The sequence below is a fragment of the Ruminococcus sp. 5_1_39BFAA genome (assembly GCF_964240875.1).
Classification (GTDB): Bacteria; Bacillota; Clostridia; order Lachnospirales; family Lachnospiraceae; genus Blautia_A.
Genome location: NZ_CAXSVO010000004.1, coordinates 115,344 through 230,686, shown reverse-complemented (window position 1 = coordinate 230,686; position 115,343 = coordinate 115,344). Strand labels below are relative to the sequence as shown.

The following is a 115,343-nucleotide window of genomic DNA, read 5'->3' as shown; positions in this document are numbered from 1 at the left end:
GCGTGGGAGAAGGGGAAAGAGCCTTATTATCCCATCAATGACCCGAAGAACGACGAACTGTTTGACAAGTATGAGCGCCGTGCTCTGGAGGAAAAAAATGTGCTGTTCGGCGGACGTCTGGGAATGTACCGTTACATGGATATGGATAAAGTAATTGAGGAAGCTTTGAATCTTGCAGAGACAGAGCTGGCATACGAAGAAGCGTAAAGAAGATCAGGAGGACACAATATGGATACACCTACCATTTCACAATACTACCGGGAAGCAGATCCGGTTAAGAGGCTGGAGCTGCTCAACCAGTCCATTGAGGCGGGAGAGGAGCCGGAAGCAAATGCCATCCGAAAGGAAATATGGAACCTGCGCTACAGCGACAATTCGGAGGCTGGCAATAACATGAAGGCAGACGGTTACCTTGCCCTGTGGATGGCTATGGAGTTTAACAGAGGTGCGGGAAATAAGCTGTTTGGCGCAAAGAGCGCCCGCAAGGAGATTTCCAGGCATCTGGATAAGCTGAAATTTAAAGAGCTGCGGGCAAAGAGCAGCCTTCACGAGGAGCTTCTCTACCGGGAATGCTGTCATCTGGCAAAGCTTTACATGGACCTTTGCGGGAGCGACAAAGCCTATAACAGCGCCCTTTGCGGAATTATCAGCATCAGCGCAGAGAAATCAAAAAAGAAGCTCCAAAACGACATCTACGAAACTGCGATCCAGCTTCCGGAAACAATTCAGATGCAGGAGGAGCTTGGAATCATCACAAGAGCAGCAAAAGAGATGTATGCGCTACATTTTCCTGAGGAAGGGCTGTGCTGATTGATGAGGATAATAAAAAAAGTGCTGGTACCGGCATTGTTTCTTTTGCTGATGCTTTGTATACCTGTGCAGGCACAGGGCAACAAGGTTGGAAAGGCAAGCAATACCGGGGCAGTAAAGCTGCGCTTTTACAGTGAAGATGGGAAAGAATATACAAAACTGAGGAAGACCGTAAAAAAGAAAGAATACGCTTATCTGCCGCAGCTTCCCGGCTTGGAAGGCTATAAAAATCTGGGGTGGTCATTAGAAGCAGGCGGTTCTGTGAGATATAGGGCGGGAGCGAAAATAAAAGTCGGGAAGTCCATGAAATTTTATGCAGTGCGCCGGGTGATAAGCAACCCCTGCACCATTAGCTTCTGTAATGAGATGGGAGAGACTGACAGGGATTATGAAGCGCTGCGCATGACCGTAGAAAAGAATTCTCTCATAGAGCTTCCAAGCGTGAAAAATCCTGCCGGAAAAACTTTTCTGGGATGGTCCTGGGGACCCTTTGCGGAATCCTATCCTGATTTTAAGGAAGGGGACAAGCTGCGGGTGGTAGAGAATCTAACCCTGTATGCTGTGATGTTTGACAGGAGTACGGAGAAGAATATCACATACCAGAATCTGAATAAGGTCAATACCAAAAAGTATGCAAAAGTGATCTTTGTAGGCGATTCCAGGACAAATGCCATGCAAAAGGCGCTGAAAGATGAATTTGGCAGGAAAGAACCGAGAAATGTAAGCTTTGTGGCGAAAAACGGAAAAGGACTGAAATGGTTTAAAGAAAATGGCAGCAGGCTTTTGATGAACGAGATTGCCTCAGTAGGAGGAAAACCGACGGCAGTGATCATAAATCTTGGCGTCAATGATCTGAAGCATGACGGAGATGATGTGTATTTCAGTGCAGAAAAGACAGCCAGGAAATATATCCTCTATATGCAGCAACTGGCAGATAAGCTGAAAGGAAGAAACTGCAGACTCTTTTACATGTCTGTCAACCCAGTAAACGGTGCTATGCTGAATAAAAAGGCTAGCAGGCGGGAAGGAGATATCCATATTTTTAATTATGCACTCCAAAAGGGCCTGAGAGGAAAGTTCAAGTTTATTGATACCAATACCTGGCTTCATGAAAATGGTTTTTCTACAGGACGGCTGTACGAGGATCTGGATGACGGAGTTCACTATGAGGCAAGAACCTATAAGCGTATTTATAATTACTGTATCAAGGCAGTGAACGCTGCAGTCTGAGACAGCGGGATGGACCTGTGTGAATAAGAGCCTGGAAAACCGGCAAAATATAGAGAAAAAGAATTGGAGGAAAAAATGAACGAAAAGTGTTTAACGGCATATGAGCTTGTGAAAGAAGAGAATTTGGCAGATATTCATTCCATGGGGTATCTCCTTTGCCACAAAAAGACAGGGGCGCGGGTGATGCTTATTGAGAATGATGACGAAAATAAGGTATTTTCTATTGCTTTCCGCACGCCGCCGAATGACAGCACCGGAGTTCCCCATATCCTTGAGCACAGCGTGCTGTGCGGCTCCAGGGAATTTCCTCTGAAGGATCCCTTTGTAGAACTTGTGAAGGGTTCCCTGAATACGTTTTTAAATGCAATGACTTATCCGGATAAGACCTGCTATCCTGTGGCAAGCTGCAACGATCAGGATTTCCAGAACCTGATGCATGTGTATCTGGACGCAGTGTTTTTCCCGAATATTTATAAAAAAGAGGAGATTTTCCGGCAGGAGGGCTGGAGCTACCACCTGGAAAAGCCGGAAGGTCCTCTGACCTACAACGGTGTTGTATATAATGAGATGAAGGGTGCCTTTTCTTCGCCGGATGAGGTTTTGGAAAGGGAGATCATGAACAGTCTCTTTCCGGATACCACTTATGGCTGCGAGTCCGGCGGCAACCCGGATAACATTCCGGAGCTCACCTATGAGCAGTTCCTGGATTTCCACAGAACCTATTACCATCCGTCTAACAGCTATATTTATCTTTACGGAAATATGGACACAGAGGAAAAGCTTGCCTTTATAGATGAGCATTACCTGTCAAAATTTGAGGCGCTTGAGGTGGATTCTGAGATCCGGGAGCAGGCCGCCTTTGCACAGGTAAAGGACCTGGAAAAAGAATATCCCATTGCAGAGAATGAGGATGAGGAGGAAAATACGTATCTCTCCTACAGCATGGTGGTGGGAAACGCCATGGACGCACAGCTCTGTATGGCGTTTGAGGTGCTGGACTATGCGCTTTTGAGTGCGCCGGGAGCCCCGCTGAAAAAGGCTTTGCTGGATGCCGGGATCGGCAAGGATATTTACGGATCCTTTGACGACGGAATTCTGCAGCCCTATTTTACCGTTGTGGCAAAGGGTGCCAAAAAGAGCAGCAAAGAAAGGTTTGTTTCCATTATCCGTGATGTGCTCTCCGGCATTGTGGAAAAAGGCATTGATAAAAAGGCTGTTCTGGCAGGGATCAATTATATGGAATTTCGATACCGGGAGGCAGATTTTTCCTCCTATCCAAAGGGACTGATGTACGGCCTGGATATACTGGGAGACTGGCTTTACGATGACAGCCACCCCTTTGCACAGGTGCAGCAGCTTGCTGTCTTTGAAGCACTGAAAAAGGCAGCCGGAGAAGGATATTTTGAAAAGCTGATCCAGCAGTGGCTCCTTGACAATACTCACGGCGCTGTTTTGACCCTTGTTCCAAGAAAAGGTCTTGCAGCCGTCCGGGAGAAGGAGTTGGAGGAGAAGCTGGAAGCATACAGAAGCAGTCTCTCTGAGGATGCGCTGAACGAGATGGTAAGACGGACAAAGGCGTTGGAGGAATATCAGGAGGCTGGGGAAGACCCGGAAGCCTTGGAGTGTATTCCCATGCTGAAGCGTTCGGATATTAAAAGAGAGGTAAGCGGTTTCAAAAACGAGGAACTGGATCTGGACGGAAATCTGTTCTTATACCATGATGTGTGTACAAACGGCATCGGATATGTGGATGTGATGTTTGAAATCCGTGATATGGAGCCGGAGAAGGTACATTATCTGGGGCTTCTGAAATCTGTGCTGGGTTATGTGGACACAGAGAGGTTTACTTATGGGGAGCTGTTTAACGAGATCAATGGAAGCACAGGCGGTATCCAGTGCGGCGTGGAGGTCTATGACAGGGCAGGAGATGCAGAAGAATTCCGTGCTATGCTTTCTGTGAGAGGAAAGGCTCTTTATCCGAAGCTGGAGTTCCTTTTCAGCATGATCGGTGAGATCTTAAATACTTCAAAGATTGATGATACAAAGAGACTGTATGAGATCATTGCGGAAGTCAAATCACGGGCGCAGGCAAGCCTGATGGGAAATGGACACCAGACTGCCGTTCTGCGCGGTGCATCTTACGGCTCCCCAATGGCGAAGTTCCAGGATGACATGGCGGGAGTGGGCTATTACCAGTTTATTGAAGGCCTGGAAAAGAATTTTGAGCAGAAAAAAGAGGAAATTGTGGAAGGGCTCCGGACTGTAATGAGTCAGATCGTTACCGCGCCCGGCTTTATGGTAAGTTATACCGGAGAGCGGGAATCCCTTGAGGAGATGCAGGAGCTTTGCAGGGCGCTTAAGGGCAGCCTTTGCCAGGATTGCTGTGAAGCAAAGAAAACGCCTGCGGTCTGCGAAAAGAAAAACGAGGGCTTTAAGACGGCAGGACAGGTTCAGTTTGTGGCACAGACAGGCAATTTTGTGAAAAAAGGTTTTGCGTATACGGGAGCGTTGGAGATTTTAAAGGTTGCACTAAGCTATGACTATTTATGGATGAATCTCCGTGTAAAGGGCGGTGCATACGGCTGTATGAGCGGTTTTAAACGAAGCGGAGAGAGCTTCTTTGTTTCCTACCGCGACCCGCATCTGCGCCGGACGCTGAAGACATTTGCAGGAGTGCCGGATTATATCCGAAGCTTTTCTGCAGATGAGAGAGAGATGACAAAGTATATCATCGGAACCATCAGCGGCAAGGATGTGCCGCGGACTCCGCAGATGCAGGGAGCTCTGTCCAGAAGCGCTTATTTCCGGGGGCTGACACAGGAGATGGTGCAAAAGGACCGCGACCAGATCCTGAATGCTACGGTGGAGGATATCCATGCCCTGGCTCCTATTGTGGAGGCTGTTCTGTCTGACGGACAGATCTGCGTGGTGGGAAGCGAGAGCGCTGTGGAGAAAGCAAAGGATGTACTGCAGGAGATCAAACCCCTTATCACCTGCTGAGCATAAGGAAGCAGTGACAGGGGAAGAGGAGAGGATATTACATGAATGAAAATATAAGATCAGGCTTTGTGGCAATTATCGGACGGCCAAATGTGGGAAAATCCACATTGATGAATCATTTGATCGGTCAGAAGATTGCCATCACATCGAAGAAGCCCCAGACCACCAGAAACAGGATCCAGACGGTGTATACCTGCGAAAAAGGACAGATCGTCTTTCTGGATACGCCGGGAATCCATAAGGCAAAAAATAAGCTGGGGGAATACATGGTGGCAGTGGCGGAGCGCACTTTAAAGGAGGTGGACGCCATCATGTGGCTGGTAGAGCCAAGTACTTTTATCGGAGCGGGAGAGCGGCATATCGCGGAGCAGCTTCAGAAAGTGGGCGTACCGGTCATTCTGATCATCAATAAGATTGACACGGTGAAAAAAGAGGAGATTCTTCCGGCTATTGATACCTACCGGAAAATCTGCGATTTTGCGGAGATCATTCCCTGCTCTGCCCTGAGAGGACACAATACAGGGGATATCATTGACAGTATTTTCAAATACCTGCCTTACGGACCAATGTTTTACGATGAGGATACGGTGACAGACCAGCCCCAGCGCCAGATCGTGGCGGAGATCGTGCGTGAGAAAGCGCTTCATGCGCTGGATGCGGAGATTCCCCATGGAATTGCCGTGGCGGTGGATAAGATGAAGGAACGTCCCGGTTCAGGAAAGAATCCGCTTATTGACATTGAGGCAACGATCATCTGTGAGCGGGACTCCCACAAGGGCATCATTATCGGCAAAGGGGGCGCCATGCTGAAAAAAATCGGCTCCAACGCCCGTTACGAAATGGAAAAAATGCTGGATGCCAAGGTGAATCTGAAGCTTTGGGTCAAGGTGAAAAAGGATTGGCGTGACAGCGATTTTATGATGAAAAACTTTGGCTACGATAAGAAGGAAATCTGACTATGAGCGACCTGATTACGGTACAGGGAGTTGTGCTGTCTGCAATGCCAATGGGAGAATATGACAAGCGTATCGTACTTCTTACAAGAGAAAGGGGAAAAATTTCTGCCTTTGCAAAGGGTGCCAGGAAGCCAAACAGCCCCTTCAGGGCGGCGGCAAGTCCCTTTGTATTCGGGACCTTTACCCTGTATGAGGGGCGGAGCAGTTATAATCTGAACCAGGCAGAGGTTACGCATCAGTTTGTGGAGCTTGCAGGCTGCCAGCCGGGGATCTACTATGGATATTATTTCCTGGAGCTTGCGGATTACTTCGGAAGAGAGGGCACTGACGAAAAGGAGATGATGAATCTTCTGTTTATTACGGTGAAGGCTCTTTTGAACCCAAAGATTGAGGACAGGCTGGTACGGTGCGTGTATGAGCTGCGCACGATGGCTGAGCAGGGGTTGATGCCCAGGATTTTCCGGTGCGTGTACTGTGATAAGGAGCTTTCCGGAGAGGATTTATTTTTTTCGCAGGAAAGCCACGGGGTGGTTTGCCGGGAATGCCTGGTAAAGGAAAACATATCGGATGGGAAAAGGATTTCCCCGGCAGCGCTATATGCCATGCAGTATATTGTGAGCATGCCTATGGGAAAGCTTTACACATTTACCTTAAGCGAAGACGCGCTGAGGGAGCTGGAACGCCATATCCATACTTATGTAGCGGAAAACACGGACAAAAAATTCAAAAGTCTTCAGATTTTGGAAATGATGTGCTGAATTTGTGCGGATTTGCGGTTGAAAAACAGAAGGGATGCTAGTATAATATTGGCATTGTGAAATGGAAATTTAACAAAGATAATGAGGAGAGATATCATGGAAAAAACAATGGAGAAAATCGTGGCTCTGGCAAAAGCCAGAGGATTTGTCTATCCGGGTTCCGAGATTTACGGCGGCCTGGCAAACACCTGGGACTACGGAAATCTCGGCGTTGAGCTGAAAAACAACGTAAAACGTGCATGGTGGCAGAAGTTTGTACAGGAGTCCCCTTATAACGTGGGCGTGGACTGTGCGATCCTGATGAACCCGCAGACATGGGTTGCTTCCGGACATCTGGGCGGTTTTTCCGATCCGCTGATGGATTGTAAAGAGTGTCATGAGCGTTTCCGTGCAGATAAGCTGATCGAGGATTTCTGCGCAGAAAAAGGAATTGCGATCGAAGGCGGTTCCGTGGACGGCTGGTCACAGGAAAAAATGATGGACTTTATCAGAGAAAATCAGATTCCCTGCCCTACCTGCGGAAAGCACAATTTTACAGACATCCGTCAGTTCAACCTGATGTTTAAGACCTTCCAGGGTGTTACCGAGGATGCAAAGAACACCGTATACTTAAGACCGGAGACTGCACAGGGTATTTTTGTAAACTTTAAGAACGTGCAGAGAACCTCACGTAAGAAAATTCCGTTTGGTATCGCTCAGATCGGTAAATCCTTCCGTAATGAGATCACACCGGGTAACTTTACTTTCCGTACCCGTGAGTTTGAGCAGATGGAGCTGGAGTTTTTCTGCGAGCCTGATACAGATCTGGAGTGGTTTGCATACTGGAAGCAGTTCTGTCTTGACTGGTTAAGCTCCCTGGGACTGAAGGAGGATGAGGTACGCTACCGCGACCACTCTCCGGAAGAGTTAAGCTTCTACAGCAAGGCTACCACGGATGTGGAATTCCTGTTCCCATTCGGCTGGGGTGAGCTTTGGGGTATTGCAGACAGAACGGATTATGATCTGACACAGCATCAGAATGTATCCGGACAGGACTTAAGCTACTTTGATGATGAGAAGAAGCAGAAATACATTCCTTACGTAATCGAGCCGTCACTGGGAGCTGACCGTATGGTGCTTGCTTTCCTGTGCAGCGCATACGATGAGGAAGTCCTGGATGCAGAAAAGAACGATGTACGTACTGTTCTTCATTTCCATCCGGCTCTGGCTCCTGTAAAGGTAGGCGTTCTGCCGCTTTCCAAAAAGCTGGCTGAGGGCGCAGAAAAGATTTACCAGCAGCTCTCCAAAAAATACAACTGTGAGTATGATGACCGCGGAAATATCGGAAAGCGTTACAGAAGACAGGACGAGATCGGTACTCCGTTCTGCGTGACCTATGACTTTGATTCCGAGACAGACGGCTGTGTAACAGTCCGTGACCGTGACACCATGGAACAGGTTCGTGTGAAGATTGATGAGCTTGATGCATATTTTGCAGATAAATTTACATTCTAAAAATCTGTGACTGCTGTCGCAGACAGCGGGAGAAATTTTATAAAAAGGAAGAGGTGTCCCTCAGGTCATACAGGCCTGGGGGACACCTTTTGTATTGGCGTAATATCAAAAAACTTCAATGGAATAGGCTGTCTCAAACATTTCATCCAGTTCGAGGGTATTGATAAAGGGTTTGTCAGAAAGCTCTCCTGAAAATCCGCAGTCGTCACAGCGTCCCATCCATGGCTCCAGACATACAAAGGGGGCTCCGGGAGCGGCCCAGATACCGAAATTCGGAAATCCGGTGCAGCGGACCTCCACATAAGGCGTGCCGTCCGGAAGTGCGATTCCTGCCCGGGCGATCTGGTTGTCAAAAACAAGGGCATCGTGGTCAAACATGTGCTCGTCTATGGGGCATGAGCCGTTTTCAAGCGTGAGTGTCCTGGGCTTATCCGGCAGGGCGGTACCTGTCTCCGGATCCAGAAGAAGATAAGTAAGGCTTTCCTGTCCGTCAAAGGTCAGGCGGTAGTCGCTCTGTCTGGTATCGGGGAGAACCGGCACGTTGAAGGCCGGATGACCGCCGATGGTAAAGTACATAGGACCATCGCTGTGGTTCTCCACCTTCCAGCTTATGGTGAGACCACGTCCGTTTAAAATATGCCGGATGCGCAGCACAAAATCAAAGGGATAATTTTCTTTTGTGGCTTCATCGAACCGGATCTGGTGGGTTACGGAATCCGGAGTGGAATCGACACACCGGAAATCGGTATCCCGGGCAAAACCATGCTGCTTGGACGGATATTCCTGACCATTTATCCGGTAGTGATTGCCGAAATGCTTGCCTACGTTAGGAAAAAGCACCGGCGCATGGCGGCTCCAGAAGGCCGGGTCTGCCTGCCACATGACCTCCCGTGATTTTTCCTTATCCCAGATGCTTACAAGCTCTGCACCATGGTCATCAATGCTGACCTTTAAAAATTCATTCTCTAAAGTGCGAATCATACCAAAACCTCCTAAAAATATACATTAAGCCTTTTCAGTATAGCACATATTTATCAATTTGACGACATAAAGAGCAGTTGTTTTCAAATGAAATATATAGATTAAACAGTTTTTTATTGACTTTTTTTTCACGATTTGTTAATATTGACAATCATAGGCCGTTTTAGAGGAGGATGATGACCATGGCTAAGAAAAGAAACATCATTGTAGGACAGTCCGGAGGCCCTACATCTGTAATTAACTCCAGTCTCGCAGGCGTATATAAAAACGCCATTGAACGTGGATTTGATAAGGTATACGGAATGCTCCACGGAATCCAGGGACTTTTGGATGAGGAGTATATCGATCTGTCCACTCAGATCCATTCCGAGCTGGATATTGAGCTTTTAAAGAGAACACCATCTGCTTTTTTAGGCTCCTGCCGTTATAAGCTTCCTGAGATTCATGAGGACCGTTCTATTTATGAGAGGATCTTTGTAATTTTAAATAAACTGGATATCGACGCATTTATTTATATCGGCGGAAACGATTCCATGGATACTATTAAGAAGCTGTCTGACTATGCGATCCTTACAGGACAGACACAGAAATTTCTTGGTGTTCCAAAGACAATCGACAATGACCTGGCTCTTACGGATCACACACCTGGATTCGGAAGTGCTGCAAAATATATCGGCGCCTCCACAAAAGAGGTTATCCGCGATGCAGAGGGACTTACCTACAAGAAAAATATGATCACCATTATGGAGATCATGGGACGTAACGCAGGATGGCTTACCGGAGCAACTGCGCTTGCAAAGACAGAGGACTGCGATGGTCCGGACCTGATTTATCTTCCTGAGGTTCCCTTTGATGTGGACAAGTTCCTGGTTAAGGTAAAAGAACTGTTAAGCAAAAAGTCTTCCATCGTGATCGCTGTTTCCGAGGGTATTAAGCTGGCTGACGGACGTTATGTCTGTGAGCTTGGAAGCACAGGCGATTATGTGGATGCATTCGGACACAAGCAGCTTCAGGGAACTGCCACTTATCTGGCAAACTTCCTGGCAGCAGAGTGCGACTGTAAGACACGTGCAGTAGAGCTTTCCACCTTACAGAGAAGCGCTTCCCATATGGCATCCCGCGTGGATATTGACGAGGCATTCATGGTAGGCGGTGCAGCTGTTAAGGCAGCAGACGAAGGAGATACCGGAAAGATGATCGTCATTGACCGTGTTTCCGATGACCCGTATATGGCTGCAACAGGAATCTACGATGTACATCGTATTGCAAATGAGGAGAAGCTGGTTCCGAGAAGCTGGATGAATAAAGATGCAACATACGTGACCAAAGATTTCGTAGATTACATCAAGCCGTTGATCCAGGGCGATTACCAGCCAATTATGGTAAATGGTCTGCCGAGACATCTTGTTTTGACGAAACCTGTCACAAGAAAGAAAAGAGAGAAATAAATTGCCTTTTTTGGATGAGGAAAAACTATATAATGCAGAATTGACATTCAGGGTGCATCATGGGGGTGATGCACCCTGTTTTTGCCATATATACTAAAAATCTGCCAACTTTTTGCCAGAATAACCTTGACTATTCTACAAGAAATCTATAAAATAATTATGTGCGTATAGAAAACATATTTCATGTCGACGAACAAATTTATTAGGAGGAAAATGTAAAATGGCAAAATGGGTTTACATGTTTACAGAAGGTAACGCAAACATGAGAAATCTTCTGGGCGGCAAAGGCGCAAACCTTGCTGAGATGACAAACCTTGGTCTTCCTGTACCGCAGGGCTTCACCATCACAACTGAAGCTTGTACTCAGTACTATGAGGACGGAAGACAGATCAATGATGAGATCATGGCTCAGATCATGGAAGCAATTACCAAAATGGAAGGAGTTACCGGAAAGAAATTTGGTGACAAAGAAAATCCTCTGCTTGTTTCCGTTCGTTCCGGTGCCAGAGCATCCATGCCAGGTATGATGGATACCATCCTGAACCTCGGTTTAAACGAAGAAGTAGTAGACGTTCTGGCTGAGAAATCCGGCAATCCTCGTTGGGCTTGGGACTGCTACAGAAGATTCATTCAGATGTATTCTGACGTAGTTATGGAAGTTGGTAAGAAATATTTCGAAGAGCTTATCGACAAGATGAAAGCTGAAAGAGGCGTGACTCTGGATGTTGAGCTTACAGCAGATGACCTGAAAGAGCTGGCTAACCAGTTTAAAGCTGAATATAAAGAAAAAATCGGCGCTGATTTCCCAACTGATCCGAAGGAGCAGTTAATGGGCGCTATCAAAGCCGTATTCCGTTCCTGGGACAACCCGCGTGCAAATGTTTACCGTCGTGACAACGATATCCCATATTCCTGGGGAACCGCTGTAAACGTACAGATGATGGCATTTGGTAACATGGGTGACGACTGTGGTACTGGTGTTGCATTTACCCGTGACCCGGCTACAGGAAACAACGGTCTGTTCGGTGAGTTCCTGACAAATGCACAGGGCGAGGACGTTGTTGCTGGTGTTCGTACACCTATGCATATTTCCGAGATGGAGCAGAAGTTCCCGGAAGCATTCGTACAGTTTAAAGAGGTTTGCAAAACTCTGGAGAACCACTACAGAGATATGCAGGATATGGAGTTTACCGTAGAGCATGGTAAATTATATATGCTTCAGACACGTAACGGTAAGAGAACTGCACAGGCTGCTCTGAAGATCGCTTGTGACCTCGTTGATGAGGGAATGAGAAGTGAGGAAGAAGCAGTTGCAATGATCGATCCGCGTAATCTTGATACACTTCTTCATCCGCAGTTCGACGCTGCTGCATTAAAGGCTGCTACCCCGATCGGTAAAGGTCTTGGTGCTTCTCCTGGTGCTGCTTGCGGTAAAGTTGTATTTACTGCTGATGACGCAGTTGAATGGGCAGAGAGAGGCGAGAAGGTTGTTCTTGTTCGTCTTGAGACATCCCCAGAGGATATCACAGGTATGAAATCTGCACAGGGTATCCTGACTGTTCGTGGTGGTATGACCTCTCACGCAGCCGTTGTTGCACGTGGTATGGGTGAGTGCTGTGTATCCGGCTGCAGCGAGATCGCTATGGACGAAGAGAATAAGAAATTCACTCTGGCTGGTAAAGAATTCCACGAAGGAGACTGCATCTCCATCGACGGTACAACCGGTAACATTTACGAGGGAATCATCCCGACAGTAGACGCTACCATCGCTGGTGAGTTCGGAAGAATCATGGCATGGGCTGACAAATACAGAACTCTGAAGGTTCGTACAAATGCAGATACTCCGGCTGACGCAAAGAAAGCTGTTGAGCTTGGCGCAGAGGGTATTGGTCTTTGCCGTACCGAGCATATGTTCTTCGGTGAGGGACGTATCGATGCATTCCGTGAAATGATCTGCTCCACAACTGCTGAGGAGAGAGAGAAAGCACTGGAGAAGGTTCTTCCATATCAGCAGGAAGACTTCGAAGGACTGTTCGAAGCACTGGAAGGCAACCCAGTTACCATCCGTTTCCTGGATCCGCCGCTTCATGAGTTCGTTCCTACTGAGGAAGAGGACATTAAGAAGCTTGCAGAGGCTCAGGGCAAGACTGTAGAAGAGATCAAGACTGTTATCGAGTCTCTTGTAGAGTTCAACCCGATGATGGGACATCGTGGATGCCGTCTGGCAGTTACCTATCCGGAAATTGCTAAGATGCAGACAAGCGCTGTTATCCGTGCAGCTATCAATGTAAAGAAAGCTCATGCTGACTGGAACATCAAACCAGAGATCATGATTCCGCTTGTTGGCGATATCAAAGAGCTGAAATACGTTAAGAAGTTTGTTGTTGAGACTGCAGATGCAGAGATCGCAGCAGCAGGCGTTGATCTGAAATACGAAGTAGGTACTATGATCGAGATCCCGAGAGCAGCTCTGACTGCTGACGAGATTGCAAAAGAAGCTGACTTCTTCTGCTTCGGTACCAACGACTTAACCCAGATGACTTACGGCTTCTCCCGTGATGACGCTGGTAAGTTCCTGAACGCTTACTATGACGCTAAGATCTTCGAGAACGATCCATTCGCAAAACTCGACCAGACTGGCGTTGGCAAGTTAATGGAAATGGCAATCAAATTAGGAAAACCGGTTAACCCGAACCTGCACATCGGTATCTGCGGTGAGCACGGCGGAGACCCGACATCCGTAGAATTCTGCCACAAGATTGGTCTGGACTATGTTTCCTGCTCACCATTCCGTGTTCCGATCGCACGTCTTGCAGCAGCTCAGGCAGCTATTGCTAACAAATAAGAGTTATTCATTCCGTAATGGCTGACGGCAGCCGGATTATGAAATGAAATAGGATAAGCGTACCATTAGAAATAGTGGTACGCTTGCTTATTATGATGGTATTAAGAAAACAAAAGCAGGAGGCAGCAAATGAGAGTTGTATATGTAAAAGCACCATTTCAGTTTGAAATCAGAGAGACAGAAATTCCGGAGCCGGGCGAGGGGCAGGTATTGCTGGATGTGCGCGCATGTGCAGTGTGTGGGACGGATATGCATACTGCAGCCACAGATGCGGAAGACTTCCAGAGCTTTGGGCATGAGATCGCAGGCGTGACGGTAAAGAACGGTCCTTTCGCATCCAGGTTCCAGCCGGGGACAAAGGTGATCATAGAGAGCGGAACCTTTTGCCATGTATGTGAAAACTGCCGGAACGGAAGACCGGATATCTGTACCAATGGCATCAGTGTGATCGATGACCTGGAAATCAGCGGATATGCAGATTATATGGTGGTACCGGAGCAGGCGCTTGTACCTTTTGACGGGCTGGAATTTGAGGAAGCTGCCCTTTCTGAGCCGCTTGGGGTTGCCATGGACTTGTTTTACACCACAGGAATTGAATTGAACGATGATGTGGCGGTAGTGGGACTTGGTCCCATCGGGCTTATGACCATCGCGCTTGCAAAAGCAGCAGGAGCAAGAAATATTTACGCTGTTCAGAGAAGCAGCCGCTCCCAGGCGCGGATCGCCCTTGCGAAAAAGCTTGGGGCAACAGACGTGATCATTACATCTGAGACTAAACTGACAGATTATCCTTTCCCAAGAGGCGGCGTGAACAAGATCATGATAACGGGTGCACCGGCAGTGATTCCGGAAACATTTAAGATTGCCCTTTACGGCTGTATCATCGGATTTTTAGGAATTGATATGCAGCATGGAGACATCACATTCAATGCGAATGATTTCCATTTTAAGAAGCTGCAGCTCCGTGCGTCGTATGCAGTTCCGGCTCTGTGGTTCCCGCGCGCGCTGGAGCTTTTGAAATCAAAGGTGGTGGACCCGAAGGATTTCATTACACAGACCTTCCCGTTGGAAAAAATAGAAGAAATGTTTATAAAGCAGCGGGATCACGGGGAAGATGTCATTAAGATGGCTATGGTAAAGAAATAAGATTTTTCGGAGTTATGGATAATGGAAAAAAATCAGATTTACATTAAGTGCGGAACCGAGTATACAGACATGACGAAGGAGCTGCTTACCCAGTGCAGACTGGATGGGCTGATTGGTGACAGAAAGCTTAGGATTGGCATAAAACCCAATCTGGTTTCTCCTACGGAGGCCTCCTTCGGCGCAACGACCCATCCTGAGGTCGTGGCAGGAATCATTGAGTATCTGCAGGAACAGGGCTTTCAAAATCTGGTGATCATGGAAGGCTCCTGGGTGGGAGACAAGACTGCTGAGGCATATGAGGTGTGCGGCTACCGCGCGCTTTCCGAGAAATACGGAGTTCCTTTCCTTGATATGCAGAAGGAGAAGAGTATTTCCAGGGATTGCGGCGGAATGAAGCTAAATCTCTGCGCTGCAGTGGAAAACATTGATTTTCTCATCAATGTTCCTGTGCTGAAGGGACACTGCCAGACCAAAATCACCTGTGCGCTGAAGAATATGAAGGGACTTATCCCAAACTCCGAAAAAAGACGTTTCCATGCAATGGGGCTTCATAAGCCCATTGCTCATCTGGGCGTTGGGATCCGTCAGGATTTTATTGTAACCGATAATATTTGCGGAGATCTTGATTTTGAGGACGGAGGAAATCCTGTGGTGATGAACCGGATCCTGGCAGGCCGTGACCCGGTGTTGATGGATGCTTATGTATGTCACATGATGCATTATGAGGTATCAGAGGTACCATATATTGAGATGGCGGAGGCGCTGGGGGTTGGCTGCGGTGATATTTCAAAGGCTGATATCCGTATCTGCGGAGCGGATGGAGGTGGGGAGATACCGAAATCCAGAAAGGTCGTGGAGCTTGCGGATGCGGTGGAGGAGGTGGAATCCTGCAGTGCCTGCTACGGCTACCTCATCCCTGCGCTGGAAATGCTGAAGCAGGACGGCCTGTTTGATAAGCTGGACACAAAAATCTGCATCGGTCAGGGCTTTCGGGGAAAAACGGGAGAGCTCGGCATTGGACACTGTACGAGAAACTTTTCGCATCATCTGGAAGGCTGTCCGCCTACAGAAAACCAGATATACGGATTTCTGAAAAAGTATCTGGAAGACAGAAAATGATAAACAAAGTGTGCGCCTTTGCGTAAACTTGCGCCAAAACGCTCCCGCAGCAGCAGGTCTCGCGGCTGTGGGAGCGTTGTATCAGAACATATCAATTGTCTAAAGCAGGTGTCCGTTTACAGGCTTTCTTTTATCATCTGAATGATCTGCTCTTTTGTAAATCGTCCGCTGTTGATGCAGAGGTCGTATTGCGTCATATCCATCCATGATTCATCGGTAAAATATTCATAGTAGGAGCGGCGTTCCTTGTCTGTCTTTTTTACAAGCTTCCGAGCACTTTTCTCCTCGCGTCCGGTACGCTCTATCACGGTACGAATCCTATCCTCCAGAGAAGAGTAAATAAACACGCTGAGGGCTTTATCCTTCAGGATGTGGTTCGCGCAGCGGCCTACGATCACGCATTCTTCACGTTCAGCCAGATCCAGAATGATTTTTTTCTGTAGGTCAAACAGAACATCATTCATAGGGATAAAATGATATTCGGAATTCATCTGAATTTCCTGGTCTACCGGAAAACGCCATTGGTTGGCTTTTTTCTCGTCTACTTTGGCAAACTCATCAAAGGGAATGTTTTTTTCGCGGCTTGCCATTTCAATCAGTTCCTTGTCATAAAAATGGATGCCAAGCTCTTCTGCAAGGGTCTTGCCGATGATACGCCCGTTGCTTCCGTACATACGGTTTATGGTAATGATTCGTTTACTCATATCCGAACCCTCCTTTCGCTTTCCTAATATCCTGCGGTTTTATAAAATATATATTTTCTGATCTTTTATAAGATTATATCACGATTTTTTGAAAAATACCAGAAAAACTCCTAAAAATTTCGAAATATTTAAAGGAGAATTGTGCGAAATTCAAAGGAGATCCAGACAGAGCAAAACACAAGAAAAAACCTATTGACGTGCTGAGATATTCAGGCTAATATAGAGTGCGATTTGAATTTTTGATAAATGCGAGGATTTACAGCAATGAAAAAACAGTGGTGGCATGACAAGGTGGCATATCAGATTTACCCAAAAAGCTTTTACGATTCCAATGGGGACGGCATTGGAGATATTCCGGGAATCATCTCAAAGCTTGATTATTTAAAGGACCTGGGTGTGGATATTGTGTGGCTTTCCCCGATCTACCAGTCGCCTCTGGCGGACCAGGGATACGACATTTCCGACTATTATAAGATCGATCCCCGTTTCGGCACCATGGAGGATATGGACCGTTTGATCGCGGAGGCAAAAAAGAGAGAGATGTATATCCTGATGGACCTTGTGGTAAATCACTGCTCGGATGAGCATGAGTGGTTCCAAAAAGCGATCCAGGACCCTGACGGAAAGTACGGAAACTTTTTTTACATTCAGGACAGGAAAGAGGGAGAACCCCTTCCATGTAATTGGAGAAGCTACTTCGGCGGCCCGGTATGGGAGCCGCTGCCCGGTCATCCCGATAAGCAGTATCTCCATGTTTTCCATAAGAAACAGCCGGATCTGAACTGGGAAAATCCGGAGGTTCGCGAGGAGGTATATAAAAACATCCGCTGGTGGATGGAAAAGGGTCTGGGCGGATTCCGCATTGACGCAATCATTAATATAAAGAAAAAGCTTCCTTTTGCAGATTACCCGGTTGACAGGGAGGACGGCTTAAGTCCCATCGGATATATGCTGGCTGACGCAACCGGAGTAGGAGATTTTCTGGGAGAAATGCAGGAAAAAGCCTTTGCACCATATAATGCCTTTACAGTGGGTGAAGTATTTAACGCAAAGGATGAGGAGCTGAAGGATTTTATCGGGGAAGGCGGCTATTTTTCTACCATGTTCGATTTCTGTGAAACCTGTTACGGAAAGAGTGCCAAGGGCTGGTATGATTCCAGGAAATATCTCACTCCCGAGGAATACAAGTCCTGTATTTTCCAGGCGCAGAAAAAGATCAGCGGAATCGGTATGATCTCCAATATTATTGAAAATCATGACGAGCCAAGGGGTGTGAGCCATTACATCCTTCCTCAGGATCTGTGCGATGAGTCCAAAAAGCTTCTTGCAGGCGTCTATTTCCTGCTGAAGGGTCTGCCCTTTATTTACCAGGGGCAGGAAATCGGTATGGAGAACATGAAATTTACGGACAAAGGGGAAATCGATGACATCAGTACCCTTGACGAGTATCAGGTTGCCCTGGAAGCGGGAAAAAGCCAGGAAGAAGCCCTGGAAACAGCATCCGCCTTTTCCCGTGACAATGCCCGCACACCCATGCAGTGGAACAGCAGGGAACATGCAGGCTTTACCACAGGGAAACCGTGGCTTCATGTAAACCCCAATTACATGGATATTAACGTGGAGGCACAGGAAAAGGATGAGGGCTCCGTTCTTTCCTTTTACAAAAAGCTTACCCGTCTGAGAAAGGATCCACAGTATTCCGAAACATTGGTTTATGGAGAGTTCCGCCCTTATCTGGAAAAAAAGAAAAATCTCATTGCGTATGAACGTGTGGGAGAGAAGCACCTGTTGATCCTGGGGAATTTCCAGAATGAGGAAAGGGTGGTGGACCTTCCGGAAAAGGCTTTAAATGTGCTCTTAAATAATTTAAAGCATGGCATTTTTACAGATAAGGGAAAGAAAATCCTTCTTTCCGCCTATCAGTTTGTGGTTCTGGAATTGGAAAAGTAAAATCCTGTCTCAGATAAATTATAAGAATCCGGTCAACTTCTATGGAAATTTGGCCGGATTCTTGTTATACTTACGGAAAAAGAAAGGAAGAGACGGATGCTGAAAATAAAAAATTATGTAAAGGCACAAAGCCTGGAAGAAGCATATGAGCAAAACCGAAAAAGAACAGCCTGCATTCTGGGCGGGATGGTTTGGCTGAAAATGGGAAACAGAAATGTATCCACAGCCATCGACCTTTCAGGACTGGGACTTGACACTATAAAAGAGACAGATAAAGAATTCGTTATCGGCTGTATGACACCTTTGCGTGATCTGGAGCTGCATGAAGGATTAAATGCCTATACACAGGGAGCCATGAGAGAGAGTCTGCGCCATATCGTAGGTGTGCAGTTTCGAAATTGCGCTACAGTGGGAGGGAGTATCTGGGGACGTTACGGATTTTCCGATGTGCTCACCATGTTTCTGGCGCTGGATACGTATGTAGAGCTGTATCACGGAGGGATCATCCCCCTTGCGGAATTTGCGGAAATGCCAAAAGACCGCGATATTCTGGTGAATGTGATCGTGAAAAAGACAGCTCATAAAACCGTATACATAAGCCAGAGAAACACAGAGACAGATTTTCCGGTGCTTACCTGTGCAGTATCTGTGTCAGGGGACAGAGTCTGTACCGTATATGGGGCAAGACCCTCCCGCGCTATGATCCTGGAGGACAAAAAGGGAATTCTGGAGGGCTTTTCCGGCATGAATGAGGAGGAACGCCGTCAGGCGGCTGAGAAATTTGCTCTGTATGCGTGGGAAAATGTACCTACTGCCGGAAATATGCGGGCTTCGGGAGAATATAGAAGCCTTCTTGTAAAGGTTCTGACAAAAAGAGCTTTGGAAGCAATAGGAGGGATGAAGGATGAAGATTAGTTTCTGGCTTAACGGCGTGAAACGTGAGGAAGAGGTACAGCCGGATACCATGCTTCTGGACTTTCTGCGTTCTTTGGGCTGCTTAAGCGTAAAAAGAGGCTGCGAAACAGCGAATTGCGGTCTTTGTACAGTTATGGTGGAAGAGCGTCCCGTGCTTTCCTGTTCCACTCTGGCTGTACGCATAGATGGAAAAAGAGTTGTCACCCTGGAGGGAATGCAGAAGGAAGCAGAAGAATTCGGCACCTTTTTGGCAGGAGAGGGGGCAGAGCAGTGCGGCTTTTGCAACCCTGGTTTTATCATGAACATTTTCGCCATGCTAAAAGAACTGGAAAACCCTACGGAAGAGCAGATCCGGGAATATCTGGCAGGAAATCTCTGTCGCTGCTCCGGCTTTGTGGGACAGACCAGAAGCATTCTGAAATATCTGGAATATAAAAGATCACAGGAAAAGGAGGGGGACGCATGAAGTTTGTAAACCAGCCGGTACCGAAAAAGGATGCGATGGCTTTGGTGACCGGAAAGCCGGTTTATACGGATGATCTGGCTCCAAAGGACTGCCTGCTCATAAAGATTTTAAGAAGTCCCCACGCCAATGCCTGGGTGGAGGAGATCGACACATCGGCAGCGGAAAAGATCCAGGGGATCGCCTGTGTGCTGACGTATCAGGATGTGCCGCAGAAGCGTTTTGCCACAGCAGGGCAGACCTATCCGGAATTAAGCCCCTATGACAGACTGATCCTGGATCAGCATCTGCGCTTTATCGGAGATCCGGTAGCGATCGTGGCAGGAGAGACAGAAGAAGCGGTTGACAAGGCATTAAAAAGGATTAAGGTAAAATATCGCGTGGAAACGCCCGTCCTTGATATGCACACGGCAAAGGACAATCCGGTCTTAGTCCATCCGGAGGAGGACTGGGAGTCAAAGATTCCGGTAGGTGCGGATAACAAGCGGAATCTTGCTGCCTCCGCAACTGAAAAAATGAATGATGTGGAGGAGGTTCTTTCACAATGTAAATATACGGTGGATGAAGTTTATCATACAAAGGCAGATCAGCAGAGCATGATGGAAACCTTCCGTACCTACTGTTATATGGACTATTTCGGACGTTTGAATGTGGTATCCTCCACACAGATTCCATTCCATATCCGCAGAATCGTGGGAAGAGCGCTGGATATCCCATCCTCTAAGGTGAGGGTGATCAAGCCGCGCATTGGCGGTGGTTTCGGGGCAAAGCAGACTTCTATCTGTGAGGTTTATCCGGCAATTGTGACATGGAAGACAGGAAGACCGTCCAAAATCGTGTACTCCAGATATGAGTCCCTGATCTGCGCTTCGCCCCGTCATGAGATGGAGGTCCATGTTCGGGCAGGTGCAGACGAAAATGGTATCGTAAAGGCTATTGATATTTATGCCCTTTCAAATGGCGGAGCCTATGGCGACCATAGTCCTACTGTAGTAGGGTTGACTGGTCATAAAGCCATTGCCCTTTACAGAAATCTGGAAGCGTACCGATTCTGCTATGATGTGGTGTATACCAATGTACAGGCATCCGGCGCGTACCGAGGCTATGGGGCGACCCAGGGTATTTATGCTGTGGAATCTGCTATTAACGAGCTTGCCCATAAAATGAACATGGATCCATATAAGATCCGTGAACTGAATATGCCGCTGGAGGGTGAGCAGATGTACGGATATGATGGAAATCTGACTCACACAGCAAGCTGCGCCATGGACCGCTGCCTTGCAAGGGCAAAGGAAATGATCGGATGGGATGAGAAATATCCATGCCGTGATATGGGAAACGGCAAGGTAAGAGGCGTAGGCATGGCGATGGCTATGCAGGGATCCTCCATTGCCTGCGTGGATGTGGGCGGTGCAACCATGAAATTAAACGAGGATGCCTCCTACACGCTGGGACTTGGCTGTGCCGATATGGGTACAGGCTGCGATACCATACTGGCGCAGATGGCGGCTGACTGTATGGAAACCGAGCTTTCCAGGGTAGTGGTATTTGGAGTGGATACCGATATCTCGCCATATGATTCCGGCTCCTATGCCTCTGCCACTACCTATGCCACAGGAAATGCGGTAGTCCGTGCCTGTGAGGAACTGCGGGAAAAAATCTGTGCTCTTGGAGCAAAAATGCTGGAGACAGTACCGGAAGATGTGGAGTTTGACGGTGAGAAGGTTTCCTGTGGAGAAAAGAGCGTATCTCTCCGGGATATTGCCCTTCAGGGAACTTGCGGAAACTGTCAGGAGCTGCAGGTGACTGCCAGCTTTTCCTCAACCATATCACCGCCTCCCTATATGGCAGGCGCTGCGGAAGTGGAAGTGGACACAGAGACAGGAAGCGTTCATGTGGTGGATTATGTGGCTGTTGTGGATTGCGGAACCCCTATAAACCCGAACCTTGCCAGAGTTCAGACGGAGGGCGGCATTGTCCAGGGTATTGGCATGGCGCTCACCGAGGATGTACAGTATACGGACAAGGGAAAAATCCGAAACAATTCCTTTATGCAATATAAGCTGCCCACCAGACTGGATATCGGGGACATCAGAGTGGAATTTGAGAGCAGCTATGAAAAAAGCGGTCCTTTTGGAGCAAAATCTATTGGAGAGCTTGTGATCGATACGCCTTGTCCGGCCATTGCAGATGCAGTCTACAATGCTACCGGGGTGCGTGTGCGGGAGCTTCCCATTCTGCCGGAAAAAATTGCAATGGGAATTTTGAAACAGAAACTGGAGAAAGAGTAGAATGCGAGAATTGATTGTGGCTGCTGCAGGAATGGTTCTGCAGCTTGCGGTATTTTTCTGCATCGGAAGCCTTGTGATGTATGGACTGAAAATGAAGGCCGAGGCATCCCTTGCGGTGGTACTGGGATTTTTGGCATATTTTGCCCTCTTTGAACTGATCGCTGTGCCTATGACGCTGGCGTTGGTGCCCTTAAAGGTTTTAACCATTGTCTGGGCTGTTCTGATGGCAGTGCTTGTGTGTGCTGCTGTGGCATTGCTGCATAGACAGTGGAAAACAAGACTTATAGGAGCAGCAGGAGAAATCCGAAGGGAGCATTCGGTATGGATTCTAGCTGCGGCTGCGGCGGTGGGACTGCAATGCCTGATCGTGGTGCTTTTTCAGGATGTCGCCCAGGATGCGGCCTATTATGTGGGAACAGTGAGCACATCGGTGTATACGGGAACGCTGGGACGGTTTGATCCTTTTACCGGGAACGCATTAAAAAAATTTCAGGCAAGATACATTTTGTCTGCGTTTCCTATGAATAACGCAGTATGGTGCAATCTGCTGGGCCTTCCGGCTCTGATCCAGTGCAAGGTCGTGATGTCTGCCATCAATGTGCTGGTAGCAAATCTGACGGTTTACCAGATTGGAAAGAAATTGTTCCGCGGCGGAAAAAAACAGGCGGATCTGATGATCTGCTTTGTATGCCTGCTGAATCTTTTTTCAGATACTATTTATATGTCAGGAGCATTCTTTTTCACCCGTTCCTATGAAGGGAAAATGCTTCTGGCGAATATTTCCATTCCGGTGGCGCTTTTTGCCGCACTTTGGCTGTGGCAGCTCTGGAATGAGAAAAAGACCACAGGAATCGGAACAGAGAAATGCCTGCCTGCCGTACCGGGAGAAGAACGGAATGTATGGATCATGCTGTTTCTTGTCAGTGCAAGTGCAGTCTGCTTTTCCGGTTCTGCGATCATCTATCCGGCGGCGATCAGCGCAGGGGTGCTGCCTCTGATCCTTATAAAGAGAAAGTGGAAAAAGCTGATTCCTTATATACTGTGTATGCTGCCAAATATCATTCATGCAGGGATATATTTGTGCGCAGCGCTGAAGCTTATTACCCTGAAGGCTGCCTGAGGAGAATGAGGTGTTAGGAAAAAGGCAGCAGCAGGGCGATCATAATTTAGACAGGAGCGTTTATGGCTGGAGTAACGGTAAAAGAATTGGGACTTTCCTTTGTGAAGGTCTGCATGGAGACATATTGGGGAAGCTGTCTCTTTCCCCTTTTATTCCTGGCGGGACTGGTGTGGACGATCATTCGGCACAGGGACCAGGCTCCCAGAGTTTTTCTGTATGAGACATTGTTTCTGGTGCTTACTGTGTACAATCCCATTCTGGTAAAAATGGTGATTCCCAGGCTGGATTTTGAAACGGAATATTACAGGTTTATCTGGATCCTTCCGGTAATCCCGGGGGTGGCGTATTATGCTGTGCGCCTTGTTTTTTCCCTGAAGAAAAGGCTTTCAAGGGCAGCGGCAGTATTGGTGCTGGCGGTTGTGATCATGGTGGCGGGAATTCCCATTCAGGGAGTGGTAAAGGGCTTTTCCATGACAGAGAATCTGTACAAGGTTCCCAATGATCTGCGGGCGGTGTGTGATGTGATCCATTCAGACAGCGAAAAAGAGAATCCCAGAGTGATCTTTGACAATAAGCTGAATTCTGTGGCAAGGCAGTATGACCCGTCCCTTGGGCTTGTGCTGGAGCGGAATATCGTGCTGTATCTGCAGGGCAGTACCGTAGTGGGAAGTTTTAATGAGGACAGCCGCAGGTTTAAGCGTCAGAAGGCAATTGTAGATGTGCTCTATGAGCAGAAGGATAATGTAAAGGTCAGCTTTTTTAAAAAGGTTCTCAGCAGGACAAAGACCGATTATCTGGTGGTTCCGGTCAATAACACAAAGCATGATTTCGTGAAGAAGGCAGGGTGCGAGGCGCTAGCCCAGACGGAGAATTATGTGGTGTATCGTTTTGACTGGGAAAATAAGTGACAATATGTGACAAAAAATGAGGAAATAGTAAATAAGGGTTGCTATTTTGGGAAAAAGCTGATACAGTAGATTCATCTTTATATTAACTGAATACAAAAATAAGATAGAGGTGCAGGATTCAAGAGTATTTCCGGGCAGACAGGCTTTTGGCGGGCCGTCCGGCGAAGAAAGGGGAAACTGCCGAAGAAGCTTCACCAGCCAAAGGGCGGACTTCTGGGATGACGCAGAATATGCGGCGTACTGTCACTGTTGTGGAGCGCTATCATAGGTATCAAACATGGGAAGACCATAAGCCATGAACATGCTCCAGTTGGCGGAGCGTGCTTCATGGCTTATTTTGTATCAGCAAAAGAGGGAGGAAATCGATAATGAAAAGTAACCGTAAGAAACTGTCAGTGTTCCTTATGACAGCACTGATGGCAGTTCTGGTCAGCCCAATGACTGTTTTGGCAGCAGAGGAGGCTTCAGAGCAGCCTGCAATGTATGCAACCTTCTGGGCGTTGGTTCCGCCTATTGTGGCAATTGCACTGGCGCTGATCACCAAAGAAGTATACAGCTCTCTGTTTATTGGAATCCTGGTGGGCGCGCTGTTTTACTCTGGTTTTAAGTTTGAGGGCACTGTAAACCACATTTTCAGCGATGGTATCATCAGTGTTCTTTCTGACAGCTACAATGTGGGTATTCTGGTATTCCTTGTAATTCTGGGAACGATGGTATGTCTTATGAACCGTGCCGGAGGCTCTGCCGCATTCGGGCGCTGGGCCAGCAAGCATATCAAGACCCGCGTGGGAGCAGAGCTTGCCACGATCCTTCTGGGCGTTTTGATTTTTATTGACGACTATTTTAACTGTCTGACCGTGGGAAGTGTTATGCGTCCTATCACAGATAAGCACAATGTTTCCCGTGCAAAGCTTGCGTATCTGATCGATGCTACGGCGGCTCCGGTTTGTATCATTGCACCGATTTCTTCCTGGGCAGCAGCAGTCAGCGGTTTTGTGCCGGGGGAGGATGGTATGTCCATATTTGTGCGTGCTATTCCTTATAACTACTACGCGCTGCTTACGATCGTGATGATGGTGGGTATGGTTATTATGAAAGCGGAGTTTGGTGCAATGGGTGTTCATGAGTCCAATGCGCTGAAGGGCGACCTGTTTACTACCGCAGCACGTCCTTATGCTGCTGCAGAGGAGGGAGAAGGAAACCCGAAGGGAAAAGTTATAGATCTTCTGATCCCGATCCTTTCCCTTGTGATCTGCTGTGTAATCGGAATGATATACACAGGAGGATTTTTCAGCGGAACAGATTTTGTAACAGCATTTTCCCAGAGTGATGCTTCTGTGGGACTTGTTTTGGGAAGCTTCTTTGGTCTTCTGATCACCATTATCCTGTATATGATCCGCCGGGTGCTTTCCTTCCGTGACTGTATGGCGTGTATTCCGGACGGCTTTAAAGCCATGGTTCCGGCAATCCTGATCCTGACCTTTGCATGGAGCTTAAAGGCTATGACGGACAGCCTGGGTGCGGCTGAGTTTGTAGCAAATCTGGTACAGTCCTCTGCGGGAAGCCTGATGAAGCTGCTTCCGGCTATTGTATTTTTAGTAGCCTGCTTCCTGGCCTTTGCGACAGGAACTTCATGGGGAACCTTTGGAATATTGATTCCGATCGTAGTAAATGTATTCGCAAATACAAACGAGAACCTGATGATCATCTCCATCTCTGCCTGCATGGCAGGTGCTGTATGCGGTGACCACTGTTCACCGATTTCAGATACTACGATCATGGCATCAGCAGGAGCACAGTGCGATCACGTAAACCATGTATCGACACAGCTTCCTTATGCAATCGTAGCGGCAGCCGTTTCCTTTGTGACTTACATCATCGCGGGATTTGTGCAGAATGCTTTTATCTGTCTGCCGATTGGTATTGTCCTGATGCTGCTTGTACTGGCTGTGATCAAACAGCGGTTTTCGGACTTAAATGAATAGGCTGGCTGAGCCATAGGAAAGATCCGCCAAATATCCATAAAGAATGGGAGGCTGTCTGCTGCCCGGATGTTTGGCGGAAATTTTTTCTTTTTTTCTGAAAATAAAAAAACTTTACAATTAAAGGAGTTTGTGGTAATATTAATTACAGTTTAGGTGTGTACAACTTTGACAATTTCATACACAATCAAGTGACACGCACTTAGTGGCAGGTTTGATTCCTGGGGTTAGGAAATTAAATTTGCACATATGCACCTGTAGCTCAGTGGATAGAGCAGTGGTTTCCGGTACCATGTGCGGGGGTTCGATTCCCTTCAGGTGTGTTGCCTGGAACGGTTGGGCGTTCCGGTGCGTTGTATTATAAGGAGGACAAGAACTTGGATAATTTCAGAGAATGGTTATCAGATAACCTTCGCTATTTTATGCTGGGCGGAGCGATTCTGTTAATCTGTGTTGTCCTGTTTTTCGGTGTCCGTGCCTGTATCGGAAGTAAGAAGGGTAATTCTGATGCGGACGGGGATACACAGCAGGTAACAACCGACAACAACCAGGGAAATGTTCCTTCTTCTCCGGCAAAAGATGGGGAGACTGACGGGAAGAAAGACGCCAATCCCATGGAAACGGGTAATGAAGAGATTACCTCACTGATAGAGAGCTATTACAAGGCTCTGGGGGAAAAAGATATTGCAACGCTGAAGACTCTGGTAGACAATCTTCCGCCGTCTGATGAGTCAAGAATCACCAATGCAAAGGATTATATTGAAGGGTATGAGGTAAGCGATGTTTATACCAAGAAGGGTATGGATGAAGAGTCCTATGTGGTGTACGTCAGCTTTTATTATATCTGCGAGGGTATCGAGACAAAGGTGCCGGCACTGACACAGTTCTATGTGTCTAAGGACAGTGAAGGCAACTGGAAGATTAACGGTGCTGCGTATGATGATGCGGAGATTACTGCTTATACGGAAGAACTGGAGTCGGATGACGATGTAAAAGAGCTGACTGCGGATATTAAGAAGCAGTATGATGACGCACAGGAGCAGGATGCTGATCTGGCTGCATTTCTCGATGGTCTTGGCGAAGACGCAAGTACCACTCCGGCAGCTCCGGACGGTACGATGATGACAGTTACCAAGGGCTGTAATGTTCGTGCAGAAGCCAGCAGTGACGGTGAGATTATCGGCGGGCTTGATGCAGGAACAGAGGTGGAGAAAAAAGGTCAGAGCGGTGAGTGGATTCAAATTGAATATGAGGGGCAGGAAGCATTCGTGCATGGAAGCCTTCTTGAAGAAAAGTGATAATAAAAAAGACGTTGGATCGTTCCAACGTCTTTTTTGGCTGTCAGGGATAGGAAAATCAGCCGGTGAAGCTTCCGTAGGAAACTCCGGGCTGCAGTTCGATCCCTTTGTCAGCGGCAAGCTCGTGGATGGTGACAAGATCATATCCCTGTTCAATGAGTTTGGGGATTAGGATTTCAGCAGCATCTACTGTGGCTTTGTAAATATCGTGCATCAGAATGATGGCTCCGTCCTGTGCATTGTCCAATACATTCTGGACGGTTTGGTCCACATCCTGTGTCTCCCAGTCCAGTGTGTCTACGGACCAGAGGATCATAGGCCTGTCTGTGGCGGCTGAAACCGTGTCGTTAATGGCGCCGTAAGGCGGGCGGATCACGGTAGCAGCATGTCCTACAAGATTGGTGATTTCCTGGTCAGTCTGGGAAAGCTGACTGCTGATTCCTTCAGCAGAAAGTGTGGTAAAGTCTGTGTGGTCATAGGAATGATTCCCAATCTCGCAGCCTAAAGCCTCCATTCTGGAAAGCGGCTCCGGGAAATTCAGGATCTCCTTTCCTACAAGGAAAAAAGTTGCTTTTGCGTTATTTGCTTCCAGACAGTCCAAAAGCCTGTCTGTGAAGTCGCTTGGCCCATCATCAAAAGTGAGGGCAAGCTTTTTGCGCGGTTCCTGCGGCTGCTCGGCAGGAGCATCGGATGCGGCTTCCGGATCGGTGGCAGCGGCGTCAGGAGAGTCTTCCGGATCGGCGGCAGCGGCGTCGGGTACAGCTTCCGGCTCAACAGCGGCAGCATCCGGTATAGTTTCCGGCGTTGCCTCCGCAGCCGGAGGTTCGGTGGAACTGATGTAGGCAAATGTTTTTGGCTGAACTTCACCATCCTGAACAGGAGTGGGATCGCCCTGCTGGGCGCCGTCAGCTCCAAAGTGATAAAGTTGTCCTTCGATTACCACATCACCTGTCTGCATTACCCCATCCGCATTCAGGTAGTAACGGTTCCCGTCGGCCTCCAGCCATCCTGTCTGCATCACTCCGTTGGCATCAAAATAGTACCGATGACCATCTGTATCCGTAAGCCATCCTGTCAGCGCTACTCCATTGACCATAAAGTACCAGTTGCTGCCCTGCGGTGTCCATACACCGGACGCGGCTTCCGGGGAAGTCTCCGGCGGTGTTGACTGGGGAACGGGGGTGGGTGTTGGCTCGGGAGTAGGCGTTTCCACAGGAACCTCCGGGGAAGCCGGTACATCCTGCCCGCCTGGGTCTGTATTTTCTGCCACAGTACCATCCGATTTGATTGCGGAATCATCCACATTTTCGGCTACGAACATATCCGGCATCTGCTTGTCACTTATAGGGGAAGTGGTGGCGGAGGACTGTGTAAGGGTCGTTCCGCATCCCAAACATAATAAGACGGCAAGGAGCGCCAGAGCTTTGTTTGTCCGTTGTTTACGGCCTGGCATATAATTCCTCCTTTATATATGTAATTCGTACGCGGAACAGCATCCGCGAAATGTAACTCAATCATACAATATACGACAGGAAATTACAAGTGCAAAGTCCTGGGCTAAACTGTAACCAAGAATAGCCTTGCAGATACTGTGAAAAAAATATATAATGAAACAATGGACGAAAACAAAAATCTGGCTGGATGCCAGGACACGGAAAAAGAAAAAAGCGGAGAGATCCGTATCAATAAATATTTGAGTGAGGCGGGAGTTTGTTCCAGGCGTGAGGCAGACAGGCTTATAGCAGAAGGCCGCATTACAGTAGACGGGCATGTGGCTCTTCCCGGGGAAAAGCTTTTGCCCGGTTCTTTGGTATATGTGGATGGAAAAGCTGTAAAAAAGGAGGAAAAGAAGGTTCTGCTTTTATTTTACAAACCCAGGGGGCTTGTGTGCAGTACAAAGAAGCAGAGGCAGGAGACTACCGTTACGGAATTTCTGAATTACCCCATCCGCATTTATCCCATAGGGCGCCTTGACAAAGAATCGGAGGGGCTTCTCCTTCTGACCAATCAGGGCGATCTGGTAAATAAGATCATGCGTGCCGGAAATTACCACGAAAAGGAATATCTGGTAACGGTGGATAAGCCGGTGGATCAGGAGTTTATGAAAAAAATGGCTTCCGGCGTGCCCATTCTGGACACGGTGACAAGACCCTGCTTTACGGAAAAAACCGGAAATAGAAGCTTCCGTATTATTCTTACTCAGGGGCTGAACCGACAGATTCGCCGCATGTGCGAATATTTTGGGTACAGGGTCATTTCACTGAAAAGGGTGCGGATCATGAATCTGACACTGGATGGACTGCATGAAGGCGGTTACCGCGAAATCACAGAAAAAGAATGGAAAAATCTGGAGCAGGCTATAGCTGCCTCATCCAGCGAAACTGTAATAGAATCAGGAGGACATCATGGAAAATTCCCTACATCGAATGAAAGAGCTGTCAGAAATACTGGACAAAGCGGCAAAGGCTTACTATCAGGAAGACCGGGAAATCATGAGCAATCTGGAGTACGACAGGCTTTACGACGAGCTGGTGGCTCTGGAGCAGAAAACAGGCACCGTTCTGGCAAACAGTCCCACCGTAAAGGTAGGGTATGAGGCACTGGAACAGCTTCCGAAGGAAGCACACGAAAGCCCAATGCTTTCCCTGGATAAGACAAAGGAGCGGGAAGTGCTCCGGGAATTTATAGGAGAGCATAAAACGCTGCTGTCCTGGAAGCTGGATGGTCTTACGATTGTGCTCACATATGAAAATGGCGAGCTTTTAAAAGCTGTAACGCGGGGAAACGGTGTGGTAGGAGAGGTCATCACCAACAATGCCAGAGTATTTAAAAATATCCCGCTTAAGATCCCCTATAAAGGAAGACTTATCCTGCGTGGTGAGGCGATCATCACTTATTCGGATTTTGAGCGCATTAACGAAGAAATTGAGGATGTGGATGCAAAATATAAAAATCCCAGAAACCTCTGCAGCGGTTCCGTACGCCAGTTGAATAACGAGATTACGGCAAAGAGAAATGTTCGTTTTTACGCCTTTGCATTGGTGAGCTGCCAGCCGTTGTCGGAAGCAGTGGCAGCGGAGCAGAGTGTCGATTTCCAAAATTCACGGGAACAGCAGTTTCTTTGGCTGAAGGCACAGGGCTTTGATGTGGTGGAATACAGAGCGGTTACCAGTGACGATTTGGATGAGGCGATGGAGTATTTTTCCACGGCCGTGTCAGAAAATGATTTCCCATCCGATGGACTTGTGGCGGTTTATGACGATATCTCATATGGAGAATCCCTGGGAACTACGGCAAAATTTCCGCGGAATTCCTTTGCATTTAAATGGGCGGATGAGATGCGGGAGACGCGGCTTAAGGAGATCGAATGGAGTCCATCCCGTACAGGACTGATCAATCCGGTGGCGATCTTTGAGCCTGTGGAGCTGGAGGGAACCACCGTGAGCCGGGCAAGTGTCCACAATATCAGCATTTTAAAGGAACTAAAGCTTGGCATCGGAGATACCATAAAGGTGTACAAGGCGAATATGATCATTCCCCAGATAGCGGAAAATCTCACAAGAAGCGGAAATCTGACGATTCCGGATACATGTCCTGCATGCGGCGGCGCGGCACGGGTCAAAAAGGAGAACGAGGTGGAGGCCCTTTACTGCACCAACCCGGACTGCGTGGCAAAAAAGATAAAGGCGTTTACCCTGTTTACAAGCCGTGATGCTATGAATATTGACGGACTTTCCGAAGCAACCCTGGAGAAATTTATCGGAAAAGGGTTTATCCATAACTTTGGGGACATTTTTGAGATAGACAAGCATCGCGAGGAGATCGTTGCCATGGAGGGATTCGGGGAAAAATCCTTTGAAAACCTGATGGCGAGCCTGGAAAAAGCAAAGGATACTACTCTGGCAAAGGTGATATACAGTCTGGGAATTGCAAACATCGGACTTGCCAATGCAAAAGTGATCTGCAGATATTTTGACGACGATCTGGAAAAAATCCGCGAGGCAGACGAAGAGGAAGTAAGTGCCATTGAGGGAATCGGTCCTGTTATTGCCAAAAATCTGGTGGAATATTTTAAAAATGAAGAGAATAACAGGAAGCTGGATCATCTAATGGGGCATCTCAGGCTACGCAGGGAGGAAAGCAGCCAGGAACAGGTTTTTGCAGGGCTGACCTTTGTGATCACCGGAAGTGTGGAGCAGTTTGCCAACCGCTCCGAGGTAAAGGCTTTCATTGAAGCAAGAGGAGGAAAGGTTACCGGGTCTGTAACAAAAAAGACAAGTTATCTTATCAATAATGATACAACGTCCACTTCCTCAAAAAATAAAAAAGCCCGTGAGTTGGGCATTCCCATTTTGTCAGAAACGGATTTTTTGAAGCTGACTGAGGCATAAACGAGCATATTTACGAAAAAGGAGGACTGAAAAATGCCGATTAAAATACAAAGCGATTTACCAGTAAAGGAGATTCTGGAAAAAGAAAATATATTTGTGATGGATGAGAACCGTGCGCTGCATCAGGACATCCGCCCCATACAGATTCTGATCCTGAACCTGATGCCGTTGAAGGAGGAGACAGAGCTTCAGCTTCTTCGCTCTCTTTCCAACACGCCGCTGCAGGTGGATGTGACCTTCATGACTGTGGAAAGCCATGAGTCCAAAAACACTTCCATGAGCCATCTGAACAAGTTTTACCAGACCTTTTCCGAGCTGAAACATCAGAAATTCGACGGAATGATCATTACGGGTGCACCTGTAGAGCAGATGGAATTTGAGGAAGTGGATTACTGGAAGGAACTGGTGGAGATCATGGACTGGACAGATTCTCATGTAACCTCCACAATCTATCTGTGCTGGGCAGCACAGGCAGGGCTTTACCACCATTACGGTCTTCAGAAAAAGCCTCTTGATTCTAAAATGTTTGGTCTTTTCTGGCATAAGGTCCTGAACAGGAAAATCCCGCTGGTAAGAGGCTTTGACGACATGTTTCTGGCACCTCATTCCAGACATACGGAGGTTCCCATTGCGGATATCCATGCCTGCAAGGAGCTGACCGTGCTGGCAGAGTCTGAGGAAGCCGGGCTGTTTCTTGCCATGGCTGACGACGGTCGGAAGATTTTCGTGATGGGCCACCCGGAATATGACCGCATTACCCTGGACGGGGAATACAAGCGCGATATGAGCAAGGGGCTTCCCATCGATATTCCGGAAAATTACTATAAAGATAACGATCCTGAGAATAAGCCGCTGCTTATGTGGCGCGCCCATGCCAACAATCTTTATACAAACTGGCTTAATTATTACGTATACCAGGCTACGCCGTATGATATGATCGGAACGCCTGATTTTGCCAACATATAAGCTGGTTCTGTAAATTAAGGAAGAGCGACCTGGAAAAGGACGCGGAAGCGGCTGTGGAACAAATTCATGACAGGGGATATATTCAGGAGCTTAGAACGGAGGGCTACCGGAATATTACCTGTTATGGCATTTCTTTTTACCGGAAAGACTGTGAGGTCCGTCCGGATAAAAAAGAAAGCTGAAAAAGCAATTGGGGAAGCTTTTACAAAAGGAGACAAGGCTTATGGAAGAAAAAAGACCTTATGTATCATGGGATGTGCTGGAAAGATTTATGGTGGACATTTTTACGGCAGTGGGCGTGCCGAAGGAGGACGCGGAGATCTGCGCGGATGTTTTGATGGAAAGCGACCGCAGGGGTATTGAAAGCCATGGTGTAAACCGGTTTAAGCCGATCTACATAGACAGGATCGAGGCGGGTATCCAGAAGCCGGTCACGGAGTTTGAAATCATCCGGGAAACCCCTACCACCCTTGTGGCGGATGCCCATGACGGCATGGGAATGGTGGCATCCCATAAAGCCATGACCCGTATTATACAAAAGGCAAAAAAATACGGAATGGGAATGGCGGCTGTGCGAAATTCCACCCATTATGGTATTGCCGGCTACTGGGCAATGATGGCTGCAAAGGAAGGGATGATCGGCATAACAGGCACCAACGCCAGACCGTCCATCGCGCCTACCTTTGGTGTGGAGAATATGCTGGGAACAAATCCGCTTACCTTTGCCCTGCCTACGGATGAGGAATTTCCGTTTGTGCTTGACTGTGCGACATCCATCACCCAGCGGGGAAAAATCGAGTATTACGCCCGCAGCGGAAAAGATACTCCTGTGGGAATGGTTATTGGACGGGATGGAAGTGCCATGACGGACAGCAACGCGATCCTGAAAGGGCTGACAGACGGAACTGCCGCGCTTACACCACTTGGGGGAATCGGGGAGGAGCTTGGAGGATATAAAGGGTATGGATATGCAGCAGTTGTGGAAATCTTATCAGCGGCACTCCAGGCCGGAAGCTTTTTGAAGCATCTTAGCGGTATGGATGAGCAGGGACAGAAAAAGCCCTACCATCTGGGACATTTCTTTATTGCCATAGATACAGAAGCTTTTATGGGAAAAGAGGTCTTTGCAAAGACCTGCGGAGATATCCTGCGCAGCCTGCGCGCTTCTCAAAAGGCACCGGGGGAGGAGAGAATCTATACGGCTGGAGAAAAGGAGTATCTGGTCTGGCAGGAGCGAAAAGATAAAGGGGTTCCCATTGGGGAGGCAGTGCAGAAGGAGTTTATCGCTCTTCGCGACAGGTATCATCTTCCATATAAGTTTTCTTTTGAAGCGTGATTTGTGCATTATGATGTTTTTCGACATAAATTTTATTGAAACATTATGTAAAGTTTATTTTGAAATTTCATTGCCTTTCTGTTATATTAAATATGGTGACAGAAGACAGAAAGCACGAAATAGGAGGAGCACATTGCGTAAAAAATCCCATATACTGTTAGCCCGTTATCTTGCGGATCAGATGGCTTTGGAGCAGAGTCTTCAGTCCCATAGGAAAGCATTTTGCCTGGGCAGTATCCTTCCGGATATCAAGCCGAGTTTTATTACAAAAAAGCATGAGTATTTCGGAACCTTTGAGGAAATCCAGGAAAAGATGAAAATGCTGACGGAGCACAGTCCAAGCGAAGGTAAGGAAAGAGTTTACTGGCGCAGATTTGGTGAGGTAATGCACTATTTGGCGGATTATTTTACCTTTCCCCACAACAGAACCTATACAGGAAGTCTTTACCAGCATAACAAATATGAAAAACTCCTGAAAAAACGTCTGAAGGACTATATAGAGAGCGGCGCTGCCAGTGCACATGCATTCCAGCCCATATATTTTGAATCTCTTGCTGATCTGACAGAGTTCATCAGGATCAGTCATTTCAGCTATCTTCGGAAAAAACGTAATATCACGGAAGATATTAATTATATTCTGATGGTTTGCTTTCAGGCGGTTCAGGGTATTATCCAGCTTTGTGCAAGGCATCTTAATGCAGAAGGGACGATGCCCCTGGCGGTTTAAAATTGTATGATCAGGCTGCGGCGATTGAGCTGCAGCCTTGTTTTTATGAAAAGACTATTGGATGAATATGCGGAGGTGGTCAGGTATTGAAAACAAGAGAAGAGGCATTGGCATACGGATTGTCATTTCCGGATACATATCAGGAGGCTCCGTTTCATGATCCCAACTGGCAGCTTGTAAGGGTCAAGGGAAATAAAAAGGCTTTTCTTTGGACCTACGAGAGAAACGGATATATCAATCTTAATGTAAAGGTGTCTCCTGAGTGGAGGGATTTTTGGAGAAGCGCTTATCAATCTGTGATTCCTGGCTGGCATCAGAATAAAGAGCATTGGAATACGATCATTTTAGATGGAACAATTCCGGATAATGATATTAAGAGGATGATAGCAGAAAGCTATGATCTTGTCACAGACAGCCCATCTAAAAGGATCTATGAGGCGGTCGGAAAAATTCCGGAAGGTAAGGTTGCAACCTATGGTCAGATAGCAGAACTTGCCGGGGATAAGAAAATGGCAAGGGCAGTTGGGAATGCACTGCGTAAAAATCCTGCTCCGGGTCTGATACCGTGCCACAGAGTGGTGAATGCCAGGGGAGAACTGCCGGGAGAGTTTGCCTTTGGCGGGATCGGAGCTCAGGCTAAATTACTGGAGGAAGAAGGAATCCACGTGGCGGATGGCAGGGTGGATCTGGAGAAATATGGGATCAAAATAATAGAGGATAGTGGGTATGATCTGTGAAGAAAAAATGAAAATTTTCTAAATCGCGGGCAGATATTTTAGCAGCAGTTGATTTCAAATTTTTAATATGATACAATAGACAAAGTTAGTATTTTAAGCAAACCGTGTTTAGCAGTTTCACATACCTTTATAGAGGGGAGTAAAGGGATGTCCAAGGAAAGAAGGGAGTACCTTTTATATATGAAAAACAAGTATCTGACAAAATGTTTTTGCTTCACGATGATTTCTGCTATGGTACTATCCGCTCCGACGGTTTCTTTTGCTTCGGAGACAGGACAGGCATTTGAGTCAGAAGACCGGATAGAAGATGGTTTTGGAGACAGTTCCAATATGACACCTGTGGTTACCATAGTGCCGGAGGAAAGTAAACCTTCCCCTACACCTACACCAACACCGCAGCCGGAAGCGACAGAAAATCCCGCTCCTACGCCGGGAGACGTAGAAACACCGACGCCTACGCCGGAAGAGGCAGAGACACCGAGCCCCGCACCGGGAGAGGAAACGCCTACGCCCACACCGGGAGAGGTAGAGACACCAACTCCCACGCCGGGAGAGACACCCAGTCCTACACCAGGAGAGGAGACACCGACGCCTACGCCGGGAGAGACACCCAGTCCTACACCAGGAGAGGAGACACCGACGCCTACGCCAGGAGAGACACCCAGTCCTACACCGGGGGAGGAGACACCGACGCCTACGCCGGGAGAGACACCCAGTCCCACGCCGGGAGAGGAGACGCCTACGCCGGGAGTCACAGAAACACCAACATTGACTCCGACTCCTGCGCCCACCAGTGAAGAAAAGGTGCAGGATCTGATTAATAGAATCGATGCGTTACATAAAACGACACTTACGATCGAAAGCAAGCCGGAGATCGAGGCTCTTCGGGCTACATACGATTCCTTCACAGCGGAAGAGAAGGCAAAGGTCACAAATTATAACCTTCTTGTTTCCATGGAAAAAATCATGGACAAGCTTGGAACAGAGGCTGCACAGCCGGGAGAGGAAGACTTTGTGGATGGCAGCAAGGTGGATGTTGTCAATGGAATGCCCATGTATTATACCAACATGGTTTCCAATCTTCACGCAGGCAAGGAGTTTTATCTGAACAGCCTTCAGGAAAACTACCAGTTGACTTTTTCTGAGGATTTTGCGTCAGTTATGGACGAAATCGAGAAGGAATACAAGGCAAAAAATGGTCTGACGGATGCTTCCGATATGACAGGAGGAGTGACAACCTCTGCTGATTCTCTCCTTGTGCGTAACTGGCAGGATATTCTCGCTATCTATGTATATGAACAGAATCAGCAGGGAGCGGAGAGTTATACACTGGACGCATCCAGTAAGGACGCGTTGGCGGCTATTTTTGCCGAGATGAATCCAGTGATTCGTGACAAAGAAAGTATTACAAAGGTAACATATGGTAATTATCACATTAACTACTATATTAAGAAAAACAGCATCCCGAAATCTGAGCGTGCAGTCCTGAAAAAATATCTGGAAACAGACTGTAAGCTTCTTTGCGCTACCGTTACAGCGGCAAAAGGCTTTGTGCGGGAAAGCGTAGGGGACGATGTATCTGAGGAGCGTGTAAACGTAATCGCTGCCGCCTATTCTCTTGTGGGAAAGGTTGGTTATTTCTGGGGAGGAAAATCCACAGTTATCGGTGAAGATCCGAGCTGGGGATCTGTGTCCCAGGTTACAGCAGAGGGAAGCAAAAGTACAGGTACATTGAGAGCATATGGACTTGATTGCAGCGGTTTTGTAACATGGTCTGTGATCAATGGTTATGAGAACCAGGCGATGATCGCAAGCGTTGGCAGCGGAACCTCCGACCAGTGGGTAAAGGCAAACGTGGTCAGCGAGGCAGATGCCCAGCCGGGAGACCTTGTGTTCCAGCGGGGCCCCGAGGCAGGAAGCGACAACCATGTAGGAATCCTCGTGGGAAAAACGGATGCAGGAGATTGGATCGCAGTTCACTGTTCCTCCAGCAAAAACGGTGTCACAGTAGGAGAGGCATACAGTGCAAGCTTCCGTTATATCCGTCAGCCGTCCTTCTATCCTACGGATGAGCAGGTTGCAGCAATGGAGGCAAGCGGCAGCGCAGTCAGCGATCAGCCTTACTTTGCAAGCGGCGTGACCGTATCCAATAGTCTTCAGGAGTTGATCCAGTCCAATCTGTCCGCCTTTGGCGATATGGATACTATCACAGTGGACGCAGAAGGAAATGCGGAGATTCCGCCAAGCAATGTATATGTAACAAATGGTCTGCAGGGAATTTTCGAATCCGAGGAGAGTATTTTCTCAGGTGTGAATTATGCCGATGCGGTGGAGGTGAGTGACTATAGTTCCGATCCGGCAGATACCGAAGGAACTGCTGCTGATGAGAACAGCGGTTTCACCGGCATTACGGTAACCAATTCCCTTCAGGAGCTTTTGAGTTCTACCATTGGAATCCAGCAGTAAAAGAGAGAATATTAAAGGCAGTCTCGAAAGGGAGGCTGCCTTTTAATATGCTAAAGTGGGCGAAAATGCAACTATCTGTGAATACCGGATAATACATCCTCAATCCATTTGTCTGTGCTGTAGTTATCGTCAAAAAATCTTACCACAACACCGTATGGCTCTGCATCGCTGGAAAAAGCATTTGCTTCATCCGTATCCACGTGCATGGCAAGACGGAAGCTCCAGTTTACCCGGACAACTACGTCTGCATAGATCAGCGCCCTTCCGTAGCTCTTGGTGAGCACGAACACTTCATCATTATCGCGGACACGAAGGGCAAGAGCCTCCTCCGGTGTCATATGTATGTGGCGCTTGGCGACGATCACACCCTTGTCAATGGAAAGCTCTCCAAGAGGACCGACCAGCGTGCATCCCGGTGTATCTGCAATATCGCCGGACTGCCGGATCACTCCCGGAAGACCGATTTTTCGTGTGTCCGTAAGGGAAAGCTCCACCTGTGTCTCTTTTCGGAATGGCCCCAGAATAGCCATATTTGCAAACTCCCCTTTCGGCCCCTTGACTGTCAGCCGCTCTTCGCAAAGATACTGCCCAGGCTGGCTTAATTCTTTTATATAATGCAGTTCAGCACCTTTTCCGAACAGGGTCTCAAAATCATCCCTGGAAATATGGATATGCCGGGCTGAAGTCTCAATGGGAATTTTAATGCTCATGGATCATTACCTCCGAAAGTATATTCACAACTTTTTTTAGTTTAATGCAGGAAAAGGAAAATATCAACCCTTTTCTTGGCAGTAAAAGATGTTATAATAGGAAGCTGATAAGAGATAATAGAATAGATAAAGGAGCATCACGTATGCCAAAAACGGAAAATGGCTTCACATATGAGATCAGGAATGAGGAAGTTTTTATCACAGAATTTGACGGGAATACGGATGTGGTAGAGGTTCCTGCGGAAATAGAAGGTCTTCCTGTTACAGAACTGGGTCCCTACCTTTTTTCGGGAAAGCCCTGCAAGACCATCAGGATACCGGAAAAGGTAAGAAAAATAGGCCGCTATGGCTTTTATAACTGCAGAGAGCTGGAAAGCCTGTCCTTTTCCGGCAATTTCCTGGATCTGGGAAGCGGGGCATTCACTGGATGCCATCATATCCGGGAGATCACAGTAGATATGGACACAGAGGAGTCCGGTCTGAAGGAAGTGCTGTCAGAAGTGCGGGAGGAGCTGTGCGTCCGTCTTACAGGGACGATCCAGGCCTGCCTCTGGTTTCCGGAATACTATGAAGAGGGCGTGGAAAACACACCGGCCCGGATCCTCATGACCCAGGTCCATGGAAGCGGCCTGTATTACCGAAACTGCTTTCAGGGGAAAGTATTTAACTTTTATGAATACGATCGCCGTTTTGAATATGCAAAAGCCCAGGAATCCGCTGATTTTCTCCGGGAGATGGTCTATGGCAGGCTGTCACAGCCATGGGGACTTTCTGACGGGGCGAAAGCCTGTTATGAAATTTATTTATGGGAAAACTATGAGTCCATTGCCCTGGCCTTTGTCTCGCAGAAAAGAATGGAGGAGCTTTCCTGGCTTTTGGAGAATTATCCGCTGGATGCTGAAAAACGCGAATGCTTTCAGAAGATACTGGATACGGCAGCCAGCTTTGGAACGGCTGAAATGCGCAGCATGCTCATGGAATACGGGCAGATCCGTTTTCCTGCAAAAAGGAGAAGCTTTGAGCTATGATAGATGACAACAAAAGAAAACCCTTTCGAAATCCGGTTCATGATGCCCAGGAGCGGGCGCTCCTTGCAGAGGAGATCTGCCATGATATCCTGAAAAATTCCAGAAACCAGCTATATCTGAATATGCGTTTCCTGGACTGTGCGCTGTCAGGACTGGCCTTTCAGGGGGAGATGGGCGTACATCCTATAGGAACGGACGGGGTGAGTCTTTACTATAACCCGGAAGAATTGATCGAGCTGTTCAAAAGAAGCAGGGAGCGCACTAACCGCGCCTATCTTCACAGCCTGCTACACTGTATTTTTCTTCATGTTTTTCCCGGGGAAAACGTGGATCAGCAATACTGGAACCTTGCCTGTGATATTGCGGTGGAAACGGTCATTGACGGGCTTTATCTGCGATGTGTCCATCAGCCGGCTACTATGGCAAGGAGGCAGGCGAGGGATCTGATCCTGGAAAAGGACACAGCCGCCACGGCCCAAAGAATTTACAAAAGGCTTCGTATCCTTCATCTTCCCGAGCCGAAAATGCAGGAGCTTCGCAGGGAATTTTATATGGACGATCACCGCAAATGGTATGAGACTCCTCCGGGCCATCCAAAAAATGTAAGGCAGCGGAAAAACTGGGAGGATGTCAAAAGCCGTATGCAGACGGAAATGGAAACCTTCTCAAAGGAGGCTGCCAGCGACAGTAAAAGCCTGATGGATCACCTTGCGGCGGAAAACAGGAGCCGCTATGACTATAAAGAATTTCTGCGGAAATTCTCTGTTTTGAAAGAGGAAATGAAGGTGGATATGGACACCTTTGATTATATATTTTACAATTACGGAATGAATCTTTACGGAAACATGCCGCTGATCGAGCCGCTGGAGACAAAGGAGGAGCGGAAGGTGGAGGATTTTGTGATCGTGATCGATACTTCCATGTCCTGTAAGGGGGAGCTGGTTCAGAAGTTTCTGGAGCAGACCTACAGCGTTTTAAGTGAGACGGAAAGCTTTTTTCGCCGGATTCATGTCCATATTATCCAATGTGATGAGAGAATCCAGTCGGACGTGGTGATCGAAAACGGACGACAGCTTAAGGATTATATGGCAAATTTCACGGTTATCGGAGAGGGAGGCACAGATTTCCGCCCACCCTTTGCCTACGTGGAACAGCTTATGAGAGCAAAGCGTTTTACAAGGCTTCGCGGACTGATTTATTTTACAGACGGCTACGGCACATTTCCGGCAAAAAAGCCTCCCTATGAGACAGCCTTTGTGTTTATGAAGGAGGATTACCGTGATATCGACGTTCCGCCCTGGGCGATTAAGCTGATACTGGGAGAGGAAGATCTGGAAGAAACAGAAAAAAGAGATATGGGAGACAGAGCATGAACATCAAACGAGCAAAGGAAGAGATTAAAAATACACTTCAGGCATACCTTTTGAAAAATGATTTCGGGGAATATGAGATTCCGGTTATGGCACAGCGCCCGATCCTGCTGATCGGTGCACCGGGTATTGGAAAAACACAGATCATGGAACAGATTTCCCGGGAATGCCAGGTGGGACTGGTTGCATACACCATCACCCATCATACAAGGCAGAGCGCTATCGGTCTTCCCTTTATTTCTAAGAAGCTGTTCGACGGGGAGGAAAAGGCGGTAACGGAATATACCATGAGTGAGATTGTGGCATCGATTTATGAAAAGATCGAGGCAGCGGGACTGCGGGAGGGAATCCTCTTTATTGATGAGATCAACTGTGTTTCGGAAACCCTGGCGCCTGCCATGCTGCAGTTTCTCCAGTGCAAGACCTTTGGCAGCCACAAAATCCCCGATGGATGGCTGATCGTTGCGGCAGGAAACCCGCCGGAATATAACAAGTCTGTACGGGAATTTGACGTGGTTACTATGGACCGTGTGAAAAAAATTGAGGTAGAACCGGATTTTGAAGCATGGAAGGAATATGCCTACAATGCAGGAGTACATCCGGCAGTGCTCTCCTATCTGAATACACGCCCAAAGTATTTTTACCGCATGGAGAGTACCGTTGATGGGAAAAATTTTGCAACGCCAAGAGGATGGGAGGATCTGTCCCGCATGATCGCGGTCTATGAAAAGCTGAATAAAGAAGTGGACCGGGAAGTGACGGTTCAGTATATCCAGCATCCCCAGATCGCCAGGGATTTTGCCAATTATCTGGAACTGTTTTATAAATACAGGACAGATTATCAGATCGATCAGGTTCTTTCAGGAAAGATCGATGATATTCTTGTAAAGAAGGCGGCACATGCTTCCTTTGATGAACGCCTCAGCGTTACAGGGCTTCTTCTTTCGCGGCTGAATACGTCCTTTAAAAGAGTGCTGGGGCAGGAAAAAGAGCTGGAAAGCCTGTTTGGGATCCTGAAGGAGGCAAAGGAGGTTCTGTCCGGGGCACAAAAAGAGCAGCCTGTGGAGTACATGGAGGACGTAAAAATGTCCTTTGCCATGGACTTGACGGGAAAGAAAAAAGCAGGGCTTCTTTCACGCGAGCAGGAGTACCAGATGCGAAATGTGCTGGATACTCTGGAAGGATATGTTATGAAGCTGAAAAAAGCTGAAGTAAAAGAAGGCGGTCAGGCGTTTGATTTATTAAAGGAATGGTTTAACGGTAAAAAAGCAGGATATGACCAGGAATTTGACAAGACCTCATCCATGCTGGAATACGCCTTTGATTTTATGGAATCCGCTTTTGGAGGCGGACAGGAGCTTGTTATCTTTATTACGGAGCTGAATACCGGATATCCGGCTATGCACTTCCTTCAGCAGTATTTCTGTGATCGCTATCACCGCTATAATAAAGAGCTTCTGTGTCATGAGACTGCGAAGGAGCTCCTCGATCGGATCCGTGATTTATGAACAGGTGCTATATTACCCGTTTACAATATACAGGTGTATGGGATATAATGGGTGTACGGTGTAAGCCGGGTAAATCCGAAAGGAGATTTGGATGAAGAAAAAGAAGTTCCTGACAGTCTTCCTGGTATGTATTCTCTTTTGTATCCTGGTCATAGGAGCGATGGTGATCCTGCGGCTTGAGCCAAAGGAAGTACGCCAACTGCGCAAAAAAGAATTTGTCCAGTCAGACGAATACCATCAGGAATATTATTTCAGCCTGCTGAATGAAGAAGAGAAGCGGGGATACAGGGAGATGCTGGAGGGGATTTCGGCAAGAAAAGAGGAATTTTATCTCACCATCTCTGCGGATGAGACGGTGGACAGGGTTTATCATGCCTTGCTAAAAGATCATCCGGAGCTGTTCTGGATCCATAACCGCCAGCAGGTTTATAAGACCACTTTTGCCGGAAGCAGCTACTGTCTGTTTTCTCCGGGCTACAGCTACACGGATCAGGAAACTGCCGAGATCCAGGCTGCTATGGAGGCTGCCTGTCAGGAGGTGGATGCGCTGATTCCACAGGACGCTGACGATTATGAAAAGGTTAAGACCGTATATACGTACCTGATCGACAATGCAGAGTATCAGCCTTCCGAGCATGACCAGAGCATCGCAGGGATATTCTGGAAAAAGGAAGCGGTCTGCGCCGGATATGCGGGAGCGACCCAGTATCTTCTGGAGCATCTTGGCGTTCCCTGCATCTATGTGGAAGGCGATACAAAGGACAGTGAGGAAGGACATGCCTGGAATATTGTGCAGCTTGACGGTGCGTATTATTACGTCGATACCACAAACGGGGATCAGCATGAATTTCTGGAGGGCGCTGCCGTGCAGCTTGCAGAGCATAAAACCATTATTTACGACTATCTCTGTCCTTTCCCGGAGGAATATGAAATGACCTATACACCCTCCGATGAGTTTCCGGTGCCGGATTGTACTGCCACGGACAAAAACTTTTATGTACTCAACAACGGCTGCTTTGACACCTATGATTTTCAGCAGCTTCTGGCATATTGTCAGATGCGCCTTGATAACGGGGCAGCTGTTGTGCGGTTTAAGTTTTCGAATGAAGAGGCATTTCAGGCTGCCTGTGACGAGTGGATCACAGGGGAAAAGATTCAGGAGGTTGCCCGTTACTATATGACCCTTTACGGAATGAACCAGGTGGAATACCACTATGGAATTCTGGAAAATATGAAAACCATGTATTATATGTTTTAGGAGGCGGAATATGCTGGACATTCTTACACGCGCCATGAACATTGCAGAACGTGTGCGGAATATGCAGGAGCTGTCTGTGATCGCTACCGGTCTGTTTGTTGTGCTTCTGGTGTTTGGTATCATAAACTGTATTCTGGGATACCGGCTGCTGCGGTTCTGGATGATGCTTTTTGGTTTTGGAATCGGCGCCGGACTTGGGCTTTTCGGTGTTTACAGATCAGGAGCGGAGGATAAGACGATCTACCTTGCAGCTATGGTGGCAGCAGGCGTAGTGCTTGCTATTGTTGCATTCCTGATCTTTAAGGCAGGTATTTTTATTCTCGGCGCCGGACTTGGATTGACTTTGAGCACCTATATCATCCATCCCACAACATCCTTTACTTTTTTTGTATGTCTGCTGATCGGCGTGGGGCTTGGTGTAGTTGCCATGCGGTATGAGAGAGAAGTTATCATTGTGGGGACCAGTTTGCTGGGCGGCGTTTTGACCGGCGTATCTCTGGCAAAGCTTGAGGGAATGGCTGAGATTCCATATGGGATCGGAATGAGTGCCGGAGCAGCTATTTTGGGTATGCTCATCCAGTTTGCTCTGAATAAGCCGAAATATGTCGATGAGGATGAGGACGAGTACGAGGATGACAGGAAGCAGAAGCGCAAAAAGGAGCGGACGGATGAGGACTATCTGGATGCTGACGATGAGGATGAGATCATTGAGGAGTATCTGGATAATTATTATGGGGAAAGTAAAAAGAAACGCAGAAAAAGTGGGGAAGCACAGGCGAAGAGGACGCAGCCCCGAAAGAAGCGCACTGCGAAGTCTCCTACTGCGAAACTCCGTACTGCGGAGCATAAGCCGGTGCAGGATGATGAGGCAGAAGATGATGTTTTAGACGATTACATAGACGAAGACGGATTTGAGGATTATTTTAACGGAAGTCTTGATCTGGACATACCGGAAGAGGAGGAACTGGATCTTCATCGAAGGGCATGGGAGCAGAAAAAACGCCAGGCTTCCGAAACAGACAGCAGAAGGCGGCGTACACACAGAAGTGATGACTGACAGTCCCGGTACAGGGGTACTGTTATGGAGATTGTATGGAAGAAGTAAAAACAGAGGAAAACAACTGCAATTTGGCGTGGGATTATGACACGGAGCGTTTGTGGGAAACCCTTATCCGGTTTCAGAATCATATTTTCAGGACTGCCAAAAATCTGGAATTTAGCTATACGATAAAGGGAAATGAGATGTTTGTTTCCCGAAAGGATAAATCCATTACCCGATCCACAGTGAATCTGGCCTTTCGAAAAGCACTGGAGCTGCAGCGTGAGCTGGGGATGGTTGCAGGACCCAAAAAGCTGGGGTGTTTCGGCGCAAGCTATCTGTACCCGGTTTTTGTGGAAATCGGGATAATCTGCAGACCGTAGCCGGATTGGTCAGTGTAAAATGTGCCATTGGCAAACTGCACTGCCTGACGGATATGCAGGCACATCCGCCTGGTTCGCTGCCTGCGGGAATTGTTACATATAGAGGAGGGGTATTTTGGAAACAAAAGAAACCGTTAAGGAAAATAAGATGGGTACTATGCCTGTGGGCAAATTGCTGATCAGTATGTCCGTACCCATGATGGTGTCCATGCTGGTGCAGGCTTTGTACAATGTTGTGGACAGTATGTTTGTGGCAAGGCTCAATGAGAATGCGCTGACAGCCGTATCTCTAGCCTTTCCTGTACAGAATCTGATGATTGCCGTGGGAGCCGGTACAGGTGTTGGAATCAATGCGCTGGTATCCCGTTCCCTTGGGGAAAAAAGAAACGAGTATGCAAACAGCGCTGCGAATAACGGTATTTATCTGTGTATGTTCAGTTTTATTGGTTTTGCGATTGTCACAGGGCTTTTCAGTCCGTTGTTTTTCAGAGTACAGACGGACGATGCGGAGATTTATTCCTATGGGGTAAGCTATGTGCGGATCATCGGAATCATGTCCTTTGGCATGTTCATGCAGTTTGTGTCGGAAAAGCTTCTGCAGTCCACTGGAAAAACCATATATTCCATGGTTACCCAGATTTTTGGGGCCGTGATCAATATTATTCTGGATCCGATCATGATCTTCGGGCTTTTTGGATTTCCGCGTATGGAGGTCGCAGGAGCTGCGCTTGCCACTGTGACAGGACAGATCATTGCTGCCGCGGCAGGCTTTATCCTGAATTTCAAGGTAAATCCGGAGCTTAAGATTTCTCTGAGAAAATACAGACTATCAGGTGAAATGGTGAAGGGCATATACAGTGTAGGTTTTCCATCCATTATCATGGCATCCGTAGGTTCGGTCATGACCTTTGGAATGAATAAGATTTTGATGGGCTTTACCTCCACAGCTACGGCGGTATTCGGTGTTTATTTTAAGCTGCAGAGCTTTGTGTTCATGCCTGTTTTCGGTCTGAACAACGGTATGGTCCCGATCGTGGCATATAACTACGGAGCAAGAAAGCCGGAGAGGATTATGAAAACGATCCGTCTTAGTATCATTTATGCGGTTAGTATCATGCTGGCAGGATTTGCAATTTTCCAATTGATACCGGAAACGCTCCTGGGAATTTTCAATGCTTCTGTGTCTATGATGGAGATTGGAACCGTGGCACTGCGGAAGATCAGCTTCAGCTTTATCCTTGCCGGTATTTCGGTGGTGTCATCCTCTGTATTCCAGGCATTGGGACACGGATTTCTAAGTCTGGCTGTCTCTGTGCTGCGCCAGCTTGTGGTGCTGCTTCCGGCTGCCTTCATTCTCTCGAGGGTGGTGGGACTTACGGCAATCTGGTGGTCCTTCCCGATTGCAGAGGTGTTTGCGGCTATTATCTGCAGTCTGTTTATGAGATATGTATATAGGAAAGAAATAAAGCCTCTGAAAAATTTATAGAGAAAAAAGCAGTTCCATATCGATCACGGAGCGGTATACGTGGTTTTGGTGTATTTCGTAAGAGGGGCTAAATATAATAGTGTGAGGCGTTTATGAATTATCAGGAAATAATCACATTCATCATGGAAATGCTTGGAACGGTGGCGTTTGCGGCATCGGGAGCCATGGTGGGAGTGGAGAGAAAAATGGACATTTTCGGGGTGAGTGTCCTGGGTGTTGTGACCGCTGTGGGAGGAGGTGTGATCCGTGATGTGATCCTGGGAATTATTCCGCCCAGCGTGTTTCAGCATTCGATTTATGCGATAGTAGCGGTGATAACCTCCTGTGTGGTGTTTGCTGTGCTGTACTGGAAGAGGGATATTCTGGAGGGCAGCAGGAGAGTGACCTATGATAAGATCATGCTGGTAATGGACTCCATCGGCCTGGGAATCTTTACTGTGGTGGGTGTGAATACGGGAATCCGCCAGGGATACCTTGACCAGCTTTTCCTGCTTGTCTTTGTGGGTACGGTGACAGGGGTAGGCGGCGGTCTTTTACGTGACATGATGGCAGGTGTGCCACCCTATATTTTTGTGCGCCATGTCTATGCCTGTGCATCCATCGTGGGCGCCATAACCTGTGTGTATATGCACCGTCACTTCGGAGCGGTTTCTGCCATGATCGTTTCATCAGCAGTGGTCATTCTGATCCGCTATCTGGCGGCACATTATCATTGGAATCTGCCGCGGTTGTCATGATATGAAAAACGAGGGATTTTCCGCATGCAAAAAGAGAAGAGAGAACGCTTAATGCGTCCTCCCTTCTCTCTTTTATTTGGAAATATATTATGAGTGAAAGCTTATTCAGCCGGATGAGTATCCTGGAGTGCCAGGTAACCTTCCTCACCGGTACGGATCTTCACTACATTCTCAATGTCATAGACGAATACCTTGCCGTCTCCGATATTGCCTGTATGGAGAACCTTCTTGGCTGTTTCGATAACCTTCTGGACAGGAACGAGACTAACCACAATCTCGATCTTGATCTTCGGCAGAAGATTCATATCCATCTCAACACCACGGTAGTAAGCCGGGGAACCTTTCTGTACACCACAGCCAAGTACATTGGTAATTGTAATACCGGTAACACCGATCTCATTCATAGCCTGCATGAATTCCTCAAGCTTGTTCTGACGGGTGATGATAACCACCTTGGTAAGCTTATGAACGCCTTCCTTCGGAATCTCCGGAACAAATTCAGCAGGAGCAGAAGGTCTGGAAACAGAGGTATAGGTTTTGGAGGTACCCATTGGAGTTGGAACAGCGCCTACGGTATCGCGAATGGCAAAACCGTCGTATGCACTCTGAAGACCGTGCTCCTTTACATCCAGGCCCTGGATTTCCTCTTCTGCGGAAACTCTTAAGCCCATGGTGTGTTTGATAACCTGGAAGATAATAGTCATGGTAACCGCTACCCATGCAATGGTGATCAGCATACCGGTAAGCTGTACGCCAAAGCCATGGAAACCGCCGCCAACAAGAAGTCCTTTCCAGTCAGTACCGGCACCGTCGGAGAAAAGACCAACAGCTAAAGTACCAAAAGCACCGTTTAAGCCGTGAACGCCTACAGCACCTACCGGGTCATCAATTTTTAACACCTTATCAATAAATTCAATACCAAATACTACAATAAATCCGGACAGGATACCGATGATAGCAGCGGAAGTTGGGGATACGGTATCGCATCCTGCTGTGATTGCTACCAGACCTGCCAGAGAACCGTTCAGGGACATGGAAACATCCGGCTTTTTGTAACGTATCCATGTGATCAGCATAACAGTAACGGTTGCAACGGCTGCTGCAAGGTTTGTGGTGACAAAGATCTTACCTGCGCTTACAATAGCATCGCCTTCCATGGAAACCGTGGAAGCGCCGTTGAAGCCAAACCAGCAGAACCAGAGGATAAATACGCCGAGGGCACCAACGGTAAGGTTATGTCCCGGAATAGCTTTTGATTTACCGCTCTTTGTGTATTTGCCGATACGTGGTCCAAGGATCAGTGCGCCGATGAAAGCGGCAACACCGCCTACCATATGTACGGCACAGGAACCGGCGAAATCGTGGAAGCCCATCTCACTGATGAAACCGCCGCCCCAGATCCAGTGACCGGAAACCGGATAAACAACCAGGCTGATCAGCAGACTGTACACACAGTATGCGGAAAACTTTGTACGTTCAGCCATTGCACCGGATACGATGGTAGCAGAAGTAGCGCAGAATACAGTCTGGAAGATCAGGAATGCCCAAAACGGTACACCGTCAGGAAGCATTGCATTTCCATAGTTTGCTTCTGAGGCGATACCACCAATTCGTCCAAAGAAGCCATTGCCTGCACCGAACATGATACCGAAGCCGACCAGCCAGAAGGCGGGGGTTCCGATACAGAAGTCCATCAGGTTTTTCATGATAATGTTACCAGCGTTTTTTGCCCTGGTGAAGCCTGTCTCCACCATTGCGAAGCCAGCCTGCATAAAGAAGACCAGCGCGGCGCCCACAAGCACCCAAATTGTGTTTACTGCAGAAAATTCCATAATAAAACTCCTCTCTCCCTGTATGTTTGTCGGGTCCCAATGCCATGCATTTTTGACCCTGGCATCATATATCGAAAAGGCGCGAGAGAAAATGATTTTTCCTTCGCGCCTTTACGAACAAATGATAAAATTGAATTCTGCCGAAGTCCCGGGGAAATGGAATCGGCAGAAGATATATGTAAAACAGGAGATATCCGTATCGTGTGATTAATGGATGAGGAAATCGATAATGAATTATGAAGTAGAGTTCATAATGGATATCCCCTGGTTTTACCTGTTAAATAGTATGGTTCCTAAATCCGTGCTTTACCTTATACGGAAAACAGAAGCTTTCCGTAGGTAGGATACGGCAGCAGAGAATCCGGAATCAGAGTTTCTGCCTCATCAGCAGCAGCTCTCAAAGTCTCCATATCTGCAAGTACAACAGACTGGTACAGTTTTGCATTCTCCAAAACATCCTCAGCAGCAAGTGCCTTTGCAGTATCTGCCTTCAAAGTCTCCACACCGCTCATCATTTTTGCCTGAAGCTCAGTAAGCTTTGTGAGAAGAGCAGCTTCGCTTTCTGTAGAAATATCCGGAACAACAGATTTTTTCATACTTGCTGTGCTTGCAATCTGCTCCATGTAAGTAAGAACAGAAGGCATCAGATCCTTCTGGATCATCTCAACCATTGTGTTGGATTCAATGTTGATGGTCTTGGAGTAGTTTTCCAGCCAGATCTCATAGCGGGAATGAAGCTCCTCTTTTGTAAAGATCTTATGCTCTGTGAAAAGCTTGATATTTTTATCTGCAATCCACATTGGAAGAGCATCCGGAGTAGATTTTAAATTGTACAGGCCGCGTGCAGCAGCTTCTTCGATCCACTCGTCAGTATATCCATTGCCATTGAATACGACACGTTTATGTTTTTTGATAGCTCTCTTGATCAGTTCATGTACTGCGTGCTCCATATCCTCAGCAGAAACGCCATCCAGCTCTCTTGCAAACTGGTTCAGTGCTTCCGCAACAGCAGTGTTCAGTACGATATTCGGGTTTGCAACAGAAGCTGCAGAGCCAAGCATACGGAACTCAAACTTATTGCCTGTAAAGGCAAACGGTGAAGTACGGTTTCTGTCAGTATTGTCTTTTACAAAGTGAGGCAGAACGGTTGCTCCAATATCCATCTGAACTGCACCGTGGGAGGTGAAGTAAGTATCATTTTCAATAGAACTGAGAATTTCAGTCAGCTCATCGCCAAGGAAGATGGAGACAACTGCCGGCGGAGCCTCATTTGCGCCGAGACGATGATCATTTCCTGCGCTTGCAACAGAGATACGAAGTAAATCTGCATATTCGTCAACCGCTTTGATGACTGCCATCAAAAATACCAGGAACTGGATATTCTCAGCAGGGGTCTTGCCCGGGTCGAGAAGGTTGACACCTGTATTGGTGATCATGGACCAGTTGTTGTGCTTACCACTTCCGTTGATGCCTTCAAAAGGCTTCTCATTTAAGAGGCAAACCATTCCGTGTTTGTCAGCTACCTTTTTCATGATCTCCATTGTAAGCTGGTTGTGGTCAACTGCAACATTGGTAGTATCGAAAACAGGAGCAAGCTCATGCTGAGCAGGAGCAACCTCGTTGTGTTTTGTTTTTGCCGGGATACCAAGCTTCCAGAGCTCTGTATCCAGATCGTGCATGTATGCGGAAACTCTTGGCTTTAAGGTACCGAAATAATGGTCTTCCATTTCCTGACCCTTTGGTGCAGGTGCGCCGATCAGGGTGCGTCCGCAGAATACCAGGTCTTTTCTTGCTTTATAAAGATCCTTGTCAACCAGGAAATATTCCTGCTCCGGACCAACAGTTGTGGAAACATGTTTTACTTCCATATTGCCCAGGACATGCAGCATGTTGACAGCCGCCTTATTTAAGGTATCCATGGAACGGAGCAGAGGAGTCTTTTTATCAAGAGCCTCGCCGCTGTAGGAACAGAAAGCTGTAGGAATGTAAAGGGTACCGTCTTTAATAAATGCTGGTGAAGTCGGGTCCCACGCTGTGTAGCCTCTCGCCTCGAAGGTAGCACGAAGTCCACCGGATGGGAAGCTGGATGCGTCCGGTTCGCCTTTTACAAGCTCTTTTCCGGAGAAGTCCATGATCACCTGTCCATCGCTTGTGGGAGAAATGAAGCTGTCGTGTTTTTCGGCAGTAACATTTGTCATAGGCTGGAACCAGTGGGTATAATGGGTAGCACCGTTATCAATTGCCCATTCTTTCATGGCAACTGCAACGGAGTTTGCAACATCAAGCTCCAGATGTGTGCCATTTTCAATGGTTTTTTTCAGTGCTTTGTACATGTCTTTTGGTAATTTACTGCGCATGATCTTGTCGTTAAAAACAAGGCTGCCGTAAAGTTCAGGAATAGTTTGTGCCATATAGGTACGCTCCTTTCATCGCTCTTTCACTCATTTTGGAAACAAATAGAAAAGGCGCTCTGGATACTTTCTGTAATCCAAAGCGCCTTTGCTTTATGTGGTGTAGTATACACGAAAAAAAAATCTTGTCAATGACTTTTTTGAAAAAAGTTGGAAAAAAATTTTTCGGCGTGGGGTTGACAAATTGCTTTCTTCTATTATAATTTCTGTGTAAGCAAAGGCGCTTCGGACATACCCGAAGTGCCTTCTTTTATGTAATGTAAGTCTGGAATGGAGGAAATCAGATGGCAGAAATTAAAGAAGAATGCGGAGTGTTCGGAATCTATGATCTGGATGGAAATGATGTGGCTCCATCCATATATTATGGTCTGACGTCCCTGCAGCATAGAGGCCAGGAGGCTTGCGGAATTGCGGTGTCCGATACAAAGGGACCGATTGGAAATGTGAAATATCATAAGGATCTGGGCCTGGTAAGTGAGGTCCTGAAGGAAGATACCATACGGAAGATGAACGGAGACATTGGAATCGGACATGTCCGTTATTCTACAACAGGAGCGTCTGTGGCTGAAAACGCCCAGCCCCTTGTCCTTTCTTACATAAAAGGAAGCCTGGCATTAGCCCACAACGGCAACCTTGTCAATACCCATACTTTAAAATGGGAGCTTATCCAGAACGGAGCAATTTTCCATACTACAACTGATTCAGAGGTCATTGCCTTTTATATTGCAAAAGAACGTGTCCATTCAAAAACAGTAGAAGAAGCTGTTTTGAGAACTGCTGAAAAGATCAAAGGTGCCTATGGCCTGGTGATCATGAGCCCGAGAAAGCTGATCGGAGTCCGGGATCCTTATGGCTTGCGGCCCTTATGTCTCGGAAAAAGAGACAATGCCTATGTGCTGGCATCAGAAAGCTGTGCGCTGGCCTCTGTGGGCGCAGAGTTTGTACGGGATATTGAGCCGGGAGAGATGGTTACCATTTCACGGGACGGTGTAAAATCCGATATGACTCTGGCAGGAAAAAAGCACGCCCACTGCGTGTTTGAATACATTTATTTTGCAAGGCTGGATAGTACCCTTGATGGGGTAAGGATTTATGATGCCAGGATCAGAGGCGGCAAGTCCCTTGCAAAATCTTATCCGGTGGAGGCGGATCTTGTAACAGGTGTACCGGAGTCAGGCCTTCCGGCAGCCAAAGGCTTCTCTGAGGAGTCCGGAATTCCCTTTGGTTTTGCTTTTTACAAAAACTCCTATATCGGCAGGACTTTTATCAAGCCTACGCAGAAGGAGAGGGAGTCCAGTGTTCATCTGAAACTAAATGTACTGGAATCTGTTGTGAAGGATAAACGGATCGTGCTGGTGGATGATTCTATCGTCAGGGGAACTACCATCGCGAATCTGATCAAGATGCTGAAGGATGCGGGGGCAAAAGAGGTTCATGTACGCATCAGTTCGCCTCCGTTTCTGCATCCCTGCTATTTCGGAACCGATGTGCCAAGCAACGATCAGCTTATTGCAGCCCAGCACACAACAGAGGAGATCTGCAGGATGATCGGAGCAGATTCACTTGGTTATATGGAGATTGAGTATCTGGAAGGTATGGCAGGAGGACTTCCTATTTGCAAAGCATGCTTTGACGGAAACTATCCAATGGAAATCCCGGAGGAAAATAACGCACAAAAAGATTTAGGCATTCATAAGATATGATGGAAATCTTTCATAAATATAAATTCCAGCCTTGACAAAATTTGGTTTCTAAGACATAATGTGGGCATTCCAAGGAAAAAAGTGTTTAGAATATCATTTCAGAAAGGATGAACGTTATGTCTCAGAAACAGATTAAGTTAAACGCAGCCGAGGATGTTCAGGAGTTTGTAAATGCAGCCAGCAAATGTGATTTTGACATTGATGTATTTTACAACAGGATTTTAATTGATGCAAAATCGATACTCGGCGTCTTCAGCATGGACCTCACGAAGGTTCTTACCGTAAAATGTCATGGGGAGAGTAAGGAATTTAACCGCACTTTGCAGAAATTTGCAGTAGTATGAGTGAAAAGACGCAGGTCTTATTATTGACAAACAGAAGGAAATAGGATATAGTTATAGAATATTTTTAGTTGAGATAATGATGTGACAAAGGTGTCAGAGATAGAAAATGGGGTAAGTGTCCCTAAATTCTATCTTTGGCACTTTTTTTATTTCATAGAAATTATGGAGGAGGAAATCGAAATGGCAGTAAAATATGTATTTGTCACAGGCGGCGTTGTGTCTGGCCTTGGAAAAGGAATCACGGCGGCGTCACTGGGAAGGCTTTTGAAGGCCAGGGGATATCAGGTGACGATGCAGAAGTTTGACCCCTACATCAACATTGACCCGGGAACAATGAATCCCATCCAGCACGGAGAGGTTTTCGTCACAGACGACGGAACGGAGACAGACCTGGATCTGGGACATTATGAGAGGTTTATTGACGAGAGCCTGGACAAGAATTCCAATGTGACTACGGGAAAGATTTACTGGTCCGTTTTGCAGAAGGAACGCCACGGAGATTTCGGCGGTGGTACCGTACAGGTAATTCCTCATATTACAAATGAGATCAAAAGCCGTTTTTACCGTGCAAAGTCTCCGGATGAGGATAGGATCGCCATTATAGAGGTGGGAGGAACCGTAGGAGATATTGAGAGCCAGCCATTTCTGGAAGCGATCCGACAGTTTCAGCATGATGTGGGACACGAAAATGCAATTCTTATCCATGTAACGCTGATCCCTTATCTTAAGGCATCCGGGGAAATGAAGACCAAGCCCACTCAGGCAAGTGTAAAAGAACTGCAGGGAATGGGAATCCAGCCGGATGTGATCGTGTGCAGAAGCGAGCATCCCCTGACTGACGAAATCAGAGAAAAAATAGCTCTGTTCTGTAATGTACCGGTCACCCATGTACTACAGAATCTGGATGTTGAATATTTATATGAAGCACCCCTTGCTATGGAACGGGAAAAGCTTGCGGATGTTGTCATGCAGTCCTTGTTCCTGGAAAACAGAAAACCGGATCTTTCGGATTGGGTTGAAATGGTAGATAATCTGCGACACCCGGACAAGACAGTGAATATTACAATTGTAGGAAAGTACACCCAGCTTCATGATGCATATTTAAGCGTAGTGGAAGCCTTAAAGCACGGCGGGATCGCCTGCAGAGCAAAGGTAGAGCTTACCTGGATCGATTCCGAGGAGTTAAATGAGAAAAATCTGGATAAACAGCTTCACTGTGTAGACGGTATTCTGGTACCGGGAGGCTTTGGAAACAGAGGTACTGAGGGAATGATCCTGGCAGCACAGTATGCCAGAGTGCATAAGATTCCCTATCTGGGAATCTGTCTGGGAATGCAGATGGCAATCGTGGAATTTGCAAGACATGTTCTTGGATATGAGGATGCAAACAGTATTGAGCTTTCACCGGAAACGACACATCCTGTCATTGCTCTTATGCCGGATCAGGCGGATGTGGAGGATCTGGGAGGAACTCTGCGTCTGGGAAGCTATCCCTGTGTACTGAAGGATGGCTCCCTGTCTGAGAAACTTTTCGGAGGAAAAATGATCCAGGAGCGCCACAGACACCGCTATGAGGTAAACAATGCTTTCCGTGAGGAATTGCAGGAAAAAGGCATGTCTATCGTGGGTACATCGCCAGACGGACGCATTGTGGAAATGATCGAGATTCCGGCGAATCCGTTCTTTGTGGGAACCCAGGGACATCCTGAATTTAAGTCCAGACCAAACCATGCGCATCCGCTGTTCCGTGGATTCGTCCAGGCGGCGGTAGACAGAAAAACGTCAGATAACATACATAATTAAGATAGAAAGGATGAGGAAAGATGAAAGAAGTGATGAAAGGGCAGCAGGGGCTTTATCGTTCCAGGTTTGAGCATGACAACTGCGGTATCGGCGCAGTTGTGAACATCAAAGGAAAGAAAACCCATGATACGGTGGCAAACGCTCTGCGTATCGTAGAGAATCTGGAGCACCGTGCCGGAAAAGATGCAGAAGGAAAGACCGGAGACGGTGTTGGTATTCTTCTTCAGATATCCCACAAGTTCTTCAAAAAAGCCTGTAAGAAAGAGGGCATTGAGCTTGGCGGAGAGAGAGAATACGGCATCGGTCAGTTCTTTTTCCCACAGCATGAGATCAAACGCGCTCAGGCAAAGAAGATGTTTGAGATCATTGTGGAAAAGGAGGGCCTGGAATTCTTAGGCTGGAGAGCTGTGCCCATTGTTCCGGAGGTTTTGGGACACAAGGCAAGGGAGTGTATGCCCTGCATTATGCAGGCTTTTATCAAAAAGCCGGATGATCTGGAAAAGGGCCTTGCTTTTGACAGAAAGCTGTATATTGCCCGCCGTGAATTTGAACAGAGTAATGACAATACTTATGTAGTTTCCATGAGCAGCCGTACCATTGTGTACAAAGGTATGTTCCTGGTAGGACAGCTCCGCACCTTCTTCAGCGATCTGCAGAGCCCGGATTATGAGTCAGCCATTGCAGTTGTACATTCCCGTTTCAGCACCAACACAAACCCGAGCTGGGAGAGAGCACATCCGAACCGTTTGATCGTACATAACGGTGAGATCAACACCATCAGAGGAAATGCAGACAAGATGCTTGCAAGAGAGGAAAACATGGAGTCTCCTTACCTGGAAGGCGAAATGCAGAAGATCCTTCCTGTTGTAAACAGAAACGGCTCCGACTCCGCTATGCTTGACAACACTCTGGAATTCCTGATGATGAGCGGCATGGATCTGGCGCTGGCAGTGATGATCGCCATTCCGGAGCCGTGGGCAAACAACGATACCATTTCCCAGGAAAAACGTGATTTTTACCAGTATTATGCAACAATGATGGAGCCGTGGGACGGTCCTGCGTCTATTCTGTTCTCGGACGGAGATGTGATGGGCGCCGTTCTGGACAGAAACGGCCTTCGTCCTTCCAGATATTATGTGACCTCTGACGGCTGCATGATCCTTTCCTCTGAGGTAGGCGTTCTGCCTGTACCCGAAGAGAAGATCGTGTTAAAGGAACGTCTCCATCCCGGAAAAATGCTCCTGGTGGATACTGTTCAGGGCAAGATCATAGATGACAATGAATTAAAAGAGCTGTATGCAAAAAAACAGCCTTACGGCGAGTGGCTTGACAGCCATCTTGTCCATTTGAAAGATATTAAGATTCCAAATGAAAGAATGGAAGAGTATACGGAGGAGCAGCGTTCCCGCCTGCAGAAAGCTTTTGGATACACCTATGAGCAGTACCGGACATCCATCCGCAACATGGCTTTAAACGGAGCGGAGAGCATCGGCGCTATGGGACTTGATACCCCTCTTGCCGTTCTTTCTAAAGAGAGCAGACCATTATTTGACTATTTCAAGCAGCTTTTTGCGCAGGTTACCAATCCGCCTATTGACGCTATCCGTGAGGAAATCGTGACAAGCACTACGGTATATGTCGGAAAAGACGGAAACCTTCTGGAGCAGAAGCCGGAAAACTGCCAGGTATTAAAGATCAATAACCCGATCCTGACTAATACGGACATGATGAAGATCAAGCGTATGAAGCATGAAGGCTTTAAGGTGGCGGTTGTCTCGACTCTTTACTATAAGAGTACAAAGCTGGAACGCGCCATTGACCGCCTGTTTGTGGAAGTGGATAAGGCTTACCGTGACGGTGCAAACATCCTGATCCTTTCCGACAGGGGTGTGGACGAAAACCACATGCCGATCCCGTCCCTGCTGGCTGTTTCCGCAGTACACCAGCACCTTGTAAAGACGAAAAAGAGTACGTCCCTTGCCATTATCCTGGAATCCGGCGAGCCGAGAGAGGTACATCATTTTGCTACACTTCTGGGCTACGGCGCAAGCGCGATCAACCCGTACCTGGCACTGGAAACGATCCGAGAGCTGATCGACAACCATATGCTGGATAAGGATTACTATGCGGCTGAAAGTGATTACAACCATGCGGTTTTAAGCGGCATTGTAAAGATCGCATCCAAGATGGGTATTTCCACTATCCAGTCCTACCAGGGCTCCCAGATCTTTGAGGCGATCGGCATTTCACAGGAAGTGATCGACAAGTATTTTACAGGAACTGTGAGCCGCGTAGGCGGTATTACCATTGAAGATATCGAAGCAAACGTGGAAAGACTCCATTCCGAGGCATTTGACCCGCTTGGACTGACAACAGACCTGACACTTGACAGCGTAGGTGCGCACAAAATGAGAAGCCAGGGCGAGGAGCACAGATACAATCCGCAGACCATCCATCTGCTTCAGCAGTCTACCAGGACAGGAAGCTATGAGATGTTTAAGGAATACACCAAGCTGGTTGATGAGGAGAACCACGGCAACTTAAGGGGTCTGATGGATTTCAAATATGCTGAAAATCCAATTCCTCTTGAAGAAGTGGAAAGTGTAGATGAGATCGTAAAACGCTTTAAGACAGGCGCTATGTCCTATGGCTCCATTTCCCAGGAAGCTCACGAGACACTGGCGATCGCCATGAATCATCTGCACGGAAAATCCAACACAGGTGAGGGTGGTGAGAGCGACGAAAGACTTGATTCCGCAGGCACACAGGACAGCCGCTGCTCTGCTATCAAGCAGGTAGCCAGCGGACGATTCGGCGTCACCAGCCGTTATCTTGTATCTGCCCGTGAGATCCAGATCAAGATGGCACAGGGCGCAAAGCCGGGCGAGGGTGGACATCTTCCTGCAAAGAAGGTTTATCCATGGATCGCAAAGACACGTCATTCTACACCGGGTGTCAGCCTGATCTCTCCGCCGCCGCATCATGATATTTATTCCATTGAGGATCTGGCAGAGCTGATCTACGATTTGAAGAATGCAAATAAATATGCAGATATTTCTGTTAAGCTGGTATCCGAAGCTGGCGTGGGAACCGTTGCAGCAGGTGTTGCAAAGGCAGGCGCGCAGGTTATTCTGATCTCCGGCTATGACGGAGGTACAGGTGCCGCACCGAGAAGCTCCATCCACAATGCAGGCCTTCCCTGGGAGCTGGGTCTTGCGGAAACCCATCAAACCTTGTTAATGAACGGACTTCGTAACCGTGTCCGCATTGAGACAGACGGCAAGCTGATGAGTGGACGTGACGTGGCGATCGCAGCGCTTTTGGGCGCAGAGGAATTCGGCTTTGCAACAGCTCCGCTTGTTACAATGGGCTGTGTCATGATGCGTGTATGTAATCTGGATACCTGTCCGGTAGGTGTAGCTACCCAGAATCCGGAGCTTAGAAAGAGATTTAAGGGAAAACCGGAATATGTAGAGAACTTCATGCGCTTTATCGCACAGGAATTAAGAGAATATATGGCAAAGCTGGGTGTACGTACCATGGAGGAAATGGTGGGACGTACCGACCTTCTGAAAGCATCCGGCAGTGTGAAGGAGCCGCATCAGGGCAAGGTGGATCTGTCTGCTATCCTGAGCAATCCATTTGCAGAGCAGGGACAGAAGGTTACCTTTGACCCGAAGGCAGAATATAACTTTGAACTGGAAAAAACATTGGATGAAAAGGTTCTCCTGAAAAAATGCGAGAAGGCCGTAAAGACAGGAGGAAAGGCTGAGATTTCCGTTGAGGTTAAAAATACAGACCGTGCTTTTGGTACGATTCTGGGTGCAGAAATCACCAGAAACCATAAAAACGGACTTCCGGAGGATTCCATTGTCGTAAATTGTAAGGGCGCAGGCGGACAGAGCTTTGGTGCCTTTATCCCCAAGGGTCTGACCCTGAAGCTGACCGGAGACAGCAACGATTACTTCGGAAAGGGACTTTCCGGCGGTAAGCTGATCGTGAAGGTACCGGAAAAAGCAGCATATCATGCAGAAGAAAATATTATCGTGGGCAACGTTGCCCTTTACGGAGCCACAAGCGGAACAGCCTTTATCAACGGCGTTGCGGGAGAACGTTTTGCAGTGCGTAACTCTGGTGCATATGCAGTAGTTGAGGGCGTTGGTGAGCATGGCTGTGAGTATATGACAGGCGGTCGTGTGGTAGTCCTTGGTAAGACCGGGAAAAACTTTGCAGCAGGTATGAGCGGCGGTATCGCCTATGTTCTGGATGTGGAGAACGTGCTTTACAGAAATATCAACAAAGCCATGATCTCTATTGAAAAAGTAGAAAACAAATACGATAAGAAGGAACTGCGCGATCTGATCGAGGCTCACGTGGAGGCTACCGGTTCCAAGCTTGGCGCACAGGTTCTGGCAGATTTTGATTCTTATCTGCCGCACTTTAAGAAGCTCATTCCGGATGAGTATAAGAGAATGATCACCTTAAGTGCAAAACTGGAAGAAAAGGGCCTGAACAGTGAACAGGCACAGATGGAAGCATTCTACGAGAGCATTGGGGTAAGGCGATAAGGAGGATATTACCGTGGGAAAACCGACAGGATTTTTAGATTATGAGAGAGAGACGGCGAAGGTTCTGCCGCCGAAGGTCCGGATTGCCAATTTCAACGAGTTCCGGACTCCATTAAATAAAGAAAAACAGAAACTTCAGGGAGCGCGCTGCATGGCATGCGGCGTCCCCTTCTGCCAGTCCGGCATGATGCTGGGCGGCATGGCATCCGGCTGTCCGCTGCACAACCTGGTGCCGGAGACAAATGACCTGGTATACACAGGTAACTGGAAACAGGCATATTTGCGCTTAAGCAAAACACATAGCTTTCCGGAGTTTACCTCCCGTGTGTGTCCGGCACTCTGCGAAGCAGCATGTACCTGCAACATTAACGGCGAGCCGGTTGCAACAAAGGAAAACGAGCGTGCCATTATCGAGACTGCCTATGCGGAAGGCTGGGTAAAACCGCAGCCGCCTAAGGTACGCACCGGAAAAACTATTGCAGTAGTGGGAAGCGGTCCCTCCGGTCTGGCCGCAGCACAGCAGTTAAACAGAAGAGGCCACAGCGTGACCGTATTTGAAAGAAGTGACAGGATCGGCGGTCTGCTCCGTTACGGCATCCCCAACATGAAGCTTGAGAAATCCGTCATCGACCGGAGAGTAAAGCTGATGGAGGAGGAAGGCGTAAAATTTGTCACCAGCACAAACGTAGGAGTTGACATCAAGGCTGAGGAGCTTTTGAAAAAATTTGACCGCGTCATCCTTGCCTGCGGCGCATCCAATCCAAGAGATATCAAGGTTCCGGGAAGAGAGTCAAAAGGTATTTACTTTGCAGTTGATTTCCTGAAAAAGGTCACCAAGACACTTCTGGACTCTGATTTTGAAAAAGCGCCTTACGAGGAGGCAAAGGGCAAGCATGTGCTGGTCATCGGAGGCGGCGATACCGGAAATGACTGTGTGGGAACGTCTATCCGTCTTGGCGCAAAATCCGTGACACAGCTTGAGATGATGCCCATTCCGCCTGTGGAGCGTGCAGCAAACAACCCATGGCCCCAGTGGCCGAGAGTACTGAAAACAGACTACGGCCAGGAGGAAGCCATTGCTGTTTTCGGGCATGATCCAAGAATATATCAGACAACAGTAACAGAGTTTATAGCCGATAAAAACGGAAAGGTCTGCCAGGCTAAGATCGTGAAGCTGAAAAGCGAGAAGGATGCCAAGACAGGACGCATGATGATGGTTCCTGTTGAGGGCACGGAGGAAGTGATCCCCGCTGACCTGGTTCTGATCGCAGCAGGCTTCCTGGGAAGCCAGAAGTATGTGACGGACGCTTTCCAGGTAGCAGTAAACGGACGTACCAATGTGGAGACAAAGCCAGAGCAGTACGAAACAAGTGTTCCAAGAGTCTTCACAGCAGGAGATATGCACAGAGGTCAGTCTCTTGTGGTATGGGCGATCCGAGAGGGAAGGGAAGCTGCCAAAGCGGTGGACGAATCCCTGATGGGGTATTCATACCTTTAATTTATTAAAAAATAAACGGTTGACAAAGAAACACCCTGTTGCTATAATACCACCATGAACAAGGGCGTTCTTCTAATAAGGGTAACCTGTTGGAAGTGCGCTCTTTTTTTGTTTCATGAAATTATTCAATACTGAAAAAATGACTACGAATAATTCGAGCATATATTAATAAGGAGAGAATACTATGGGGAATTATACCAGAGAAGAAGTATTACAGATGGCGGAGGATGAAGACGTAGAATTTGTCCGTCTGCAGTTTACCGATATGTTCGGCACACTGAAAAATATTGCGATCACGGTACGGGAACTTCCCCGGGCATTGGATCATGAATATGTGGTTGATGGCTCCTTTATTGCAGGAATTGCCGGAGAGAGTGAGCCTGACATGTATCTCTATCCGGATCTGGATTCCTTTACCATACTTCCGTGGCGTCCGCAGCAGGGAAAGGTTGCCAGACTGTTATGTGACATTTACCGTCCCGACGGTACACCTCATATAAGAAGCGCACGCTATCTTCTTTCTAAGGCAGTAGCAGAGGCAGAAGCGGAAGGATACACATGCTATATTGACCCGGAGTGTGAATTTTTCCTGTTCCACACAGACGACAACGGAATGCCAACTACGCTCAGTCATGAAAAAGCAGGTTATCTTGACATCAGCCCTGTGGATCTTGGAGAAAATGCAAGGCGTGATATGGTGCTGAATCTGGAGGATATGGGATTTGAGGTGGAATCGTCCCATCATGAAACAGCTCCTGCACAGCATGAGATTGATTTTAAATCCGGCGAAATAAGAAAAATGGCAGACTGCATTATGACCTTTAAGATGGCTGTCCGCACTATAGCCAAGCGCCATGGACTTCATGCCACCTTTATGCCGAAGCCTCGGGCGGACGCAAATGGTTCCGGAATGCACATTCATTTTCTGTTATTTAAAGACGGAAAAAATATTTTTGTAAATCCTGACAATAATGAACTCAGTGATGAGGCATATTATTTTGTTGGGGGACTGCTTGCTCATAGCCGTGAAATGGCACTGATCACCAATCCTCTTGTAAATTCCTATAAGAGACTGGTGCCAGGCTATAAAGCGCCTACGGAGCTTACCTGGACCACCAATAACCAGAATTCTCTGGTACGTATTCCGGGGACAAGGGGTGAAAATACGGGAATTGAACTTCGCAGTCCTGATGCGGCATCAAATCCCTACCTTGTTTTTGCGGTTTGCCTTGCTGCGGGACTGGATGGAATCAAACGAAAAATTTACCCGACGAAATCTTCGAACCGTTCTTTATCGGAATCGGATCAGAAGGCAATGAATATAGAAAATCTTCCTGAAAATTTGAAGGAAGCGATCGCATATTTTGAGGAGAGCGGCTGGATCAAAGAGGTTCTTGGAAAGGATTTCTGTGAGGAATATGCAGCGGCAAAGAAAAAGGAATGGCTGAAGTATACGAGACAGGTGACTGATTGGGAAATCAATGAATATCTGTATCGTATCTGAGAGTGTTTTAGAAAGCTTGAGAGGCGAAAGAGAGTGGCAGAATTATGAACACCAGCATCGTGATTGCACTACCGAAAATTGAAGATGCAAAGAAAATCCGTACCATTTTAATAAGACACGGGTTCTCAGTGGCTTCAATCTGCTGCACAGGTTCCAATGCGCTTGCAAGCATTTCCGCGCTGGACTGCGGAATTTTGATCTGCGGTTACCATTTGCCAGATATGTATTACAGAGATATCGTGGCATACCTGCCGCCCTATTTTGAATTGCTGCTGCTGGCCTCGGCCCGGGTGATCGGCGAAGCGCCTTCATCGGTGCTTTCTGTGGAGATGCCCATGAAGGCCAGCGATTTGGTAAACACGGTGGATATGATGCTTTCCCAGATAGAGCGGCGGATCAAGAAGGATAAGAAAAAACCAAAGGTACGCTCCTGGAAGGAGCAGAATTATATTGGCAATGCAAAAATGCTGTTAATGCAGCGGAATCATTTAAGCGAGGAAGAAGCCTACCGTTACATACAGAAGAGCAGTATGGATTCCGGCACAAATATGGTGGAAACAGCACAGATGATACTGATGCTTTTGTATGACGAGATTTAGAGAAAAATCGCCTGAGATAAAATGAAATGGAGGATGAGGACATGGAGTTTTTAGACGGAAAATGGAAAAAAGAAATCTGCAGCTGGGAAGAACTGATGGGAGATCAGATCCTTAACCAGGAAGCAGTTGTGGAGGGTGCTGTTCACAGTATCCGAAATATGGGTGATGTTGCATTTGTGATCTTGAGAAGAAAGGAAGGCTTATTCCAGGCTGTTTTTGAAAATGAGCAGGCAAATGTCTCCATTCACGATTTAAAAGAGGCAATGACAGTGAGAGCAAAAGGCATCGTATGCCGGGAAGAGAGAGCACCTCATGGCAGGGAGCTTCGCATCCGGCATATTGATATTTTATCAGCCCCGGCAGAACCCCTGCCTCTTGCAATTGATAAATGGAAAATGAACACCTCTTTGGAGGCAAAATTAAATTACCGCTCCCTGTCCCTGAGAAACCTTCAGGAGCGGGCGAAATTCAAAATCCAGGAAGGGCTTGTGAGAGCTTTTCGGGATTTCCTTTATGAACAGGGATTTACGGAGATCCATACTCCAAAGATCGGTTCCAGAGGAGCCGAGGGCGGAGCGAATATGTTTAAGCTGACGTACTTCCATAAGCCGGCAGTTTTGGCGCAGAGTCCTCAGTTTTATAAACAGATGATGGTAGGCGTGTTTGACCGTGTGTTTGAGACAGGACCTGTATTCCGTGCGGAAAAGCATAACACAAAGAGACACTTAAACGAATATACAAGCCTTGACTTTGAGATGGGTTATATTGACAGTTATGAGGAAATCATGGCAATGGAAACAGGATTTTTGCAGTATGCCATGGAGATGCTGAAAAAAGACTATGCAAAGGAGCTGGAGATCCTGAAGGTGGAGCTTCCTGACGTTTCCAAAATTCCGGCAGTGCGTTTTGATGTGGCAAAGGAGCTGGTTTCCAAAAAGTATGACAGAAAGATCCGCAACCCATTTGATCTGGAGCCGGAAGAAGAAGCTCTGATCGGCAGATATTTTAAAGAAGAATATAATGCGGATTTTGTGTTTATCACACATTATCCCTCTAAGAAACGTCCTTTCTATGCAATGGATGATCCAGAGGACAGCCGCTACACCTTAAGCTTTGACCTGCTTTTCCATGGATTGGAGATCACCACAGGAGGTCAGCGAATCCATGACTACGATGCTCTGCGCAAAAAGATCGCAGACAGAGGAATGGAAGAGGAAGGTATGGAGCAGTATCTGGACACCTTTAAGTACGGTATGCCGCCTCACGGAGGGCTTGGAATCGGTCTGGAACGTTTGACTATGCAGCTTCTGGGCGAGGATAATGTCCGAGAGACCTGTCTTTTCCCAAGAGACCTGAACCGTCTGGAACCGTAAGAGGAGGATGAAAAAATGGCGAAGCAGATTGATGATGAAACAATGGAGAATGTCTGTATCCTTGCAAAGCTTTCCCTGACTGACCAGGAGAAGGAAAAGGCCAAAAAGGACATGCAGGAAATGCTTGACTACGTGGAAAAGCTGGATGAGCTTGATACGGAGGGCGTGGAGCCTATGTCCCACATTTTCGGGGGACAGAATGTGTTCCGGGAGGATGTGGTGACAAACGGCGATAACCGGGATGCCATGCTGAAAAATGCTCCGAAGTCAAAAGAAGGACAGTATCAGGTTCCAAAAACAATAGGATAGGAGACAGGACCATGGATTTGGAAAAAATGACCGCCTTAGAGCTGGCGGAAAAAATAAAACAGCATCAGATTAGTGCCCTGGACGGGGTCAAGACTGTATTTGACCAAATTGAGAAAAAAGAAGGGAAGGTACATGCCTACCTGGACACTTATAAGAAAGAAGCATATACAAGAGCAAAGCAGGTGGAAAAGGGAATTGCGGACGGCACCTATTCAGGTCCTTTGGCTGGTGTTCCCATTGCCGTAAAGGATAATATCTGCATCAAAGGAAAAAAGACTACCTGTGCATCCAGGATCCTGGAGAACTTTGTTCCACAGTATAATGCGGAGGTAATTGACCGCCTGGAAAAGGCTGGTATGATCGTAATTGGAAAAACAAACATGGACGAGTTTGCCATGGGAAGCACCACTGAGACGTCTGCCTACGGCGTTACCAGGAACCCATGGGATCTGGAGCATGTACCGGGCGGCTCATCAGGCGGTTCCTGTGCAGCAGTGGCAGCAGGGGAGGCTTATGCGGCGCTTGGCTCCGATACAGGAGGTTCCATCCGTCAGCCAAGCTCGTTCTGCGGTGTGACAGGATTAAAGCCTACCTATGGCACGGTTTCCCGTTATGGATTGGTAGCCTATGCATCCTCTCTGGATCAGATTGGTCCTGTGGGAAAGGATGTAGCGGACTGTGCGGCGCTTTTGGAGGTAATAGCCGGACATGATCCAAAGGACAGCACCTCTCTGGAACGTCAGGATTTGGACTTTTCCGGAGAGATTACAGACAAACTTCTGGGAATGAAATTCGGAGTCCCCAAGGAATATCTTGCAGAGGGAATCAACCCTGAGGTAAAGGCTGCCTTTATGGAAGTGCTGAAAACCCTGACCGGAATGGGTGCCATTGTGGAATTCTTCTCAGTCAAGACAATGGAATATATGATTCCTGCCTATTATATCATCGCCAGTGCGGAGGCAAGCTCCAATCTGGAACGGTTTGACGGCGTAAAATACGGCTACCGGGCAAAAGACTATGAGGGTCTGCACGATATGTACAAAAGGACAAGGACAGAGGGCTTTGGTGAGGAGGTCAGACGCCGTATCATGCTTGGTTCCTTTGTTTTAAGCTCCGGTTATTATGACGCTTATTATCTGAAGGCTCTGCGCACCAAAGCGCTGATCAAGCAGGAGTTTGACCGGGCATTTCAGGAATACGATGTACTTCTGGCTCCTGCAGCTCCTTACACAGCGCCAAAGCTTGGAGAAAGCTTAAAGGACCCGCTTGCCATGTATCTGGGAGATATTTATACTGTCGCAGTGAACCTTTGCGGACTTCCGGGAATCACAGTTCCCTGTGGAAAAGATAAAGCAGGGTTGCCCATTGGCATCCAGATGATCGGAGACTGCTTTATGGAAAAGAAGATTCTCCGTGCAGCTCATGCCTATGAACAGGCAAGAGGAGATTTCGGAACACCGGAGGAAGGGGGAAGCAAGGCATGAAACAATATGAGACGATCATTGGACTGGAGGTTCATGTAGAGCTTGCCACAAAGACAAAGATTTTCTGCGGCTGTTCCACAGAATTCGGTGGTGCGCCAAACACCCACACCTGCCCGGTTTGTACCGGTATGCCAGGCTCTCTGCCTGTACTGAATAAAAAGGTGGTGGAGTTTGCATTAAAAGCCGGACTTGCCGCAAACTGCCAGATCAATCAATACTGCAAATTTGACAGAAAGAATTATTTTTATCCTGACAATCCCCAGAACTACCAGATTTCCCAGCTTTATCTCCCAATCTGTCATGATGGCTGGGTGGAGATTGAGACCTCAGGAGGAAAGAAAAAGGTAAGGATCCATGAAATGCACATGGAGGAGGATGCAGGAAAGCTGATCCATGATGAATGGGAGGACTGCTCTCTTGTAGACTTTAACCGAAGCGGCGTTCCACTGATCGAGATCGTATCCGAGCCGGATATGAGAAGCGCTGACGAGGTGATCGCGTACCTGGAAAAACTGCGCTGCACCATGCAGTATCTGGGCGTTTCCGACTGTAAGCTCCAGGAAGGTTCCATGAGAGCGGATGTAAACCTTTCCGTGCGGGAGGTTGGAACGGAAAAGCTGGGTACCAGAACAGAGATGAAAAACCTGAACTCCTTTAAGGCCATTGCCCATGCCATTGAGGGAGAACGGGAGCGTCAGATCGAGCTTCTGGAAATGGGCAGAACAGTTACCCAGGAAACACGCCGCTGGGATGATAACAAGGAATCCTCTCACGCCATGCGTTCCAAGGAGGATGCTAAAGATTACCGCTATTTCCCTGACCCTGATCTGCCGCCCATCCATATTTCCGATGAGTGGATCGAGGAGATCAGAAAATCTCTTCCAGAGTTCCGTGAGGAAAAGAAGCAGCGCTATCAGGATGAATACGGCCTTCCCGCTTATGATGCCGGAATCCTGACAGAATCCAGACATCTGGCAGCCCTTTTTGAGGAAGTGGCAGCTCTTTACGGTAATGCCAAAAAGACAGCTAACTGGTTTATGGTGGAGGTTCTGCGTCTTATGAAGGACAAAGGACTGGAACCGGAGCAGGTGCGCTTTTCACCGGAGCATCTTTCCAGCCTTTTGGAAATGATGGAGAAAAAAGAGGTAAGCCCTCAGAATGCGAAAAAGGTGTTTGAGCTTGTCTTTGACCAGGATATTGATCCGGCGGCATATATTGAAGAGAAGGGCCTGAAAATCGTGGAAGATACCGGACTTTTGACGGAAACCATCACGAAGCTCTTTGATGCTAACCCGGGACCGCTTTCAGAGCTTCTGGGAGGAAAGGATAAAGTTATGGGCTTCTTTGTGGGCCTGATCATGAAGGAATTAAAGGGCAAGGCAAACCCTGCCAGTGTCCGGGAGGCGCTGACGGCCGAGCTTGAAAAGAGAAGATAAAAAGTTAAGATACAGCTTGACTTTAAACTGATAAAGTCATAAAATTTTGATGTTACTACAAAATTGAATAGAGGAGGCTTTGGCCCAATGGTTACCATTAATCATAATTATCTGAAATTGCCGGGAAGCTATCTGTTTTCCACAATTGCAAAAAAAGTAAAGGCTTATAAAGAAGAAAATCCTTCCAGCAATGTGATCAGTCTTGGAATCGGGGATGTGACCCAGCCCCTTGCTCCCGCTATTATCGAATCCCTTCACGGAGCTGTGGATGAGATGGCTCACGCAGAGACCTTCAGGGGATATGCACCGGATCTGGGATATGAATTTTTGAGAAATGCCATTGCGAAAAATGACTATCAGGACAGAGGCTGCGACATAGCAGCAGATGAGGTTTTTGTTTCCGACGGAGCAAAAAGCGATTCCGGAAACATTCAGGAGATTTTCGGACAGGATAATAAAGTGGCTGTGTGTGACCCGGTTTATCCAGTCTATGTGGACACCAATGTCATGGCAGGACGCACCGGAGCATATAATGCTGCAAAGGAAAATTTCGACGGCGTGATCTATATGCCCTGCCGTGAGGAAAACGGTTTTCTGCCGGAATTTCCAAACGAGGTGCCGGATCTGATCTATCTGTGCTTTCCAAATAACCCGACTGGCTCTGCCATCACAAAGGATGAGCTGCAGAAGTGGGTGGATTATGCAAATAAAAACGGCTGCGTGATTATTTATGATGCAGCTTATGAGGCGTATATCACGGAGGAAAACGTGCCCCATACCATTTATGAGTGCGAGGGAGCCAGAACCTGTGCCATCGAACTTCGGAGCTTTTCCAAAAATGCAGGCTTCACAGGCGTGCGTTTAGGATTTACCGTCATTCCAAAGGAATTAGTACGTGACGGTGTACAGCTTCACAGCCTGTGGGCAAGACGCCATGGAACCAAGTTCAACGGTGCGCCCTATATTGTGCAGAGAGCAGGAGAGGCTGTGTATTCGGAAGCAGGAAAAGCGCAGTTAAAGGCTCAGGTAGGCTATTACCAGAGAAATGCAAAGACTATTTACGATGAGCTTTCCAAAGCGGGATTTTCCGTATCCGGCGGTGTAAATGCACCATATATCTGGCTGAAAACAACGGGCAATATGACTTCATGGGAATTCTTTGATTACCTTTTAAAAGAGGCAAACGTGGTAGGTACCCCGGGCTCAGGCTTTGGCGCTCACGGCGAGGGCTTCTTCCGTCTGACAGCCTTCGGAACCTACGAAAATACCCTGGAAGCAATTGACAGGATCAAAAAGCTGTGAAATAATAAAACAAAGCGGGCAGCTTCTGCAGGCTTTTCTGCGGACGCTGTCCTTTGTTATTAAGGGTGTAGGAGGAATGACTATGAAGATCAGTCGTGTGGAGCATATGTGTGAAGGAAACGGACATGTGATCATTAAAGATATCCTGGAAGGACCGCAGTTAAACGGCAAATGCGGGCTTTATGCGGAGGTGACGCTGGAACCGGGATGTTCGCTGGGTTATCATGAGCATCACGGCGAAAGTGAGACCTATTACATTATAAGCGGTCAGGGAGAATATAACGATGACTGCCGCTACCGTACGGTGGGCCCGGGAGACATTACCTTCACTCCCAGCGGTCATGGACATGGACTTGCCAATACGGGGAATAGCGATCTTGTTTTTATGGCGTTGATCATTCTGGATTAAAAGACAGGCAAAACGGCACATTGTCATGGAAATTCCATGATCATGTGCCGTTTTTAACTGTTTGGGATGCTGTCTCATTTCATTCGATTCTTCCATCCAGATAAGCATTGAGGATATTTTGAGGCGCATCGTAATAAAAGCTGCTGTTAAAATCCTCGATTTTACTGCTGACAAAGGAATTGTAGGCTTCAAACAGTGCATCTATGACATCCATATGCTTTTCTCTCGCAATGCCGAGAATAAGCCGCTTAAATACTTTGCCAATGTCCCAGTGGCTGGGTACAGAATATTTGGTATTTGCCACGCTGTCAAAGGTTCCGTCCTTGATTTCGGCAGACTCAATAAAATCCTCACTGACACGGTCGAGGTTGTCACTGTGATAAACATCAGCAAGGTCATATATTTTGGAAACCCGGGCTTTACCCAATGCGTTTACTATGTCGGCTCTTTTATTTTTGGTCTTTCTTGCTATGTAGTCGATCAGACTGCAGGTGAAAAACAAATCATTTTCTTTTGAATCTTCTCGTCCGGTCATATCCTTGAAACCTCCTCACTTGATACAAAATCCAGACATTGTAGCGCAGCAGGGGAACAGAAGCTGATCTGATGAGTTGGATATTTAAATTTTGCCATTACCCAGAACTGTTCTCTTGTGATGATACCGTCAATGTAATCTGCAATGAAATTATAAATCTGATCATTTGCCATGGCGCCGATCACAATATCATAATCATGTGGTTTTCCGTGGCGGCAGTCGATAATAAAGTCAAGCCATTCCTCTGTCATTTCCTTGAATTCCAGTATTTTCAGCCGGGTATCCATTCGGACCGTATAAGTATTTACCATGCCAGAGTCATATCGTCTTGCCCAGCGTTCTGCCTGCTCACGGATGATCGTACAATAGAAGCCAGTGCCAAAGTCTTTTGTATTTTTTCCTTTTATGATTCTTGGACTTTCGACGGTGGTATAACTGCCATGATATACCGTCATTTTTCCCATAGATGAGCCTCCTCACTCCCGGTAGTTTTTCCTAAAAATTTTGTCTTTTTGTTTATGGTATCTTAAGCGGGATATTCTGTCAAGGGAAGGATAAGTATAAATTTTTTAAGAAAAATCCAACCTGGGACTAGCCACTTCACAAACGGTTTGATACAATAGTACCGTGTACTGATTATCTGAGGTACAGGACTAGAATAAAACGGAGAGAAAAAAATGTACCGGAAAACAGCAGAAGATTTATTGGAATTTATCAAAAAAAGCCCCACAGCTTATCAGGCTGTGGAAACCATATGCAAAAGATTTGAGAGCGAGGGCTTTACCCGCCTACAGGAGGATGAGCACTGGAAGCTGAAGCCGGGCTGCACCTATTTTGTAACCCGGAACAGCTCTGCAGTCATTGCCTTTTCTATTCCGGAAAAGGGCTGTGATGTTTTTCACATTATTGCCAGTCACAGTGACTCGCCTGCTTTTAAAATAAAGGAAAACCCGGAAATATCTGTGGAAGGGGCCTACGTTAAGCTGAATGTGGAAAAGTACGGCGGAATGCTTCTGGCACCCTGGTTTGACCGTCCTTTATCTGTGGCTGGGCGCATGATTGTGAAAGAAAATGGGAAGATTAAGGAAAAACTGGTATGTGTGGAGCACGACCTTCTTATGATCCCCAACCTTGCTGTGCATATGAACCGGGATGTAAATGACGGTTATAAATACAACATCCAAAAGGATCTGCTTCCCCTGTACGGAGGCGGCGACGCAAAAGGCACCTTTATGAAGAGGATGGCACAGGAGGCAGGGGTGGAGGAAAGCGATATCCTGAGCCACGACCTGTTTTTATATAACAGAATGCCTGGTACTATATGGGGAGCTTCGGAGGAATTTATCTCTGCACCAAGACTTGACGATCTGCAGTGTGCCTTTGCTTCCATGGAAGGCTTTTTGAGCGCAGATAGGAAAGAATCCGTATGCGTTTACTGTGTTCTGGACAATGAAGAAGTGGGAAGTTCCACCAAGCAGGGAGCAGCGTCCACCTTCCTTAAAGATACGCTCTTGCGCATCTGCCTGGGACTTGGGGGAAGCTATGAGGACTATCTGATCTCCCTTGCAAAAAGCTTCATGATCTCAGCGGACAATGCCCAGGCCATGCACCCGAACTATACGGAAAAAGCAGACCCTGTAAACCGCCCTGTGTTAAACGGAGGTATTACAGTGAAATACAATGCCAATCAGAAATATTGTACGGACGGCATTTCAGCGGCTGTTTTTCAGGAACTGTGCAGGGAAGCAGAAGTTTCCTGTCAGACCTACGTAAACCGCTCCGATATGGCGGGAGGCTCCACACTTGGAAATATTTCAAATACGCAGGTTGCTTTAAATACGGTGGATGTGGGACTGCCCCAGCTTGCCATGCACTCGCCCTATGAGACGGCAGGCATCAGGGATACCTGGGATTTCTGCCGGGTTGCCGGGATTTTTTATAGATAGAAGCGATGGAGAAAAAGCAAATGAGAAAAAAAGCAGTGTTTTTTGACGCGGACGGAACGGTCTGCGATCTTGAAAAGGGTACTCCGGACAGTGCTGTGAGAGCCATCGAAAAGCTCAGGGAAAACGGGCATCAGGCATGGCTGTGCACAGGAAGAAGCCGGGCATTTGTGCCGGATTATCTGGAAAAGGTTGCTTTTACCGGAATGATCACTTCCTGCGGGGCTACCATAGAAAAGGACGGAAAGCGGATATTCGACAGGCAGGTGACGCCGCAGGAGGCGAGACGGTCCGTGGAGATTCTGCGGAAATACAAAATGATCCCGGTGATGGAAGGCCCGGACTACATGTATTATGACAAAGCGGAATACAATAACAGCATCAACTGGTATGCGGACATTATTACGAAAACACTGGGGGATAAGTGGAAACCCATAAAGGGCAATGAGGATTCCATGTTTATCAATAAGATCAGTGCAAAAATAACACCGCAGAGCGATCCGGATGCAGCCTGCAGAGAGCTGTCAGCTTATTTTGATTTTATCTGCCATGGCGGAGAAGGATTTGCAGGAGATACCATTGAGATGATCCCCAAGGGCTTCAGCAAGGCGGTAGGAATCGCGGCAGTCTGCAGGATCTTTGATATCCCGTGGGAGGATACGGTGGTATTTGGTGATAGTAATAATGACCTTGCCATGTTTGAGTATGCTGCCACTAAGGTAGCCATGGGAAATGCTACCCCAAAAATCCTGAAGCTTGCGGATTACGTTACGGAGGATATGTTCCATTACGGCATCCGCAACGGTCTGGAGCATCTGGGGTTGATTTAATACAGCACATAAAAATAGTTTTGTGAAAGAGAGGATCATATATGAAAACATTAAAATTGCGTGACGGATTTTACTGGGCAGGGATCGTGGATGATAATCTGCGCGTCTTTGACATCATTATGCACACCGAATTTGGTACCACCTATAATTCCTATGTCTGGAAAACAAAGGACAAGACAATACTTTTTGAAACCGCAAAGGGCAAATTCTTTGACGAATACCTGGATAAATTAAAAGAGATCATTGATGTGACAAAAATTGATTATCTGGTTGTGGAGCACACAGAGCCTGACCATGCAGGAAGCATTGAGAAGCTGTTGGATTACAGCCCGCAGATGAAGATCATTGCCACAGGCTGTGCGATCGGCTTTTTGAAGGAGATCGTAAACAGGGATTTCTGTTCCATAGCGGTAAAGGATAACCAGACTATGGAAATCGGAGGAAAGACTCTGCGCTTCCTCATTGTGCCAAACCTTCACTGGCCGGATACCATGTACACCTTTATTGAGGAGGAGCAGATTTTGGTAACCTGCGACTCCTTTGGCTCCCATTACGGCTTTCACGATGTGCTTGCAAGCAAGGTGACAGACCATGAGGGCTACATGCGTGCCACAAAATATTACTTTGACTGTATTATCGGACCATTCAAGCCCTATATGCTGAAAGCACTGGACCGTGTAAGAAAACTGGATGTTACCATGATCTGCCCGGGCCATGGACCTGTTCTGGACGAAAACATTGATTTCATGTACGACACTTATGAGAAATGGTGTACCGTTGTAAATCCGAATCCTAAAAAGACGGTCATCATTCCTTATGTGAGTGCTTACGGCTACACAGAGCAGCTTGCACAGGAGATCAGCAGAGGTATTCAGGACAGCGGTGACATTGATGTGAGATGCTATGATATGGTAACGGCTGACCAGGCAAAGGTTCTGGAGGAGCTGGGCTTTGCAGACGGCATTCTTCTGGGCTCCCCGACTATTGTGGGAGAGGCATTAAAGCCTATCTGGGACCTGACAACCTCCATTTTTGCGGGAACCCACGGCGGCAAGCTGGCAAGCGCATTCGGAAGCTACGGATGGAGTGGGGAAGCTGTGCCTCATCTGATCGAGAGGCTGAAGCAGTTGAACATGAGAGTGGTTGACGGCCTTAAGGTTCGTTTTAAGCCAAATGAAAACCAGCTTCTGGATGCTTATGAATACGGCTATAATTTCGGCTGCATTTTGCAGGAAAAGGAAAATACAAAAAAGGCAAAGGGTCCTCGTACTCTCGTAAAATGTCTGGTCTGCGGCGAGATTTTCGATTCTTCCCTGGAAATCTGCCCGGTTTGCGGCGTAGGCAAAGAGAATTTCGTGCCGGTAGAGGCTGAGGAGACAAGCTACCGCAAGGATTCCAGTGATTTCTACGTGATCCTTGGAAATGGTGCCGCAGGCTTCAGTGCGGCTAAGGCGATTCGGGAGCGTGACAAGACAGCTTCTGTAGTCATGATCTCCAATGAGCCGTACTCCACCTATAACCGTCCGATGCTGACAAAATCCATGGTAGCGGAGCTGGATGCCGCTGAGATCGCGGTGGAGCAGGAAAGCTGGTATGAGGAAAACAAGATCATTCAGGTTCTTGGAAAACAGGTGGTGGGAATTGATACCCAGGCAAAAGAAGTAAGCCTTGACGATGGAACGAAGCTGATGTATACAAAGCTTATCTATGCCCTTGGCTCCGAGTGCTTTATCCCGCCAATTTCCGGTGCTGACAAGCCGGAGGTCGTAGCAATCCGCCGTATGTCAGACATAGAAAAAATTGAGAAGCTGATGGATAAGGTCCAGAATGTTGTAGTGATTGGCGGAGGCGTTCTTGGTCTTGAGGCTGCATGGGAATTCAGAAAAGCGAAAAAGAACGTAAACGTCCTGGAGCTTGCACCGCAGATTATGGGACGGCAGCTTGACCAGGGTGCAAGCGACCTGCTCACCCAGATCAGCGAAAAGCAGGGGATTTCGATCCATGCAGGCGTTCAGATCTCCTCCATTGAGGGAGAGGAACATGTAACAGGAGTGAAGCTTGGGGACGGCAGAACTTTCCCTGCTGACCTGGTGATCGTTTCCGCAGGTGTCCGTGCAAATACCGCCCTTGCAAAAGAGGCAGGTATCGCCATCAACCGGGGCGTTGTTGTGAATGAGAAAATGGAGACAAGTGCGGCAGATGTGTACGCCTGCGGCGACTGTGCAGAATATGAAGGCATCAATTATGCGATCTGGCCACAGGCTCTGGAGCAGGGCAAGGTAGCTGGCGCCAATGCGGCAGGTGAGACACTTTCCTATACTACTGTTTCGGCAGGACTTTCCTTCCATGGAATGAACACATCCCTGTATGCCATCGGAGATAACGGGAAGAATCCGGATCTGATCTACCGTACTGTGGAGTTTAAGGATATGGTGCGGATGCAGTACGAGAAATACTATTTCCTGAACAACCGTCTCTGCGGTGTCATTCTGATCGGAGATACATCGAAGATGGCTGCAATGACAGAGGCAATTGAAAATAAAAAGACCTTTAAGGAAATTATGTAATGAATAAGCTGGTCTATAACGGCAGATTTGCAGAATACAAGGATGAGCTGCTGAGACTGCGGCGGCATTTCCATGAGTATCCTGAACTGGGGCTTAAGGAGGTAGAAACATCTGCATTTATACGGCAATACCTGGAGGAGCTGGGGTATGAGATTACCCCGGTTGCCCCTACCGGGCTGATCGCCAGCCATCCCTCACAGAGAAAGAAGGAAAAGCTTGTGGTTTTGCGGGCGGAGATGGATGCCCTTCCCATTCAGGAGCAGACCGGGCTTCCCTATGCGTCCAAAAACCAGGGATGTATGCACGCCTGCGGTCACGATGGGATTTTAGCCACAGCACTTGTGATGGCAAAGATCGTTGCCGGGGAGGGAGAGGCATTCCCTGTCCGGGTGCGTTTCCTTTTTGAGCCTGCAGAGGAAATCGGAGAAGGGGCAAAGAGGATGCTGGCAGCAGGAGCCCTGGAAAACGCAGATGCGTTTCTCATGTTTCATTATGCAGTAGACGGAACTCTGGGTATGGCTGTCCATGAGGGGCAGGCTTCTGCCATGATCAATGGAATGGATATCCATGTCCGCGGAAAATCCAGCCACTGGTGCGAGGCATCCAGGGGAATCGACAGTATTTACGGTGCAGCGCTTGTGGTGCAGGCATTTCACGACCTGAATCGTTCCTATAAGGGAAAGGGTCGCTGTCTGGTGGGAATCGGAACCATTCACGGCGGGGAATATCCCAACATCATTTCCGACCATGTGGTGCTGCGGGGAAATATACGTGCCTGCCATGAAGAAGATTACATAGAACTGAAAAGCCGGATTGAGAAAAGCCTTGCCGAAATACAGGAAAAGACGGGAACAAAAATTGAGATGGTATTCCCGAAGGAGCCGGTTCTGGCTTTTGCCAACGACCCGGAGCTGACTGATATTGCGGTAAAGGCGGGAAAAAAAGTTTTTCATGATAGATTTCGATTAGAAGGAGAGGACGAGCTGTTTCTTTCCGGCGATAACGCATATCGGTATTTTAAAGAAACAAAGGGGCTTTTTACGGTCTTCCTTGCAGCGATTCCCGGGGAAAACCATCCTCTGCATCACCCGGAGTTTCAATTGGACGAAGAAATTTTACCCTATAGTCTGGAAGCACTTTATGAAATAATCAGAGGAATTAACGTTTAGGAACCGGAGGAAAGAGATGAAATACGGCAAAATTCGCATAGAGGACGGATACCTGTCTTTTACCAGGCACATGATGCTGAACAGCCTTCCGTGCAGGGATATTATGTGGGCATATAAGCGCCGTGAGGGAGAGAACTCCGATGACGGCACAGCGAAGCAGATGGTTTCCAATTATCTGGTCATAGTTACGAGAAGAAGAAAACGGTATAAATTTGATATGACTGAAAAGGAAGTACAGGAGTGCATTCATGTTCTTAAGGCATTAAATCCCAATATGGCAGTGGGATTTCCCAAAGGAGGACGGCTTCCGCTCCAGAGTCTCCCGAATACCAGAGACTTGGGGGCACTGGCATCTGAGGACGGGCGGCACATTCTGCCCAGAAAGCTTTTCCGGAGCGGCGGTCTGTATCACGCTTCCCTTTCCGACCAGCGGCTTTTATCCGAAGAATATCATATTAAAACCGTGATCGATTTCCGTTCAGTAAGGGAACGGCAGGAAAAACCGGATGCCATCCTAAAAGGTGTGGAGTATTATCATATTCCCATCATGGACGATGAGAGCATGGGAATTTCCCGCGAAAACAGTATGCTGGAAATGGTACTGGGATTTCAGGGCGATGTGGACAAGTTGATGCAAAAACAGTATGAAAGCTTTGTGCGCGATAAATATTCGGTTAAGCAGTATGCAAGGTTTATGGATGTGCTTCTTCACCACGAGGAGGGGGCAGCTTTGTGGCACTGCAGTATGGGCAAGGATCGTGTAGGTGTGGGAACAGCGTTGCTTTTGTGCGCTCTTGGGATACCGCGTGATACCATACGGGAGGATTTTATGCGCACCAACCGCTATCTGGATAAAGAGCTGGAATACATGCTTCGGTATCTGGAAGCGAAAAAGCTTGACAGCCTGGAAAATGTAGAGAAGATTTCTGCAATGTATAAAGTAAAGGAATCCTATTTGGACTGCGTATTCGAGGCGATCATCGCAGAGTACGGCTCTGTGGAGAGATTTCTCAGGCGTGGACTGTACCTTACACCTAAGACTCTGGAGGAGTTGAAAAACAAATATCTTGTGTAATTGGCGCTGTACCAGGAGACTTTATTGAGTTAAAACATTAAAATTTGACATTTTCCGCATTGACAAAATATTTTATGTTGCTATAATGTTAACCATATGAAAGTTTAAAGGATGAAAGCAGGTGGGTTATGCAGAAAAAAATTTTATCCTTGTTAGTGGATAATACATCCGGTGTGCTCAGCCGTATTGCAGGCTTGTTCAGCCGCCGGGGCTATAATATAGACAGCATTACTGCAGGTGTGACTGCGGATGAGAACTATACCAGGATCACGGTTGTATGCAGCGGTGATGATGCGATTCTGGAGCAGATCACGAAGCAGCTTGCGAAGCTGGTGGACGTGCGTGATATTAAGGTTCTGGATCCCGCAGAAAGCGTGGTGCGTGAAACCGTTCTTATAAAGGTTGCAGCTACACCCGAGCAGCGTCAGGGAATTGTTTCCATAGCTGATATTTTCCGTGCAAAGGTTGTAGATGTGAGCAAGGACTCTCTGATCGTGGAGATGACAGGCAGCAAGAGCAAGCTGGAAGCGTTCATTGACCTAATGGGAGATTACGAGATCCTGGAGCTGGCACGCGCCGGTGTGATGGGACTTCCGAGAGGATCAAAGGGTGTTTGTTACCTGTAAATATTACAAAGATGTCTAAGGGAAAATCCCTTAACAATATATTACTCCGAAGTGAAGGTGTGGTTGAACAACATGCCGAAGCGGGAGGAGGATTTATCAGACTGGGTACCCGGTGTGGTAGATCATATTATGAAAAAATGTTAAAGATAGTAGGAGGAAAGTAAAATGGCAGCAAGAATTTTTTACCAGGAAGACTGTAACCTGTCTCTTCTGGAGGGCAAAAAAATTGCTATTATCGGTTACGGAAGTCAGGGACATGCTCACGCACTGAACCTTAAGGAGTCAGGATGCGATGTTATCATTGGTCTCTACGAGGGCAGCAGATCCTGGAAAAAAGCAGAAGAGCAGGGCTTTAAAGTATACACAGCAGCAGAAGCTGCAAAGCAGGCTGACATCATTATGATTCTGATCAACGATGAGAAGCAGGCTGATATGTACAAAAACGACATCGAGCCGAACCTGGAAGAGGGTAACATGCTGATGTTCGCTCACGGCTTCAATATCCATTTCGGATGCATCAATCCGCCAAAGAACGTTGACGTTACCATGATTGCACCAAAAGGACCTGGACATACTGTAAGAAGCGAGTATCAGGTTGGTAAGGGTGTTCCTTGTCTGGTTGCTGTTCAGCAGGATTACACAGGAAAAGCTCTTGACAAAGCTCTGGCATATGCACTTGGCATCGGCGGAGCAAGAGCAGGCGTTCTGGAAACAACCTTCAGAACAGAGACAGAGACAGACCTGTTCGGTGAGCAGGCAGTTCTTTGCGGTGGTGTATGCGCACTGATGCAGGCAGGCTTTGAGACACTGTGCGAAGCTGGCTATGACCCGAGAAACGCTTACTTTGAGTGTATCCATGAGATGAAGCTGATCGTTGACCTGATCTACCAGTCCGGTTTTGCAGGAATGAGATATTCCATCTCCAATACTGCTGAGTACGGCGACTATGTAACAGGACCAAAGATCATCACAGAAGAGACAAAGAAGACTATGAAGAAGATCCTGTCCGACATCCAGGATGGTACCTTCGCAAAAGAGTTCCTGCTTGATATGAGCCCGGCAGGCCGTCAGGTTCATTTCAAAGCCATGAGAAAATTAGCAGCAGAGCATCCGGCTGAAAAGGTTGGCGAAGAAGTACGTAAACTCTACAGCTGGAACGGCGAAGATAAGCTGATCAACAACTAAGCAAAATTTCCGAAGGAAATTTCCAACAGCCTGTCAGGTTTACCTGGCAGGCTGTTTTCATGAGAAAAACGGCGAGAGTAAAGGCAATTCATAATCCTTTTTCCGGCACACAAATCCGATTTCCCGTGAGGGAAAGGAGAGCCCCATAGGAACCTCAACCAAAGTACCCTCATCCAGCTCTTTCTGCACAAACTCCCTTATCACACAGGCAATTCCAAGACCAATCTGTGCAAACTCAATAAGCAGGTCCATAGAAGTCACTTCCAGGATATGACTCAATTCCATCCGGTTATCCTTCAAAAGCGCATTTACGGACTGCCGGGTAATATTTTCTTCATCCAGCATCATGAAGGTTGCCGTATGATGGAGAGGTTCGTGGGGAAAAAGCTCATGCTGGTTTTTTAAATACTGCCTGGTCGCAACAAATGTGTCCCGGATATCCACCATAGGGCGGTAATGGTAACCTGAGAGCCTCTTGGGCCGTCCGATCAGACCAAGATCGATTTTCCCTTCATCAAGAAGCGTCAAGGTCTGATAAGTTGATTGGCAGGAAATGGTGATGCGCACCTGGGGATTGGCTGCAATATAGGATTTCAAGTGAGAAAGCAGCACGTATTTACATAGGGTAGAGCTGGCCCCAAGCCGAAGTCTCGGAATCTCACGGGAGCGGTTGTGGAGAATGGAGTCTTCGCCTTCCGAAAGAAGAGAAAACGCTTCCTGGACCTTCCGGAAGAGAACCATCCCGTCAGGCGTGAGAGATACGCCCCTGGAGCTGCGCTTAAAAAGTGTGGTATCCAGGTTTTCTTCCAGCTTCCGGATCGCTCTGCTGATAGCGGGCTGGCTGATATACAGCTCTCTGGCAGCCTGGGAAATATTTCCGGTTCGCCCCACTGTATAAAAAATATGATAGAGGGAAAGATTTTCCTGCATAATGGAACCTCCATAACTTATAGTTATAATAAATATGATTAATATGTATTAGCAGTATAACAAAAAATGTGATAGAATAGCAACAGAAAAAATAGCTGAGTTATAGAGTGAAGCTATTTGCTGCGTAAACGCAGCGATGCTCAGGAACGAGCGTAAGAAAAAAGGAGGAATCGAGAAATGGGAATGACAATGACACAGAAAATCCTGGCAGCTCATGCGGGCCTGGATCATGTGGAAGCAGGACAGTTGATTGAGGCAGAGTTGGATCTTGTTTTGGGAAATGATATTACATCTCCTGTAGCGATTCATGAGATGGATAAAATGACCGTGAATACTGTTTTTGATAAGGATAAGATCGCATTGGTAATGGATCATTTTATTCCGAATAAGGACATTAAATCCGCTGAGCACTGCAAATGTGTCCGTGAATTTGCCTGTAAGCATGATATTACCAATTATTTTGACGTAGGACAAATGGGAATTGAGCATGCTCTTTTGCCGGAAAAAGGACTGACCGTAGCTGGCGATGTGATCATCGGAGCGGACTCCCACACCTGTACCTACGGAGCACTGGGGGCATTTTCCACTGGTGTCGGAAGCACAGATATGGCAGCCGGTATGGCAACCGGAAAAGCATGGTTTAAGGTTCCGCCTGCCATTAAATTCAATATTGTAGGTAAGCCGAAAAAGTGGGTCAGCGGCAAAGATGTGATCTTACATATCATCGGTATGATCGGTGTTGACGGCGCTCTTTACAAATCCATGGAGTTTGTGGGCGAGGGAATTAAAAACCTGTCCATGGACGACCGCTTTACCATTGCAAACATGGCAATTGAGGCTGGCGGAAAGAACGGAATCTTCCCGGTAGATGAAGCTGCCATTGCATATATGGAGGAGCATTCCAAGAGACCGTATAAGATTTACGAGGCTGATCCGGATGCGGTTTATGAGGCTGAATATACCATTGATCTCAGCACTCTGGAGCCAACAATTGCTTTCCCGCATCTGCCGGAAAACACCAAAACAATTTCTGAAATTACCGAGCCGGTAACAGTTGATCAGGCAGTGATCGGTTCCTGTACAAACGGACGGATCGATGACCTCCGCGTGGCAGCAGAGATCCTGAAAGGACGCAAAGTGAAAAAGGGCCTGCGCTGTATCGTGATTCCGGCTACTCAGGCAGTCTATCTTCAGGCTATGGAGGAAGGACTTCTGAAGATCTTTATTGAGGCAGGCGCTGTAGTAAGCACACCTACCTGCGGTCCCTGTCTGGGCGGTTATATGGGAATTTTAGCAGAAGGAGAGAGATGTATCTCCACAACGAACCGTAACTTTGTAGGCCGTATGGGCCATGTGAATTCCGAGGTTTATCTTGCAAGCCCGGCAGTAGCTGCGGCAAGCGCTGTGACCGGAAAAATTTCCGTGCCGGAAGAACTGGGATTATAAGGAGGATAAAGATTATGGAAGCAAAAGGCAGAGTATTTAAATACGGAGACAATGTGGACACAGATGTTATCATTCCTGCACGCTATCTGAATTCCTCAGACCCTGCAGAACTGGCAACCCACTGTATGGAAGACATTGACAAGAGCTTTATCAGCAAAGTGGAAAAAGGTGATATTATTGTAGCGGCAAAGAATTTCGGCTGCGGCTCTTCCCGCGAGCATGCACCGATCGCAATCAAGGCAGCAGGCGTGAGCTGCGTGATCGCAGAAACCTTCGCCAGAATCTTTTACCGCAATGCCATTAACATCGGACTTCCTATTATTGAGTGCCCTGAGGCAAGCAAAGGCATTGAAGCAGGAGATGAGGTAGAAATTGACTTCGATTCCGGTATGATCTACAACCGCACCAAGGGAACCGAATTTAAGGGCCAGGCTTTCCCGGAATTCATGCAGAAGATCATCAAGGCAGAGGGCCTTGTAAATTACATCAACGGGCAGGCGTAAAAATGCTGTTGCCAACAGCATGCGCTCGGCAGCACTGCGATCTGACATCAGTCCATAATACGCAAAGAATCTGCATCCTCCGGCACCTGCCGGGGGATGTATTATAAAAAGAGGAAAAGTGAGCTAAAAATGTAAAAAAAGTAGTTGAAATTCTTTTCGGATGTTGCTATAATACTATTCGTTACGGGGTATGGCGTAGCTTGGTAGCGCGCACGGCTGGGGGCCGTGAGGTCGCAGGTTCAAATCCTGTTGCCCCGATTATTAAAGTCCAGTTTTAGCTGGGCTTTTTTTCGCGAATGAAAAAATATTCTTTAATCACCATCACGAAAGGAGCTTTTTACAATGGAAAAAAGAAGGAGGCATATGTCCGGGCGCAGCAAGGACAGGCTGCCGGGGAAAATCATTACTGCAGTACTGGGGGTGGCAGCGCTGGTGTTCGTCTGTCTTTTGGTTTATACCAGAATGGTACCCGGTATGTATATGGGAGCAATCTGTCTGGGACTGGCGGTTTTGGTTCTGGTAACCGGGCTTTTAGTATGGAAGTTTCATCATCTTGTGAGATTTATCATCGGAACGATTTTGGCGGTTGTTTTGATTGTTGCTATGGGATTCGGCGGTCTTTATATTTACAGGACGACTACTGCTCTCGATACCATTTCCGGTGTAAATACCGAGGTTGCAAGAGTGGCAGTGTATGTGAAAAACGATGATGCTGCAGAGAATTTAAATGATACAAAGGACTATACATATGGCGTTTTGAAGGAGCTTGACCGGGAGAATACGGATGCAGCTCTGGAAAAGCTGGACCTGGAGTTTGTTGGCGACTTGAAAACAAAAGAATACAGTGGACTGACTGAATTGATTGACGGTCTGGAAAAAGGTGAAACGGAAGCAGTGCTTCTAAACGAAGCATATCTGGATATCCTGGAAGAGATGGAGGGTTACGAAAACCTGGAATCGGAGATCCGTGAGGTAGGAGTGCGGGATGTAGAAACGGTGATCGAGCGCAGAGATCCGGTTCCTTCTGCTGAGAATAACAGCGGAGAGAGCGGTAGTGCCAGTGCGGGTAAAAAGGAAGCCGGAAAAGTATATACCATATTTATCAGCGGAATTGATACAAGAGGCGGTATGACGGCAAAAAGCCGCAGTGATGTAAACATTATTGCCACTGTGAACACAGAAACGCGGCAGGTTCTCCTGGTTTCAACACCGCGTGATTTCTTTGTGCCACTGTCTATTTCCAATGGAGTGCCGGATAAGCTGACCCATGCCGGTATTTACGGCGTCACGGTTTGCATGGATACGCTGAGTATGCTTTATGATATTGGCATCAATTATTATTTCAGACTGAACTTCGGCGGCTTTGTCAACATCATTGATGCACTGGGCGGTATTACGGTGCAGTCAGACTATGATTTTGATGCATCGGGTTATCATTTTAATAAGGGAGAAAACCAGGTAAATGGTGAACAGGCTCTTGCTTTTGCCAGAGAGCGCTACGCATTTTCGGAAGGCGACCGTCAGAGAGGACGCGACCAGATGCATGTGATCGAGGGCGTGATCAAAAAGGCAATGTCACCGGAGCTTTTGAAGAACTATTCATCCATTCTGTCAGGTGTGGAGGGAAGCTTTGAGACAAACATTCCATATGAAGAAATTGCGCTTCTGATACAGAGTCAGCTTACCAGGGGAGGAAGCTGGAATGTGGTATCCTACAGTGCAAATGGTACCGGAGATACCCAGAAGCCGTATTCCATGAGCCAGAAGGCATACGTTATGGTTCCGGACCAGACCACAGTGGATAAAGCCAAAACGCTTATGCAGGCAGTGCGGGATGGAGAAACTATTTCCGCAGAAGATACAGCGCTATAAGATATGAAATTGCAGAAACATTTGGCGGCAAAAAGCCCATCTGTTTCTGCAATTTTTGCTTTTTGTAGCTTTTAGACTAAAAAATAGTTTAACACGTTAAAATTTTACTTGGTGATTACTGGAAAATGTGGTATGATATCACTATGTACTTGAAGTCCGATAAGAAAAAGTGTTGGCACACAGGTTATTTGATTTTAAGTATAAAAAACACAGAAGGGGGCTTCAAATATGAGCGAAAAGAAAAAAAGCGGAGGTGCGTTGCTCGGTGCGGCATTTTTGATGGCAACATCGGCAATCGGACCTGGATTCCTGACACAGACCGCTACCTTTACAGGACAGTATAAGGCAAGTTTTGGTTTCGTCATCCTGATCTCCATTATCCTTTCCGCAATTGCGCAGTTAAACATCTGGCGCGTATTGTGTGTGACAGGACTGAGAGGACAGGATGTTGCCAATAAAGTTCTTCCCGGACTGGGATACTTTGTTGCATTTATGATCGTGTTAGGCGGACTGGTATTTAACATTGGTAACGTTGGCGGAGGTGCACTGGGCTTTAATACACTTCTGGGCATTCCTACACAGGTGGGTTATGTGCTGGCAGGTGCTCTTGCAATCGTTGTTTTCCTTGTGAAAAATGCAAAAGCGGCAATGGATACCTTAACAAAGGTTCTGGGCGGTGTTATGATCGTAGTCATTTTCATCGTGATCGTTGTGGTACAGCCGCCGATTGGCGATGCTATCAAAAATACGTTTGTTCCGTCTGAAAGCGTAGGCGATCTCTTCCCGGCTATTCTGACCTTGATGGGTGGTACTGTCGGCGGATACATTACCTTTGCAGGTGCTCATCGACTGATCGATGCAGGCATTACCGGGGAAAAGAACTTAAAGGAGATCAACAAAAGCTCTGTTATGGGTATTGTGATCGCTACGATCGTGCGTATCTTCCTGTTCCTGGCTGTATTGGGCGTAGTTGTTAAGTTTGCGGAGGGTGTAACCCTTGATGCAGGAAACCCGGCAGCAGATGCTTTCAAACAGGGGGCAGGCGAGATTGGTTACCGTTTTGCAGGACTGGTTCTTTTGTGTGCGGCTATTACTTCCATCATCGGTGCAGCCTACACATCCGTATCCTTCCTGAAAACCTTCCATAAGAGTATTGAGAAAAATGAAAACTGGTGGATCATCGGATTCATCGCAGTTTCCACCGTTATTATGCTGGTTCTCGGAAATCCGGCTGTACTTCTTGTACTGGCAGGCGCTTTCAATGGTCTGATCCTTCCGGTTACACTTGGAATCTGCCTTATTGCATCCCAGAAAAAGGGAATCATGGGCAAGAGCTATCAGCATCCGAAGGTACTCCTGATCCTTGGTATTATCGTGGTTATCCTTTCTGCTTACATGGGAGTAACCACCTTTGTATCCAAGCTGGGAAGCCTGTTCTAAAAACGAATATTGTAAATAGACACGAAAAGGTGTAATCGCATGGTTGCACCTTTTTGTGCACAAATCTCACAAAGAGGAGATAGGAATATGGATATTAGAATTTTAACAGAAGGAGATTCCTCCATTCTGGTTGAATTCGGCAGGGAAATCAGTCCCGAGATCAACAAAAAGATTACAGCCACTGTGCAGATGATGAAGGAACAGCACATCGAAGGTGTGGTTGACATGATTCCGGCGTTTTGTTCCCTCCTTATCAACTATGATCCCCGTGTCATTTCTTTTGAAGAAATCAAAGAGAGAGTGCAGAACATTCTGAAGATTGATGTGAAGGCAGGGGAAGAGAGAAAGAGAATCTATGAGATTCCCGTCTGCTACGGCGGAGAGTACGGTCCGGATATTGCCAACATTGCGGAACATGCGGGCCTTAGCGAGGAGGAGGTCATTAAGATCCATTCCTCCAGAGATTATCTGATCTACATGCTTGGTTTCCTTCCGGGATTTACTTACCTGGGAGGGTTGGACGAGAGAATCCACACGCCGCGTCTGGCAAATCCGCGTATTAAGATCAATGCGGGAAGCGTGGGCATCGGCGGCTCTCAGACAGGTATCTATCCGCTGGATTCACCGGGTGGCTGGCAGCTTATGGGAATGACTCCGGTCAAGACCTACGACCCTTCCCGTGAAGTGCCGATTCTGGTGGAAGCAGGAGATTACATCCGCTTCGTGCCAGTGGATGAGGCTGAGTATAAACGCATCAAAGAATTAGCGGACCGCGGTGAATACCAGTGCGTCGTGCACGAAGGAGAGGTGTAAAATGGGAATTCGCATACTGAAAGGCGGAATGCTTACAACGGTACAGGATTTAGGCCGCAACGGATACCAGAGCCAGGGCTTTTCCGTGGCTGGCGTTATGGATGTTCGCTCCTTTAAAATTGCCAATCTTCTTCTGGATAATCCGGAAAATGAGGCAGTTCTGGAGTTTACTCTTATCGGGCCTACCCTGCAGTTTACCTCCGCTACGATCATTGCCATTACGGGAGGCGATTTTCAGCCAACCATCAATGGAGAACCGGCGCCCATGTATACAGCTCTTTATATGAATAAAGGAGATATCCTGAAGTTTTCAAGCGCACGTACGGGAAGCAGAGGATATATCGCATTTTCCAGCTATCTGGACATTCCGGTAGTTATGGGAAGCCGATGCACCAATATGAAGAGCGGGATCGGCGGCTTTAAAGGAAGAAAGCTGAAAGCGGACGACTATATCGGTTTCCGCATCAAAAGGCGTTATCTGCCGTTTTTCCTTTCCAGAAAGCTTGCGCCGGAAAATTTTGACCAGGATGAAGCTGTGCTGCGGGTGATCATGGGTCCCCAGGACAGCCTGATCAGCAAACAGGGAATTGAAACATTTTTAAATAAGGAATACACGGTAACCAGCGATTTTGACAGAATGGGATGCCGGTTGGAGGGACCATTTATCGCGCCGAAGGAAACCTCAGATATTATTTCGGACGGAATCGCTTTCGGAGCAATTCAGATACCTTCACATGGCAAACCGATCATCCTCCTTGCGGACAGACAGACAACAGGCGGATATGCAAAAATCGCAACGGTAGCATCTGTGGACATTCCGAAGCTGGTGCAGAGAAAGACGGATCATAAGATAAGATTTAAGGCGATCACAGTGCAGGAAGCACAGCAGCTTTACCGGAACGAGGTGGAGGAGCTTGATGATATGAGAAAGACCATCCACCAGCCATGTAAAGAAGTTTTGGACTGCCGCCTTGTAGCAAAGAGACTGACAAAATTGTTCGAATAACAGGAAAGCCCCATCGGGAAGGTTAATAGGGGCTTCCGCCAGATTGATAAAAAGGGAGATGCGCTAATGGATTTAGAAAAGATTGAAGGTTTAGTAAATATTATCGAAAATTCTTCTTTGACAGAATTTACTTATAAGGATGGAGACGTTAAGATCACCATGAGCAAGCTGGATCATCCTCCGGTAGTAGCGGCAGGAATGCCCATGGCACCGGGAATGGCAATGCCGGCAGCTCCGTCTGCTGAAGCAAAGGCTGCAGAGGAACCGGAAGAGGAAGAAAAGCTTTTCATTACCTCTCCGATCGTGGGAACCTTTTATTCTGCACCTGCACCGGATGCTCCGGCATTCGTAAAGGTGGGAGATCAGGTAAAGAATGGTCAGACCGTCTGCATTCTGGAGGCTATGAAGCTGATGAACGAGATTCAGGCTGAATTCGATTGTGAGATCGAGGCAGTGCTGGTAAGCAACGAACAGAAGGTAGAGTACGGACAGCCTCTGTTCCGTGTAAAGAGATTATAAGGGACAAAATAAGGAGGTTGGAGCTTTGTTTAATAAAATTTTAATTGCCAACCGTGGTGAAATTGCAGTCCGTGTTATCCGTGCATGCCGGAATATAGGAATCCGCAGCGTTGCCGTTTATTCTAAGGAGGATGCAAAAAGCCTGCATGTCCAGCTTGCTGACCAGCGTATCTGTATCGGGGAAGGTCCGGCCAGATACAGCTACCTGAATATGGACAGAATCATCGCGGCGGCCCAGAATATGGGAGCTGACGCCATTCATCCGGGCTTTGGATTTTTGTCGGAAAACAGTGAGTTTGTGAGGAAATGTCAGGAAAACGGGATTACCTTTATCGGCCCGGAGGCAGATGTAATTGATAAAATGGGAAACAAATCCCATGCCAGAAAGACCATGATGGAAGCAGGCGTTCCTGTGGTCCCGGGTACAAAGGAACCGGTATATGATGCTGAGGTGGGAAAAGAACTGGCTGCAGAGATAGGATATCCTGTTATGATCAAAGCTTCCTCAGGCGGCGGCGGAAAGGGTATGCGTGTGGCACGTTCTGAGGATGAATTTGAGCATCAGTTTAACATGGCACAGAGAGAATCTGCCAATGCCTTTGGCGATGATACCATGTATATTGAGCGTTTTGTGGAAAATCCCCGCCATGTGGAGATTCAGATCATGGCAGATAATCACGGGAATGTGGTGGCTCTTGGAGACAGAGACTGTTCCGTACAGAGAAATCACCAGAAGCTTATTGAAGAGTCCCCGTCCCCTGCTATCAATGAGGAGACAAGGCAGGAGATGAACCGTTGTGCCATTCTTGCTGCAAAGACAGTGGGCTATACTAATGCGGGAACCATTGAGTTTATCGTGGATCCACAGGGAAGATTCTATTTCATGGAAATGAATACAAGGATCCAGGTGGAGCATGGCGTGACGGAGATGGTGACAGGCACTGACCTGATCGTAGAGCAGATACGTGTAGCCATGGGAGAGCCGTTAAGCTTTACACAGGAGGATGTAAAGATTAAGGGACATGCCATCGAATGCAGGATCAATGCCGAGATTCCGGAGAAAAACTTTATGCCGAGCCCTGGCGTTGTGCAGAATATGCATCTTCCAGCGGGAAATGGAGTGCGGGTGGATACCGGCCTTTATACAGGCTATAAGATCCCGTCAGAATATGATTCCATGATCGCAAAGGTAATTGTTCATGCACAGAACCGTGATGCTGCGCTGCAGAAAATGCGGTCAGCGCTGGATGAAATGGTGATCATGGGAGTGGAAACAAATCTTGATTTCCAATATCAGATCATGAAGCATCCTGTTTTCTGCGAAGGAAAAGCAGACACCGGATTTATTGAAAGAATTATGAAGCTGGGATAAAACGGAGGAAAAGAAATATGTTTCGTGTTGATTTAAACAGTGATCTGGGGGAAAGCTTCGGACGCTATACGCTTGGAATGGATGACAAGATCATTCCCCTTATTACATCAGCGAATGTGGCATGCGGCTATCATGCCTCTGATCCTGTCGTAATGGAAAAGACGGTTGCTATGGCAAAGGCTGCTGGTATCCGGGTGGGAGCACATCCTGGATTTCCGGATCTGATGGGCTTCGGACGGAGAAATATGGCGGTATCCCCTGCTGAAGCAAAGGCATATGTGCTGTACCAGCTTGGCGCGCTTTCCGGTTTTTGCAGGGCAAAGGGCGTGAAACTGCAGCATGTAAAGCCGCACGGTGCACTGTATAATATGGCGGCAAAGGATTATGAGCTTTCAAAGGGAATCTGTGAGGCGATTTATGAGTTTGATAAGAATCTCATCGTACTGGCTCTTTCCGGCGGTGAGCTGGCTCATGCAGCAAAGGATATGGGTCTCAGAACAGCTCTTGAGGTGTTTGCGGACAGAGCCTATGAGGAGGATGGAACGCTTGTAAACAGAAGAAAAGAGGGTTCCATGATCACAGATGAAAATGAGGCGATTGCCCGTGTTGTGCGGATGATCAAAGAAAAAAAGGTCACTGCCATTACCGGAAAGGACATCCCGATCCAGGCGGATTCCGTATGCGTTCACGGAGACGGAGTGAAAGCTCTGGCATTTGTGGAAAAGATCAGAAAGACTTTGACAGAGGAAGGCGTGGAGATCTGCAGCCTTGATGAACTGTTGTGATCAAATAAAAAAGCATATAGGATAAAAAGGTCCGGGGCTCCCATAAGCGGGAACCCCGGGCCTTTTTGAATCAAAACTCAATCTCCTCCAGATAACGGGAAAGGGCATCCTGCCAGGTGGGAAGAGGAGTAAATCCATTCTCAGAGAGTTTGGATTTGTCCAGGCGACTGTTAAAAGGACGGGCAGCCTTGGAGATTCCGTACTCGGCAGTGGTAACCGGGATCACGTTTACCTTAGACGGCTCGTATTCCGGATGTCCTGCGGCAACAGCCTGACGGAAGATTTCTTTTGTAAAATCATACCAGCTTATAAATCCGCCCTCATTTGTTGCGTGATAATAGCCGTATTTCTCTGTGACGATCATGTCCACCATGAGACGTGCAAGGTCATAGGTATAGGTGGGAGTGCCAATCTGGTCAGACACAACACGGATGGTATCATGGGTCTTTCCGAGATTCAGCATGGTCTTAATGAAGTTCTTTCCATTTTTGCCGAATACCCAGGCAATACGGATGATAAAGAATTTTTCTACATTGTTATAAACTGCAAGCTCTCCGTCAAGCTTCGTCTGACCGTAAACATTCAGAGGCTTGTAATCCTTGCAGTCCGGCTGCCAGGGTTCTGTTCCCTGACCGTCGAAAACATAGTCTGTGGAAAGGTACATCATCTTAATATCCAGCTTTTTGCAGACAGCGGCAATATTTTCCGTTCCCACCACATTTACAAGGCGTACCTTTTCTTTTTTATCCTCATCCTCAGCAGCATCCACAGCAGTCCATGCGGCGCAGTGAACGACTGCATCGGGTTTAATTTCTGTAATGATTCTCTCTACGGCTTCTGCATTGGTGATATCCATGCTGACATAGGGCATTGCAGTAACCGGTGAACCGTCCTGAATACCTGCGTATTCCGGAGCAAGATCGGAGCCTACACCCTCATAGCCGCGTTTGTGCAGCTCGTTCATCACATCGTGTCCGAGCTGACCTGCCACTCCTGTTACGAAAAGTTTCATATTGTGAGCCTCCTTAGCGATTGCCGTACATTTTTTCGTAGTAGTTCTGATATTCGCCGGAAATAATGGTTTCCCACCATTCCTTATTGTCAAGATACCACTGGATAGTCTTCTTGATACCGTCTGCGAATTTTGTTTCAGGAAGCCAGCCAAGCTCGTTGTGGATCTTTGTGGGGTCGATGGCATAGCGCATGTCATGGCCCTTTCTGTCGGTTACGTAGGTGATCAGGCTCTCTGGTTTTCCAAGCTCTTTACAGATGATTTTTACAATGTCGATATTTTTCATCTCATTGTGGCCGCCGATGTTGTAAACCTCGCCCACACGTCCTTTATGGATGATCAGGTCGATTGCCTTGCAGTGGTCTTCTACATAGAGCCAGTCGCGGACATTGAGGCCTTCGCCGTATACCGGGAGAGGTTTGTCATTTAAAGCGTTGGCGATCATTAACGGAATCAGTTTTTCCGGGAAATGATATGGACCATAGTTGTTGGAGCAGCGGCTGATGGAAACCGGAAGTCCGTAGGTTCTGTGGTAAGCCAGCACAAGAAGGTCAGCAGCAGCCTTGGAGGAGCTGTAGGGACTGCTTGTGTGAATCGGGGTTTCCTCTGTGAAAAACAGATCCGGACGGTCTAATGGCAGATCGCCGTAAACTTCATCGGTTGAAACCTGATGATAGCGCTGAATGCCGTATTTGCGGCAGGCATCCATCAGTACAGCCGTACCGATGATATTGGTATTTAAGAAAACCTCCGGGTTTTCGATAGAGCGGTCCACATGGCTCTCGGCTGCAAAGTTTACAACCATGTCAGGATGCTCTTCCTCAAATAATTTGTAAACAGCCTCGCGGTCTGTAATGCTTTCCTTTACAAAACGGAAGTTCGGGTTGTCCATGACAGGAGCAAGGGTGGAAAGATTGCCCGCATAGGTCAGACAATCCAGGCAGATGATCCTGTAGTCAGGATATTTCTTTAACATATGAAAAATAAAGTTGCTTCCGATAAATCCGGCACCGCCGGTTACAATGATATTCATGGTATGTTGTCTCCTTTATAATTGATTCCTGCAGCTCGCCGCAGGGTGCTTGATTAGTGTAATACGTCCAGGAATTTGCCGTCCAGTACATCTTTTAAATACTGTCCGTACTGGTTTTTCTTTAATACCTCGTAGACCTTCAGGACTTCATCCTTGGTGATCCAGCCGTTTAAATAAGCAATCTCTTCCAGACAGCCGATCTTGCGGTGCTGATGATCCTCCATGGTCTTTACAAAATTCGTAGCCTCTACCAGACTTTCGTGTGTTCCGGTGTCAAGCCAGGTAAAGCCCTGACCAAGCAGTTCCACATTCAGATTACCCTTTTCCAGGTAAATTCTGTTCAGGTCAGTGACCTCCAGTTCTCCTCTGGCACTTGGTTTTAAGTTTTTGGCATATTCTACAACTTTATTGTCATAGAAATACAGGCCGGTGACACAATAGTTGCTCTTCGGATGCTCTGGCTTTTCTTCGATAGAGATTGCTTTGCCCTCATGGTCAAATTCTACAATGCCAAAGCGCTCCGGGTCATCTACGTAATAGCCGAATACGGTAGCACCTGCGCCGGATTCCGCATTTTGTACTGCAGCTTTCAGGCGTTTTTTCAGGCCGTGGCCGGCAAAAATATTGTCGCCCAGCACCATGGCAACCGTGTCATCCCCAATGAAATCAGCGCCGATGATAAATGCCTGTGCCAGACCATCAGGGCTGGGCTGAACCGCATAGGTGAGATGAACACCAAACTGATGTCCGTCCTCGAGAAGCTCTTCAAAGCGGGGAGCGTCCTGTGGTGTGGAAATGATCAGGATATCACGGATGCCTGCATTCATGAGAACAGACATAGGATAATAGATCATGGGTTTGTCATAAATAGGGAGCAATTGCTTAGACGTAACCATAGTGAGCGGATAGAGCCTTGTGCCGGAACCGCCGGCTAAAATAATTCCCTTCATAAAAATCTCCTTTGTAAAATACTGTTGTCCGTTTGGTTTCAATGGTGTTCAGATCATTTTCAAGTTTTCTTTATTATAAAAGGTGACGTAGGGTTACCTTCAAGAACTTTTTTACATTTATTTTAAATTTGTTAATTTTTCACAAATAAATATCCCGGCATCCTTTGTGATATGGAAGCCATTTTCCGTTTTTTTCTTTACATGGGACCGGAATTCCTTATATCTGTCCAGAAGATACTGGTTCTGGTTTCCGTGACAGGAGAGAATGTAGGAGATCAAAGGCTCCGCATCAGGAACCAGAAGGGCATCCTCATAGGTCTTCCAGGTAATCTGTTCAAAACAGGTGGAAAGGATGTTTTTTCCATTTTCCCGTCCGAACCGTTCATAGAGCTTATCTGCGGAAAGAACGATCCGCTCATCAAAATCCTGAACCAGCCTGCTGACCTCCTGCATGTGACAGCTTCCGTAAGTGCTGCATATGAAGCGCCCCCCTTGTTTTAATACACGCCGTACCTCACTGCATACCAGCCCGGGATCCTGACAATAGAACAGCACATGGTTGGCGATCACCAGGTCAAAGCTTTCCGCCCTATATGGAATCCGATGGCAGTCAAAAGCCTCAAAGGAAAAGCGGCTGTCCGCCGCCCCGATGGCTCTTCTGGCATCCCGGAGCATACCTTCCGAAATATCGGAAAGGCTAACGGAAATCTCCCTGGGAAGCTCACCACGGTTTTGGACCCAGAGCGTCCCGTCTCCGCACCCCAGTTCCAGAACCCGCATCCCCTCAGAAAGCCGGCAGTTCCTGAATATCCACGGAAACCACCCCTCCTGATTCTGGGAATAGAGACTGTGCAGATTAATCCTGGATGAGATATTGGAAGCATTCTGATACTGATTTTTCAAACTTTTTTCCATTTCAGTAAGATGAATCAGATTCAGCATCTGACTCCAGTCTACAGTATGCTCCTTGGAAATAGCATCCGCCGTATCTTGAATAGCCTTTTCCACAAGCTGCATTTGTTCAATCCTGTCTCTGACAAGCTTTAACTGTACATTAAGAGAATTCAACATAAAGTGACAGTCTGAATCCCCAATCGTCATTTCCCTGATATCCTCCAATGAAAAGCCCAGATATTTCAACAGCAATATCTGTTGGAGGCGTGCAAAATCACCATCTGTATAAAATCTTGCCCCCGCCTCCGTTACAAAAGAGGGCTTCAAAATATCATGCTTATCATAATAACGAATCGTCCGAAGCGTCACGTGCGCCATCCTCGCAAACTCCCCACTAGAATAATACCCCTCTTTTTTCATCCCATTCTCCTATCAAACAAAATTTATGTGTAATTATTATAAAAGCTGGCTCTCCAATCTCCCCCATCGGCTAAGCGCCCTATAAATAAAACCACAAATTATCGCCGCAAAGTGGGGCCAACAGGGGGAGCGCGAGGGGGCATTCGGCCTTCGCAACTCCGAGATTGCCCCCTCGCATTATTATAAGAAAAACTCACCTTCGAATCAACATTTTCTATTGCTATTTTTCCCACTATGTGGTAGCTTAATGTTATGGAGTTCAAAAACTCCTGATTCTCAAACCGGCAGTTCTGTCGGTGATTTTCCACAATACAATATTAATAAATACAAAAGATAGCAAATCCAATATATAAGAACGGGAGGTTTCTATGAATTTATTTGAGTTTACCTACTGCGGAAATTATAACCGGCAGATAGAGAAGCTTTCCAGAATGTCGCCTGAAAAATGGAGCTTCGGCGATACAAACGACAATGGAATCCTGAAAGGCTATCTGGAAAACACCTTTAAGCGCCTGTATGAGGAAGAAAAAGTGGTTGAGAAAAAAGAATACGCCATTTTTCATACAGGACTCTTTAATCGCTATTATCAGCCAATTTATGCTTACTTTGTACCCAATCTGGTGCCGGACAGGCAGAACTGGTATCTGGATGGATTTTACACAGACTATTCTCTTTTGAAAGCAAAGATCACAGAGCTTCCGGAGCGTGCAAGCTACGTGGAAAATCCTTCCGACCTTGTTTTTGACACGAATTTGCCCATTGTGCCTCAGTACGAGCACATTTTCGGGGATGAGGAAAATGCCCAGAGACTTCCGGAAAATGTGAGAAGCAGCGGAATGCGGCTGCAGCTTTTTGACGGCGCGCTGCGTCAGACAAGAAGGATTCTGGAATCCGATTACAAGGCTGCGATTCCACAATATTACAATCACACGATCCAGCTTTTGCTGCCCATCTGCCTGCAGAATTCCGGCGTGCCCGATCTGGCACTGGCATGTGTAAAAACCCCGGACGGCAGCAAATATCTCGGACGAACCTGCCTGACTCTCAGAATGGCTTACCACAATGCGAGGCTTTTGGCACGGATGGACGGTAGCTGGCTAAAAGCATGACGGATTTTCACAATAATATATTGTAAGACCTATTCAAAAACGGAAAAAAGTGCTAAAATAATACCCTGAAAACCCTCGCAGCCGGATGTTCGGAAAATGATTTTGCCGTGACCGGCTGGCAGATAACAGGATAGAAAAACCATAGATGGAGGAGTAAACATGTTAGAATTAAAAAACATCTGCTTCCAGGTACCTGACGAAAAATCCAGAAATGCGAAGGAAAAAGGCATTCTGAAAAACGTCAGCATGAAGCTGGAGGATAATAAATTTGTGGTCATCACCGGTCCAAACGGCGGCGGAAAGTCCACACTGGCAAAAATCATTGCTGGCATCGAGAAGCCCACCTCCGGTCAGATCTTATGGGACGGAGAGGACATCACAGAAATGAGCATCACGGACAGGGCAAAGCTTGGTATCAGCTATGCCTTTCAGCAGCCGGTACGTTTTAAAGGCGTAACCGTATTTGACCTGATCCGCCTTGCATCAGGCAAGGAGCTTTCCGTAGGTGTGGCATGTGAATATCTGTCAAAGGTAGGCTTATGCGCAAAGGATTACATTAACCGTGAGGTGAACGCAAGTCTTTCAGGCGGTGAGATCAAGAGAATTGAGATTGCTACAGTCATGGCGAGAAAGGCAAGAGTTTCTGTTTTTGACGAGCCGGAGGCCGGGATCGACCTGTGGAGCTTTCAGAACCTGATCCAGATTTTTGAGGAAATGCACGACAGGCTTCACGGTTCCATCCTGATCATTTCACATCAGGAAAGAATTCTGAATATTGCAGACGAAATTCTTTTGATCGCAGATGGAGAGCTTGTAAAACAGGGAACAAAAGAAGAAATCCTTCCTCAGCTTCTGGGAACGGCAGATGCCACAGCATCCTGTCACAAGGCAGCGTCGTCAACAGATGAAAAAGCGGCCGAAGGCAATAAGTGTGATTAAGGAGGACAGGCATGGACGCAATACAGAGAGATTTACTGGAAAAAGTAGCCGGACTTCATGAAGTTCCGGAGGGAGCCTACAACATCCGATCAAACGGAAAAAGCGTGGGCAGAAGCAGTACCGCAAATATAGAGATTACCACAAAGGAAGATAAAAACGGTATTGATATCCGCATTAAGCCGGGAACTAAAAATGAAAGCGTGCACATCCCTGTGATCATGAGCCAGGCAGGGCTGCAGGAGTCTGTATATAATGATTTCTATATCGGAGAGGGTGCAGATGTTGTGATAGTAGCAGGCTGCGGTATTGATAACTGCGGAAATACTGACAGTCGCCATGACGGGATCCACCGCTTTTTCCTGGAGAAAAATGCACGGGTAAAATATGTGGAAAAGCATTATGGAAGCGGCAGCGGTACAGGCGGACGGCTGATGAATCCTGCAACCGAGATCTATATGGATGAGGACAGCTACATGGAGATGGATACCTCACAGATCCGCGGCATTGATTCTACAAACAGAACGAATAAAGCCCGGCTAAAAGCAGGAGCAACGCTTGTGGTGATGGAACGTCTTATGACTCACGGAAGCCAGAGGGCTGAGAGCCGTTTTGATGTGCAGCTTGACGGAGAGGACAGTTCTGCTAATATCGTATCCCGTTCCGTTGCCAGAGAGGAATCCTACCAGCTTTTCCAATCCAACTTAAGCGGGAACAACCGCTGCAGCGGACATACGGAATGTGACGCCATTATTATGGACAATGCAAAGATCAGCGCAGTACCCCAGCTTTCTGCTACTCATGTGGATGCAGCGCTGATCCATGAGGCTGCTATCGGAAAAATCGCAGGAGAGCAGATCATAAAGCTGATGACTTTAGGGCTTACAGAGCAGGAAGCAGAAGAACAGATCATTAGCGGATTTTTGAAATAGAATAAAAAGGAGGATACATGCGGATCGAATTACAGGAAGAAAAGAAAGAAGAAACAGCAGAGGTAAAAGAACCGGAATTAAAGGATAAACATGAGTCTGATCTGACGAAAAAAGAGAAAAGGGAGCTGGAGCGCCAGAAGCTGAAAAGTATGAACTTTTGGGGAAAGCTTCAGTATATCTGGGCTTATTACAAGGCACCGATCTTCGGACTGATCGGAGTGATCGTTATTCTATCTGTGATCAAGGACGCTTATGACAATTCAAAGATCAACACAGCACTGGCCATTACTGTGATTGATTCCCTGGGAAGTGACTATGAGGCAGCACAAAAGGATGTCGAGACGGTTTTGGGCGTGGATGAGGATGAGTTCCAGGTAGTAACCCTGGAGCAAAATCTGAATACTACAGAGGGCGGACAGGAGCTGAACCCTTACGGACAGATGGCGCTGGTGACAAAGATAGAAGCAAAAGCTATAGATGTGATGGTTATGCCGGAAAACTATTATGAAAGCCTGGATGTGTCAGGGTATTTTGCTGAGATAAAGGAGGTTCTGGGAGAGGAGACTTACGCTTCCTTTGGAAGTGATGCGGACAGCTATCATGTAACGATTTCTTCAGAAGAATTTGCTGAAAAATTTGGTATTCCTTATGATCCGGTTTGCATAGCAGTGCTGGCAAACTCTGAAAATAAAGAAAACGCTGCAAAGTGGATATCTTCACTTACAGACGGTAAGTAAAATACGATATATCAGGGCGGGGGTCCTGGGGGGATGATAGCGGAGGTATGAGAGTGGGAAAGGGTTTTTGTAAATTAGCCGCGCTTTTAGCGGCGGTTTTCTGGCTGACAGTTTTTGGGGTGCTTGGCAATTACCGCGAAGCATCTGCGGCAACAAAGAAGCAGACAGCCATACAGGTAAAGGTTGACAGCAAATACAAGGCATCTCTTGTCAAGAAAACGGATGGATGGTATCTGCAGTCATCCAAGATAAGCATGAGCACACGTAAGGCGGCTGAAAGAGTGGCATATCTGACTATCCCGAAGAAAAAGGAGTTTACCAGCGGATATTACTATTTTAATAAGAAAGGCCGTCTCGACACCCGTAGGGCATTCCATCAGTTGAATACCACTATAAATGGAAGGAAATTTAGCGGAAAATATTATTTTGGAGAGCTGAACGGGCGGCTTCGCATGAAAGCCGGGTGGGTAACCTACAAGGGAAATCAATATGCCCTTAATAAATATGGAAAAATGTATACAAGCCGCTGGTACGGAGGGCGTTATCTCAAGGTAAACGGACAGGTCGCAAAAAGCATGAAAACGCCTGACGGAACTTATGTGGATAGTGAAGGGAAGCGGTGTACAAAGGAGGAAGTACGCCTCAGCTCCCTGAAAAGTACTCTGCAGTCCATGATAAACGGATATTCCGGGTCCTGGTCTGTATGTAAAAAATTGCGTTATTAAGCTGTTTGCAATGGAGGCTACATATTACCAGATAAAAAGCGGAAAGCTGTATCCAAAAATATCTGACCAGATACGGAAAAAGGACAGATTATGTGGTCGTGATTTTTTCGAATACAAATGAATACAACGGAATCAATGGAATTAAACAGTTGACTGCAAAAATTCACAGTTATTTGAATTAAAAAGTCACCAGTGGGCATTTTAGCAAAAAATTAACGGGGAAGCGTGAATCCAAACGCTTCCCCGTTTCGTTATAATGAATGTAAGCAGAAACGGACAGGCTACAGTCGTCTGGTGTAGCGCTTTTCCACAAAGGCCAGCGCGCCGTAGAGCAGCATGGCGATGACGCAGAGGATGACGATAGACATAAGGACCCAGGTGAGCTTGAAGGTCTGGCTGCCATAGATAATGAGATAGCCAAGCCCCTTCCTGGCACCGATGAATTCGCCGATGATGACACCTACAAGGCAAAGTCCGATATTTACCTTCATGATACTTAAAATCAGCGGTATGGAAGAGGGAAGGACGATTTTAAAAAGCTCATCCTTCTTTCCTCCGCCTAAAGTGTCAATTAGCTTCAGTTTTTCCGGGTCAACTTCCATGAAACCGGTGTACAGGTTCAGGATGGAGCCGAATATGGCTACGGACATCCCGGCAACTACGATGGTGCGTTCATTTGCCCCGAGCCAGACGATCAAAAGGGGAGCAAGGGCGGATTTCGGCAGGCTGTTCAGCACGACCAGATAAGGCTCCAGGATTTTTGAAAGTCTGGGACAAAGCCAGAGAAGAACGGCAGTACCAATCCCAAGGACCACCACGAAGAAAAAACTCAGCAGGGTTTCCGCCAGAGTGATTCCAATGTGGGAAAAAAGGGATTGGTCCAGGCACATTCCATAAAAGGTCCGGGCTATCTGGCTGGGGCTGCTGAAGATAAAGGAGTCGATCCATCCAAGTCTGGCCGAGATTTCCCATAAGGTGAGAAAACCTGCAAAAACCAGGATACGTGCAGTGATGATCAATTGTCGGTCGCGTTTTATGCGCAGCAGATAAGCGCTTTGCGCACGGGAAAGTTCAGGCATTTTTGTTCAGCTCCTTCCATATCAGGTTGAAATAGGATTTAAAATCAGGCGCGTTTCTGGAGGAAAGAGGAGTGCGGTCCTCGATATCCAGATGAATGGGTATGATTTTTGCCACAGTTGCTGGACGGCTGGTGAGTATGATCACTCTGTCTGCCATGCTGATGGCTTCGGAAATGTCATGCGTTACCAGAATAGCAGGCTTGTGTTCCTTTTTGAGAATCCTGCCGATGTCATCGCTCACATTCAGCCTGGTCTGGTAATCCAGGGCGGAGAATGGTTCGTCAAGGAGGAGCAGGTCAGGCTTTAATGCCAGGGTGCGTATGAGGGCGGCTCTCTGCCTCATACCGCCGGAAAGCTCTGAGGGACGTGAATTCCGGAATTTGTCCAAACCATAGGTGAGAAACATCTCATCGATATAGGACAGCTTTTCCTTCGTGAGCTCTCCGCGGATTTCCAGGCCGAGGAGGACATTTTTATAGATGCTTCTCCACTCCAGGAGGTGATCCTTCTGGAGCATATAGCCGATACGGGAAGAGGCTTTTGCCACAGGCTTTCCATCCATAAGGATGGTTCCGTTTTCTGCTTCCAGTAACCCACAAATTAGGTTTAAAAGAGTTGATTTGCCGCATCCGGACGGACCGACTACGGCAAGAAACTCTCCAGGCATCAGATCAAAGGATATATGAGAAAGGGCATCGGTTTCCCCTGAAATACTGTGGTAAGAGAGTGAAACGTCCCTTACTTCCAAAAGTGGTTTCATATATTTACCTCCATTTTCGTATATTTTATGATATGCTTTTGGAAATGGATATGATATAATGTGAACACTTAGTGAATGCAAGCCGCAGGCGCAGCATGAGCTTAGTGAGAACATATACCTGGACACTTGGCGAATGCAAGCCGCAGGCGCAGTATGAGCTTAGTGACCATGGTATAATGTGAACACTTAGTGAATGCAAGCCGCAGGCGCAGCATGAGCTTAGTGAGAACATATACCTGGACACTTAGCGAATGCAAGCCGCAGGCGCAGTATGAGCTTAGTGACCATGGTATAATGTGAACGCTTAGTGAATGCAATATCGCAGGCACAGCATGAGCTTAGTGAGGAGAGGCGAATGAGGAAAAAAAGGAAAAATGACTGGTAAAAAGACAATATTCAATCTGATTTTTTTAGCGGCAGTGTTTTCCCTGACCATGTATTTTGTTTTCCGTGGGGAAGATATAGAAAAAATTACGGCTGCTGTCCGTGAGGCAGATGGTCGGTATCTGATCGTGGGCCTCATCTGTGTCGTACTTTTTATCATTGGTGAATCTGTTATTATTTTTTATATGATGCGCACCCTGGGAGCAAAGGTAAAAATGAGCCATTGTGCATTATATTCGTTTGTTGGCTTTTTCTTTAGCTGTATCACACCATCCGCCACCGGCGGACAGCCAATGCAGATTTATTATATGAAAAAGGACAAGCTTCCCATTCCTGTGACTACACTGGTACTGATGATCGTCACCATTACCTACAAGGCTGTCCTTGTCTTTATCGGGATTCTTGTGTGCCTTTTCGGCAGAGATTTTCTCAGAGGATATCTCGGGGACTTCATGTGGGTATTTTATCTTGGAGTTGGATTGAATGTATTCTGCGTAACACTGATGATGACACTTGTATTCGCACCTGGTCTTGCGAAATGGCTGATGGTAAAGGGCTTGAAGATCATGGAGCACATCCGCATTATGAAGCCGCGGAAAGAGCGGCTGAAAAAGCTGGAAGAATCCATGGACCAGTACCATGATACCGCAGCATTTTGGGCAAGCCATAAGAGGATCATTCTAAATGTATTTCTGATCACCTTTGTTCAGAGATGTATTTTGTTTACCGTTACATATTGGGTTTATCGTTCCCTTGGACTTCATGGGTATAATATCGCCGTGGTGAGCATCCTGCAGTCTGTGATTTCAGTTTCTGTGGATATGCTTCCGCTTCCGGGAGGAATGGGAATCAGTGAAACCTTATACATGGTGATGTTTGTGCCTGTATTTGGCAAGCTGCTGCTTCCATCCATGCTTTTGAGCAGAGGAATCGCCTATTACGGTCAGATGCTGATCAGTGCGCTGATGACCTGTGTGGCCCATATCGTGATAGGAGGAAACGTAAGAAAAAAGGAGAATATTTCATGTTAGGTTTTTATGATTATACTGTAGTTTTAACGTATGTTAGCCTTGCTGTGTCCGTTTTCGGCATGACGAGGGCATTAGAAGGGGATTTCCGCGTAGCGATCCTGTGTCTGGCTTTGTCCGGCCTTTGCGACATGTTTGACGGCAAAATCGCCAGAACAAAGAAGGACCGTACAGAGGATGAAAAAAAATTCGGTATCCAGATTGATTCTCTCTGTGATGTGGTGTGTTTCGGCGCATTTCCCATCATTATCTGCTACAGTCTGGGAATGCGTGGAAAGGTCAGCGTGCTGATCCTTATGCTGTACGGCGTGGCATCTGTGATAAGGCTTGGATATTTTAATGTAACAGAAGAAAAAAGGCAGACAGAGAGCCAGGAAGTAAGAGAGTATTATCAGGGACTTCCCATCACCTCCATGGCTATCATCCTACCATTTTTATATTTGATCAGGCGTTACTGCGGCATACACTTTCTGATGGCAGTGAATGCGGCTGTTGTGATCGTGGGAATCCTGTTTATTAGCGATATTAAGGTGAAAAAACCACAGAACCCTGTGCTCATTATTCTGGTAGCAATGGTAGCTCTGGCGTTGGCAGTGATGTTCCATCTCATTTAAAAGCGAGGTATCCATGAAATATATAGACCGAAAAGGAAATATTACAATTGAGGAGAATAACCAGGATAAATTCTTGCGTCATTTATACCGTGACTGGGGAGGACGTATTTGTCTGAAAATCCTGGTGCGGCCTGTTGTGTCCAAAATTGGCGGGGCTTTTTTGAACACCCGGTTTTCCAAAGGTCTGATACCCGGTTTTGTGGAGAGAAACCGCATTGATCTGTCAGCCTGTGAGAAACAGGAATTTTCTTCCTACAATGATTTCTTTACCAGAAGGCTGAAGGATGGAGAGCGTCCCATTGCGGATGGAGAGAGACTGCTTGTAAGCCCTTGCGATGCTAAATTGACTGCCTGCCGCATCAGCGGAGGCCAGAGTTTTTATATCAAAGATACACCATACACCATAGAGGAGCTCTTGCAAAGCAAAAAGCTTTCCTCGAAATATAGAGGCGGTTATGCCCTGATCTTCCGGCTGACAGTGGACGACTACCATCATTACTGTTATCCGGCTGATGGTATCAAATCAAAAAATGTGAAAATTCCGGGAATATTTCACACCGTAAATCCTACGGCAAATGAGGTATGTCCTGTTTACAGAGAAAATATAAGAGAATATGTACTTTTAAAGACTGAAAAATTCGGTACCCTGGTGATGATGGAAGTGGGAGCCATGATGGTGGGCAAGATCACGAACCTTCATCCGGAAGCCTGCCAGGTAAAGAAAGGGCAGGAGAAAGGGTATTTTGAGTTTGGCGGCTCTACAGTGATACTGCTTTTGCAGCACGGCAGAGTGCGGCTGGATTCAGACCTTCTGGAGAATTCAGAGGGCGGCTATGAAACGATTGTAAGGATGGGCGAGAGAATTGGCGAATGTAAACTACCAAAAAGAACTGGAAAAGCTGATTGAAAAAGAACAGAAAGAAGGAAGAGTCCCAAGGCTTTTTCTCCATGCCTGCTGCGCACCCTGCAGCAGCTATGTGCTGGAATATCTTTCCAGGTATTTCTCTATTACCGTGTTTTTTTACAACCCCAATATCTCACCCAGAGAGGAATATGAAAAGCGTGTGGCTGAGATTCAGCGAATGATCCGTGAGATGAATTTTATCCATCCGGTTGAACTGAGAGAAGGAGAATACCATCCGGAGGATTTTTATAAAATGGCAAAGGGCCTGGAGGATATCCCCGAGGGCGGTGAGCGGTGCTTCCGCTGCTACCGTATGAGGATGGAAGAGGCTGCCAGACTGGCAAAGGAGGGCGGCTATGATTATTTTACCACAACGCTTTCCATTAGCCCGCTGAAAAATGCGGGAAAGATCAATGAAATCGGACAGGAGCTTTCGGAAATCTACCAGGTATCCCATCTGCCTTCGGATTTCAAAAAGAAAAACGGCTATAAGCGTTCCATTGAGCTCTCCCATGAATATGGTCTGTACAGGCAGAATTACTGTGGATGTGTTTATTCCAAAAGAGCTGCCAGGGAGCAGTGAGCATTTGATAACGACAGAAGTCCCTCGGGGCTTCTTTTTTTCGCCAGGAAAAATATATCAAATACTTTATATTTTGAGAAAAATGTGATACACTAAGGCATGTTTGAAAGGTGCCGGATCAAGACATTGGGCACAGAAATATTTTAAAGAAACGAGGAATCAGCTATGGCACAGCTTTGGGGTGGACGTTTCACTAAGGAAACGGACAAACTGGTATATAACTTTAACGCATCCATTTCCTTTGACCAGAAGTTTTATGAGCAGGATATCCGAGGCAGCAAGGCTCATGTTGCGATGCTTGCAAAACAGGGCATTCTTACCGCCACGGAGAAGGATAAGATCACAGAGGGACTGGATGGCATTCTGGAGGATGTGAGATCAGGAAAGCTTGAGATCACTGCTGAGTATGAGGATATCCACAGCTTTGTGGAGGCGAACCTGATCGACAGGATCGGGGATGCGGGCAAAAAGCTCCACACAGGCAGAAGCCGAAACGACCAGGTTGCACTGGATATGAAGCTTTATGTGAGAGACGAGATCGATGCCATTGACGCAGAAGTGAAAGCGCTTCTGGAGGCTTTGTTAAAGATCATGGAGGAGAATGTACATACTTACATGCCGGGCTTTACGCATTTGCAGAAAGCACAGCCTGTCACACTGGCTCACCATGTGGGGGCCTACTTTGAGATGTTCCGCCGTGACCGCGGGAGACTGTCTGATATCCGTAAACGTATGAATACCTGTCCGTTGGGCGCGGGCGCACTGGCAGGTACCACCTATCCTCTTGACAGAGAATATACAGCAGAGCTTCTGGGTTTTGACGAGGCGACCAGAAACAGCATGGATTCCGTGTCAGACAGGGATTATGTGATCGAGCTTTTATCCGCACTCTCTACCATCATGATGCACCTCAGCCGCTTTTCCGAGGAAATTATCCTGTGGAATTCCAATGAGTACCGTTTTGTGGAGATCGATGATGCCTATAGTACAGGAAGCAGCATTATGCCCCAGAAGAAAAATCCTGACATTGCCGAACTGGTAAGAGGAAAGACCGGACGTGTCTATGGGGCGCTCATGTCCATTATGACTACTATGAAAGGCATTCCGCTTGCATACAATAAAGATATGCAGGAGGATAAGGAGCTGACCTTTGATGCCATTGACACTGTGAAAGGCTGCCTTGCCCTTTTCAGAGGGATGGTCTCTACCATGCAGTTTAACAAAGAAAATATGGAAGCCAGTGCCAAAAACGGCTTTACCAATGCCACCGATGCGGCGGATTATCTGGTAAATCACGGCGTGCCGTTTAGGGATGCCCATGGAATCGTAGGTCAGTTGGTATTGAAATGTATCGAAAAGGGAATTTCTCTTGATGACTTGTCTTTGGCAGAATATCAGGCTGTCAGCCCTGTTTTCCAGGAGGATATTTACGAGGCGATCAGTATGCGAACCTGTGTGGAGAAGCGGATCACGTTGGGAGCTCCGGGACCTGATGTGATGGAGCAGGTGATCAGTGCCAGCAGGGAATATCTTGAAAAAAGTGCTTGATTTTTTATGCAGTTTGTTGTAGCATGTGATGAAAACACAAATGTGCGTTAAGGAAAGACACACAAATGGAAATGAGGAGATATTGTTATGAGTGAAAAGTTAAAAGTTGGTATTTTAGGAGCTACCGGAATGGTGGGACAGAGATTCATTTCTCTCTTGGAGAATCATCCTTGGTTTGAGGTGGTTACACTGGCTGCAAGCCCCAGAAGTGCAGGAAAAACCTATGAGGAGGCTGTAGGCGGCAGATGGAAAATGGACACGCCGATGCCGGAAGCAGTGAAGAATCTTGTGGTCATGAATGTAAATGAGGTTGAGAAGGTTGCTTCTACCGTTGACTTTGTATTTTCCGCTGTAGACATGTCAAAAGAAGAGATCAAAGCCATCGAGGAAGCTTATGCAAAGACGGAGACACCTGTTGTTTCCAATAACAGCGCCCACAGATGGACACCGGATGTCCCGATGGTAATTCCGGAGATCAATCCGGAGCATTTTGAAGTCATTGAACATCAGAAGAAGCGTCTTGGCACAAAGAGAGGTTTTATCGCAGTAAAACCAAACTGTTCCATTCAGAGCTACGCACCTGTGCTTACGGCATGGAAAGAATTTGAGCCATATGAAGTAGTTGCCACAACCTATCAGGCAATCTCAGGCGCAGGTAAAACCTTTAAGGACTGGCCGGAGATGGAGCATAACATCATCCCGTTTATCGGCGGTGAGGAAGAAAAGAGCGAGAAAGAACCGCTCCGTATCTGGGGTAAGATCGAAGACGGCGTGATCGTACCGGCTGCTGAGCCTGTGATCACCTGCCAGTGCGTGCGTGTTCCCATTCTCAACGGACATACCGCTGCTGTATTTGTAAAATTCAGAAAGAAAGCCACAAAGGAAGAGCTGATTCAGAAACTGACAGAGTTTAAAGGCATTCCGCAGGAGCTTGAGCTTCCAAGTGCGCCGAAGCAGTTTATCCAGTATTTAGAGGAGGACAACCGTCCTCAGGTAACCGCAGATGTGGACTTTGAGAACGGTATGGGCGTTTCCGTGGGCAGGATCCGTGAGGACAGCGTTTATGACTGGAAATTTATCGGACTTTCCCACAATACTGTGAGAGGTGCAGCAGGCGGTGCTGTTCTCTGCGCAGAGACATTGAAAGCAAAAGGATATATCCAGGCAAAATAAAACAAAAAGGGTACTGCATCGACATCGGCAGTACCCTTTTTGTAAAGCTACCGCCTTTACGGAAAAGCAGTTTTATGCTAAGATAAAAGAACTTACCAGGATAGGAGGTGAAGCCATGAGCAGAGAAGAAAAGATACGTCTTACCCAGTATGCCCATACTGCCGGGTGAGCGGCGAAAGTAGGTCCTGTGACCCTTGCCCAAGTTTTGGGCAGGCTGCCGAGATTTTATGATGAAAACCTTCTGGTTGGCACGGAATCCTCAGACGATGCTGCAGTGTACAGGATATCAGACGAGCTTGCAACCATCCAGACACTTGACTTTTTTACTCCGGTTGTGGATGATCCTTACGACTTTGGAAGAATTGCTGCCGCAAACTCCTTAAGCGACGTTTACGCCATGGGAGGGGAGCCTAAGATTGCTTTGAACATTGCGGCTTTTCCAAACTGTCTTCCGGCGGAGATTCTGGGAGAAATCCTGCGCGGCGGAGCTGATAAGGTTATGGAAGCCGGGGCTGTACTGGCAGGCGGACATACCATTCAGGATGATGAGCCCAAATACGGACTGAGTGTTACCGGATTTGTGCATCCGGACAGGCTGTGGAAAAACACAGGAGCACAGGAGGGAGATTTCCTGATCCTGACAAAGCCTCTTGGGACCGGAATCCTGACCACTGCTGTAAAAGCAGAGCTGGCTTCTGAGGAGGAACAGCGGGAAGCAGTGGAGATCATGGCAACGCTGAATAAATATGCCAGAGATGCGGTGAGAGAATTGCGGATCCATGCCTGTACAGATGTGACTGGCTTCGGCCTTGCAGGACATGCGCTGGAAATGGCGAGAGGAAGCGGGAAGTCCCTACTCATCCATACGAAGCTTGTTCCGATTTTGGAGTCTGCAAGGCTCTATGCCTCCATGGGACTGGTACCTCAGGGCGCTTACCGGAACCGGGATTTTGCGGAGGAACATGTCTCTATGGGTGCGGTGGAGCTTGCAGTACAGGATATCCTGTTTGATCCCCAGACCTCAGGAGGACTTCTTCTGTCTATTGCACCAGAGGACGCAAAAGCAGCGCAAAAGGCCCTGTCGTCGCTGAATATTCCGTCTGACGTTATCGGTCAGGTGACGGATAAGAAGGAAAAATGGCTATATTTTGACTAATTGCAACATTTTTCTCACTTTTTATTGTGAAAAAATCATCAAAGTGTTATAATGTTTAGGAACTATAAAAATTTCATAAACTAGCGGAGGTGGTTTTATGAATTACGAAGACGTACAGAAACTCTCAAACGCTGCAAAAGGCAAGATCGGCCTTTTGAACAGCAACTTCCTGAAGTATTTCCTTCGCGCGGTCATGGCAGGATTCTTTATCGATGTGGCTATGATCTACAGCAACGTGGTAGGTAATGTATTTTCAGGCACAGCACCGGAATGGGGAAAATTCCTGGGAGCACTTGTTTTCTCCATTGCAGTACTTTTGATCTGCCTTGTAGGCGGCGAGCTTTTTACCGGAAATAACCTGGTTATGGCATTCGGCGCATATGACAAGAGCGTTTCCTGGGGAGATGCCGGAAAAGTATGGCTTGTCAGCTACATTGGAAACTTTGTGGGATGTCTGATCTTTGCGCTGATTTTTGTAGGCGCAGGCGCATCCGGCACAGCAGATTACTTTGGTGGATTTATCAACAACAAGCTGACGATCCCTATGGGCCAGATGTTTTTCCGTGCAGTATTGTGCAACTTCTTTGTATGTTTGGGTGTACTCTGCGGAATCAAGCTGAAAAGCGAGGCAGGAAAATTCCTGATGATCGTGATGTGTATCTCAGGCTTTGTCGTAAGCGGCTTTGAGCACTGTATCGCAAACATGGGAATTTTTGTGACCAGCCTTGGCCTGGTTGACGGATTGTCCATCGGTCTGATGCTGAAGAGCATGGTGATCGTTACACTTGGAAATATGGTAGGCGGTGCTGTATTGCTGGCATGGCCGCTTAGAAAGATGAGTGCAGACAAATAATGGCAAAAGCTTTATACATAGCTGAAAAGCCCAGTGTGGCTCAGGAATTTGCGAAAGCTTTAAAAATCAACGGACAAAGACGGGACGGCTATCTGGAGTCTGAAACTTCAGTGGTGACCTGGTGTGTAGGGCACCTGGTCACCATGAGCTACCCGGAAAAATACGATATCAAGTACAAAAGGTGGAGTCTCGATACCCTGCCTTTTTTGCCGCGTGAATTTAAGTATGAAGTAATCCCCGGCGTGCAGAAGCAGTTTGATATTGTAAAGGGATTGCTGAACCGGCCGGATGTGGACACCATCTATGTGTGTACCGACTCCGGGCGTGAGGGAGAATATATTTACCGCCTTGTAGCACAGATGGCAGGTGTGAAGGGTAAAAACCAGAAAAGAGTGTGGATCGATTCCCAGACAGAGGAAGAGATCCTGCGGGGTATCCGTGAGGCAAAGGATATTTCCGAGTATGATAATCTGTCTGCTTCCGCTTACCTCCGGGCAAAAGAAGATTATCTAATGGGAATCAATTTTTCCCGTGTACTTACCCTGCGGTATGGAAACAGCGTTTCCAACTATCTGGGCTCTAAATACCAGGCTATTTCCGTGGGCCGTGTCATGACCTGCGTTTTGGGAATGGTGGTGCGCAGGGAGAGAGAAATACGGGCATTTGTAAAAACACCGTTTTACAGGGTAATCAGCAGCATTGCCCTTGAAGGAGAAAAATTCGACGGAGAGTGGAGAGCGGTGGAGGGAAGCCGCTATTTCCAGTCCCCGGTTTTATATAAGGAAAACGGCTTCCGCAAAAAAGAGGATGCGGAACGGCTGATCCAGGAATTGAGCGTGAATCCGCCCCTTACCTGCGGGGTGGAAAAGGTGGAACGCAAAAAGGAGAATAAAAATCCGCCCCTTCTGTTTAATCTTGCGGAGCTTCAGAACGTGTGCTCCAAGCTGTTTAAGATAAGCCCGGACGAAACTCTTGCCATTGTGCAGGAGCTTTATGAGAAAAAACTGGTGACCTATCCGAGAACGGATGCCAGGGTTTTGTCCACAGCGGTGGCAAAGGAGATTTATAAAAATATTGCAGGCTTGAAGAATTACGGCCCTGTCGGGGAAGCGGCAAAGGAAGCTCTGGAGCTTGGAACCTATAAAAACATTGCAAAAACGCGATATACAAATGACAAGCAGATCACGGACCATTATGCCATCATTCCCACCGGGCAGGGACTGGGAGCGCTGCAAAAGCTTTCCCAGACCGCGCAAAGAGTGTATGAGACGATCGTGCGCCGCTTTTTGAGTATTTTTTATCCTCCGGCTATTTACCAGAAAGTTTCCCTGGTGACAAAGATGGAGAAGGAAGCCTTTTTTTCGTCCTTTAAGGTACTGTTAAGCGAAGGCTATCTGAAAATAGCATCCAATTCTTTTTCCAGAAAAAAAGGAGAGGAAGGAGAGAAATCCCGCGAAGGGGACGGGGAAACGGAGATTTCCTGTGACGAAGCGCTGCTTAACGCATTGCAGAGATTAAAAAAGAATGATATACTTCCTGTAGATGGCCTGAGCATCAAAGAAGGAGAGACATCGCCGCCGAAACGGTATAATTCCGGTTCCATGATCCTGGCTATGGAAAATGCGGGACAGCTCATCGAAGACGAGGAGCTGCGGGCGCAGATCAAGGGCAGCGGGATCGGTACCAGCGCTACAAGGGCAGAAATTCTGAAAAAGCTGTTTCACATCCAGTATCTTTCCCTGAATAAAAAGACACAGGTGATTACACCGACTCTTTTGGGAGAGATGATTTACGATGTGGTGAATTGCTCCATCCGGCAGCTATTAAACCCCGAGCTTACGGCAAGCTGGGAAAAGGGGCTGACCTACGTGGCGGAGGGCAGTATTACGGAACAGGAATATATGGATAAGCTGGAGCATTTTGTGCGCATCCGTACCAACCAGGTGGAGGCCAGCAACTATCAATACGCTTTGCGGCAGTTTTTTGATGCTGCGGCACAGTATTATAAGAAGCCGGAAAAAACTACGGCTGCATCAAAACGAGGAGGAAAATCATCATGATGAAAGATTTTACCATTGCAAATCTGCTGGATCTTGACCAGACCATTGCAAAAGAGCTTTTTGAGGGAAAAACATATCCCTGGGAGGTTCTTCCGGAGATCGGAGATTTTATTGTAAAGCTTGGAAAAACGCTGGACCCGGAGGAGTATGACTACCATGAAGGAGATATCTGGATCGCGAAATCCGCGAAAGTAGCTCCGACAGCCTGCATCAATGGTCCTGCTATTATCGGCAAGGATACTGAGGTACGCCACTGTGCCTTTATCAGAGGCAAGGCGCTTGTGGGAGAGGGATGTGTAGTGGGAAATTCCACAGAATTGAAAAATGTGGTGCTTTTTAATAAGGTTCAGGTTCCTCATTACAATTACGTAGGAGATGCAGTCCTGGGTTATAAATCCCATATGGGAGCAGGATCTATCTGCTCCAATGTAAAGTCTGACAAGAAGCTGGTAATCGTAAAAGACGGAGAAGAACAGATCGAGACAGGCTTAAAGAAATTCGGCGCAATGCTGGGAGACAATGTGGAGGTAGGCTGCGGTTCCGTATTGAATCCTGGAACTGTAATCGGCAGATGCACCAATATCTATCCCCTTTCCCCGGTAAGAGGCTGTGTACCTGCCAACAGTATTTATAAAAACAAAGATGAGATTGTTGCGAAGCAGTAATGCTTCGCAGTTATAACGGAAAGAGGATCGTCTGCAAAATGTAGAGAATGGCTATGTGTACCGGATAAAAGGCATAAAAGAAATATTTTGCGCCTTTTCCGCGGATAAAGCCCCTCTTTCCGTTGTACATATTAATAGCGAGAAAAGCAAAGCATGCCTTCCATTCATAGTACAGCCAGGAGCTTCCGATCACCGCCTGAGCTGCTTTTTTATTGTGAAGCCAGTACATGATCAGCAGAAACACGTATCCGCGCCAGCCGTAATCGGCATGAAGATACCAGGATACGGCAAAAAGTGCCAGCATACAAAGAAGCTGCATGGTTTCACGGTCTTTGTAATAGTCAAGGGCACAGAAGGCGAGATATCCCAGAAACAGGGTAAAAAATACATTCTGTCTGGCGGGATTAAAAAGCTCGCCTCCGTGGGCAAAATTCCACGGAATCTCTGAAATACAGGCAAAAACCAGAAGGTTCAGGCCGTATTTCCGGCGGTCATGGGTGTGAAGGAAGCCCTCCACTAACAGAAAGCAAAAGATGGGGAAGGCGGCTCGCCCTACATCCCTCATAATGCGGTAAATAGAAAATCCGGTATTTCCCAGAGTAAAAAGAGTGGTTGTGGCAGGTGCGTACCGGTTCAGCAAAAAAGCCGCCGTGTGGTCTATGAGCATGATCACCATAGCCAGTACCTTTAAGGCGCTGCCGCTGAGAATTCTGTATTTTTCGGGCAAAAATGAGTTTGGGGTAGTTTTTTCCATGGTTGTTCCTGCTTTCCTGTAATATGAGAATTATTCTATCACATACGGAAATGGTTTTCCATGAATTTTGTTCGGTTCTCACAAAGTTTTTGTGCGTATTTTTACAAAATATGACTAGACGAATGAAGCATTTTGTGAGAAAATAACGCTAGGTTGTTAGGTCTTTAACAACGCATAAGTCAATCCATACTGAAAGGAGTCTTAAAATGATTTACACTAAGGAAGTTGAAAACATGTGTCCTGTAGCTAAGGGCGCAAAACATGAACCAGCTCCAATTCCGGAAGAAGGAAAATGGGTTCATTCTAAAAAAATCGAAGATATTTCAGGCTTTACACACGGTGTTGGCTGGTGTGCTCCGCAGCAGGGTGCATGTAAGCTGTCCCTGAACGTAAAAGAAGGCGTGATCGAGGAAGCTCTTGTTGAGACAATCGGATGTTCCGGTATGACCCATTCTGCAGCTATGGCAGCAGAGATCCTTCAGGGCAAAACTATCCTGGAAGCTTTGAACACTGACTTAGTCTGCGATGCAATCAATACAGCAATGAGAGAGCTGTTCCTTCAGATCGTTTACGGACGTACTCAGAGTGCATTCTCTGATGACGGTCTTGCAATCGGTGCCGGACTTGAGGATCTTGGAAAAGGACTTCGTTCCCAGGTTGGTACTATGTACGCAACAAAGGAAAAAGGCGTTCGTTACCTGGAAATGGCAGAAGGCTATGTAACAGGTATCGCTCTTGACGAGGATAATGAGGTTATTGGATACCAGTTCGTTTCTCTTGGAAAAATGACTGACTTCATCAAAAAAGGTGATGACCCTAACACCGCATGGGAAAAGGCAAAAGGTCAGTATGGCCGTGTAGCAGATGCTGTTAAGATTATCGACCCGAGACAAGAGTAATTGGGAACGAAAGGAGACGAACGAAAATGGCATTATTTGAAAGTTATGAGAGAAGAATCGACCAGATCAATGCTGTATTAAACAGCTATGGAATCAGCTCCATCGAAGAAGCTGAGAAAATTACAAAAGATGCTGGACTTGATGTATATGAGCAGGTTAAGAAGATCCAGCCTATCTGCTTTGAGAATGCTTGCTGGGCTTACACCGTAGGCGCTGCTATCGCAATCAAAAAAGGCTGCAGAAAAGCTGCTGACGCTGCTGCAGCGATCGGAGAGGGCCTTCAGGCTTTCTGTATCCCTGGTTCTGTTGCTGACCACAGAAAAGTAGGTCTTGGCCATGGTAACCTTGGAAAGATGTTACTGGAAGAAGAGACAGAGTGCTTCTGCTTCCTGGCAGGCCATGAGTCCTTTGCAGCAGCAGAGGGTGCTATCGGTATCGCTGAGAAGGCAAACAAAGTACGTCAGAAACCATTACGCGTTATCCTGAACGGACTTGGAAAAGACGCTGCTCAGATCATCTCCCGTATCAACGGCTTCACATTTGTAGAGACAAAATATGACTACAAAGAAGCAAAATTAAACGTTGTATATGAGAAACCATACTCTGACGGACTTCGCGCTACTGTAAAATGCTACGGTGCAGATGACGTTCAGGAAGGTGTTGCGATCATGCACCATGAGAACGTTGGCGTTTCCATCACCGGTAACTCCACTAACCCGACACGTTTCCAGCATCCGGTTGCAGGTACATATAAGAAAGAATGCGTTGAGTTAGGAAAGAAATATTTCTCCGTTGCTTCCGGAGGCGGTACAGGACGTACCCTTCACCCGGACAACATGGCAGCAGGTCCTGCTTCCTACGGTATGACCGATACCTTGGGACGTATGCACTCTGATGCTCAGTTTGCAGGTTCTTCCTCCGTACCGGCTCACGTTGAGATGATGGGTCTGATCGGAATGGGCAATAACCCGATGGTTGGTGCTACTGTTGCTGTAGCTGTTTCCGTTGAGGAAGCTGCTAAGGAAGGCAAGTTCTAATTCATAGAGCTTTTAAAATCAATAGTTTGGAGCTTTTGGGAGTTTCCCAAAGGCTCCTTTTTTTCTATCATATGCGAGGATAAAAGAAAGGTTAATTTACAAAATTAAAACTTTTTATAGTATAATAAAAGAAACCTAGTTTACGTAAATGGAGAAATGCTATGAGAACAATGGAATTTTCGATAGAAGACAACGGACCAATGCTGGAGGTTGGCAGGGTTTATGAAGTGAAGGAGTTTGAAACCAGCTTTTACACCTATATGATCGAGGATGCGCTGGGTATGAGTAAACCTTATCCTGCCAGTGAGAGGTTAAAAAGCAGAAGCGGAAAAGTGATCGAGAAAAAG

The 115,343-nt window shown here is 47.2% G+C and carries 97 protein-coding genes, 2 tRNA genes, 1 pseudogene and 1 riboswitch (2 of these 101 cut by a window edge); of the genes and pseudogenes, 84 read left to right on the top strand and 16 right to left on the bottom strand.

What is annotated here, in order from left to right:
* The 7 genes from glf to ACESZH_RS07950 all read left to right on the top strand — a co-directional run.
* Nucleotides 1–207 carry the 3' portion of a UDP-galactopyranose mutase gene (glf, locus tag ACESZH_RS07980; protein WP_373214149.1) on the top strand. 909 nt of this gene lie to the left of the window's left edge, so the window shows 207 of its 1,116 coding nt (coding positions 910–1,116); its start codon lies beyond the left edge, outside the window; the stop codon is at nucleotides 205–207.
* A gap of 21 nt (nucleotides 208–228) precedes the next feature.
* Complete coding sequence (locus ACESZH_RS07975; protein WP_373214148.1) at nucleotides 229–810, top strand: DUF6553 family protein; 582 nt, start codon at nucleotides 229–231, stop codon at nucleotides 808–810.
* A gap of 3 nt (nucleotides 811–813) precedes the next feature.
* Complete coding sequence (locus ACESZH_RS07970; RefSeq protein WP_373214146.1) at nucleotides 814–2,040, top strand: InlB B-repeat-containing protein; 1,227 nt, start codon at nucleotides 814–816, stop codon at nucleotides 2,038–2,040.
* A gap of 75 nt (nucleotides 2,041–2,115) precedes the next feature.
* Nucleotides 2,116–5,040, top strand: a complete 2,925-nt coding sequence (locus tag ACESZH_RS07965) for an insulinase family protein (protein WP_373214144.1) — start codon at nucleotides 2,116–2,118, stop codon at nucleotides 5,038–5,040.
* Between the two features lie 41 nt (nucleotides 5,041–5,081).
* Nucleotides 5,082–5,996, top strand: coding sequence for a GTPase Era (era, locus tag ACESZH_RS07960; RefSeq protein ID WP_373214142.1), 915 nt, complete (start codon nucleotides 5,082–5,084; stop codon nucleotides 5,994–5,996).
* Between the two features lie 2 nt (nucleotides 5,997–5,998).
* The gene (gene recO / locus ACESZH_RS07955) at nucleotides 5,999–6,754 is read left to right on the top strand and encodes a DNA repair protein RecO (protein ID WP_373214140.1); all 756 of its coding nucleotides are present in this window, start codon (nucleotides 5,999–6,001) and stop codon (nucleotides 6,752–6,754) included.
* Nucleotides 6,755–6,850: 96 nt separating this feature from the next.
* Nucleotides 6,851–8,248, top strand: coding sequence for a glycine--tRNA ligase (locus ACESZH_RS07950; RefSeq protein ID WP_373214138.1), 1,398 nt, complete (start codon nucleotides 6,851–6,853; stop codon nucleotides 8,246–8,248).
* Between the two features lie 105 nt (nucleotides 8,249–8,353).
* Here the strand turns inward: ACESZH_RS07950 and ACESZH_RS07945 are convergent, their stop codons facing one another.
* The gene (locus ACESZH_RS07945; protein WP_373214137.1) at nucleotides 8,354–9,229 is read right to left on the bottom strand and encodes an aldose 1-epimerase family protein; all 876 of its coding nucleotides are present in this window, start codon (nucleotides 9,227–9,229) and stop codon (nucleotides 8,354–8,356) included.
* Between the two features lie 182 nt (nucleotides 9,230–9,411).
* On the opposite strand from ACESZH_RS07945, the gene ACESZH_RS07940 reads away from it, so the two are divergent.
* The 4 genes from ACESZH_RS07940 (at nucleotide 9,412) to ACESZH_RS07925 (ending at nucleotide 15,787) form a co-directional block, all read left to right on the top strand.
* Nucleotides 9,412–10,677: a 6-phosphofructokinase gene (locus ACESZH_RS07940; protein ID WP_373214135.1), complete on the top strand. Its 1,266-nt coding sequence runs from the start codon at nucleotides 9,412–9,414 to the stop codon at nucleotides 10,675–10,677.
* Nucleotides 10,678–10,897: 220 nt separating this feature from the next.
* Complete coding sequence (ppdK, locus tag ACESZH_RS07935) at nucleotides 10,898–13,522, top strand: pyruvate, phosphate dikinase (RefSeq protein ID WP_373214133.1); 2,625 nt, start codon at nucleotides 10,898–10,900, stop codon at nucleotides 13,520–13,522.
* 129 nt (nucleotides 13,523–13,651) lie between these two features.
* Nucleotides 13,652–14,668: a zinc-binding dehydrogenase gene (locus tag ACESZH_RS07930; protein WP_373214130.1), complete on the top strand. Its 1,017-nt coding sequence runs from the start codon at nucleotides 13,652–13,654 to the stop codon at nucleotides 14,666–14,668.
* Between the two features lie 21 nt (nucleotides 14,669–14,689).
* The gene (locus tag ACESZH_RS07925; RefSeq protein ID WP_373214127.1) at nucleotides 14,690–15,787 is read left to right on the top strand and encodes a DUF362 domain-containing protein; all 1,098 of its coding nucleotides are present in this window, start codon (nucleotides 14,690–14,692) and stop codon (nucleotides 15,785–15,787) included.
* Between the two features lie 116 nt (nucleotides 15,788–15,903).
* Here ACESZH_RS07925 and ACESZH_RS07920 read toward each other — a convergent pair whose 3' ends face one another.
* Nucleotides 15,904–16,491: an AAA family ATPase gene (locus ACESZH_RS07920; RefSeq protein ID WP_373214124.1), complete on the bottom strand. Its 588-nt coding sequence runs from the start codon at nucleotides 16,489–16,491 to the stop codon at nucleotides 15,904–15,906.
* 264 nt (nucleotides 16,492–16,755) lie between these two features.
* Between ACESZH_RS07920 and ACESZH_RS07915 the strand changes: the two genes are divergently transcribed.
* From ACESZH_RS07915 to ACESZH_RS07875, 9 genes are all read left to right on the top strand, one after another.
* Nucleotides 16,756–18,441, top strand: coding sequence for an alpha-glucosidase (locus ACESZH_RS07915; RefSeq protein WP_373214121.1), 1,686 nt, complete (start codon nucleotides 16,756–16,758; stop codon nucleotides 18,439–18,441).
* A 96-nt stretch (nucleotides 18,442–18,537) separates the two neighbouring features.
* Nucleotides 18,538–19,356, top strand: coding sequence for a xanthine dehydrogenase family protein subunit M (locus tag ACESZH_RS07910; RefSeq protein WP_373214118.1), 819 nt, complete (start codon nucleotides 18,538–18,540; stop codon nucleotides 19,354–19,356).
* Complete coding sequence (locus ACESZH_RS07905) at nucleotides 19,346–19,822, top strand: (2Fe-2S)-binding protein (RefSeq protein ID WP_373214115.1); 477 nt, start codon at nucleotides 19,346–19,348, stop codon at nucleotides 19,820–19,822. Before ACESZH_RS07910 ends, ACESZH_RS07905 begins: the two co-directional genes overlap by 11 nt.
* Complete coding sequence (locus ACESZH_RS07900; RefSeq protein ID WP_373214112.1) at nucleotides 19,819–22,110, top strand: xanthine dehydrogenase family protein molybdopterin-binding subunit; 2,292 nt, start codon at nucleotides 19,819–19,821, stop codon at nucleotides 22,108–22,110. The genes ACESZH_RS07905 and ACESZH_RS07900 overlap by 4 nt, the downstream gene beginning before the upstream one ends.
* 1 nt (nucleotide 22,111) lies before the next feature.
* Entirely contained in the window at nucleotides 22,112–23,230 is a 1,119-nt protein-coding gene (locus tag ACESZH_RS07895; protein WP_373214109.1) for a DUF6077 domain-containing protein, read from the top strand.
* Nucleotides 23,231–23,292: 62 nt separating this feature from the next.
* Entirely contained in the window at nucleotides 23,293–24,138 is an 846-nt protein-coding gene (locus tag ACESZH_RS07890; RefSeq protein ID WP_373214106.1) for a hypothetical protein, read from the top strand.
* Between the two features lie 96 nt (nucleotides 24,139–24,234).
* Nucleotides 24,235–24,408, top strand: a riboswitch (Lysine riboswitch).
* A gap of 98 nt (nucleotides 24,409–24,506) precedes the next feature.
* Nucleotides 24,507–26,123, top strand: coding sequence for a Na+/H+ antiporter NhaC family protein (locus ACESZH_RS07885; RefSeq protein ID WP_373214104.1), 1,617 nt, complete (start codon nucleotides 24,507–24,509; stop codon nucleotides 26,121–26,123).
* Between the two features lie 248 nt (nucleotides 26,124–26,371).
* Nucleotides 26,372–26,443: transfer RNA gene (locus ACESZH_RS07880), tRNA-Arg, on the top strand.
* A gap of 54 nt (nucleotides 26,444–26,497) precedes the next feature.
* Nucleotides 26,498–27,418 (top strand): SH3 domain-containing protein, encoded by a 921-nt coding sequence (locus ACESZH_RS07875; RefSeq protein ID WP_373214101.1) that lies wholly within the window; start codon nucleotides 26,498–26,500, stop codon nucleotides 27,416–27,418.
* Nucleotides 27,419–27,476: 58 nt separating this feature from the next.
* On the opposite strand, the gene ACESZH_RS07870 is transcribed toward ACESZH_RS07875, so the two are convergent.
* On the bottom strand, nucleotides 27,477–28,871 hold the full coding sequence (locus tag ACESZH_RS07870; protein ID WP_373214097.1) for a polysaccharide deacetylase family protein: 1,395 nt from the start codon (nucleotides 28,869–28,871) through the stop codon (nucleotides 27,477–27,479).
* 162 nt (nucleotides 28,872–29,033) lie between these two features.
* Here ACESZH_RS07870 and ACESZH_RS07865 point away from each other — a divergent pair.
* From ACESZH_RS07865 to ACESZH_RS07830, 8 genes and pseudogenes are all read left to right on the top strand, one after another.
* Nucleotides 29,034–29,735 (top strand): annotated as a pseudogene (locus ACESZH_RS07865) (pseudouridine synthase); the annotation flags it as partial.
* Between the two features lie 88 nt (nucleotides 29,736–29,823).
* Nucleotides 29,824–31,809: an NAD-dependent DNA ligase LigA gene (gene ligA / locus ACESZH_RS07860; protein WP_373214094.1), complete on the top strand. Its 1,986-nt coding sequence runs from the start codon at nucleotides 29,824–29,826 to the stop codon at nucleotides 31,807–31,809.
* Nucleotides 31,810–31,842: 33 nt separating this feature from the next.
* Complete coding sequence (gene metA / locus ACESZH_RS07855) at nucleotides 31,843–32,775, top strand: homoserine O-succinyltransferase (protein WP_373214091.1); 933 nt, start codon at nucleotides 31,843–31,845, stop codon at nucleotides 32,773–32,775.
* A 53-nt stretch (nucleotides 32,776–32,828) separates the two neighbouring features.
* Entirely contained in the window at nucleotides 32,829–32,957 is a 129-nt protein-coding gene (locus ACESZH_RS07850; RefSeq protein WP_373214090.1) for a hypothetical protein, read from the top strand.
* A gap of 41 nt (nucleotides 32,958–32,998) precedes the next feature.
* The gene (locus ACESZH_RS07845; RefSeq protein ID WP_373214087.1) at nucleotides 32,999–34,111 is read left to right on the top strand and encodes an Ldh family oxidoreductase; all 1,113 of its coding nucleotides are present in this window, start codon (nucleotides 32,999–33,001) and stop codon (nucleotides 34,109–34,111) included.
* Nucleotides 34,112–34,244: 133 nt separating this feature from the next.
* Complete coding sequence (locus ACESZH_RS07840; RefSeq protein ID WP_373214085.1) at nucleotides 34,245–34,838, top strand: zinc dependent phospholipase C family protein; 594 nt, start codon at nucleotides 34,245–34,247, stop codon at nucleotides 34,836–34,838.
* Between the two features lie 86 nt (nucleotides 34,839–34,924).
* Complete coding sequence (locus ACESZH_RS07835; RefSeq protein WP_373214083.1) at nucleotides 34,925–35,575, top strand: methylated-DNA--[protein]-cysteine S-methyltransferase; 651 nt, start codon at nucleotides 34,925–34,927, stop codon at nucleotides 35,573–35,575.
* Nucleotides 35,576–35,755: 180 nt separating this feature from the next.
* Complete coding sequence (locus ACESZH_RS07830) at nucleotides 35,756–38,041, top strand: NlpC/P60 family protein (RefSeq protein WP_373214080.1); 2,286 nt, start codon at nucleotides 35,756–35,758, stop codon at nucleotides 38,039–38,041.
* Nucleotides 38,042–38,112: 71 nt separating this feature from the next.
* Here ACESZH_RS07830 and pduL read toward each other — a convergent pair whose 3' ends face one another.
* Complete coding sequence (pduL, locus tag ACESZH_RS07825; RefSeq protein WP_373214079.1) at nucleotides 38,113–38,751, bottom strand: phosphate propanoyltransferase; 639 nt, start codon at nucleotides 38,749–38,751, stop codon at nucleotides 38,113–38,115.
* Nucleotides 38,752–38,894: 143 nt separating this feature from the next.
* Between pduL and ACESZH_RS07820 the strand changes: the two genes are divergently transcribed.
* The 8 genes from ACESZH_RS07820 (at nucleotide 38,895) to ACESZH_RS07785 (ending at nucleotide 47,560) form a co-directional block, all read left to right on the top strand.
* Nucleotides 38,895–39,779: a leucine-rich repeat protein gene (locus tag ACESZH_RS07820; RefSeq protein WP_373214077.1), complete on the top strand. Its 885-nt coding sequence runs from the start codon at nucleotides 38,895–38,897 to the stop codon at nucleotides 39,777–39,779.
* On the top strand, nucleotides 39,776–41,152 hold the full coding sequence (locus ACESZH_RS07815) for a VWA-like domain-containing protein (RefSeq protein WP_373214075.1): 1,377 nt from the start codon (nucleotides 39,776–39,778) through the stop codon (nucleotides 41,150–41,152). Before ACESZH_RS07820 ends, ACESZH_RS07815 begins: the two co-directional genes overlap by 4 nt.
* Entirely contained in the window at nucleotides 41,149–42,657 is a 1,509-nt protein-coding gene (locus ACESZH_RS07810) for an ATP-binding protein (RefSeq protein ID WP_373214074.1), read from the top strand. Before ACESZH_RS07815 ends, ACESZH_RS07810 begins: the two co-directional genes overlap by 4 nt.
* A 91-nt stretch (nucleotides 42,658–42,748) precedes the next feature.
* Nucleotides 42,749–43,915, top strand: a complete 1,167-nt coding sequence (locus ACESZH_RS07805) for a transglutaminase domain-containing protein (RefSeq protein ID WP_373214073.1) — start codon at nucleotides 42,749–42,751, stop codon at nucleotides 43,913–43,915.
* Nucleotides 43,916–43,925: 10 nt separating this feature from the next.
* On the top strand, nucleotides 43,926–44,972 hold the full coding sequence (locus ACESZH_RS07800) for a DUF4203 domain-containing protein (protein WP_373214070.1): 1,047 nt from the start codon (nucleotides 43,926–43,928) through the stop codon (nucleotides 44,970–44,972).
* 35 nt (nucleotides 44,973–45,007) lie between these two features.
* Complete coding sequence (locus ACESZH_RS07795) at nucleotides 45,008–45,337, top strand: hypothetical protein (protein ID WP_373214068.1); 330 nt, start codon at nucleotides 45,008–45,010, stop codon at nucleotides 45,335–45,337.
* A gap of 148 nt (nucleotides 45,338–45,485) precedes the next feature.
* On the top strand, nucleotides 45,486–46,823 hold the full coding sequence (locus tag ACESZH_RS07790) for an MATE family efflux transporter (protein WP_373214226.1): 1,338 nt from the start codon (nucleotides 45,486–45,488) through the stop codon (nucleotides 46,821–46,823).
* Nucleotides 46,824–46,915: 92 nt separating this feature from the next.
* Nucleotides 46,916–47,560 (top strand): trimeric intracellular cation channel family protein, encoded by a 645-nt coding sequence (locus tag ACESZH_RS07785; RefSeq protein WP_373214065.1) that lies wholly within the window; start codon nucleotides 46,916–46,918, stop codon nucleotides 47,558–47,560.
* A 101-nt stretch (nucleotides 47,561–47,661) separates the two neighbouring features.
* On the opposite strand, the gene ACESZH_RS07780 is transcribed toward ACESZH_RS07785, so the two are convergent.
* Nucleotides 47,662–49,392, bottom strand: coding sequence for an ammonium transporter (locus ACESZH_RS07780; RefSeq protein ID WP_373214063.1), 1,731 nt, complete (start codon nucleotides 49,390–49,392; stop codon nucleotides 47,662–47,664).
* A gap of 311 nt (nucleotides 49,393–49,703) precedes the next feature.
* On the bottom strand, nucleotides 49,704–51,803 hold the full coding sequence (locus tag ACESZH_RS07775; RefSeq protein ID WP_373214061.1) for a glutamine synthetase III: 2,100 nt from the start codon (nucleotides 51,801–51,803) through the stop codon (nucleotides 49,704–49,706).
* Nucleotides 51,804–52,087: 284 nt separating this feature from the next.
* Here ACESZH_RS07775 and purF point away from each other — a divergent pair, with 284 nt between their 5' ends.
* The 13 genes from purF (at nucleotide 52,088) to ACESZH_RS07710 (ending at nucleotide 70,135) form a co-directional block, all read left to right on the top strand.
* A complete protein-coding gene (gene purF / locus ACESZH_RS07770) occupies nucleotides 52,088–53,506 on the top strand; it encodes an amidophosphoribosyltransferase (RefSeq protein WP_373214059.1) in 1,419 nt (472 codons plus the stop codon).
* Nucleotides 53,507–53,622: 116 nt separating this feature from the next.
* A complete protein-coding gene (locus ACESZH_RS07765) occupies nucleotides 53,623–53,850 on the top strand; it encodes an HPr family phosphocarrier protein (RefSeq protein WP_373214056.1) in 228 nt (75 codons plus the stop codon).
* 180 nt (nucleotides 53,851–54,030) lie between these two features.
* Entirely contained in the window at nucleotides 54,031–55,653 is a 1,623-nt protein-coding gene (locus ACESZH_RS07760; protein WP_373214053.1) for a CTP synthase, read from the top strand.
* Between the two features lie 20 nt (nucleotides 55,654–55,673).
* Nucleotides 55,674–60,221 carry a glutamate synthase large subunit gene (gltB, locus tag ACESZH_RS07755; protein WP_373214050.1) on the top strand — a complete coding sequence of 1,516 codons (4,548 nt, stop codon included), beginning with the start codon at nucleotides 55,674–55,676 and terminating at the stop codon, nucleotides 60,219–60,221.
* A gap of 13 nt (nucleotides 60,222–60,234) precedes the next feature.
* A complete protein-coding gene (locus tag ACESZH_RS07750; protein WP_373214047.1) occupies nucleotides 60,235–61,719 on the top strand; it encodes a glutamate synthase subunit beta in 1,485 nt (494 codons plus the stop codon).
* A gap of 184 nt (nucleotides 61,720–61,903) precedes the next feature.
* The gene (locus ACESZH_RS07745) at nucleotides 61,904–63,223 is read left to right on the top strand and encodes a glutamine synthetase family protein (RefSeq protein WP_373214045.1); all 1,320 of its coding nucleotides are present in this window, start codon (nucleotides 61,904–61,906) and stop codon (nucleotides 63,221–63,223) included.
* Between the two features lie 44 nt (nucleotides 63,224–63,267).
* On the top strand, nucleotides 63,268–63,822 hold the full coding sequence (locus tag ACESZH_RS07740; protein WP_373214043.1) for an ANTAR domain-containing response regulator: 555 nt from the start codon (nucleotides 63,268–63,270) through the stop codon (nucleotides 63,820–63,822).
* Between the two features lie 41 nt (nucleotides 63,823–63,863).
* The gene (gene aspS / locus ACESZH_RS07735; RefSeq protein WP_373214040.1) at nucleotides 63,864–65,195 is read left to right on the top strand and encodes an aspartate--tRNA(Asn) ligase; all 1,332 of its coding nucleotides are present in this window, start codon (nucleotides 63,864–63,866) and stop codon (nucleotides 65,193–65,195) included.
* A gap of 15 nt (nucleotides 65,196–65,210) precedes the next feature.
* A complete protein-coding gene (gatC, locus tag ACESZH_RS07730) occupies nucleotides 65,211–65,504 on the top strand; it encodes an Asp-tRNA(Asn)/Glu-tRNA(Gln) amidotransferase subunit GatC (RefSeq protein WP_373214038.1) in 294 nt (97 codons plus the stop codon).
* 11 nt (nucleotides 65,505–65,515) lie between these two features.
* Nucleotides 65,516–66,988 (top strand): Asp-tRNA(Asn)/Glu-tRNA(Gln) amidotransferase subunit GatA, encoded by a 1,473-nt coding sequence (gene gatA / locus ACESZH_RS07725; protein ID WP_373214035.1) that lies wholly within the window; start codon nucleotides 65,516–65,518, stop codon nucleotides 66,986–66,988.
* On the top strand, nucleotides 66,985–68,424 hold the full coding sequence (gene gatB / locus ACESZH_RS07720; RefSeq protein WP_373214034.1) for an Asp-tRNA(Asn)/Glu-tRNA(Gln) amidotransferase subunit GatB: 1,440 nt from the start codon (nucleotides 66,985–66,987) through the stop codon (nucleotides 68,422–68,424). The genes gatA and gatB overlap by 4 nt, the downstream gene beginning before the upstream one ends.
* An 87-nt stretch (nucleotides 68,425–68,511) precedes the next feature.
* Nucleotides 68,512–69,726 (top strand): LL-diaminopimelate aminotransferase, encoded by a 1,215-nt coding sequence (locus ACESZH_RS07715; protein ID WP_373214031.1) that lies wholly within the window; start codon nucleotides 68,512–68,514, stop codon nucleotides 69,724–69,726.
* An 82-nt stretch (nucleotides 69,727–69,808) separates the two neighbouring features.
* Nucleotides 69,809–70,135: a cupin domain-containing protein gene (locus ACESZH_RS07710; RefSeq protein ID WP_373214029.1), complete on the top strand. Its 327-nt coding sequence runs from the start codon at nucleotides 69,809–69,811 to the stop codon at nucleotides 70,133–70,135.
* Between the two features lie 79 nt (nucleotides 70,136–70,214).
* On the opposite strand, the gene ACESZH_RS07705 is transcribed toward ACESZH_RS07710, so the two are convergent.
* Nucleotides 70,215–70,670, bottom strand: coding sequence for a hypothetical protein (locus ACESZH_RS07705; RefSeq protein WP_373214027.1), 456 nt, complete (start codon nucleotides 70,668–70,670; stop codon nucleotides 70,215–70,217).
* Entirely contained in the window at nucleotides 70,667–71,134 is a 468-nt protein-coding gene (locus tag ACESZH_RS07700) for a DUF3990 domain-containing protein (protein WP_373214025.1), read from the bottom strand. The genes ACESZH_RS07705 and ACESZH_RS07700 overlap by 4 nt, the downstream gene beginning before the upstream one ends.
* A gap of 213 nt (nucleotides 71,135–71,347) precedes the next feature.
* Between ACESZH_RS07700 and ACESZH_RS07695 the strand changes: the two genes are divergently transcribed.
* The 7 genes from ACESZH_RS07695 (at nucleotide 71,348) to ilvC (ending at nucleotide 80,065) form a co-directional block, all read left to right on the top strand.
* Complete coding sequence (locus tag ACESZH_RS07695; protein WP_373214023.1) at nucleotides 71,348–72,616, top strand: M18 family aminopeptidase; 1,269 nt, start codon at nucleotides 71,348–71,350, stop codon at nucleotides 72,614–72,616.
* Nucleotides 72,617–72,636: 20 nt separating this feature from the next.
* Nucleotides 72,637–73,443, top strand: coding sequence for an HAD-IIB family hydrolase (locus ACESZH_RS07690; protein WP_373214020.1), 807 nt, complete (start codon nucleotides 72,637–72,639; stop codon nucleotides 73,441–73,443).
* A 41-nt stretch (nucleotides 73,444–73,484) separates the two neighbouring features.
* A complete protein-coding gene (locus ACESZH_RS07685) occupies nucleotides 73,485–76,010 on the top strand; it encodes an FAD-dependent oxidoreductase (RefSeq protein ID WP_373214018.1) in 2,526 nt (841 codons plus the stop codon).
* Nucleotides 76,010–77,179: a M20 family metallopeptidase gene (locus ACESZH_RS07680; protein ID WP_373214015.1), complete on the top strand. Its 1,170-nt coding sequence runs from the start codon at nucleotides 76,010–76,012 to the stop codon at nucleotides 77,177–77,179. Before ACESZH_RS07685 ends, ACESZH_RS07680 begins: the two co-directional genes overlap by 1 nt.
* 16 nt (nucleotides 77,180–77,195) lie before the next feature.
* The gene (locus ACESZH_RS07675; RefSeq protein WP_373214013.1) at nucleotides 77,196–78,254 is read left to right on the top strand and encodes a tyrosine-protein phosphatase; all 1,059 of its coding nucleotides are present in this window, start codon (nucleotides 77,196–77,198) and stop codon (nucleotides 78,252–78,254) included.
* A gap of 128 nt (nucleotides 78,255–78,382) precedes the next feature.
* Nucleotides 78,383–78,880, top strand: coding sequence for an acetolactate synthase small subunit (gene ilvN / locus ACESZH_RS07670; protein WP_373214012.1), 498 nt, complete (start codon nucleotides 78,383–78,385; stop codon nucleotides 78,878–78,880).
* A gap of 165 nt (nucleotides 78,881–79,045) precedes the next feature.
* Nucleotides 79,046–80,065 (top strand): ketol-acid reductoisomerase, encoded by a 1,020-nt coding sequence (gene ilvC / locus ACESZH_RS07665; protein ID WP_373214010.1) that lies wholly within the window; start codon nucleotides 79,046–79,048, stop codon nucleotides 80,063–80,065.
* A gap of 57 nt (nucleotides 80,066–80,122) precedes the next feature.
* Here the strand turns inward: ilvC and ACESZH_RS07660 are convergent, their stop codons facing one another.
* Nucleotides 80,123–80,995 (bottom strand): LysR family transcriptional regulator, encoded by an 873-nt coding sequence (locus ACESZH_RS07660; protein WP_373214007.1) that lies wholly within the window; start codon nucleotides 80,993–80,995, stop codon nucleotides 80,123–80,125.
* A gap of 177 nt (nucleotides 80,996–81,172) precedes the next feature.
* Here ACESZH_RS07660 and leuC point away from each other — a divergent pair, with 177 nt between their 5' ends.
* The 10 genes from leuC to ACESZH_RS07610 all read left to right on the top strand — a co-directional run bounded on the left by leuC (nucleotide 81,173) and on the right by ACESZH_RS07610 (nucleotide 90,751).
* A complete protein-coding gene (leuC, locus tag ACESZH_RS07655; protein ID WP_373214004.1) occupies nucleotides 81,173–82,441 on the top strand; it encodes a 3-isopropylmalate dehydratase large subunit in 1,269 nt (422 codons plus the stop codon).
* 14 nt (nucleotides 82,442–82,455) lie between these two features.
* Nucleotides 82,456–82,944: a 3-isopropylmalate dehydratase small subunit gene (gene leuD / locus ACESZH_RS07650; protein WP_373214000.1), complete on the top strand. Its 489-nt coding sequence runs from the start codon at nucleotides 82,456–82,458 to the stop codon at nucleotides 82,942–82,944.
* Between the two features lie 184 nt (nucleotides 82,945–83,128).
* Nucleotides 83,129–83,202: transfer RNA gene (locus ACESZH_RS07645), tRNA-Pro, on the top strand.
* Nucleotides 83,203–83,286: 84 nt separating this feature from the next.
* Nucleotides 83,287–84,816 (top strand): LCP family protein, encoded by a 1,530-nt coding sequence (locus tag ACESZH_RS07640; protein ID WP_373213998.1) that lies wholly within the window; start codon nucleotides 83,287–83,289, stop codon nucleotides 84,814–84,816.
* 228 nt (nucleotides 84,817–85,044) lie between these two features.
* The gene (locus ACESZH_RS07635; protein ID WP_373213996.1) at nucleotides 85,045–86,256 is read left to right on the top strand and encodes an NRAMP family divalent metal transporter; all 1,212 of its coding nucleotides are present in this window, start codon (nucleotides 85,045–85,047) and stop codon (nucleotides 86,254–86,256) included.
* Between the two features lie 87 nt (nucleotides 86,257–86,343).
* Nucleotides 86,344–87,069: a 5-oxoprolinase subunit PxpB gene (pxpB, locus tag ACESZH_RS07630; RefSeq protein WP_373213993.1), complete on the top strand. Its 726-nt coding sequence runs from the start codon at nucleotides 86,344–86,346 to the stop codon at nucleotides 87,067–87,069.
* A gap of 1 nt (nucleotide 87,070) precedes the next feature.
* Nucleotides 87,071–88,075, top strand: a complete 1,005-nt coding sequence (locus ACESZH_RS07625; RefSeq protein ID WP_373213990.1) for a biotin-dependent carboxyltransferase family protein — start codon at nucleotides 87,071–87,073, stop codon at nucleotides 88,073–88,075.
* Between the two features lie 66 nt (nucleotides 88,076–88,141).
* A complete protein-coding gene (accB, locus tag ACESZH_RS07620) occupies nucleotides 88,142–88,594 on the top strand; it encodes an acetyl-CoA carboxylase biotin carboxyl carrier protein (protein WP_373213988.1) in 453 nt (150 codons plus the stop codon).
* Between the two features lie 25 nt (nucleotides 88,595–88,619).
* Nucleotides 88,620–89,966 (top strand): acetyl-CoA carboxylase biotin carboxylase subunit, encoded by a 1,347-nt coding sequence (accC, locus tag ACESZH_RS07615; protein ID WP_373213987.1) that lies wholly within the window; start codon nucleotides 88,620–88,622, stop codon nucleotides 89,964–89,966.
* A gap of 17 nt (nucleotides 89,967–89,983) precedes the next feature.
* Complete coding sequence (locus tag ACESZH_RS07610; protein WP_373213985.1) at nucleotides 89,984–90,751, top strand: LamB/YcsF family protein; 768 nt, start codon at nucleotides 89,984–89,986, stop codon at nucleotides 90,749–90,751.
* Between the two features lie 70 nt (nucleotides 90,752–90,821).
* Here ACESZH_RS07610 and rfbD read toward each other — a convergent pair whose 3' ends face one another.
* From rfbD to ACESZH_RS07590, 4 genes are all read right to left on the bottom strand, one after another.
* Nucleotides 90,822–91,763, bottom strand: coding sequence for a dTDP-4-dehydrorhamnose reductase (rfbD, locus tag ACESZH_RS07605; RefSeq protein ID WP_373213983.1), 942 nt, complete (start codon nucleotides 91,761–91,763; stop codon nucleotides 90,822–90,824).
* Between the two features lie 13 nt (nucleotides 91,764–91,776).
* Nucleotides 91,777–92,796 carry a dTDP-glucose 4,6-dehydratase gene (gene rfbB / locus ACESZH_RS07600; RefSeq protein ID WP_373213981.1) on the bottom strand — a complete coding sequence of 340 codons (1,020 nt, stop codon included), beginning with the start codon at nucleotides 92,794–92,796 and terminating at the stop codon, nucleotides 91,777–91,779.
* Between the two features lie 53 nt (nucleotides 92,797–92,849).
* Complete coding sequence (rfbA, locus tag ACESZH_RS07595) at nucleotides 92,850–93,746, bottom strand: glucose-1-phosphate thymidylyltransferase RfbA (protein ID WP_373213978.1); 897 nt, start codon at nucleotides 93,744–93,746, stop codon at nucleotides 92,850–92,852.
* A 117-nt stretch (nucleotides 93,747–93,863) separates the two neighbouring features.
* A complete protein-coding gene (locus tag ACESZH_RS07590) occupies nucleotides 93,864–95,060 on the bottom strand; it encodes a methyltransferase domain-containing protein (RefSeq protein WP_373213975.1) in 1,197 nt (398 codons plus the stop codon).
* A gap of 368 nt (nucleotides 95,061–95,428) precedes the next feature.
* On the opposite strand from ACESZH_RS07590, the gene ACESZH_RS07585 reads away from it, so the two are divergent.
* The 5 genes from ACESZH_RS07585 (at nucleotide 95,429) to ACESZH_RS07565 (ending at nucleotide 99,499) form a co-directional block, all read left to right on the top strand.
* Nucleotides 95,429–96,169, top strand: coding sequence for a DUF3825 domain-containing protein (locus ACESZH_RS07585; protein ID WP_373213972.1), 741 nt, complete (start codon nucleotides 95,429–95,431; stop codon nucleotides 96,167–96,169).
* A 159-nt stretch (nucleotides 96,170–96,328) separates the two neighbouring features.
* The gene (locus ACESZH_RS07580; protein ID WP_373213970.1) at nucleotides 96,329–97,108 is read left to right on the top strand and encodes an ABC transporter ATP-binding protein; all 780 of its coding nucleotides are present in this window, start codon (nucleotides 96,329–96,331) and stop codon (nucleotides 97,106–97,108) included.
* Nucleotides 97,109–97,119: 11 nt separating this feature from the next.
* Nucleotides 97,120–98,037 carry a SufD family Fe-S cluster assembly protein gene (locus ACESZH_RS07575; protein ID WP_373213967.1) on the top strand — a complete coding sequence of 306 codons (918 nt, stop codon included), beginning with the start codon at nucleotides 97,120–97,122 and terminating at the stop codon, nucleotides 98,035–98,037.
* 17 nt (nucleotides 98,038–98,054) lie between these two features.
* Nucleotides 98,055–98,774 carry a hypothetical protein gene (locus ACESZH_RS07570; protein ID WP_373213964.1) on the top strand — a complete coding sequence of 240 codons (720 nt, stop codon included), beginning with the start codon at nucleotides 98,055–98,057 and terminating at the stop codon, nucleotides 98,772–98,774.
* Nucleotides 98,775–98,827: 53 nt separating this feature from the next.
* A complete protein-coding gene (locus ACESZH_RS07565) occupies nucleotides 98,828–99,499 on the top strand; it encodes a hypothetical protein (RefSeq protein WP_373213961.1) in 672 nt (223 codons plus the stop codon).
* 281 nt (nucleotides 99,500–99,780) lie between these two features.
* On the opposite strand, the gene ACESZH_RS07560 is transcribed toward ACESZH_RS07565, so the two are convergent.
* The gene (locus ACESZH_RS07560; RefSeq protein ID WP_373213958.1) at nucleotides 99,781–100,578 is read right to left on the bottom strand and encodes an ABC transporter permease; all 798 of its coding nucleotides are present in this window, start codon (nucleotides 100,576–100,578) and stop codon (nucleotides 99,781–99,783) included.
* Nucleotides 100,571–101,338, bottom strand: coding sequence for an ABC transporter ATP-binding protein (locus ACESZH_RS07555; RefSeq protein WP_373213955.1), 768 nt, complete (start codon nucleotides 101,336–101,338; stop codon nucleotides 100,571–100,573). The genes ACESZH_RS07560 and ACESZH_RS07555 overlap by 8 nt, the downstream gene beginning before the upstream one ends.
* Before the next feature lie 374 nt (nucleotides 101,339–101,712).
* Between ACESZH_RS07555 and ACESZH_RS07550 the strand changes: the two genes are divergently transcribed.
* From ACESZH_RS07550 to ACESZH_RS07505, 10 genes are all read left to right on the top strand, one after another.
* A complete protein-coding gene (locus ACESZH_RS07550; RefSeq protein WP_373213953.1) occupies nucleotides 101,713–102,753 on the top strand; it encodes a YbhN family protein in 1,041 nt (346 codons plus the stop codon).
* Complete coding sequence (locus ACESZH_RS07545) at nucleotides 102,747–103,364, top strand: phosphatidylcholine/phosphatidylserine synthase (RefSeq protein ID WP_373213950.1); 618 nt, start codon at nucleotides 102,747–102,749, stop codon at nucleotides 103,362–103,364. Before ACESZH_RS07550 ends, ACESZH_RS07545 begins: the two co-directional genes overlap by 7 nt.
* Nucleotides 103,365–103,377: 13 nt before the next feature.
* Nucleotides 103,378–104,271, top strand: a complete 894-nt coding sequence (gene asd, locus ACESZH_RS07540; RefSeq protein WP_373213947.1) for an archaetidylserine decarboxylase — start codon at nucleotides 103,378–103,380, stop codon at nucleotides 104,269–104,271.
* Nucleotides 104,228–104,851, top strand: coding sequence for an epoxyqueuosine reductase QueH (locus tag ACESZH_RS07535; RefSeq protein ID WP_373213944.1), 624 nt, complete (start codon nucleotides 104,228–104,230; stop codon nucleotides 104,849–104,851). Before asd (ACESZH_RS07540) ends, ACESZH_RS07535 begins: the two co-directional genes overlap by 44 nt.
* A gap of 165 nt (nucleotides 104,852–105,016) precedes the next feature.
* Nucleotides 105,017–106,399, top strand: a complete 1,383-nt coding sequence (argH, locus tag ACESZH_RS07530) for an argininosuccinate lyase (protein ID WP_373213941.1) — start codon at nucleotides 105,017–105,019, stop codon at nucleotides 106,397–106,399.
* Nucleotides 106,400–106,486: 87 nt separating this feature from the next.
* A complete protein-coding gene (gene asd / locus ACESZH_RS07525; RefSeq protein ID WP_373213938.1) occupies nucleotides 106,487–107,572 on the top strand; it encodes an aspartate-semialdehyde dehydrogenase in 1,086 nt (361 codons plus the stop codon).
* Nucleotides 107,573–107,687: 115 nt separating this feature from the next.
* Nucleotides 107,688–108,728, top strand: a complete 1,041-nt coding sequence (gene selD / locus ACESZH_RS07520; RefSeq protein ID WP_373213935.1) for a selenide, water dikinase SelD — start codon at nucleotides 107,688–107,690, stop codon at nucleotides 108,726–108,728.
* A gap of 97 nt (nucleotides 108,729–108,825) precedes the next feature.
* Nucleotides 108,826–109,581 (top strand): formate/nitrite transporter family protein, encoded by a 756-nt coding sequence (locus ACESZH_RS07515; RefSeq protein ID WP_373213933.1) that lies wholly within the window; start codon nucleotides 108,826–108,828, stop codon nucleotides 109,579–109,581.
* Nucleotides 109,581–111,641, top strand: a complete 2,061-nt coding sequence (locus tag ACESZH_RS07510) for a DNA topoisomerase (RefSeq protein WP_373213931.1) — start codon at nucleotides 109,581–109,583, stop codon at nucleotides 111,639–111,641. Before ACESZH_RS07515 ends, ACESZH_RS07510 begins: the two co-directional genes overlap by 1 nt.
* On the top strand, nucleotides 111,638–112,306 hold the full coding sequence (locus ACESZH_RS07505; protein WP_373213929.1) for a UDP-N-acetylglucosamine pyrophosphorylase: 669 nt from the start codon (nucleotides 111,638–111,640) through the stop codon (nucleotides 112,304–112,306). The genes ACESZH_RS07510 and ACESZH_RS07505 overlap by 4 nt, the downstream gene beginning before the upstream one ends.
* A gap of 10 nt (nucleotides 112,307–112,316) precedes the next feature.
* Here ACESZH_RS07505 and ACESZH_RS07500 read toward each other — a convergent pair whose 3' ends face one another.
* Nucleotides 112,317–113,060 carry a TraX family protein gene (locus ACESZH_RS07500; protein WP_373213927.1) on the bottom strand — a complete coding sequence of 248 codons (744 nt, stop codon included), beginning with the start codon at nucleotides 113,058–113,060 and terminating at the stop codon, nucleotides 112,317–112,319.
* Nucleotides 113,061–113,266: 206 nt separating this feature from the next.
* Here ACESZH_RS07500 and ACESZH_RS07495 point away from each other — a divergent pair, with 206 nt between their 5' ends.
* The 3 genes from ACESZH_RS07495 to ACESZH_RS07485 all read left to right on the top strand — a co-directional run.
* On the top strand, nucleotides 113,267–113,959 hold the full coding sequence (locus ACESZH_RS07495) for an iron-sulfur cluster assembly scaffold protein (RefSeq protein ID WP_373213925.1): 693 nt from the start codon (nucleotides 113,267–113,269) through the stop codon (nucleotides 113,957–113,959).
* Between the two features lie 26 nt (nucleotides 113,960–113,985).
* The gene (locus ACESZH_RS07490; RefSeq protein WP_373213923.1) at nucleotides 113,986–114,996 is read left to right on the top strand and encodes a GGGtGRT protein; all 1,011 of its coding nucleotides are present in this window, start codon (nucleotides 113,986–113,988) and stop codon (nucleotides 114,994–114,996) included.
* A 161-nt stretch (nucleotides 114,997–115,157) separates the two neighbouring features.
* Nucleotides 115,158–115,343, top strand: the 5' portion of a protein-coding gene (locus tag ACESZH_RS07485) for a hypothetical protein (RefSeq protein WP_373213921.1). 45 nt of this gene lie beyond the right edge of the window; the window shows 186 of its 231 coding nt (coding positions 1–186); the start codon lies at nucleotides 115,158–115,160; its stop codon lies off the right edge, out of view.

Coding starts and splice junctions, on each gene's coding strand:
- ACESZH_RS07975 (WP_373214148.1), top strand. CDS start 229: ATGGATACACCTACCATTTCACAATACTACCGGGAAGCAGATCCGGTT.
- ACESZH_RS07970 (WP_373214146.1), top strand. CDS start 814: ATGAGGATAATAAAAAAAGTGCTGGTACCGGCATTGTTTCTTTTGCTG.
- ACESZH_RS07965 (WP_373214144.1), top strand. CDS start 2,116: ATGAACGAAAAGTGTTTAACGGCATATGAGCTTGTGAAAGAAGAGAAT.
- era (WP_373214142.1), top strand. CDS start 5,082: ATGAATGAAAATATAAGATCAGGCTTTGTGGCAATTATCGGACGGCCA.
- recO (WP_373214140.1), top strand. CDS start 5,999: ATGAGCGACCTGATTACGGTACAGGGAGTTGTGCTGTCTGCAATGCCA.
- ACESZH_RS07950 (WP_373214138.1), top strand. CDS start 6,851: ATGGAAAAAACAATGGAGAAAATCGTGGCTCTGGCAAAAGCCAGAGGA.
- ACESZH_RS07945 (WP_373214137.1), bottom strand. CDS start 9,229: ATGATTCGCACTTTAGAGAATGAATTTTTAAAGGTCAGCATTGATGAC.
- ACESZH_RS07940 (WP_373214135.1), top strand. CDS start 9,412: ATGGCTAAGAAAAGAAACATCATTGTAGGACAGTCCGGAGGCCCTACA.
- ppdK (WP_373214133.1), top strand. CDS start 10,898: ATGGCAAAATGGGTTTACATGTTTACAGAAGGTAACGCAAACATGAGA.
- ACESZH_RS07930 (WP_373214130.1), top strand. CDS start 13,652: ATGAGAGTTGTATATGTAAAAGCACCATTTCAGTTTGAAATCAGAGAG.
- ACESZH_RS07925 (WP_373214127.1), top strand. CDS start 14,690: ATGGAAAAAAATCAGATTTACATTAAGTGCGGAACCGAGTATACAGAC.
- ACESZH_RS07920 (WP_373214124.1), bottom strand. CDS start 16,491: ATGAGTAAACGAATCATTACCATAAACCGTATGTACGGAAGCAACGGG.
- ACESZH_RS07915 (WP_373214121.1), top strand. CDS start 16,756: ATGAAAAAACAGTGGTGGCATGACAAGGTGGCATATCAGATTTACCCA.
- ACESZH_RS07910 (WP_373214118.1), top strand. CDS start 18,538: ATGCTGAAAATAAAAAATTATGTAAAGGCACAAAGCCTGGAAGAAGCA.
- ACESZH_RS07905 (WP_373214115.1), top strand. CDS start 19,346: ATGAAGATTAGTTTCTGGCTTAACGGCGTGAAACGTGAGGAAGAGGTA.
- ACESZH_RS07900 (WP_373214112.1), top strand. CDS start 19,819: ATGAAGTTTGTAAACCAGCCGGTACCGAAAAAGGATGCGATGGCTTTG.
- ACESZH_RS07895 (WP_373214109.1), top strand. CDS start 22,112: ATGCGAGAATTGATTGTGGCTGCTGCAGGAATGGTTCTGCAGCTTGCG.
- ACESZH_RS07890 (WP_373214106.1), top strand. CDS start 23,293: ATGGCTGGAGTAACGGTAAAAGAATTGGGACTTTCCTTTGTGAAGGTC.
- ACESZH_RS07885 (WP_373214104.1), top strand. CDS start 24,507: ATGAAAAGTAACCGTAAGAAACTGTCAGTGTTCCTTATGACAGCACTG.
- ACESZH_RS07870 (WP_373214097.1), bottom strand. CDS start 28,871: ATGCCAGGCCGTAAACAACGGACAAACAAAGCTCTGGCGCTCCTTGCC.
- ligA (WP_373214094.1), top strand. CDS start 29,824: ATGGAAAATTCCCTACATCGAATGAAAGAGCTGTCAGAAATACTGGAC.
- metA (WP_373214091.1), top strand. CDS start 31,843: ATGCCGATTAAAATACAAAGCGATTTACCAGTAAAGGAGATTCTGGAA.
- ACESZH_RS07845 (WP_373214087.1), top strand. CDS start 32,999: ATGGAAGAAAAAAGACCTTATGTATCATGGGATGTGCTGGAAAGATTT.
- ACESZH_RS07830 (WP_373214080.1), top strand. CDS start 35,756: ATGAAAAACAAGTATCTGACAAAATGTTTTTGCTTCACGATGATTTCT.
- pduL (WP_373214079.1), bottom strand. CDS start 38,751: ATGAGCATTAAAATTCCCATTGAGACTTCAGCCCGGCATATCCATATT.
- ACESZH_RS07820 (WP_373214077.1), top strand. CDS start 38,895: ATGCCAAAAACGGAAAATGGCTTCACATATGAGATCAGGAATGAGGAA.
- ACESZH_RS07815 (WP_373214075.1), top strand. CDS start 39,776: ATGATAGATGACAACAAAAGAAAACCCTTTCGAAATCCGGTTCATGAT.
- ACESZH_RS07810 (WP_373214074.1), top strand. CDS start 41,149: ATGAACATCAAACGAGCAAAGGAAGAGATTAAAAATACACTTCAGGCA.
- ACESZH_RS07805 (WP_373214073.1), top strand. CDS start 42,749: ATGAAGAAAAAGAAGTTCCTGACAGTCTTCCTGGTATGTATTCTCTTT.
- ACESZH_RS07800 (WP_373214070.1), top strand. CDS start 43,926: ATGCTGGACATTCTTACACGCGCCATGAACATTGCAGAACGTGTGCGG.
- ACESZH_RS07795 (WP_373214068.1), top strand. CDS start 45,008: ATGGAAGAAGTAAAAACAGAGGAAAACAACTGCAATTTGGCGTGGGAT.
- ACESZH_RS07790 (WP_373214226.1), top strand. CDS start 45,486: ATGGGTACTATGCCTGTGGGCAAATTGCTGATCAGTATGTCCGTACCC.
- ACESZH_RS07785 (WP_373214065.1), top strand. CDS start 46,916: ATGAATTATCAGGAAATAATCACATTCATCATGGAAATGCTTGGAACG.
- ACESZH_RS07780 (WP_373214063.1), bottom strand. CDS start 49,392: ATGGAATTTTCTGCAGTAAACACAATTTGGGTGCTTGTGGGCGCCGCG.
- ACESZH_RS07775 (WP_373214061.1), bottom strand. CDS start 51,803: ATGGCACAAACTATTCCTGAACTTTACGGCAGCCTTGTTTTTAACGAC.
- purF (WP_373214059.1), top strand. CDS start 52,088: ATGGCAGAAATTAAAGAAGAATGCGGAGTGTTCGGAATCTATGATCTG.
- ACESZH_RS07765 (WP_373214056.1), top strand. CDS start 53,623: ATGTCTCAGAAACAGATTAAGTTAAACGCAGCCGAGGATGTTCAGGAG.
- ACESZH_RS07760 (WP_373214053.1), top strand. CDS start 54,031: ATGGCAGTAAAATATGTATTTGTCACAGGCGGCGTTGTGTCTGGCCTT.
- gltB (WP_373214050.1), top strand. CDS start 55,674: ATGAAAGAAGTGATGAAAGGGCAGCAGGGGCTTTATCGTTCCAGGTTT.
- ACESZH_RS07745 (WP_373214045.1), top strand. CDS start 61,904: ATGGGGAATTATACCAGAGAAGAAGTATTACAGATGGCGGAGGATGAA.
- ACESZH_RS07740 (WP_373214043.1), top strand. CDS start 63,268: ATGAACACCAGCATCGTGATTGCACTACCGAAAATTGAAGATGCAAAG.
- aspS (WP_373214040.1), top strand. CDS start 63,864: ATGGAGTTTTTAGACGGAAAATGGAAAAAAGAAATCTGCAGCTGGGAA.
- gatC (WP_373214038.1), top strand. CDS start 65,211: ATGGCGAAGCAGATTGATGATGAAACAATGGAGAATGTCTGTATCCTT.
- gatA (WP_373214035.1), top strand. CDS start 65,516: ATGGATTTGGAAAAAATGACCGCCTTAGAGCTGGCGGAAAAAATAAAA.
- gatB (WP_373214034.1), top strand. CDS start 66,985: ATGAAACAATATGAGACGATCATTGGACTGGAGGTTCATGTAGAGCTT.
- ACESZH_RS07715 (WP_373214031.1), top strand. CDS start 68,512: ATGGTTACCATTAATCATAATTATCTGAAATTGCCGGGAAGCTATCTG.
- ACESZH_RS07710 (WP_373214029.1), top strand. CDS start 69,809: ATGAAGATCAGTCGTGTGGAGCATATGTGTGAAGGAAACGGACATGTG.
- ACESZH_RS07705 (WP_373214027.1), bottom strand. CDS start 70,670: ATGACCGGACGAGAAGATTCAAAAGAAAATGATTTGTTTTTCACCTGC.
- ACESZH_RS07700 (WP_373214025.1), bottom strand. CDS start 71,134: ATGGGAAAAATGACGGTATATCATGGCAGTTATACCACCGTCGAAAGT.
- ACESZH_RS07695 (WP_373214023.1), top strand. CDS start 71,348: ATGTACCGGAAAACAGCAGAAGATTTATTGGAATTTATCAAAAAAAGC.
- ACESZH_RS07690 (WP_373214020.1), top strand. CDS start 72,637: ATGAGAAAAAAAGCAGTGTTTTTTGACGCGGACGGAACGGTCTGCGAT.
- ACESZH_RS07685 (WP_373214018.1), top strand. CDS start 73,485: ATGAAAACATTAAAATTGCGTGACGGATTTTACTGGGCAGGGATCGTG.
- ACESZH_RS07680 (WP_373214015.1), top strand. CDS start 76,010: ATGAATAAGCTGGTCTATAACGGCAGATTTGCAGAATACAAGGATGAG.
- ACESZH_RS07675 (WP_373214013.1), top strand. CDS start 77,196: ATGAAATACGGCAAAATTCGCATAGAGGACGGATACCTGTCTTTTACC.
- ilvN (WP_373214012.1), top strand. CDS start 78,383: ATGCAGAAAAAAATTTTATCCTTGTTAGTGGATAATACATCCGGTGTG.
- ilvC (WP_373214010.1), top strand. CDS start 79,046: ATGGCAGCAAGAATTTTTTACCAGGAAGACTGTAACCTGTCTCTTCTG.
- ACESZH_RS07660 (WP_373214007.1), bottom strand. CDS start 80,995: ATGCAGGAAAATCTTTCCCTCTATCATATTTTTTATACAGTGGGGCGA.
- leuC (WP_373214004.1), top strand. CDS start 81,173: ATGGGAATGACAATGACACAGAAAATCCTGGCAGCTCATGCGGGCCTG.
- leuD (WP_373214000.1), top strand. CDS start 82,456: ATGGAAGCAAAAGGCAGAGTATTTAAATACGGAGACAATGTGGACACA.
- ACESZH_RS07640 (WP_373213998.1), top strand. CDS start 83,287: ATGGAAAAAAGAAGGAGGCATATGTCCGGGCGCAGCAAGGACAGGCTG.
- ACESZH_RS07635 (WP_373213996.1), top strand. CDS start 85,045: ATGAGCGAAAAGAAAAAAAGCGGAGGTGCGTTGCTCGGTGCGGCATTT.
- pxpB (WP_373213993.1), top strand. CDS start 86,344: ATGGATATTAGAATTTTAACAGAAGGAGATTCCTCCATTCTGGTTGAA.
- ACESZH_RS07625 (WP_373213990.1), top strand. CDS start 87,071: ATGGGAATTCGCATACTGAAAGGCGGAATGCTTACAACGGTACAGGAT.
- accB (WP_373213988.1), top strand. CDS start 88,142: ATGGATTTAGAAAAGATTGAAGGTTTAGTAAATATTATCGAAAATTCT.
- ACESZH_RS07610 (WP_373213985.1), top strand. CDS start 89,984: ATGTTTCGTGTTGATTTAAACAGTGATCTGGGGGAAAGCTTCGGACGC.
- rfbD (WP_373213983.1), bottom strand. CDS start 91,763: ATGAAACTTTTCGTAACAGGAGTGGCAGGTCAGCTCGGACACGATGTG.
- rfbB (WP_373213981.1), bottom strand. CDS start 92,796: ATGAATATCATTGTAACCGGCGGTGCCGGATTTATCGGAAGCAACTTT.
- rfbA (WP_373213978.1), bottom strand. CDS start 93,746: ATGAAGGGAATTATTTTAGCCGGCGGTTCCGGCACAAGGCTCTATCCG.
- ACESZH_RS07590 (WP_373213975.1), bottom strand. CDS start 95,060: ATGAAAAAAGAGGGGTATTATTCTAGTGGGGAGTTTGCGAGGATGGCG.
- ACESZH_RS07585 (WP_373213972.1), top strand. CDS start 95,429: ATGAATTTATTTGAGTTTACCTACTGCGGAAATTATAACCGGCAGATA.
- ACESZH_RS07580 (WP_373213970.1), top strand. CDS start 96,329: ATGTTAGAATTAAAAAACATCTGCTTCCAGGTACCTGACGAAAAATCC.
- ACESZH_RS07575 (WP_373213967.1), top strand. CDS start 97,120: ATGGACGCAATACAGAGAGATTTACTGGAAAAAGTAGCCGGACTTCAT.
- ACESZH_RS07570 (WP_373213964.1), top strand. CDS start 98,055: ATGCGGATCGAATTACAGGAAGAAAAGAAAGAAGAAACAGCAGAGGTA.
- ACESZH_RS07560 (WP_373213958.1), bottom strand. CDS start 100,578: ATGCCTGAACTTTCCCGTGCGCAAAGCGCTTATCTGCTGCGCATAAAA.
- ACESZH_RS07555 (WP_373213955.1), bottom strand. CDS start 101,338: ATGAAACCACTTTTGGAAGTAAGGGACGTTTCACTCTCTTACCACAGT.
- ACESZH_RS07550 (WP_373213953.1), top strand. CDS start 101,713: ATGACTGGTAAAAAGACAATATTCAATCTGATTTTTTTAGCGGCAGTG.
- ACESZH_RS07545 (WP_373213950.1), top strand. CDS start 102,747: ATGTTAGGTTTTTATGATTATACTGTAGTTTTAACGTATGTTAGCCTT.
- asd (WP_373213947.1), top strand. CDS start 103,378: ATGAAATATATAGACCGAAAAGGAAATATTACAATTGAGGAGAATAAC.
- argH (WP_373213941.1), top strand. CDS start 105,017: ATGGCACAGCTTTGGGGTGGACGTTTCACTAAGGAAACGGACAAACTG.
- asd (WP_373213938.1), top strand. CDS start 106,487: ATGAGTGAAAAGTTAAAAGTTGGTATTTTAGGAGCTACCGGAATGGTG.
- ACESZH_RS07515 (WP_373213933.1), top strand. CDS start 108,826: ATGAATTACGAAGACGTACAGAAACTCTCAAACGCTGCAAAAGGCAAG.
- ACESZH_RS07510 (WP_373213931.1), top strand. CDS start 109,581: ATGGCAAAAGCTTTATACATAGCTGAAAAGCCCAGTGTGGCTCAGGAA.
- ACESZH_RS07505 (WP_373213929.1), top strand. CDS start 111,638: ATGATGAAAGATTTTACCATTGCAAATCTGCTGGATCTTGACCAGACC.
- ACESZH_RS07500 (WP_373213927.1), bottom strand. CDS start 113,060: ATGGAAAAAACTACCCCAAACTCATTTTTGCCCGAAAAATACAGAATT.
- ACESZH_RS07495 (WP_373213925.1), top strand. CDS start 113,267: ATGATTTACACTAAGGAAGTTGAAAACATGTGTCCTGTAGCTAAGGGC.
- ACESZH_RS07490 (WP_373213923.1), top strand. CDS start 113,986: ATGGCATTATTTGAAAGTTATGAGAGAAGAATCGACCAGATCAATGCT.